This window comes from Belliella calami (assembly GCF_022549695.1).
Classification (GTDB): Bacteria; Bacteroidota; Bacteroidia; order Cytophagales; family Cyclobacteriaceae; genus Belliella; species Belliella calami.
Genome location: NZ_JAKZGS010000011.1, coordinates 57,672 through 145,913 on the forward strand (window position 1 = coordinate 57,672; position 88,242 = coordinate 145,913).

Below are 88,242 nucleotides of genomic sequence, written 5' to 3' on the forward strand. Positions count from 1 at the left end.
CATTACTGTCACTCTATAGTCATCCAACGGCAAAGCTGCCATTTCTACTTCTCTGGATGCATCTCTGTAAGTAATGCTCTCAGGAACTTCAAAAAATCTTCTTAGTGCATTTTGCTCTTCAAAACCAGCACTATCCAATATTTCAATAAACTGAATAGAAGAACCATCCATAATTGGGGGTTCTGGACCATCTAATTGAATCAATATATTATCAATCTCCAATCCTACCAGTGCAGCCAAAACATGTTCGACAGTGAATACTCTCGCTCCACTTTGTTCTAAAGTAGTACCTCTTGATACATCCACTACATTGTCCACATCTGCATCGATGGTAGGCATACCTTCGATATCGATTCTCTGGAATTTATAACCGTGATTTGGAGGTGCTGGTAAAAAAGTCATGTTTGAAATCACTCCGGTGTGGAGACCAACACCAGATACGGTGACTTGTTTTTTAATTGTATGTTGTTTTACCCTCATAGGTATTTGACTCTTTCTTGAATGTTTGCGTGCGTAAATTTATTGTTTTTTTTCCAGTTCTCTCAATCTGTCTTGGAGTATGGGTAGATTTTTGAAAATTGCATAGGATTTTAAGAATAATTTCAAGTCAAATCCCATGTATCCCAATATAGTTTGACCAGGTTCGACAATCGATTTACTTATGCCTGTATTTGCTCCAATGGTAGTTTTGTCTGCTATTTTCAAATGTCCTACGATTCCTGCTTTTCCTGCAATCACACAGTTTTTTCCGATTTCAGTAGAACCGGAAATTCCTGCCTGAGCAGCCACTACCGTATTCTCCCCAATTACCACATTGTGGGCGATTTGTACTTGGTTGTCTATTTTGGCTCCTTTTCGGATAATGGTAGAGCCCATGGTAGCACGATCTACTGTACTGTTAGCTCCAATACTAACATGATCTTCAATGATTACATTTCCTATCTGCGGAATAGCTTTATAAGTTCCGTCTTCCAGGGGAGCAAAGCCAAACCCGTCTGACCCTATGACCACACCGGAATGAAACTCACAAAATGAACCAATCACTACATCATTGGCAATCTTTACCCCCGGATGAAGAATGCAATTATCTCCAATTGAGACATTATCGCCTATGGTTACATTTGGATATATTTTTACAGAATTGCCTATTTTACTGTTTTTACCAATGTAAGAAAATGCCCCTCTATAAAAATTAGTCCCAATGCTACTGCTAGGATCTATAAAAGATGGTTCCTCTATTCCCGACTTGCTGTTTTTGGTGAATTGGGCATAAGCTTCCAAGATTTGGGTGAATCCAGCGTATGCGTCCTTTACCCTAATCAGCGTTGTCTTTAGATTTTTTCGTGCTTGAAAATTTTCCGAAACGATCACACCTGAAGCTTCAGTTTCATATATGAATTGTTCGTATTTTTCATTGGATAGAAAGCTGATTCCTCCAGGTTTTCCTTCTTGAATTTTGTCCAATCTATTAACTACTATAGATCCATCACCTTCCACCTTTCCGTTCAGAAGCGATGCAACCTGATCTAGTGTAAATTCCATCATGAATTATATTGTGTGGTTACAAAGTTAAGTTTTTAGCACGACAAGCATAATGTTTTTTGACTATTTTACTCATTGCTTTAATGTTTGGTAAGTCTGCCGCTTGGGCAACATCTATTATTTCTCCTTTTTTAGTCAAAATATGGATGCGTTCTTTTGCAAGGTATGCATTGTTGCTGATCGACCCATGGGAAAAAAAGTACTTCATATCTTCTTCAGAAACTTGGAGTTTGGTTCTTGTTTTTTCTTTCATAGAATTGAGTTCCTCTTCAGAAAACTCCACATTGCTGAGGTTTATTTTGTAGAGGTTTCTTGCGAGAAACATCTGTGAAATATTCCTCAAGATATAGTCTGAGTCTTTTTTCCAAAATTTGATAGATCCCCAAATGTCATAATCATCGAGCTCAAGGAATGTTCTTACCAATGTTTCCGATTTTTGAAAATCATCTATTGAAAAATTATTTTCAAGAAAAAACAAAAACTCGTCGGTTGCAAATAGGCTAGTTCCTGACTGCCTCAGATCTTTTGCTCTTGAGATTAAGTTGATCAACATCTTTTCAGCACTTACAGTAGTCTTGTGCAAATATACTTGCCAATACATCAGTCTTCTGGCACTCAAGAAATTTTCAATGCTATAAAGTCCTTTTTCTTCCACCACCAACTGATCGTCTTTGATGGCCATCATTTTGATGATTCTATCGGCGCCAATAGTACCCTCAGAGACTCCTGTGAAGAAGCAATCCCGCTGAAGGTAGTCAAGTCTATCTATATCAAGTTGACTGGAAACTAGCTGATGAAAAAATTTTCTTTCATAATGATTCTTAAAAATTCTTAACGCAAGATCTAATTGGCCGTTTAATTGTTTATTCATTATATCAATCACCAGCAGCGACAAAGATTCATGCGGTACATCCTTGAGAAGACTAAACTCTAAAGCATGGGAAAAGGGGCCATGTCCTATGTCATGAAGTAGAATAGCAATCAAAGCTGCTTCATATTCTTGATCGCTAATTTCATTACCTTTATTACGAAGATTATCTAAAGTGATACTCATCAAGTGCATTGCCCCAATAGCATGATGGAATCTGGTATGAAGTGCCCCGGGATAGACAAAATCTGTCAAACCTAGCTGCTTGATACGCCGTAACCTCTGGAAGTAAGGGTGATCAATGATTGTAAAAATCAATTCACTTGGAATTGTAATGAATCCATAAACTGGATCATTTAATATTTTGTGGCTTTTCAATGTCTTTGACATTTGATTGGTTTCAAAAGTAATTATAATTTTAACAGAAGTAAACCAAACATTATGCAAAATTCTAAAATCCTTTGGGCTGACGACGAAATAGATCTATTGAAACCACATATTCTTTTCCTAAAGCAAAAAGGCTATGAAATAACCACTGTCAATAGTGGGGTAGATGCGATCGAGCAAGTAGAACAAGAAAATTATGATGTGATCTTTCTGGATGAAATGATGCCTGGAATGACTGGGCTAGAGACATTGCAGCAGATAAAGATGATCAAACCCCAAATTCCAGTGGTAATGATCACCAAAAGTGAAGAAGAGCATATCATGGATGATGCTATTGGAGGGAAAATCGCAGATTATCTGATCAAGCCTATCAATCCAAATCAGATTTTGCTATCTGTGAAAAAAATACTACAGAATAAACAGCTGATTTCCGAAAAGACAAACCTCTCTTACAGACAGGATTTTATGAATATCAGCATGGCTTGTAGCGACGCTTCTACCCATCAAGAGTGGACAGAGATTTATAAAAAACTCACCTATTGGGAGCTCGAAATCGATAAGACAGAGAATAAAAGCATGCGAGAGATTTTAGATTCCCAAAAAGTAGAGGCTAATGCATCCTTCGCAAAGTTTATCAAAAACAACTATATAGATTGGCTAAATGATTCTAAGGCGGATAGACCGATTTTATCTCCAAATTTGATGAAAGAAAAAGTATTCCCGCATCTCAAAGAAGGAAAGCCTTTGTTTTTTATCGTAATTGACAATCTACGTCTGGATCAATGGGAAGTGTTGGAGCCTCTTGTGAACCAATATTTCAATACAAAAGAGGATGATACTTATTATAGTATTTTGCCTACTACCACAGCATTCTCCAGAAATGCGCTTTTCAGTGGGATGATGCCTTCTGATATGGCTAGATTCCATCCTGACCTTTGGGAGGGTGAGGATACAGACGAGGGGAAAAACAATAAAGAAGAAGAGTTTTTGGCCGAAAACCTGCATAAAAACAGGCTCAATATCCGCTACAGCTATCATAAAATTCTCCAAGCTTATCAAGGCAAAAACCTTGTAGATCAATTCCACAACTTGTTGAATAATGACCTCAACGTTTTGGTGTTTAACTTTGTCGATATGATGTCACATGCAAGAACCGACATGAAAATGATCAGAGAACTTGCTCCAGATGAATCAGCCTATAGATCACTGACCAAAAGTTGGTTTGAACATTCATCTCTATTTGAGATGTTTAAGAGAATCAGTGCTGCTGGAGCTGAACTGATCGTGACTACTGATCATGGTACCAAGAGAGTGAATAAACCTTACAAAATCATAGGTGACAAAAATGTCACTACTAATCTCAGGTATAAGCAAGGAAAGAATCTCAACTTCGAAAGTGGGAAGGTTTTTGAGATAAATAAACCTGAAGATGCTAAACTTCCAAGATTTAATGTGTCAACAAGTTATGTTTTTGCCGTAGAAGATTATTTCTTTGCATATCCAAACAATTACAATTATTATGTAAATTACTACAAAGACACTTTTCAGCATGGAGGAGTATCTTTGGAGGAAATCATAATACCTGTAGTACATCTATTACCAAAGAATTAAGCTATTGAAGAAAATCCATTTTGAACATTTAGGACAGATCGAACAAGTCGCCAAAGAAATAGCAGATTATTGTAGTGAAGAAAAAATCTGGGTGTTTAAAGGTGACATGGGTGCAGGAAAGACGACTTTGATAAAATCCATAGCCAAAAATTTTGGTGTGAAGGATATAGTATCAAGCCCTACCTTTTCAATAGTCAATGAGTATGTCAATGATTCCCAAGAAAAATTTTATCATTTTGACTTTTACAGAATCGAAGATCAAGAGGAAGTTTTGGAAATTGGGATTGATGAATATTTCTATGGAGGATCATATTGCTGGATAGAATGGGCTGAAAAAATCCCAGCGTTTATTCCAGATACCTTTATGTATATCATTGTAGATGTAGATAATGTTGGTGTGAGAGAAATTAGTGTTTCGAAAATCGTAAATGGCATGCAGCATGGTTAGCATTACCGAATCTGTAGAGCTTCTTCCAAAGGAGGCGTCTGAGCAAGTGAAAAAAGGAAAAGGGGGGTTCAATATCGGGATTCCCAAAGAGACAGATGATCAAGAAAAACGTGTACTTCTGACGCCTGAGGCCGTCCGTCTTTTGACCAACAATGGTTTGAAGGTGGTGGTAGAATCAGAAGCTGGAAAGCAGTCAAAATTTACCGATAAGGAATATTCTGACGCAGGAGCAAAAGTAGTCTATTCTCCCAAAGAGGCTTTAGAAACAGAAGTGGTTCTAAAAGTGGAGCCTCCTACGATAGAAGAAATAAATCATATGCTTCCGGGGGCATGTCTTATCTCTGCGCTTCAGATCGGAAGACAAAATGCAGAATACATCCACGCGCTCAATGCAAAAAGAATCACTGCAGTATCTTTTGAAAACCTCGAAGACAAAGTGGGAGGGATGCCAGTGGTAAGAGCAATGAGTGAGATTGCTGGAAGTACTGTGATGTTGATTGCATCAGAATATTTGAGTAGTGTCAGCCATGGTAAGGGCTTGATTTTGGGGGGAGTCACTGGAGTTCCTCCAACTCAAGTTGTGATCATAGGTGCTGGCACTGTTGCAGAATATGCAGCAAGAACTGCATTGGGTCTTGGGGCAAACATCAAAGTATTTGACAACCATATTTACAAGCTGAGAAGAGTAAAGCAACTACTAGGTCAGCAAGTGTTTACTTCTACGATTGATAATATTACCTTGGCTCAAGCACTGAAGGAGGCAGATGTCGTGATAGGGGCATTACGGGCAGAAAAAGGTAGGAATAAAATAGTGGTAACAGAGGAAATGATAGCAGCAATGATGCCTGGAAGTGTCGTAATCGATGTGAGTATTGATCAAGGAGGTTGTATTGAGACAGCAGAGATGACATCACATTCCAAACCTACTTACTTGAAGCATGATATTATTCATTATTGTGTACCAAACATCGCATCAAGGGTTTCGAGAACTGCTTCCGTAGCATTGAGCAATATTTTTACGCCGATTCTGCTGCAAATGTCAGATTTGAAAGGGGCTGAAGAGATGATATTCAATTACAAGTGGTTTATGAAGGGTGTTTATACTTATCGTGGAAGCTTAACAAATGCCCATTTGGCTAGAAAATTCTTGATGACCCACAAGGAACTTCAGCTGTTATTGGCAGCTAGGTATTAGGAAAGTAGATTTTGTCGAAGTAAAAATTCCAGTTGATCATTGGCTTTAATCAAGTCATCGGTCAACTTTTTATTTTCATTTCGAAGAGAATATACTTCAAAGGCGTTTTTGATGACTGTTCGAAGGTAGTCTTCTTCCCAAGGTTTGGTCAGATAATGATAAACCTGCCCTTTGTTGATAGCATCTATTACAGCCTGAATATCTGTATATCCAGTCAAAAGAATCCTAATCGGATCAGGATAAAGTGGAATAATTGACTCTAGGAATTCTACGCCAGTTTCTTCAGGCATTCGTTGGTCAGTGATGATAATATCTACTGTCTGAGTCAAGAGCAGGTCTCTAGCTTCTTGTGCGGATATAGCAATAAACACTTTGTAATCTCTTCTGAACGTCGCTTTGAATGCTTGAAGATTATTTTCCTCATCATCTACATACAGTATTTTTATTTTTTCTTTTTGCTGATCAGACATTTGTTTCTTTGTTTATGAGAATATAAGTAAAATAAAATTCGAGAAACTGTTTTTGGAAAGTGGTTTTTTTCTTGCTTTAGAAATCAGTTTTCTATTAATTTTTCTGCTTAAAATTCTGTTTATTGCCCTCGATATTATCAAATATCTAAATAAAATTCATTTCTGTGAATATTTTTTTCTTTTTTAATATGAATCTTGAATCAAAAATATAACTTTACCAGTATCTATCACCCCATATTTACGATAATGAGCTACATTAAAGATCTTGATTTCACCCATCAAATTGAAGCTTTAATCTTAAATCCCCAAAAAGTCAGTGAATTTCAACTTTTGCAAAAGATAAAGGAATTACCGTTTATTTCAATTATCGATGAAATTGACAGTCAAGTTTCTGAGTTGATAAAACTGAAAAACCCTTCTGTAAAATTTCAGTCCACTGAGTTGGCTGAGCAAGTTGAAACTTTTTTTGAGGAAATTGATAAAGAAAAGTTTGGTGTCTGGGTATATTATTCTTGGAAAAATGCTTTAGTGCATTTGCTTCCAGAAGAGGATTTTATAACAGTAAGGACAATCAGAAACAAATTCAAAATCACAGATGAAGAGCAAAGCGCTTTGGCAACAAAAAAAATTGGCATAATAGGACTTTCTGTAGGCCAAAGTGTAGCGATCAGCTTAGCTATGGAGCGGTCATTTGGTGAGCTAAGAATTGCTGATTTTGATACCCTAGAACTTGGTAATATGAATCGTCTAAGGACGAGTGTCCTCAATCTTGGGGTGTCCAAAACAACTTTGGTGAAGCGTGAAATAGCAGAGATTGATCCTTTTCTAAAAGTAAAGGTTTATGATGAAGGATTAACAGATGGAAACATTGAGTCTTTTTTTACAGAAGATGGAAATCTTGATTTGGTAGTAGAGGAATGTGACAATATCAAAGTGAAGATAGAAGTACGAATCAAAGCAAGGGAGTTGGGCATACCGGTCATCATGGATACAAGTGATAGAGGTTTGATCGATATAGAAAGGTTTGATTTGGAAACAGACCGTCCGATTTTTCATGGACTTCTTTCGGGTTTTGGTTCTGAAAATGATTTGTTAGAAAATTTGAATTCCTCAAAAACTGAAATTCTAATGTCGATTTTAGACTATGAAAAAATTTCAGTTAGAGGCAAAAACAGTTTGTCCGAATTGGGAAAATCAATTACAAGCTGGCCCCAGCTAGGTACTTCTGTTATCATGGGAGGAGCTATGTGTGCACATTTTGCAAGAAAAATACTAACAACTCAAGAAGTCAATTCTGGAAGAGCCTACATTGATTTGGATCTATACTTCAATAACAAAAATGAAAGTAAAAATTAGGGTTGTGAGAGCAATCTCCTCTCCTGAGGAAACGGAAAAATATGTAAGTGGACATTTCAAGGTTTTGGAATCATATGGGGTCACCAAAGTCACATCTGCTGATAGGTCATGGATGAATAATCCAAATGTTTACCTTCTTTTAGTAGAATCCGAAGATGGCGAAAGGATGCTAGGTGGCGGAAGGGTACAGTTGCGGAGTGCAGGTTTTCCTTTGCCACTCGAAGGAGCTATTTTTGAAAAAGATAGCAGGATAGTATCTTACATGGAAAGGTTCGAGGACTTGAAAGTTGCCGAGTATTGCGGTCTTTGGAATTCAAAAGAAGTTTCAGGATATGGGATTGGGAGTATTTATTTGATCAGAATAGGAGTGGCATTGACTTCCTTTTTGGATTTAAACTGTTTAATGGCTTTTTGCTCGCCATTTACAGTTGCCAATTCTCAGTCAGTAGGTCTGAGGATTATAGAGGAGCTCGGTGATAATGGTACTTTTTTGTATCCTAAAGAGGGACTTGTAGCTACCATAATGGAAGTGGAAAATGTCAGGACACTCGAGAGGGCAAATCCGGAGGAAAAGGATTTTATTTTTGATTTGAGAAAAAACCCAAAACAAACAAAGTTCCTTACCAGCAAAATGGGAGAAATGGAAGTTGAATTTGATTTGAATTTAGAAAAACTATGATCAAAAGTTGGACAAATAAACAGCCTCTCGTAATAGGATTGACTGTCATCATATTTATTTTTTTACCCGTCATGGCATTTCTGGCATCCATAGGTGATATGGATACATTTGAAATCAAGGAATACTACATTTTCAAAAACAGAGAGTTTTTGGGTGATGGAGAAAAAATCACCGTAAATTCTAATGCGCTAGGTCTGGGGTTTGTGGAAGAAGCCTATTTGGGATTCAGGATAGACGATGCTTTCGAACTAGGAGAAAATCTAGCCTTGGAATTAAAGAACCCAACTTTCAGAGAAGTGGTCTTATACCAAAAAACTGACAATGGATTGCTCGAAGAACTAGGTCGCGCAGGCACAAACTATGGACGGACAAATATTTTTTCTAATCCTAATCCACTTTTCAATATAAATAAGTCCGGAGTAAAGCAGGAGTTGTTTATTTCGATCAAAAGTAATGAGCCCATCAATGTTGAAATTTCCTTAGCCGAATACAGCCTTTTCCATTTTGTTTACAATCAAAGAACGCTTATTATAAGTTCTTACATGGGGGTGATGTTTGCTTTGTTTCTATATAATTTCATTCTTTTTTTTCTCATACGCGACAAAACATATTTCTTATACTCGATTTATATCTTGTTTATAGCATTGGCTCAGACTTCATTGTTGGGTTATTCTTACTACTACTTTTTGAACCAAAATTCTTATTTATATGAATTAAGTATAATCGGATTTTCTGCTATTTCTGGAATGGCGGGGATTTCTTTTATGAGGATGTTCCTTAAGACTCGTGAGTTTACTCCTTTTTTAGATAAGTTATTGATTTTGAATATTTTTGTATATGGCGCTTCTTTCCTATTGAGGATCTTTGGTTTCATCAGGCTAAGCTATACTTTCACGGATGTGTCAGGTTTGATGGTGATAGTACTTTTTGTTTTTTCGGCTAGTATTATAGCACGAAAAGGATACAGGCCTGCAGTCTATTTTATAATAGGATGGCTGTTTTTTTTTATAGGACTATTGGTTTTTATTTTGCAAACCAATGGATTGATTGAGTTCAATGCACCACCAAACTTCCCAATGTTGGTAGGGACAGCAATGGAGGCTATATTGCTTTCTCTTGCATTGGCAGAGAAAATAAACATTCTAAAAAAAGAAAAAGAAGGTGAACAAGCCGAAAAGTTGAGAGTTCTTAAAGAGAATGAAAGCCTGATCCTAAAGCAAAATGAAATGCTTGAGTCAAAAGTAAAAGTAAGGACTGAAGAACTAGAAGAGACCTTGAGGCATCTTCAAAATACCCAGACTCAATTGGTAAATCAAGAGAAAATGGCATCTTTGGGTCAATTGACAGCAGGGATTGCCCATGAAATCAATAATCCGATCAATTTTGTCAGTTCTAATATTTCCCCACTAAAAAGAGATATAAAAGACCTTATGGAAATAGTGGAAATGTACAGAGAGAAAGGAGGTTTACATTTCACAGAAGACACAAAGAAAGAAATCCAAGCGCTGGAAGAAGAGTTGGAGCTTGAATACATTCTTGACGAAATCGACCAATTACTAAAGGGAATGGATGATGGCGCCAAGCGAACGGTTGAAATTGTGAAAGGTTTAAGACTTTTTTCGCGCGTAGATGAACAAGATGTGAAAAAAGTCGATATTCATGACGGGATTAATAGTACATTAGTGTTATTGAACAGTTCCATGTCAGGCAAGATAAAAATAGTGAGGGATTTTGGTGAAATTCCAAAGGTAGAATGTCTTGCAGGAAAGATTAATCAAGTGTTTATGAATATTATTACCAATTCCATACATGCATTGACTGATTATTTGGCAGAAAACCCTTCCCCAGAAATCTTAATCAAAACAAGCCAAATTGATGAATTTGTCAAAATTGAAATTGGAGATAATGGACCAGGAATGCCCAAATCGGTAAAGGAAAGAATTTTTGAACCCTTTTTTACCACAAAAGCTGTAGGTAAAGGTACCGGACTAGGACTGTCAATTGTTTATACTATTATAGAAAACCATAATGGTACACTGGAAGTAGATACGGCAGTAGGTAAAGGGACTAATTTTATAATAACCTTACCGATTTATCAAAACACTCCACATCATGAATGAAAAAATACGAGTACTTTACATAGATGATGAAGATAATAACTTAAACTCCTTTAAGGCCAGTCTTCGAAAGGATTTTCATATCATTACAGCTATAGATGCAGAGGATGGGTTGAAAATAGCTGAGCTGGAAGAATTGCATGTGGTCATAGCAGACCAAAGGATGCCAGGACTGACAGGAGTAGAATTTTTTGAAAAATTGATGAAAATCAATCCTGATCCTGTCCGGATTTTGTTGACAGGATACTCAGATATTGCCAGTGTAATCGATGCGATCAATAAAGGTGAAGTCTATAGATTTATCGATAAGCCATGGAATCTTGAGCAGATCAAAAATGCTATAAAGAATGCGTCTGAAATATATTTTACCAAAAAAGAATTAAAAGACAAAAATGAAAGATTAAAAAAGGTGTATTCAGAAATGAACCAGTTTGTGTATAGTCTTTCGCATGAATTGAGAGGTCCATTGATGAGTATCTCCGGCGTCTCTAAGCTGGCAAAGACCGAAACAGATGATCAAAACATCTTGGAGTACTTTGATATGATAGATTCAGCGACACTTAGGCTGGATGATTTTATATACAAAATGCTGGATTTTTATCGCTCAACCAAAATAGACACTAAAGCTTCAGAGATTTTCTTTCAAGAAATAATAGACGAACAGCTACTAGAGTACAAAGAAAAATTGGGTCTGGATGATGTCAACATTGAAATCAAAATTGATCAGCAAGAAAAATTCTTTTCCGACGATTCTAAGCTTAGAGTAATTATCAACAACCTCTTTAGCAATGCTTATAAATTTCAAAAAAGTGATGGAGGCGGAAAGTCCATAAAATTGAAAATAACTGTCAAAGACAAATCCGCAATCATAGAGATAGAGGATAACGGCATAGGTATCGAAGAGAAATTCCAAACTGAAGTATTCAACCTCTTTCACAGAGCGACTCAAAGAAACGTAGGCTCAGGACTAGGCTTGTATATGGTCAAAGAGTCTGTGATTCAAATGGGAGGGAAGATAAATCTTGTTTCAAAATTGGATCATGGTACGATCTTTACGATCACTTTGCCTTCTTTGAAACCGTAGTTTTTGATAGAAAGGTCATCAATTTTGTATTTAACCCTAAAAAAAAAACAATAATATCAACAAAATAGAATGATATTACTTTGATAAAAATGAGAATACAAACTAAATTGCGCATCATTAAAAATTCGAACAATAAATAGTTTTTAGATATGATTAATCCATGGCACGATGTGCAAATTGGTAAAGATGCTCCGGAATATGTGATGGGGGTAATCGAAATTCCAAAAGGTAGTAAAGGAAAGTATGAATTGGACAAGAAAACAGGAATGCTTATACTTGATAGGGTTTTGTTTTCGGCAGTTCATTATCCTGCAAATTATGGATTTATACCACAGACCTTCTGCGAGGATCATGATCCTTTGGACATTTTAATTATTTCCCAAATTGATATTCCTTCGATGACATTGGTAAAAGCCAAAGTCATTGGTGTGATGAGAATGGTCGATGGTGGGGAAGCTGATGATAAAATCATCGCAGTAGCAGCAGATGATCAGTCGGTGAATTATATTGAAGATATCGATGAATTACCTCCGCATTTGATGAAGGAAGTACACAGATTCTTTGAGGACTACAAGAAGCTCGAAAGCAAAGAAGTGAAAGTGGAAGATTTCTTAGGTAGAGAAGACGCTTTTAGAATCATCAAAGAAAGTATTGAGCTTTACGATAAAAATTTTAGAACAAAAAGATAATTGATAAGCCTGAATCATTGAAATTCAGGCTTTCATCTTTTAACTTAAACTCAATGAAGGGAACTTTACTTTTTATATTTCTGATTTTTGCAGAATGTGTTTTTGCTCAGGAAACCAAAAGAGGAGATTTTACTTTTTCAGGATACCTAGAAGCGTATTATTCCTACGATTTCAATCAGCCTGAGGATCATTTAAGACCAGATTTTCTTTATAATTTCAAAAAACACAATGAATTTAGTGTCAACCTAGCACTGATTCAAGCTTCTTACCAAGAAGAAAAGCTTAGAACTAATTTAGGTTTGATGTTTGGAAATTACGCACAGTTTAACTTGGCAAATGAACCTCAGTGGGCACAAATGATCTACGAAGCTTCAGTTGGGTTCGAAGTCATGGAAGACCTTTGGGTAGACATAGGGATCATGCCATCTCACATCGGTTTTGAAAGTGCGATTGGTGCAGATTGCTGGCATTTGAGTAGAAGTCTTTTGGCTGAAAATTCCCCTTATTTCCTGACTGGGGCTAGATTTTCTTATAAAGTAAACCCAAAGCTGGACTTGACGCTCTGGCTGACCAACGGCTGGCAAAATGTGCAAAGAACTTCAGGTAATCAGTCTTTGGGGCTTGGTTTGGGCGTGAATTATCGACCAACTGAGAATTTGGAATTAAACTATTCAAATTATTTTGGGAATGATGAAAGACAACCACTGCGACAAGACAGGTTCTTTAATAATTTCTACACCCAGTATGCATTTGGCAAATGGGGAGCTACAGCAGGCGTGGATTATGGAATAGAAGCAACTATTGGTAATAGTGTCAACCATTGGGTAGGTGTCACTGCTTCTCTCAGAAGGGAATTCATTGAAAAAGTCACTCTGGCTGGTAGATTGGAATACTACTCAGACCAAGCTGGTGTGATTTTGAATGAAGGAATGAGAGTTTCTGGATTATCCGCAAATATAGACTATCAAATTCACCCAAGAGGCTTGGTTCGGTTGGAGGCCAGACAATTTATAGGGAAAGAAGCTGTTTTTCAATTGCCAGAAGCAAAGTTTAGCAAAGGAAATACAGCAGTTACGATGTCTTTTTCGGTAAAGTTTTAGTGATTTTTGACTTTTTTAGAAGATGCCTTTTTAGTCAGATAAACAACAAATTCTTCATAATTCACATGTTCATGATTGCTCATGGTAAATGAAGTTTTGTCATCAAAAACAATTGTGACCTGTCTGAATTCTTTTTTGTTTGCGATGACTTTTTCCTCTTCCCAAGCCAAAATTTGTTTCAAATCATAAGTTTTTGATTTTCCTCTAAGGGGTAGTTTAGTGGTTATTTTATCTTTTCCAACGGAAATAAATTTGTATCCAGCCATCATTTTTACCAACAACATCAAAATAACCACTGTTACCAAAGGAGCACAGATAAGGTAAAAAGTTAGTCCAAAACTTCGGGAATAAGTAAAATCGTTTAGAATGTAAATCAATCCGCTCAAAAGGATCAGCAATACAATCGTTAAGGAAAAATAAGTGGATTTCTTTGGTTTACAATGGATCATGTTTCTGATTTCAAAGCGAAGTATCTTTCTTTTGCGAAAGTTACCAATTCTTCGAAAAAGTCACCAAAATGTTCCTTTAAAAATTCATGATTTTCCTCAAGGAATAAATGAGCTGTTTCCATTTTTGAGTCAAAACGTGTCCTCTTTGACAGTCCAGTCATAGCTCTTCGAATGCCATTTAAATTTGAGTAAGAAAGTAACCAGTTATAATGTTTCATGTATTGAAATGCCTTCAGGAAATTTTCAGGAAGAATATCAATATGATCCTCTACGATCGCATAGGTATCTTTAGCAAATACTTCAAGTGGCAAATGGTGGTAATTATTCCAATATTTTCCGAGAAAATAATCAAAATACATGTCTGTAATTACGCTTCCATATCTTCCGTACTGAGGTTTTAATTTTTCTTGAGCATCTTTGACTACAGGGTGTTTATCTGTGAATTTGTCAATTTCCCTATGAAGTAAAATTCCAACAACAATATCTTTTTCATAAATTTCCTCGATTGGGCCTCTGACGAAGTCGCCAATAAAGTTTCCAATGAGTACCTTTGGGTCGCCAAAGGATAAATATGCGTGCGCTAGAAAATTCACTTATTTTGATTTTTGTTTATTTTAGTTTTAACTGTAACGCAATTCAATTGGTTCTAGCTATAAATTAATAATTGATGCACAATATACAGGAAGAATTAAATATATCTTTAAAACTTCTACGACAGGAGTGGGCAGAAGATTTGGAACAGTATAAGAAAAAGTTTTTATATACTTCAATTTCAGATAAAAAAAAGCAAGGTGTCTGTTGGTACCCCTTGCAGATCAAAAAAACTAAGGTAGGACTTGGTGACAGGATAATTTTGGAGCTAGAAAGGTATGACACCAATGATTCTCATGTATTTCAATCTGGTAAGTCGGTTTCTGTATTTTCGAATCAAGAAGGATTCCATGGCCAAGATGCAAGGGTAAATGGTGTGGTAAATTCAGTGCGCAAAGATGTAATGACCATTACACTTCAAAGTGATGATCTTCCAGATTGGTTGAATGATGGAAAGATTGGCGTTGACCTGCTTTTTGATGAGGCAAGTTATAGAGAAATGGAAGCTACCATGAAAGCAGTCATCAAAGCAGATAAGGGAAGACTAGGAGCAATCAAAAATATATTGTTGGGATCCCAAGTGTCATCTTTTTCTGAACGAAAATATTTACCTCAAGAGCAATTGAATCCCGCGCAAAATCAAGCATTAAAATTGATCGATTCTGCTGATGATGTGGCGATCATCCATGGACCTCCCGGTACTGGAAAAACTACTACCTTGATCGCAGCAATCAAATATGCCTTGCATTCCAATAAGCAAATTCTTGTTTGTGCACCAAGTAATGCAGCAGTGGATTTGTTGGTCGAAAAATTATCAGATGATGGTGTTTCTACTTTGAGAATAGGTCATCCGGCGAGAGTGGATGATAAGATTCTTGCTCAAACATTAGATGCGAAGATTTCATTGCATGATAGCTACAAGGATCTGAAAAAGCTGAGGAAATCTGCTGAGGAATATAGAAAGCTTGGAAGAAAGTACAAAAGAAATTTTGGACATGAGGAACGCTTGCAAAGAAAACGAATGCTTGACGAAGCCACCAGAATCAAACTAGATGCTGAAAATCTCGAGAACTACATTATTTATGATGTTTTTCAGTCCACTCAGGTTTTTGCAAGTACTTTGGTTGGTTCTTCAAATCAAGCACTTCGAGGAATGCATTTTCCTTTGGTTTTTATTGATGAGGCAGGTCAAGGATTGGAAGCTGCCACTTGGATTCCCATTCTCAAAGCAGATAAGATTGTGATGGCTGGAGATCATTGCCAATTACCACCTACGATAAAATCTTATGAAGCTGCAAAGGCAGGTTTGAGCGAAACTTTGTTTGAAAAAGTCATCAAAAGACAGCCAGAAGCATCAAAAATGCTGACTATCCAATACAGAATGCCTGAAAAAATCATGGGTTTTTCGAGCAGGATGTTTTACAAAAGCAATTTGGAAGCAGCTGAAAATACTCTTTTTCATTTTTTGTCTCCCGAGGAGCCTGTATTGGAGTTTGTAGATACAGCTGGTTCTGGCTACTTGGAGCATCAGGAAAAAGAATCGCTAAGTACATTGAATGCTGACGAAGCAAAATTCACCTTATACTATTTGGAAAATCTCATCAAAAGAGTTGGAGTGGCCAAAATAAAGATGGAGGGATGGAATATTGGTTTGATATCACCCTACAGAGCGCAAGTCAGGAAGTTTCAGGAATTGATTTTTGATAGCTATGAATATCCTAATCTTAGGTCATTTTCGGAGTTGTTGACAGTAGATTCGATCGATGGATTTCAGGGTCAGGAAAGGGATATTATTTTTATCAGCCTAGTCAGATCCAATGAAAAAGGAGAAATAGGCTTTCTGTCCGACACCAGAAGGATGAATGTAGCTCTGACTCGTGCCAAAAGAAAACTGGTGGTGATTGGAGACAGTTCTACACTTTCCAGCAATGATTTCTACAACTCCTTCTTGACCTATGTCGAAGAGCATGGAGAATACAAGAGTGTTTATGAGTTTATGGAATAGTAGATGTGATACAAGAGATTTGAGACATGAGAAAAAAGATTTGAGACATGAGAAAAGAGATTTGAGACATGAAAAAAAGAGAAAAAAGAATCAAGAAGCATGTAGTTTTCATGCCCTGAAAGGGCACTTGATCTAAGCATCGGGTTCATGACCCGATGTTAAAAAGTTAGGCAGTTGATTGTTTGCCCTGAAAGGGCAATTGAATGTCTATCGGAAATATAGATAAATCAATAGAAAAAGTGTCAACCATTTTCAGGACGAGACAAAGAAAATAACTGTTTTTACGAAATGGTATAAACTATGAAATGCCTTTTTCTTACCAAAAACTTTCGGTACATGAGTTGAATTTCTTCAATTGAAACAAAAAGTATCTTGGTCTTTATTTTTTTTCAGCATAGACATAGCTCAAGTAGCTAAGCACACTGCCAAAAGCATCTGTGGCTTCGGTATAGCCTTTTGGGATTTCTCTTCCTTTCAATTTGGCTAGAAGTAGTCCATATATGGCATTGATACAAATTTGGATTTCATGCCCGACTGGTTTATTTCCTGCTTCTATGATCATTTCGACTATAAAAGGTTTTGCTTTATTATAAATCCCGAAGTATTCCATGTCGCTTTTCAAAAGTGCCCAATGAATCTTTGCCAATTCATCTACAATCGCCTGAATCTCGGAAAGATGACCTGTGGCTGTGATTTTTTCAGATATCATCTGCTCGCAGATATTTGAAAACCAAATGGCCATATCTTCTTTTTCAGAGTCAGAAATTGGGTAATGGGAGATTACATATTGTCTAATATCGAGCATATTGAAATCATAGGCTCTGATCAAATCCTCCATCTGATACATATAAATGATGTATTCAGCTATATTCTGTTCTCTTTTTTTCTCAGCAATGCTTTTCATAAACCTAAATTCTTTCCTTTTTGCAAAGTAAAGGATAAAGAAGGGAAAACTCCAATATTACTAGTTTGTGCTTTAGTGCCCCACTTCTTTTTTCTAAATAAAATTATTCTAGTTCAATTTTAATTAGTTTAATTTCCAAAGGAGGAGTCACTGTCGTGTCACGGAGCGTGAGGGTTTCTTCATCATGTAGGTATTTTAAAGTAGAGACTGTCTCCATGGATTGCCCATTGACTAAATTGTAAAACTTAACGAGGCCATTTTCAAATCTGATAGATCCCCACTTATTGACTGAGAGATCCCTAGATTTTCAGAATTATAATCATAATGATTTGCACGGTTGATTTGATTATCAAGGTTTTCGCTATCATCTGGTTCCGTTGACCATAATACCAACTTATGACCATCCATAATTTCTTCTCCGGCTTCACCTTCTACTTTCTTTTCGACTTCCTGCCAGACACCAACCACTACTTCAATCGGGTCTATAATCAGTATGGGTTCTTCTATTTCATTATTTAGGCAGGAAGTAGTAATTAATGATACAATGAAGACGAATGTTTTTGTTTTAATTTTCATTTTTTTGGTTGTTTTTAGTACGGTGGTCCGGAAAAAGCAAGATGTATTTTTATTACAATTCGTCCAGCTTATCAAAATAATTTGGAGCTAGCTTGCTCCTTAGTAGCGGAATATGCTGTAAATCCACATAAAATTTCCTATTTTTGCCCCCTGAATGAATATGAAAAATATAAGGAATTTCTGTATAATCGCCCATATTGATCATGGGAAGAGTACATTGGCGGATAGATTATTGCAAGAGACCCATACTGTCGCGGATAGGGATATGCAAAACCAGTTGTTGGACAATATGGATCTCGAAAGAGAGCGTGGTATTACCATAAAGTCTCATGCAATTCAGATGAGATACATGCATGAAGGAGAAGAATATACGCTGAACCTCATTGATACTCCCGGACACGTGGATTTCTCCTACGAAGTGTCTCGTTCGATAGCTGCTTGTGAAGGTGCATTGTTGATAGTTGATGCCTCACAAGGTATTGAAGCTCAAACGATTTCTAATTTGTATCTAGCTTTAGGACATGATTTAGAGATCATTCCCGTTTTGAATAAAATTGACTTGCCAGGAGCTGATCCAGAATCAGTGGCAGACGAAGTGATCGACTTGATCGGTTGCGACCGTGAGGATATTATTTTAGCATCTGGTAAAACTGGAATTGGAATTGATGATATTCTTAAAGCTGTTGTGTCGCGTATTCCTGCACCAAAGGGAGAAATAGAAGCACCGCTTCAGGCGATGATTTTTGATTCTGTATACAATCCATTTAGAGGTGTTGAGGTGATTTTTAGGATTTTCAACGGAACTATCAGCAAAGGTGATAAAATCAAATTTGTCAATACAGGCAAAGAGTATGAAGCCGATGAAATTGGGATATTGGGACTCAATCAAATCCCACAGCAAACCATGTATGCTGGAAATGTAGGTTACCTCATTTCTGGGGTAAAAGTAGCCAAAGAAATTAAAGTTGGTGATACAATTACGCATATCAAGCGCCCTTGTGAAAAAGCCATACAGGGTTTTGAAAATGTTAAGCCAATGGTTTTCGCTGGGATTTACCCAGTAGATACTACCGAGTATGAAGAGCTAAGAGCTTCCATGGAGAAATTGCAACTCAATGACGCTTCTCTTGTTTGGGAACCTGAAACATCAGCAGCCTTGGGCTTTGGTTTCCGTTGTGGGTTCTTGGGAATGCTTCACATGGAAATCATTCAAGAGAGGCTTGAACGTGAATTTGATATGACTGTGATTACTACGGTTCCTTCAGTGCAATTTAGAGCATTGATGACCAATGATGTTTACGAAGTCATCAATGCCCCATCTGACATGCCTGATCCTACCAGATTTAAGCATATAGAAGAGCCTTTTGTCAAAGCCTCGATCATCACAGCTTCAGAGTACGTAGGGCCAGTTATTCAGCTTTGTATGGATAAACGTGGACAGATTAAAAATCAAGTTTATTTGACAGCAGAAAGAGTCGAATTGCAATTTGATATGCCTTTAGCAGAGATTGTATTTGATTTCTTTGATAAGTTGAAGACAATTTCTCGTGGTTACGCATCCTTGGATTATGAATTGAAGGGTTATCAACCTTCCCATATGGTTCGCCTAGATGTTATGCTTAATGGTGAGCCTGTAGATGCACTTTCTGCGATTGTACATAGAGATAAAGCTTATGAATGGGGCAAAAGACTTTGTGAAAAATTAAAAGAACTTGTGCCAAGACAAATGTTTGAAATTGCAATCCAAGCAGCGATTGGTACAAAAATCATCGCCAGGGAAACAGTGAAAGCTTTGCGTAAAAACGTATTGGCGAAGTGTTATGGGGGTGATATTTCCCGTAAGCGTAAACTCCTAGAGAAGCAGAAAAAAGGTAAAAAGAGAATGCGTCAAGTTGGAAACGTAGAAGTACCACAAGAAGCATTTATGGCTGTGTTGAAGCTAGATTAATTGTTAAAGACACAAGAAGTTAGACGAAAGACACAAGACATACGCAAGACCTTTGGGGTTTTAAAAAACCCCGAAGGTCTTAAAGCTTGTTTAAAACAGTTAAGGAAAGTCTTTACAAACCTTACAACCTTACAACCTTCCAACCTTATATCCTTCCAACCCAAAATCATTCAATCAAAAATCTAAAATTAAATCATGCTTCTAATCGACGGTAAAAAGACCTCAGAGGAAATTAAATCGGAAATTGCTCTAAGAGTATCAGAAATCAAACAAGAAGGTGGGAAAACTCCTCATTTGGCTGCGATTTTGGTTGGCAATGATGGTGCAAGTCAGACTTATGTAGGAGCAAAAGTAAAATCTTGCGAACAGGTAGGCTTTGAGTCAACACTAGTACGTTTGGAAGAAAATGTTTCTGAAGAGGAGCTTTTGAAAGTAGTGGCTGACATCAATGAAAACCCAGCAATCGATGGTTTGATTGTTCAGCTTCCATTGCCTAAGCATATATCAGTAGAAAAAGTAACGAATAAAATCAAGCCAGAAAAGGATGTTGATGGATTCACTCCAGCTAATGTAGGAAGAATGACTTTGGGATGGCCAGCTTATGTAGCGGCAACTCCTTATGGCATCGTGGAATTGCTAAAAAGATACAAAATCGACACATCAGGCAAGCATTGCGTAGTAATCGGAAGAAGCCATATTGTAGGTTCACCTATGAGTATTTTGATGGCGAGAAATGAATACCCTGGCAACTGTACTGTTACTTTGACACATAGCAGGACTCAAAATCTTCCTGAAATCACGAAAACAGCCGATATCTTGATCGTAGCGATCGGAAAACCTGAATTTGTAACTGCTGATATGGTGAAAGAAGGAGCTACCGTGATAGATGTAGGAATCCATAGAATAGCAGATGCAAGTAAGAAGTCAGGGTTCAAATTAATCGGTGATGTGAAGTTCGACGAGGTATCGGAAAAAGCCTCAGCAATCACTCCTGTTCCAGGTGGAGTAGGACCGATGACCATAGCTTCCCTGCTTTACAATACGCTATTGGCAGCAGAAGGAAAAGTATATTCAAAATAAAGTATTGACAGTGAGCATAAAGCTGGGGAACTGCCTAAAAATCTAAAAATTGATTTGCACGGATAATGTTTCCTTTCTACTTTTGCTCACCAATCACGCGCACGTGGTGAAATTGGTAGACACGCCATCTTGAGGGGGTGGTGCCCTACGGGTGTGGAAGTTCGAATCTTCTCGTGCGCACTTAGAAGCTCCAAGCAATTGGGGCTTTTTTTTATAAGTCTTATTTTATTTCAAAAAAAATACAGGTTATAGCGAATGAAATCAACGTCATGATGTAAAATTTTGATAATTCCTGTGGTTTTTAAATTATGTTGAAATTTGAATTGCTAGATCTTCAAATTCCCATGCTTGGGCATGGATGATTCCATTTTTTTGAGGCAAAGAGACGTCATCTAAAGAGACAATTATTTTTGGGTAATTATCATTTATAGCTTCCAGAGATGCATATTCTCTATTGAGTGTAGTCTCGTCATGCAATAGGTAGGCACATTGTATATAGAGGGTTTGGTCCCCTTTTTTGGCAACAAAATCTACTTCCTTGTTTGGAATCACACCTACATATACATCAAAATTTAATCGACGCAATGCTAAATAAACTAAATTTTCAAGTTGGTATCCGATTCCGTATCCAAATCCTTTATATAGATAGTTTTTGTATGCAAGGTCATTGCAATAGTATTTGGCATTGCCAGCAATAGTGTCTTTTCCTTTGATGTCAAACCGTTCTGCTTTATGGATCAAAAAGGTATCTTCTATATAACCAATGTAATTGGCAATGGTATCAAAAGTTGTTTTTCTCCCACTGCTTTTTAAATAGTTAGTGATGTTGTTAATTGACATCATATTTGAGGCATTATTTACCAAATAGACAAACACATCTTCCAATAATTTGGGGTCTTTGATAGCGTGTCGTTGGATTATGTCCCTTAGCAAAACAGTGTCTTTTACAGAGGATATATAATGTCTCTTGGTTTCTTCATTGGGTAGCTCAAAAAGTTCAGGTAAGCCACCGCTCTGCATGTAATTGATATAAGAAGATTTATTTGCTTCCTGCTGTGTGATTCCTGTATATTCTTTGAAGCTGAATGGGAAAATTTCAAAACTCACATACCTTCCTGAAAGTAAGGTAGCTAATTCACCAGAGAGCATTTTTGAATTTGATCCACTGATATAAATTTCATAGTTTGCTGTGAAATCTTGCGAATAGGAATTGACAAGCCGTTCCCAACCTTCGATGTTTTGAATTTCATCTAAGAATAAATACACTTTCCCATTTGGGTTTAAGTTCTTTAGATACAGCTGTATCAATATTTCCAAATCTTGGTAGGTCTTAACAAAATCAAAATCTATAAACTCTTTATTTAAATAAAAGATTTGGGTAGGAAGGATTCCATTTTTTATAAGGTTATTGGCTATTTGTCGTAGGATATAACTTTTGCCAGTCCGTCTTTGCCCTACAAGTACTTTAACTAGTTTGTTGTTGGAAAAACCAAGTATGTTGTCTAAATAAGCAATACGCAAAAATCCCTGTTGAGGAACATTTCCATTCCAAAAATTGAACTTCTCTAAAGCTTTAAAATTTTCTTCCATACTCGAATAATTTGTGTAAAAATACAAATTATTCTTCTACAACTGAATTTTTTCTCTAATTATCTCTGCGAATAGCCAATCTGTTGACCATTGATCTAAAAATCCAACTTTATCTGCTCTGGTAAATGTCGAAAAGACTTTCGGTGGATCGGAGTGAGTCCCATTTTGCGGATTCCGTCCCGATGGGCTTTGGTTGGGTAGCCAGCATTGCTTTCCCAAGCATAGCCAGGATAAGTTTCTGAAAAGTCGCACATCAATTGATCTCTGTAAACCTTCGCCAAGATAGATGCTGCTGCGATGCTCGCGTATTTGCCATCACCTTTGATGATACAGCTATAAGGGATTTCACTTTTTGTTTTGAATCGATTGCCATCTATCAGAAGGTGTGCTGGCTTGACCGTCAAAGAATCAATAGCCCTGTTCATGGCCAAAAATGAAGCGTTGAGGATATTGATTTGATCAATTTCCTCAACGCTTGCTTCTGCTACAGCCCAGGCTATGGCATTATTTTTTATTTCCAATACCAGAGACTCCCTGTTAGATTTACTGAGTTTCTTAGAATCATTGATCAATTCATGAGCATAGTCTTCCGGAAGGATGACAGCGGCAGCCACCACTGGTCCGCATAGGCATCCTCTACCCACTTCATCACATCCAGCTTCAAGCCTGTCAGATTCTAAATAGGGGAGAAGCATGACCGTCTCGTTCTTCAGTTTTATGGAATTTATATATCATCTCTGCTACCAATCCTGTCCAACCAGTTTGGTGGGAAGCTCCCAGTCCTCTGCCATTGTCTCCATGGAAGTATTCATAAAAGAGAATATGGTCTTTAAAATGAGGATCTTCTTGGATTTTCTTGTTGTCACCATTAAATGGCCTATGACCATTTTCATCTTTCATGAAGATTTTCATACAGCGGTGAGAAAGTTCTTTGGCTATCAAATCCATGGTCAAGTAATTCCCGGAACCTGTTGGGTATTCTATGGAAAATTCCCCACCATAGTAGAAATCATACCGCTTCAAGGATTCTATGATCAGGTAATTGATAGGAAACCAAATAGGGCCTCTCCAGTTTGAGTTTCCACCAAACATCAAGGAATCTGATTCTCCCGGTACATAAGAAATCGTAGCTATGTCACCATTGAGGCGCATGGAGTAAGGGTTTTTCTCATGGAACTTGGACAAAGATCTGATGCCAAATTCACTCAAGAATTCATCCGAATCAAGCATTTTCTGCAAAATACTTTTCATTCTATGACCTCTCAGTAATGCAAAGAGTCTTCTTTTGTCTTGGCCAGGGAGTGTCCAGCTAGTCACTAAGGAAGCTAGTTTTGGTTTTTCTTTCAAGAAAAATTCCATTCTTTTCTTGAATTCAGGAAGATTTTCAAACATTTCTTCCCGAATAGGTTCTACAGCAAAGAATGGGATAATACCAACTATCGACCTTACTTTCATGACTTTAGGGTCTTTTCCTGGGACATGGAAAATATCATAGAAGAAATTGTCCTCGTCATCCCACATACTGATATTTTCACCAGAGATATTGTTCATCGCCCCTGCTATATAAAGAAAATGCTCAAGGAATTTCGTAGCAGTAAATTGATAGGTTTTATTGAACTCACAAAGGTCCAATGAAATTCTCAGCAGGTTTAGGGAAAACATAGCCATCCAAGAAGTCGCATCAGCTTGCTCCAACTTACCTTTGTACAAGGCTGCGTGACTTCTGTCGATCAAGGAGATATTATCCAAGCCTAAGAATCCACCTTCAAATATGTTTTTGCCGTCATTATCTTTTCTATTGACCCACCAAGTAAAGTTTAGCATAAGTTTGTGAAGAGCTCTTTCGAGAAACTCTTGGTCACCAACTCCACCATTCATCTTTTTGTCAATTTGATAGACTCTTTCGACGGCATATGCGTGTACAGGAGGATTGACATCACTAAAATTCCATTCATATGCAGGTATCTGACCATTTGGATGCATGTACCATTCATTCAAAAGCAGGATTAGTTGGTCTTTGGCGAAATCAGGATCAACTCTCGCTAGAGGAATACAATGGAAAGCCAAATCCCAGGCAGCATACCATGGGTATTCCCATTTGTCAGGCATAGATATGATATCATAATTTTGCAAATGTCTCCAATGGTGGTTCCTTCCTTTTTTCCGTTCTACGGGTGGGACATATCTCCCAGAATCACCATCAAGCCATCTTTCTACATTGTAGTAATAAAACTGCTTGCCCCACATCATTCCTGCAAAAGCCTGACGTTGGATTCGCTTAAGGTCTTCATCTTCAATTGTTTTTTGAATATCTCCGTAGAATTCCTCAGCATCCTTTTTGCGCGCTTCCAAAATCTCCTCGCAAATCTCAAGTGCGCCTTCCGAGCTTTGATGCATCATCCTAAACTTGACATCGACGCTTTCGCCCGCAGGAATATTCAATTTGTAGATAGCAGCCGCTTTTGTTCCGTAATTCTCAGGATTTAAGTGGGAATCATCACCATCTACAACATAATCATTGATCCCATCTTTAAGGTACTTTTTCTCATTTGGGATATGGTAAAGGCGCTGTCTATTTGTTTCATTGTCACAAAACTTTAATTCGGGGCTGCCGTCAAAAGTGAAGAAATAATTTCCGTTTTTTGGTGTAAAAGCCTTGATTCTGTTGTCGTCAATCTTGCTTAGTTTTGGCATGAAAGGTTCGTGACCTGTAAACCAAGTCTTTCTAAACCAGATGGTAGGCATTACCCAAATTTCGGCATCTTCTTTTCCTCTATTAAAAATAGTCGCTTTGCCCATGATGTCCTCTGCATCCTGTTTTGCATACTCTATAAAAATGTCAAAATATGCGTCCTCATCGAATATCCCGGTGTCTATTAACTCAAACTCTCGATCACTTTTCCCCCTTTTTCGGTTTTCATAGACAAGGTGCTCGTATGGAAATTCGTTTTGAGGATATTTGTACAACATCTTCATATAGCTATGAGAAGGAGTACTATCAAGATAGTAATAGTGTTCTTTTACATCTTCACCATGGTTGCCTTGATTGCCAGTAAGGCCAAAAAGCCTTTCTTTGATCATGTGGTCTTTTCCATTCCAAAAGGCCCAACTGATACACGTTTTTTGCTTATGGTCACATATTCCAGCGATCCCCTCTTCACCCCATCTGTAAGCTTTGCTACGGGCATCTTCATGTGTTACATTTTCCCACGCAGAACCATCTTTACTATAATCTTCACGAACGGTTCCCCACTGTCTTTCTGTTAAGTAAGGACCCCATTTCTTCCAATGTTTCTTTCTTTCTCGATCCTCTTTGAGTCTTTGTATTTCTATATTCATGAACTTCGATTGCCATTTAACAAACCGAAATTTACTAATTTCTAGGGGATGATTATGATTTTTAAAGGATTGATATTAGAAAAAATTACAAAAAAATCCTCGAAATCGTTTTAAATCCAATATAAGGCCGAAACATAATTTTATGCAGTTTAATTGTTTCACTTTTATATTGGTTGAAAATCTGCTGTGGTGGTATCTTTTTGATTTTCAATTCCCTCAAACTTATACTCAGCTTTTTCTATTTCTTGTTTAAAAATAATTGAAACCATTTCAACCCAATTTTTCATTTGAGTTGGGATGTACTCATTTGAGTTTAGGTAGTTGTGAAAAAAACGGAAATCAAATTCGTGATTCCTGATACCTGCTCCAGAATTCACGGCGTCTAAAGCATTGCAAGCCTGCTCATATTGCCCTGCTACAGGAACCATCATGACCGGCTTTCCCAGATACATTGCTTCGCAAATAGACTCAAATCCTGCAGTGCTCAAAAGTCCTCTACATGATGCCATTTTTTCTAGAAAAAGCTTATCATCTACTTGATGAAAAACTAGGTTTGGCAATGCTTGGTATGTCTTTTCACAATCCTTTTTATCCCAAAATGCTTCGATCTTTATTTCTGGATTTTGTTTTGCGAAGCGAATCACTTCATCTCCATAACCAGAATTTACCATATATGTCAAAATAAAATCTCCTTGTTGAGGTCTTAAATCAAAAATCAACTCCCTGAGAATTGGAGGGAAAATTATAGTTTTTGAATCAGGCGTATCTGGATATTTTTGAAATGACAATGCAAAAATCCTATCAGCTCCCAGTGCAGTTATTTTGGTGTTGATTTGAAATAGGAACTTTTCTAAATATGAAGACTTCTCATAAGGGAAGGCTGGATGAAATATCAAATATTGATGTCCAATAACCCATGATATAGCTTTTGGGCGATATACCAACTTGTATATTCCTCCCAAAATATCATAAAAATTTATGATCACGTCTGGCTTGTGAAAAGTCACAGCTTCATCTATTTCTTTGAGGCTATTGAGGAAATTCGGAAGCTTTAAAAGATTGAAAAAGACACTTTTTCCCAAAAGAATTTTTTTATTCTCTTTGTCTGAGATGAAATTTGGACTTTCAATTTGATATATTGGGCCTTTTAAGTTTTGAAAAACAAAATCAGGGATTTTTCTACGTTTGCTTTTTCCTATACATGTAGCAACGTGTTCATGTCCTAAGTTTTTCAGGATCTGCGATAGGGCAATCGCTTGGGTCATGTGACCTCTTCCTTCTCCTTGGACTATGAATAGAAATTTCATTGCTTACCGGAAGTTTGGAGAATTGAAATCATCGCTTAGCTTGTTGAAAGCTACTGTCTTAAGTTCTCTTACGATTTCAGAATCGCCTTTTTCAGGGATGATTTGAATAGTGTCCGTATCATAATCCTTTTTGCTAAAGTCCATTTCATTGTAATAGATCAATTGCCAATTTCCATCTTGATCTTCAGCGAGTGCGCTCATAGTTTCTACCCAATCACCTGAATTGAGGTATTCGATTCCATCGATGATTCTATTTTCTGCTTTGTGGATATGTCCGCAGATGATGCCATCACAATTTTTGGCTCTTGCCATTTTTGCCAATTCTTCTTCATATTGGTCTATATAGGATACTGCAGACTTTACTTTTCCCTTGACATATTGACTCAATGAGAAGTAGCCCAAACCTCTTTTTCTCCTGTGATAATTCACCAATCGGTTCAACCATAACAAAAATGTGTACCCTACATCTCCCAAATAGGCGATCCAACGTAAGTTTGTCGTGATGCTGTCGAAAATATCTCCATGAGTGATAAAATATTTTTTGCCGTTTGATTCATAGATCATGTCAGAAAGAATGGAAAGGTTGCCGATTTGCAAGGGAAGTATTTGATCCAAAAAGTCATCATGATTTCCTCTCAGATAGAAAACTTTCGTGTTTTCTTGCTCTATCATCTTCAGCATTCTGTTAAAAAATCTGGTATGTTTTCTTTTCCATGAACCTGATTTTTTCAGCTGCCAACCATCAATAATATCTCCATTTAAAATGAGATTGTCACAGCTGTATTGCTTCAGAAACCTTGAGGCCTCTTTTGCTTTTGATCCCTTGGTTCCGAGGTGAACATCTGAGATAACGATTGTTTTGAAGTGAGTTTTCAAAGTCTATCAGTTTTGCTTGCAATATATACTGTGCATATGAACTGATTATGTATTTGATATTATGATAATGAGATGTTTATCACAACTATATGGGCTATTGTGAATTCTTAGTTAAGCGAATATTAAAACTATTATATTGGGTTTTTCTTAAAAAAAGAACTTTCTAATGACTAATTCTACCATTTGGTATTTATAGGCTTAGATCTTCCGTTGATTCTGATAATTTATCAGAAGATATCTCAATATTCGAAATCAACGTAGATTTGGCGGCCAATTTTGGAAGCAATACAATGTATTTAATAGTTGCCAAAGACAATCAACTTGTCAATAACTTCTGGTCTGTGTGTGACAGATCTAGATTTTTATAGCAGAAAAGAAATGTCTGAAAGCTGTTTTTAAGCATTGAAGATCAACTTAAAAGTAGTGCCTTGTCCTAGTTTTGATCGGACTTGGATATTTCCTTTATGTCTTCTCATTATTTGTTTAGAAAGACTTAGGCCGATACCGGATCCTTTGCTTTTTGTAGTGAAAAATGGTATGAATATCTTTGAAAGGGCTTCTTCTTCTATTCCTTTTCCAGAGTCAGATACCTCGATGATTATTTTTCCAGACTCGTCAATGAAGGCATCTAGTGATAAAACCTTGGTGATAGCATCTTGCATGGCATGAATGCCATTGTGGATCAAGTTGATTAAAACTTGCTCTATTAAGTTCTGATCTCCAAATAAGATTAGGTCGTTCGGATTGACATTGCATTTTATTTGAATTTGATTGGATTCAAATTGGTGTTGCATCAATGTTTCCAGTTGCATAAATAGATTTTTGATTTTGATCACTTGGAATTTTGGAGTAGGGATATGTGCCAAGCTTCTGAAATCACTCACGAAATTGATCAGTCCCTCACTTCTTTTTTCGATTGTGCCTATACCCATCAGGTAATCTTCCAAGTCATCTGGAGGAATGCTTGCATTTTCATCGATTTTTTGTTCAATGTCACCTTTGATGGTGGCTGCAAGTGAAGATATTGGAGCGATCGAATTCATGATTTCGTGGGTTAGGATTTTGACAAGGTTTTGCCAAGCTTCCATCTCTTTTTCCTCAAGCTCACTTTGTATGTTTTGTAGAGATACCAATTTGATTTTCACATCTCGCATAAGCAACTCTATGACATAGACAGAAAGTTGCATGATTCCATCAGGGTGGGCGATTTTGATCAATTCACTTCCACCTGTCCTCAAACTATGGATAGCTTGGTGGAGTTCTTTATTGACTCCCTCGATCTCTGAAATGCTATGAAGCTGCGTGATATTCAGCATTCTTTTGGCAGCAGTGTTGAGGATTTGTATTTTTCCATCCTCTTCAAAGGTAATTAAGCCAATGCTCAAATGCTGGAATACAGACCTGAAATACTGGTAATTGGCATCTTTCTCTGCTTGATCTTCTTTCAGTTTGGCAAGGATAGCATTGAATTCTATGTGCAAGTCATCAGTTTCTGTACCGTCAAATTTCACTGGGAAAAGACTTGTGTAGTCATCCTGTTTTATATTGTCCAGAAATAGTCTGACTTTCTTGAAGGAGCTTTCGGCATAACTCAGAAAAAAGATCGTCTGGGCCATTATCAAAATGATGAAAAGAGAGATAGCAAATACCCCTGCGCCATTGAGGATAAAGTAGCTAAGAAAAAATAATGATATGGCCAGCAGGATAATCCTGCCAACCAAGCCGATTTTATAATCCATATTTTTCTAATCTTCTGTATAGTGAAGCTCTAGTCAAGCCGAGTTCTTTTGCAGCTTTTGAGATATTTCCGCCGTTTTTGTCTATTGCTTTCTGGATGACATTTTTCTCCACTTCATCCAAATTGTAGGAAGCTGGAGTAGCTACTTTGTCATTGGTAGGTTTTGAAGATAAGAAAAAGAAATCTCTGCTATCCAGTTCGTCACTTTCAGCCATGATGATTGCTCTTTCAATTGCGTGTTGCAACTCCCTAATGTTTCCAGGCCAATTGTATTGCTGTAATAGTTGCATGGCTGAAGATTTGAATCCTCGAAATTCTTTGCGGTACTTTTGTGCATATACTTTGAGAAAATGATCTGCCAATAGTGGAATGTCATCTTGTCTTTCTCGCAAAGGAGGAAGAAATATTTCCACTGTATTGATTCTGTAAAGCAAATCCTGGCGGAAGGTATTTTCCATGACCATTTCGTGTACGTGCATATTAGTCGCACAGATCAATCGGATATCTACAGGGATAGCCTTGTTTGTACCGATTCTAGTTACTTCCCTTTTTTGCAAAACAGTAAGAAGCTTTGATTGTAAAGGCATGCTCAGGTTGCCTATCTCGTCCAGGAAAAGCGTGCCATTGTCGGCAATCTCAAAGCGACCTGCTCGATCGTCTTTTGCATCTGTAAAGGCACCTCTTTTGTGTCCAAAAAGTTCACTTTCAAACAAAGTCTCAGTAATCGATCCCATATCCACGCCGACAAAGATCTCATCTTTTCTCAATGACCTATCGTGAATAGCTCTTGCTATCAGTTCTTTTCCAGTTCCATTTTCCCCCAATATCAAGACATTGGCATCTGTTTGTGCGACTTTGTCGATTATAGAAAAAATATTTTTCATAGAAGCACTTGTCCCAATGATATCAGAATATGGCTTTTTGAGGTCTGATTGGAGTTGCTTTTGTTTCTTATTGAGCTTATCTACTTGATCATAGCTATCCTTGAGTCGGCTAGCTGAGGTAAGGGTTGCGAGTAGTTTTTCGTTTTGCCATGGTTTGAGGATAAAGTCTGTAGCGCCTTCTTTGAGTGCTTTTACAGCCATTTCTACATCCCCAAATGCCGTAATCAGGATCACAACAGCTTTCGGGTCTATTTCTTTGATTTGCGTGAGCCAATGAAACCCTTCTTTGCCGGAAGTGGTGTCCTCAGTGAAATTCATGTCTAAAAGTATCACATCATAGCTGTTGTTGTTGACCAAAAATGGGATGCGTCTTGGATCTTTTTCAATTGTCACTTCCTTCGCATACTTTTTCAAATGCATTTTTGCTGCAAATAACAAGTCTTCGTTGTCGTCAATGATGAGGATTTTTCCTAATTGCTGATTCTCCATGGTAATGATTTTTCAATATTAGTATTCAAAATGATGCCATTCGGAAAACAGACTGATTTTGAACATATTGAGCAAATTTACTATAAATAATGTCCAAATACGAACAATTTATGGTCATTAGTGGACAGAATTCAAATGATTATTACTTTGGTTTTAATCCCTATCAAAAATTCATAACTTTGAACTTTACAAAACAGAATAAATAAAATATGTCATTAGCAAGTAAAGGAAATTCGGTAAAAGTTCACTACACAGGGAAATTGAAAAGTGGAATTGTTTTCGATTCTTCAGAAAATAGAGAGCCACTTCAATTTGTATTAGGTGATGGAAATATGATTAAAGGCTTTGATGCGGCCGTTCACGGTATGCAAATTGGAGAAGCCAAGAGTGTCACTATCCCTTCTGAGGAGGCATATGGTGAAAAAAGAGATGATATGATGGTGGATATTCCGAGAGCGGAAGTTCCGGCAGATATTTCTCCAGAAGTAGGTATGGACTTGACATTGCAAGGGCCTCAAGGTCAGCCAATGCCGGTGAAAGTTGTAGCTGTTGATGAAGAAAAAATCACTTTGGATGCTAACCACCCATTGGCTGGTGAGGATTTGATTTTCGATATTACTTTGGTAGAAATCGATTGATTGTAATTTGATAAAAGATAAAAAAAGTCGCTGGAAGATAATTTCAGCGACTTTTTTTATTCATTGACTTGAGAATCTACACTCTTTTTGCTTCCTGGCGGAATTGCATAAATGCTTTTTGTTATGTTGTATTTAGAATTCCCTACTTCAACTACGAAAAGCTGGCTTTGGATGTGGCTTAGATCATAAGATTTTTTACCATTATCCTCAGGCATAATCCTATCTTCAAAAAGAAGATTTCCAAGTGTATCAAATACTTTGACTTTGGTGATTTCAACAGATTTTTTGTCCAAAATGATCGAGAATTTTTTGATTCCTTCAGCTTTCAAGTCAAATGAAACCCGCTCTTTGTTCAGATCTGCCGGGAAAGAAATTTCAGCTTCAACCTTAGTCCGTTTTTTAAAAATCTGTGCATTGGAAACAATTGACATATTCAACAACATGGATGTTGTGAATATAAGTGTCATGTTAAAAATGTACTTGCGGTCTATAGGTTTATTCATACTTTTGCAAAATTGCAAAAATCAAACCATTTAATCATTGTTTTTAGAAAGGATTTAACAATTTTTTGAATTATTTCTCAATCATAGATTTGAAAGAGGTGTGTTTGCTTTTGAAAAAATGTACAACGATTCTTTGTCGTAAAAAACTACAGTTTGCGTAGATATGAGTACTTGGTGTGAATCAAGGTATTCCGGGATTTTATATTCACTACTTTTACCGTTTTGATAGTTTGTGATACTCAATGTCTGCTGTTGTACTGTCAGCAGATTATCTTTCCAAAAACTTAATCTTTGTTCATCAACTATGCTCATTGTCTTGATGAAGTTTGCCTGATTATCCAAAATTGTGATACCTTCATCCTTGATTTTTAAAAACACAAGGTTTTGATACTCCTTGATTTCTTGAATCTGCAAAATTGAACTTGTGAGAATTAAGTTTAATGGCTGTTTTTGTAAGATCTGGTTCCTTCTGTGGTCATACTGATTTAGGCTAAAATCTGACTCATCATATATCCAAATTATATTGTTGTTTCCAAGTGTCGCTGCTCGGGCAAGGCTAATATCTTTTTGTTGGATTATGTTTTCGGATATAGGATTCAGAAATCTGTCAAGGATCCTGTATTCTTGTAAATCAACCGAAAAAGTAAAAATATTGACTGTCCAAGCGGCTTCAATTTGATCAATTTTCCCCTGTCTTGATGGGGAGAAATTGTTCAATAATTCACCATTTCCATCATATTGATAGATATTCCCTTCTTGATTTGTGACAAATATAAAACCTTGATTGTCAAATGATACTTGGCTAAGTCTATCGATTTTAATTTCTAATGGCTTTTTCCAATGCTCACTTTGCGCTACACTCCATTGAATGCAAAAAATTGAAAAGATAAAAATCAAATAAGACCTCCTCATTTGTCAAAAGTTTTTAGTGTCACTTTTTCTCCATCGAAGACACCAAAAGTGTTTTGGTTTACCCACTCTCCAAGGTTGATGTAAGTTGAAGATTTACCTACTTCCAATTCTAAAGGCAAATGCCTATGACCGAAAATGTAGTAATCGAAATGTTGTCTTTTATCCATTTCTTTACAATATTCCCAAAGCCATTCATCATTTCCCTTGAATTCATGTTCGTTCTTATTGTTGTTTGCAAGTCGGCTGTTGCTTGACCATTTGTGTGCGATTCTCATGCCTAAGTCAGGGTGAAGCCATTTGAACAGCCATTTACAAAAAGGGTTTGTGAATAGTTTTTTCAGGATCTTGTACGTTTCATCTCCAGGTCCTAATCCATCGCCATGTCCGATCAAGAATTTTTTGTTTTCTATCTCCATTTCGATTGGATGATGATAGACTGGAATTCCCAATTCTTTGGTAAAGTAATCTTTCATCCAAAGATCGTGGTTGCCTGTAAAAAAAACTATGGGTATATTTTTATCTCTTAGGTCTGCGATTTTCCCCATAAAGCGGATAAATCCCTTAGGTATAACCTTATCATATTCAAACCAAAAATCGAATATATCGCCAACAAGAAAAATTGCAGCAGCTTCATCTTCTATGGAATTGAGCCATCTGATGATTTTTTTTTCTCGGATTGTGCTTGAAGTTTCGTTTGGAGCTCCAAGATGAAAATCTGAGGCAAAAAACACTTTTTTCTGATGCAACTGTATGTTCATGCTATGTGGTTCAGGAGTAAGAATTGTCTTAATCGGCTTTCCTTTTTCTGTTTCCTTTATCCTTTTTGTCTGTCTCGGTTTCTGGTATTGTATAGGTGTCTTCTGCCAAGATCAATTTTGAGGTGTTGTCAAAAAGAATGTTTTTGTAATAAATAGGTAGAACGAAGTTTCCACTCTCGTCGATTACCCCGTATTTATCACCTTTACGAACAAGGATCATGTTTGCATTTTCTTTTCTCAATTCGTCAAACTGCGGCTCTACTACTTCTTGCCCCAGTGAATTTATCAATCCAAAAACTCCGTTTGATTCCGTAATGTAATAGTAGTCAGGAAGGAGAGAAACGCGATCATATCCTTTGTCAGTCAAAATGCTTCCACTTTTATCAATTAGATAACTGCTTCCGTTTTTCTGTGCTATCGCAAATCCTTGGTTATATCGGGTGACGCCATCATATTCGTTGGCCACAGTCATCTCGCCTTGTTTGTTGACGAAGCCCCATTTTCCCCCGTTTTTGACAGCGGCTAAGCCTTCATAAAAGGGTAGGGCTTCGTCGAATCCGTTTTGGATCACCCAAGACCCATTTTTATCAATAAAACCAAATTTACCTGATTTTATAGAGGGGTAAAGGTTTTCATTCCCTGGAAATATACCTTCGATATTGATAGATGGAGTGACTTCCCATCCATTGATTCCCAATAAACCTATCTTGTTTTCTCTGGAATATACATTGTATTTTTCTTTTCCTACTAGTTTTACTTTCTCCATTCCAGTCATATCCAGTAATATCCCATCTTTTTTCATCACCCTGCGGAGTTTGCCATGAATGTATTCTAGCATCATGGTGTTTTCCAAAGTGATTTTATGGTAACTGGTGTATTTGATGTCAGCTCGTTCTTCTCGTGCATGGATAAGCATATATTGGCTGCCGTCGTATGCGTAAAAATAGTCATCTTCCAAATATGTCATTTCGTCAATAATTGGTTCGAGAATATATTTCCCTTCTCTATTGATCAGTCCATAACCTGTGCTTTCATGGGATATTATAAAGTTTTCATTTATTTCTCTGAGATCGTCAAAAGTTTTATAGGGATTGGCAGATATAGGCAATGAATATCCGTTTTCAGATTTGGCAATGACTTGACCGTTTTTTGTAAGAATGGCATTTTCGAAAGAACCAATCATTTCTATTGATCTTTTCATTCTATCATAAACCCAGAAATCTTTTCCTTTCTTGGCAAGCAATCTGGTATAGAATACCTGGATATCATCATATTCAGGGGCAAAAATCTCCTCCCCATATTCATGAAATGCTCCCAAACCATTCGGTCCTTTGACAATTAGCCAAGGCTCCAAATATTGATGTACAGATTCTCCCTTCAAATCTAAGAATGGTCGATATTCTTTACTCAGCAAGCGTAATTGATTATTAGCTGTACTGATCCGTACAGTTTCTCCCAAGATTTTGATTTGGTCGTACGAAATCCTGGATTTTAACGTTAAATTTTGATCGTAAATTTCCCAAGTTTGGCTAAACCCAAGACTTGGGAAAAGTAAACTCAATATCAAAAAGAACTTTTTAGAATAATAATTTAATTTCATGTTTAAAGTAAATTGAAAAGTAAAATAAGGCTTTTAGAACTGTATTTCAAAAAAAAAATAGATGTCATTTATGACATCTATTTTTGTATGCGTAACTGCCTCCATAATTAATATCCTCATTAACTAGGGACATGCATTGAATTCATCTACTGTCGTAAGTCCAAAGTCGTCTATTATCTGCATGATTTTATAAGAAAAATCATCTATTGGTGTAAAACAGATAATCAAGATTTTTTTTCACTGATTCTTTCCAAATCAAAAAGGTCAGATAAGATTTCGATCATATTATCTGCTTGATCTCTTTGACATGCAGCTCTAAGTTGTACTACTGGTACTTTGAGTATTTTTTGCATCATACTTTTTGTGATCCTGTCAATTACATCTATTTCTTTTTGGTCTGCATTTTTTAGGAACCTTTCCATTTCTTCAAGTCGAATTTGCTCTAGAGCATTTTTCAACTTGTTGATAGTAGGAGAGACCATCATTTCTTTTTTCCAATTGTAAAACTCATCTATACTTTCTACAATGATTTGCTCTACTTTCGGTACTGCCGCCAGTCTATTCTCCAAAGTTTCTGAAGCTTTGCTTCTAATGTTATCTACATTATAAAGCAAGACACCGGGTACATCTTCTATAGATGTCTCAATGCTTCTCGGAACAGAAAGATCCACAAACAATTTGTAACTGGATATGTCGAATGACTTGACTAGATTTTTTGTAATGAATGGATCTGACTTCATGATAGAGGAGATGATGACATCTGACTCTTTCATTGCTTCGATGACATTTTCAAAAGGAATGACATCAAACCCCATTTCTGAACCCAATATTTGAGCTTTTTCAAAGGTCCTATTAGTGATCGTCACTTTCGCATTTGGTAGATGAACCATGTTTTTGGCTACATCTTCCCCGATTTCGCCTACACCTATCAACAGAATCCTTGGTTCAAAAATATTTGAAGTCAATTCTTCGATCAGTTCGACTGCAGCATAAGAAACAGAAGCCGCTCCATCTCTGAAAGCTGTTTCTTGCACGACTCTTTTGTTGGTGAAAAAAATCGTATGCATCAATCTGTGAAGAAAAGGACCTGCTAAATTAAGATCAGCAGATGCTTGGTATGCTCGCTTTACTTGGTTTGAGATTTGCATATCGCCTACGACCTGCGCTTCAAGTCCCATAGAAACTTTGAAAAGATGGTTGATAGCTTCTCTATCGTTATTGAATATTTTGAAATATTCTAAATAATTGATGATTGTGGTAATACCCTTTTCTAATCCAATCAGCTTGATGATCTCCGAACTGAGGTCTAAATCATGTGAATAGTAAATCTCAGTCCTATTGCAAGTGGATAGGATCAGGGTGTCGGTAACACTGAAAAAATCTTTTAATTTCACCAAAAGTGCATGGATAGAACCTTCGTCTAAAGCGATGATCTCCCTTATCTCTACTGGAGCACTTTTATGTGATAAACTTATTGCTCTAAACTTGTTTTGCATTTTTATTGACTTTCGGGTACAAATTTAATTTATAAAGCGTAGCAAAAGAAAATTTTGAATAATCAGATTGCAATTTAAAACCTGTCTAAATAAGGTGTTTCAAATCTTTTTTTCTTCCACAAATATCGGCATTCTTGGATTGTAATGCCAATCTTATTAACTTATGTACCATAGATACGATCTATAACACCAAATTGGATTTAAATTTTTGGATTAACTTTTACAGAATCAATTATGGTATCAAAAATTAAGTTTTTTCTAAAAAACACTTTTGGATTTACGAATAGGGAGTCTAGAGGTTTTGTGTTGCTTTTGCCTGTCTTGGCAGTCCTATATGCAGTTCCTGTCGTGCATAGTAGAATAATAGAGAAAAGGAAGGGTTTGGAGTATGAGACCTACCTTAAGAAGATGGATAGTTTGGAAATTGCTGGCTGGAGTCGATTGAATGTCAGTTATATCAATCAAGATTCCAGTAAGTCAAAGCCAAGTTACCAAAAAAGAAACCAACCTAAGCTCAACAAAATATTGTTTGATGAAGCAGATTCTATCGTTCTGCAGATTGTCCCTGGCATAGGGTCGGCTACAGCTGGTAGGATTGTCAAGTTTCGGGATGCAATAGGCGGGATGCATCACAAAGATCAGTTGTTAGATGTATATGGATTGACTCCTGAAGTCCTCGAAAGGGTATTTGAGTATTTTGAATTCCAACCTGGTATCAAGACCAAAATCAACATCAATACTGCTGATGTCGGAACCCTAGCTAAGCATCCATATATTAATTATGGAAGTGCCAAAGTAATTGTGGCATACAGAGAACAGCATGGGGATTATCAGCAATCAGAAGATTTGCTGAAGGTGAGGATATTCAGTCAGGAATGGATAGATAGAGTGAAACCTTATTTAGAATTTTGACTAGGTAGTTAATTACTTAGGCAAACTGTTTAATTAAAATATTTTTGATTTTTAATTTTTTATAAAAATGGAAAGAAAATGTATGAATCCGACTTGCATGCGACCAATTTTGGGTCGTTCGGACAAAAGGTATTGTTGTGATCAATGTAGAAGTGCACATTTCAACGACAAAAAAAAGGATAACGATCTTAACCTGTTCTCCTTAATTCCTAAAATACAGAAACAAAACAGAGAGATTTTGATGGTTATTCACAACAAATATGGTGATCATGCAAAGGTTTCAAAAAATTATCTTTTGATGATTGGTTACAATTTTGTGTATCAGACCCATTCGATGATGGATTATAATGGAGGATACTATCAATGCTGTTTTGAATTTTCGATAAAAGTAATTGATAAATATTGGGTAGAAGTCTCTCGAAATGTCAAATATTGAAAAATATGATAAGAAGCCATTTTACTCCTTGATTCTCGCTTTAGAGTTAGGAATCTACCTTAGAAATGGATTTTGATTTAGACTTTGAGTATTTATAATATTTAAAGTCTCTTCTTGCCTATTACGCATCATTGGGGGTGCTTATATTTTTTTTAACTTTTTTTCACAACCCATGCAACCTATTTTTACAATTCTGTATCTACCTATTTGAAAGCCACAAAAAAGCATGTTCACAAGAAAAACTTTTAATTCTGAATCTGACATCATCGAAGGTTGCCTCAAAGGAGAGCGGAAAGCGCAGCAGCATTTGTATGAGAGATATTCAAGCAAGTTTTTCGCTATTGCGATTCGATATACAAAAGATCGAGAGATAGCAGAGGATGTGATGATTGAGTCTTTTATGAAAATATTTGAAAAGCTGGATCAATATGAATCAAAAGGAAGTTTCGAAGGCTGGATGAAAAGAATCATAGTTACCCAATCACTTTTGACTTTGAGGAATAATAAAAACCTCAGCATGGAAGTCAATATGGAAGAAGGATCAGATTTCGTGAATCATCAATATGAATTGAATAGCCTTGAAGCGGATGATCTTATGGAATTGATAGAAGAACTTCCTACGGGTTACAGAACGGTATTTAACCTTTATGCAATAGAAGGATATAGTCATTCTGAAATAGCAGATCTACTAGGTATCACAGAGAGTACTTCCAAGTCACAATTAAATCGAGCTAGGAATTTATTGAAACAAAAAATAGCCGAACAACAACTTAAAGAAAGGAGAATCAATGGCTAATGAAGATAGAGATTTTGATGAGCTATTTAGGAATAAGCTCTCAAACCATGAAGTAAAACCATCACAACTTGCTTGGGAGAGATTAGAAAGTAAGCTCCCAAAAAACAAGAAAAGTGGATATTATCCTTTTCTGAAAATTGCTGCATCAATAATCCTGCTTTTGGGACTTGGGTATGTGGGGTGGTTTTTGTCAAATGAAATGGCACCTGAAGCGCCTCAGGTGGCGGAAGTCAACAAGGATCAAGTTGAAGAAGAAAATACGCTAGAAATGGAGAAAGAGGAAGTGGAAGTAAAGGCCACAGAATCAGTTCCGCAAGAAGAGAAAACAAAGGACATCCAAAAACCAAAGAAGATTAAAAAGGAAGTCAATCAGCAAAACCAAATTGGAAAACAGGAATCGCCAAAAGAATTGTTTGCAGAAAACACTAAAGCTCCTCAAAAGATAGTGGTAGAGTTACTACCGGAAATTGAAATTCCAGAATTGGATTTGGATCAATCAGTGGCGATAAACGAGTCTGTTGAAGAACTTGAAGAGCCAGAAGTATCTTACAAAATCACAATTGTGAGTAAAGGGATTGCAGATTCAGAACCAGAAAAATCTGGATTTATCGACGGAATTGAAAACAAAGTGGAAAAAATCGGTGGGATTTTGAGTAAGGTAGATCAGGGATTTGCAGAACTGCAGGATGCAAAAAACAATCTGTTTGCCTCAATTACCTCCAAAAAAGAAAGAAGTAAGTAATATTTTAGAATCACAGAAACATGAAAAAATATTTGTTATTATTTAGCTTGATGGCCATTGTAAGCCTTGCTTTCGGAGGAAATCATAATTCACTTCACGCTGAGAAGGATAGTATCATTGTAGAGTTTGGGAAGTCTGGAAAAGTTGTGTTGATAGTTGACAACAAGGAAGATTTTGAAAGATTAAAGTCAATGAATATCAATCAGATAGTCAAAGAGTTGGATTTGCAACTGAATGAAGAGACTGGAGAGCTTACGGTAGTAGAAATCAAAAACAAATCAGGAAATAAAGAGGTCGTAAGAGTAAGGGAAGACGGGCCTGAGACAGAAGTGTCGGTAGGGAGGTATAAAGTGATCGTCGATGAGTCTGGAGGAAATACTAAAATCAAGGTGGAAACAGGTCCAAAGAAGCGTAAAGATCCTCCATTCAGAACATATTTCAATTTGGATCTAGGTATCAATACTTACTTGGATGGAAGTGGGAATTTTCCTTCTTCAAGTGATCCATTCGCAACGAAAGGCTGGGGAAGTTGGAATGTTGGGTTGAATTGGATGGCGTCTCAAAGATTGGCAAAAGGTTTTTATTGGGACTTTGGTTTGGGAGTACAATGGTACAATTTCAAATTTGAAAACAGGGATTTCCAGGCTGTTAGAGGAAATGATGAAATTGATTTTCTTCAAAGAAATGACGTCAATGGAATCAAAAGTAAAATATCGGCATCATATCTTACAGCCCAAACTCTTTTGAAAATAGATTTTGGAAAGATGAATGATAATGGAAAAAGAGGTGTAAGACTCGCTGCAGGGCCATATGTAGGCTACAGGTTAGGTGGAGGAAGCAAGTTTGTATATAGAGAACTAGATGGTGGGGGACGAAGAAAAGCCAAACAAAACACAGGTGTCTATCTCAATAACTTCAGATATGGTGTAAGGGGAGAAGTAGGAGTAGGAAGGTTCAATTTCTTCTCAACCTATGACATGAATACTTTATTCCAAGATGGAAGAGGACCAGAACTGCATCCGATCACTTTTGGAGTGATATTTTAACAAGCAATTTTAAAATCATTTGAAAGAGAGATTTAAGCTAAAAAAAAATGAAAAAGATATTATTGATACTATGTTTTGGAATACTCTTTTTTGGGAATTCCTTTGCGCAAGAAGAAGAAAAAGAGGCTGTTGAGAAAAAGGAAATAGTGAAGTCGAAAGATTTTAAGCTATTTGGCAATGAATGGCATTATGAAAGATATAAGGATAAAACATTCACAATTGAAAACACGAATCCTGATTTTTACAATTCGAAACCTCCTAAAGTAAAAAGATATCAAAGGTCACTTAGTCTTGATTTGGGAATCAATACTTGGGTCAATGATGAGACCGCACCCACTGTGAAACCATGGGGAAGTTGGAATGTAGGGATCAATTATCAGCATCAATACAAGTTTGGTAAAAACTTTTCTTTGAACCCTTCTATAGGTGTGAGTTGGTACAATTTCAAATTCGAGGATAGAAATCTTATCGCAGTAAAAGAGATAGATGGTATTGAATTCCAAGATTTCAACGGAGGTGTAGGTACCAAATCAAAGATTTCCGCTTCTTATTTCAATATAAGTTTGATTCCAATTTTGCATAGCAGCAACGGTAAATTTAGATTTGGTGTAGGTCCTTATGCTGGTCTTAGGATAGGCGGTAGAGGGAAGTTTGTGTATGATGATCCAAATGGGAGATCTCGAAAACTGTTTGAAAAGTCTAATATGTACGCAAACAATTTCAGATATGGAGGAAGAGTCGTGTTAGGAGTATCAAATGTTGATTTGTTTGTAAATTATGATTTCAACGAGTTCTTTGAAAAAGACAAAGGGCCTAGAGTAAATGCATTGAGTTTTGGTTTAATTTTATAAAGAAGCAAATATGAAAACTATAAAAATCAGTATCTATTTGATCATAGGGGTTTTGATGATGTCAAATACCTCTGAGCTATACGCTCAAATGCAAGTCTTGGTGGACACCAAAAAGTCATTTGAAGCAATCAATAGGTTGGAAATTAGTAGTTCATCCTTGGAAGTGGAATATATCGGTGATCCAAATATGAGTGTAGTGTCTGTTGAGGCATATTTGGAGTCAACCCAAGACGGTCAGGATATAGTTTTCGTGACATTGGGAGAAGTGTTGAAGATTTCTTATCAACAAAACGGATTAAGAAATACCAGCTGGGGGTCTAATCAAACGAAAGGGCATATTAAAATAAAAGGTCCTGAAAATATTCAGCTTAGTATGAATGGCGGATCAGGGAAAATCAAGATAAATAGGGTGTCCTCAGAATTAACTTCTTTAAAGGTAGGTTCAGGTCATTTGGAAGTTGCTAATATTCGTGGGAATTTGGAAACAAGTGCAGGTTCTGGAAGGGTTGATATATCGGATGTCAATGGCTACATCAAACTATCAATGGGTTCTGGAACTGCCAATCTTTCTGATTTATTTGGGGATGCTGATGTGTCTTTTTCAAGCGGAAGCTTTAAGGCAAACAATGTAGAAGGATTATTATCTTTATCTGTAAGCTCTGGAAATGCAAAATTGTCAAATGTAGCGCAAATAGGAAATGTATCAATCTCTTCTGGATCTGTAAAAGCTGAGAAATCAGGATTAAGTGCTATGACTAATCTTAAAGCTTCTTCGGGAAGTATTAAAATCTATACAGATTCCAACCTGAATGATTACAATTATAACTTGAAAGCTACCTCAGGTTCATTGAGAGTAGGGGATCAACGAAAAGGGAAAACCTTGCAAATAAACAATGGATCTCCAAATATGGTCAATGGTTCTGTGAGTTCAGGTTCCATTTCTATTGAGAATTAATACTTCATAAGTTTTTTTAGAAAAGCACGGGAAACACATTGGTGTTTTTTGTGCTTTTTTCTTTTGATAAAACTCTTTTCCAAATCAAGAGATTAAAGATTGCTGAAAATCATTTCAAATACCAGTCTAAAGAATTGGCCTGAGTATTATTGAGGCTGGTAATAACGTCAGAAATTTAACTTCACTTCATCAAGACATACCTTTTAGCAAAGGAGTGTTTACATAAACTATAAATCAATAAATAAGTCGGAGAGTTAATTGCTTTTTGATCGAAGAGTGTATATTTATTTTTCAATTGTCTTCAAGGTTAAAAGAGTATCATCTAAACTTTGAGAAAAAGAATAATATCAAGATAAAACAACTCTTAAGATGCAAAAAACGGTCATATTGCTACTAGGTCCCTTGATTTTTATAGTATCAATATTGATGGATCCCATTGGAGGAATGACTGGATATTCACAAATCGTTTTTGGAGCTACCATTTGGATTGCTTTATGGTGGGTGACTGAGATTGTTCCAATACCTGTCACATCCTTACTTCCGATAGTCTTATTTCCAATGACAGGAATTATGGATGTGAAAAGCACAACGATCAATTATGGAAATGACATCGTGTTTTTATATCTGGGAGGTTTTTTGATCGCAATTGCTATTGAGAAATGGAATCTTCATAGAAGAATAGCACTATCGATATTATTGTCGGTAGGGAGTAGATTGAGCTTTATAATTTTGGGTTTTATGCTTGCTACCGCATTTCTTTCAATGTGGATTTCAAACACAGCTACAAGTGTTATGATGTTACCCATAGGTCTTGCAATCGCTGGACAAATTGAGAAAAACGACATGTCGGGGATTGCCATTGGGAATGGTTTTGGGAAGGTTCTAATGTTTGGTATTGCTTATGGAGCTTCTATTGGTGGGTTGGCAACTTTGATTGGTACACCTCCAAATCTGGTTTTGGTGGCAATAGTCTCTGAACTTTATGGGATTGAGATCAATTTTTTGGATTGGTTTATCTTAATGTTTCCTTTGAGCGTTTTGCTGTTGCTTATTTGTTGGTTTTACTTGACTCGTTTTTATGGTGTGACACACAAGCGAATGACGACTGGTAGTCAAACGATCAAGGAAGAATTGGCGAAGTTGGGAAAAATTAGCTATGAAGAAAAAATGGTCGCAATCATATTTCTTCTGACTGCAGTAGGGTGGATAACCAAATCAATTTTATTGGAAAAATATTTTAGTGGCATCAATGATACAGTGATAGCAGTGATCGGTGGGATGTTGATGTTTATTGTGCCTGGAAAGGATAAAAAACCACTGATGGAATGGAAGGATGCCATAAAAATCCCATGGGATATCATACTTCTATTTGGAGGAGGACTGGCTTTGGCAGAAGGGTTCAAAGAAAGCGGATTGACAATGTGGATAGGAAGTAACTTTACTGTTTTAGAAGGCGCGTCACTGATTCTGGTAATGCTTTTCCTTGTTGGGGCTATCAATTTTCTGACAGAGTTGACTTCTAACTTAGCCACTACGACTATTATATTACCTATTTTGGCTGCATTGGCATACAGTATGGAAATCCATCCCTATGGTATCATGGTTGGCGCGACCCTTTCCGCTTCTTGTGCATTCATGTTGCCGGTAGCCACACCTCCCAATGCCGTCGTGTTTAGCTCTGGATTGTTCACAATTAGGGAAATGGCAAAGACTGGGTTTGTTTTGAATTTAATCTCAATCATATTGATTTCCCTGTATGTTTATTATTTCATGCCCTTGGTGTGGGGTATAGACTTGTTCAATTTTCCGCAAGATTTTAACAAGTAGGTAATTTGGTAAGGCAGAGAAATGACTTCCACTAAATTTGAAAGTTTCAAAAGGTTTATCCTTTTTATGAGTTCTTCTATTCCTCCCTTGTCTTAATTCGGATAACTCTTTCCTGTTCCTCTCCTTTCAGTCGCAAGAGTCGTACAATTCTATCAGGGCTGGGTTTCCCAAGTGATAAAAAGACTATTGTAAGTGCGTAGGCAATGATGTATCCATTGTTTTCAAAAATGAACAATCCCAAAGAGCATAAAATGCTACTTAAAAACAATATCCAAAACCTTTTCGTCGTAGCTTGTTTGTACAAATGGATTTTGGTTTCCAAATCCTGTTTTTCATTCAGGATTTTTCCTATTGATTTGTGAAAGTTCCAATAATGAACAGCTAATAAGCCATAAATCAATCCCAACAAAATATAATCTAAAGAATCCGGCAAATCATACGAAGCCCGACTAATGGATTCACTTTGAGAATATAAATATACTATTGCGAAAAAAGGAATGGAACACGCGATCAAAATCAGTGTGTTCCTTTCAAGTTTTTCATAAATTGGCCTTATGGGGTCTTTTTCCAAAATCTTCTTATTCTATGATTATTTTGATATCGCTGCTGGCTGGTTTTGAAGAACAGCATAAAATGTAACCTTCTGCAATCTCTCCTTCACTAAGCCCTGCATCTTCGATCATGTCAACTTTTCCAGAGACCAAACGGCCTCGACAGGCAGTACAAAGTCCGCTTTGGCAACTGTATGGCATGTCAATATTGTTGTCTAGCCCTGCTTCCAAGATCGTTTTTTCAGGAGATACCTCATAGGTGTAATCTTGTCCTTCTACACTTACAGTAACTTCTCTTGTCAATGATGGAGCCATTTCACCACTAGCTTTGAGTGCCGTCTCTTTGGCATCAAGATCTGTATAGAAGCTTTCCTCAAAGATCAAGTCTGTAGGGATGTTGATTTCCTTGAAAGTGTTTAAAGTAGTGGTCATCAATCCTTCTGGGCCACAGACAAAATATTTTTTGCTCGTTGTAGATTTGTCATCGCTCCAATTTAAGACTTCCTTAACTTTGTTTGAATCCAACCTGCCTCTCATGCCTTTCCAATCAGGATTAGGTTGACTGAGGTTGTGTATGATCTCTAAGTTTTCAGCATATCGTTCTTTGAGTGCCTCGAATTCTTTTTTGAAGATAATTTGCTCTTCAGATCTTGAACAGAATAGAATAGTCACTTTAGATGCTGGCTCATTTACCAAGACAGATTTTGTGATCCCCATGATGGGAGTGATTCCACTTCCTCCAGCCAACATAAAGTATTGCGTCTTGTTTTTGGAGTGAAAAGAAGTAGTGAAATTCCCCAAAGGTTTCATAATCTCAATGGTTTTTCCAGGTCTTATGTGGTCATTGAGGTAATTCGATACTACACCTTTGTCTACACGCTTTACCGTAATGCCAGGATATGGGTCAACATAAGGAGAAGTACAGAGACTGTAAGATCTTCTTTCCTCTTTTCCGTTGATTTCTAATATGACTGTGATAAATTGACCAGGCTTGTAGTCTAAATATGGCTCTGGCTGTTCAAAGAATATACTCACTGTATCGGGAGTTTCTTTGACTACTTCCCTTACTTTCAGTGATAAATATTGTTCGCCTTTAGACGGCTCGTTTTTTTTCTTTTTGAATAAATTAAACATTCCCGCTTATCCTTTACACGTTTATCTAAATAGGAAAGCTTCATCATTTATGCACGGAATTTAAATTTGAAGCTCCCTAACTATTTTATTACATAATCGATTTTGAAAATGATTTGTTTCCCTAGTTTTTTAGATTTTTAGGGATAATTTCATTTCCAATTCCTATATGCAAATGTACTCAAAGAAAAATTAATCAGTTCTATAAAAGCAAACCAGTATTCTTTTTAGGACTAAATTTTGACATTAATTTGCATAAGTACCTTAAGATTCTCCATTTTAAAGGCTAAATTTGCATCCTCAAAACAAAAGCTAATCCCATGAATTTGACTAACCTGACAGCCGTAAGTTCGATTGACGGCAGGTATGGTAGCAAGACTGCACCATTAAGACAATACTTTTCAGAATTTGCCTTGATCAAATATCGAGTTCACGTAGAAGTAGAATATTTCATTGCTCTTTGTGAGCTGCCACTTCCTCAGCTAAAGGGTTTTGATAAAAGTCTGTTTGGATCTTTGAGAGAATTGGTGAAAAATTTCAGTGTAGCTGATGCGGAAAGCATCAAGGAAACCGAGAAAGTGACTAATCATGATGTGAAAGCAGTTGAGTATTTTTTGAAGGAAAAATTTGATGGCTTGGGATTAGAAACTTTTAAAGAGTTTATTCATTTTGGTTTGACATCTCAGGACATCAACAATACTTCCACACCATTGATGCTCAAAGATGGCCTTGAAGAAGTGATTTTACCTGTTTTGGAGGAAGTCTTGGCGAATCTAAAAAGTAGGGTGGAAGAATGGAAAGATATATCAATGCTAGCCAAGACACATGGTCAGCCTGCTTCCCCGACGAAGTTGGGTAAGGAGTTTCAGGTGTTTGTGACAAGGGTTGAAAAACAGCTTGAGCTTCTAAAGCAAGTTCCTTATTCTGCAAAATTCGGTGGTGCTACTGGAAATATGAATGCTCATCACGTCGCATATCCAGAGATTGATTGGATGCTTTTTGCCAACGGTTTTGTGGCAAATTATCTTGGTTTGGATAGAAGTTATCCAACTACACAGATCGAGCATTATGATAACCTAGCAGCACTTTTTGACGGTTTGAAGCGTATTAATACCATCCTTTTGGATTTGTCCAAAGATGTGTGGCAGTATGTAGCTATGAATTATTTCAAGCAAAAAATAAAAGCAGGAGAGATTGGTTCATCAGCCATGCCTCACAAAGTGAATCCAATAGATTTTGAAAATGCCGAAGGGAATCTAGGAGTAGCAAATGCATTGTTGGAACATCTTTCTGCCAAATTGCCAATCAGCAGATTGCAGCGAGATTTGACTGACAGTACGGTGTTGCGTGTTATTGGTGTGCCTTTGGGACATATGCTGATAGCTTTTGAGTCCTTGAACAAAGGTCTGAACAAGCTAGAATTGAATGCCGCGGCCATTGAGGTAGATCTTGAAGATAACTGGGCTGTTGTAGCGGAAGCTTTGCAGACAGTGTTGAGAAGAGAAGGATATCCTAAGCCTTATGAAGCCTTGAAAGACCTTACAAGAACAAATACTAAAATAACAGCAGAATCAATTTCTGATTTTATAGAAACCTTACAGGTAGATGATCAAATCAAGGCTGAATTGAAAAAAATCACCCCTTTCAATTATACAGGGATTGCTTAATTTTCACTTTTGAAATGAATCTTGCTTTTGCCAAAATCTAAAAAATTGGACAAAGGCAAGATTCTTATAGCATTGTTATTAGTTTCTTTAAAATTTTTGCCAAATAAGGTTCTAAGAAGCCGAATTATTCTATTTTTACCATAGTAGAGCTTGATTTTTCAGGTTTCAGAGATTTTAACCAGCCCAATCTTTCCTATGAACAAATCAAAAAATATATTTTCCCATCTTGGTTCAGATCTTCCTGCTGGATTGGTAGTGTTTTTGGTGGCTTTGCCATTGTGTTTGGGTATAGCTTTGTCATCTGGAGCACCTTTGTTTTCTGGGATCATTGCTGGAGTGATAGGTGGCATTGTAGTTGGATATTTATCGGGTTCAAGTACTTCCGTTTCCGGACCAGCAGCAGGACTTACGGTCATAGTATTGAATGCCATCACTGATTTGGGTGCCTTTGATGTATTCTTACTTGCTGTAGTACTTGCAGGAGTGTTTCAGATTATTTTGGGAATAGTAAAAGCCGGTGTGATTGGTTATTATTTTCCCACATCTGTAATCAAGGGAATGCTTGCAGGGATTGGGATAATATTGATAATCAAGCAGATTCCATATGCGTTTGGGGTAAATGAAACACAAAACCTCGCTAAATATATCCCATTTGTAAATGACTGGGAAGCAGTTTTGGATTTGAGGAATTTAGCTAATGAATTTGATTTTGGGGCGTTGATAATTACAGTTGTTTCATTGGTAATCTTGATTCTATGGGATAAGCCATTTGTCAAGAGAAACAAAATATTAAAATTGATACCTGGGCCATTGTTGGTTGTAATACTAGGTGTTGGAATCAATAAATTCTTCAAATTTGTTGTCCCAACTTTGTATTTGGACATAGAAGATAAGGTTGTCTTGCCCCAGGTGCAAAGTTGGGAAGGGTTTACTACACTTTTTACTTTTCCTGACTTTTCTGCAATAGGGAATTCCGAAGTTTGGCTAGTAGCGTTTACAATAGCAATTATAGCCAGTTTGGAGACACTATTGAGCTTAGAAGCGGCAGATAAAATTGATCCATACAAGCGGGTTTCTCCTCCAAATCGAGAGCTTTTTGCACAAGGTACCGGCAATATCTTAAATGGACTTATCGGAGGACTACCTGTTACGGCTGTTATTGTAAGGAGCTCTGCCAATATCACTTCCGGAGCAAAAACAAAAATGTCAGCGATATTCCACGGAGTACTTTTGGTTCTTAGCGTTCTTTTGATCCCAACTTTGCTCAACCTGATACCATTGGCTTGCCTAGCAGCTATTTTACTCTTGGTTGGTTACAAACTAGCTAAAATATCTTTGTTCAAGACTCAGGCAAAGTTGGGCTGGGATCAGTTCCTTCCTTTTATAGTTACCATTTTAGGAATAGTGATTTTTGATCTGTTGATCGGGATAGGTTTGGGGATGGGAGTGGCCATTATCTATATTCTACTGAGAAACTTTCAGAATTCCCATGTGCTGACAGTAAAAGGCCACAAGGATTCGCCTGATTCAATCAGAATAATTCTATCTGAAGAAGTAAGTTTTTTGAACAAAGGAGCTTTGATCAAAACACTTGAAGAAATTCCAAATGGAAAACATGTGGTAATTGATGGTGCCAATTCCAAAATTATAGATTATGATGTGTTGGAGGTGATAGAAAACTTCAAGATCAATGCAAAAGAAAGAGATATTGAAGTAGATACCATCAAAATCAAATCAGTAAAAATAGGTGGTTTACATTAGTCTTTTTTGAGGAAAATCTCCGCCATCATGCACCTAGCACTTCCTCCGCCAAGTTTTTCTATTGTCGGGATGTTTGGAGTGATTATTTGTGTGTATTTGTTGATATTTTCTTTTTGGGCTTTGCTCAATGAATCAAAAGCCGCCTGGGACATGACAGTGAATTTTTCACCTTTTTTATTTTGTACCTCTAGCATGTTTCCTGCAAAGTTGAATTTTTGCTTTGCAGTGATTGGAATGATTTTCTTCCCTGAATTCTCCAATCTGGACTGTAGATTCAATCTTTCCGTAGTATTTGGAATACTTTCCAGGCAGACAATTGCTATCTCAGACCCTATATGCATCATTACATTGGTGTGGTAGATAGGCGATGCCACTCCATTGATAATTTGTGTTGCGTCAAAATCTACAATGTCAAATTCAAGTAACCTACCCAAATATTCCAAGGGTACTTGATGGGTTCTCAAAGACCTACAGGCATAAGCTATTTGGTTCACTCTATCCAAAATCAGACTCCCTGTTCCTTCTAAAAACTGTTCGTCCTGTTCAAAAAAACTAAGGTCAATAATTTCACTTACCTGATAACCCGATTGGATCAGACTTTCAATAATGTCTTTTCTCCTCTCCAATCTTCTATTTGGCGAAAACATCGGATACAATATCACTTTTCCATCTTCATGCGTACTAAACCAATTATTTGGGAAAATCGAATCTGTTTTTTTAGGTTCAATTGAATCTTCAATCACAATAATCTCGACACCTTTACTTTTCAACAATGCTACAAAACCATCAAATTCTTGTTGGGCGATTTTATTGATTTCGAGGCTGTCTCTTTCGTCTTGCTTCTGGTAAAAGTTATTGGCAGCAGTTTCAGGATTGAAGCCAAAGTTTGCAGGACGAACCATCAAGATGGTGGAGGAGGTTTGGGAAGGCATTTTTTTATTATTAAGCCTAAATTTACCTGTTTTTTTCGTATCTATAAAGCGTCGGCTGAATATTGAATCGCTTTTCGCTCAATGTAAAATAACTGTTTCCATTTGGAGAAAAGCCAATAGCTTCGCCTTGAGGTTCCGGCTTATAAGGGAGCTTCATAGGAGCAGTTTTCATCGTTTCGGAGATTGATACGCCTTCTTTTCTTTCCCAATAGAATACATTAAAATAATTTTTGACAAGGATTTGTGAGCCATCAGAAGAAATGTCTCCAGCTACAGCCATTGTAAATGGAAGTTTCATCACTTCTTCCAATTCAACTTCACCTTTATTAAAAGCATCAATTGGAGCTTTGTAAAGTGTATTAGAGCTGTCCCTTTTGGATATGATGTAGATGGTCTTTTCGATAGGGTCAACCATCAGAGTCTCTGAATCCCTCGGGCCATCAGGATAGGTTAGAGTAAGTATCTCGGGCTTTACAGATTGTTCTTTAGATAAAGCATTTGGTTCAGGGAATCTGAAAATTTTGATATTTGGATACTTCCCTTGGTTGTCTCCGATTTCACCTATATAAACATATGATTTGTTTTTGTCAGGCCCTGGACCGATAGCAATATCCTCCCAGTCTCTGTTTTTGACATCATCCAAGGTTATTTTCCCCAAATCATTTCCCAAAGTATCTATCATATATACATAAGGGTCTCCACCGCTGTCATTATGGGTGTAGATCAGGTTGGCATGTTTTCTTGAAAAAACCAATCCGCTTGCTTCATCTATTTCTTTATTTTTCAATATCCCCATTTTCTGTGGACTGGAATAGATAGAGTCTTGATAGGTAGGAATAAGAGGGAGTTTCTTTGTTTGAGGAGCAATCTGCCCAAGCCACATTGGGATTGTAAAAATTACCAAGAAGGCTTTGAAAATGTAATTCATCATTGTATTCATGATTTTTAAAACGTCAAATTTTAAGCCTGATTTACAGGGGCAAAGTTAATCCTTGTTAAAAATGATTATGCCACCAAATCAAAAGTTTTGGTGGCATAATTGTAAATACGATTATCCTCTTCTTAGCCAGTTAGAAATAAATAAACCATTATGTTGCAGATAATTGTCAACGAATTGGGAAAATCCACTTTTGGAGAAATTTATTTTAGCTAATTGTAAAGAAACATTTGTGCTTATTCGGACAATGTGAAATTGGCAAATTAGTCCTCGTTTGGAACACCTTCGATATTGGAAATTTGAGCCATGTATGGTCTGATTGGACTCCAGTCAGCTACTGACAATCCTCTCAAATCCAACGTTGCGCCACCGTTTTCAGAAGCACCTGGTGTAGTGTCAAGCAATGCGCCAGCTTCCATCATTTCACCCAATACAGTCACATCAGTCACACCGGTGTTTCTCATGTTGATTCTGTAAAGAGTCGTGAAGTTTTTGATAGTAGTCAAGCCAGTATTTCCCATAGGTACTTCTCTTAGGATAATTTCTTTCATTCCAGTATTTTTAGACAAAGCACTGATATCCGAAATTCCTCTTGTAGTATTTGCATTGAAATATGTCAATGTAGTGTATTCAGAGATAGGAGAAAGGTCTGTAACGGCAGTGTTGTTCATTCTCAAATATTCGACCTTTTTTAAGTCTTTGATAGGATCAAGGTTCGTAACTTTGGTTGTTCCGAAGTGCAGGTAAGTTAGGTTTTCTGCGAATTCAAGACCAGTCAAGTCGGCTATTTCACTGATAGTTCCAGCGAAATCATCTCCGCCATCAATCGTAAGCTGTTCTAATCTTAGCATATCTTCAGATGTGATTGGTGCAGAAGCTTCCAATTCCAAAGCTAGTCTTACTTGCGTAGCTAAGTTTGTGTCTGGAATATTTACAATTTGAGGTGTATCAGGTTCTGGATCATCTGAACAGCTAAAGCTGAATACGGCCACTAAGCAAAGGGTCAAAATTGACCAAGATTTGATAAAATTCTTCATTTTGTTTGTGATTAGTTGATTTTTAAATATTTGTAAAGATTAGGTCTTGTAGTGCTATTTAGTTCTTCACTTACTGTAAAGTAGTTTCCATCGAGGTCAAAGCAAATTGCTTCTCCCTGAGGTTCGCCAACATATGGTGCTTTGATTGGCCTCCTGCTGAGCATTTGTACCATGCTTTCATCATCTGCTTTTTCCCAATAGAAAATTTCTTGTCTGTTTTTGATCAGTACTTTGTCTCCTGCTAGATTACTTGTGGCAGCAGATGTTTCTCTAAAGCCAAACTCGCCAGCTTTGAATGCAGCATCCTTAACTTCCGTTTTTTGTGGATATGGAAGTACATAAAGGAAAGAGACCACATCTCTTTTGGTAGCTAAGAAAATGTCAAGAGTAACTGGATCAACCAATAGACCTTCGGTATCATGACTTCCATCAGGGAATTCGAAATCTATCTTGTCTATTTCCAGATCTGAAAGCGTTATTGTCTGCCCTGAGTGTGACTCTTGATATTCAGGTTCTTTGAATCGGTATATTGTGTAAGAACCTCTTCTTTCTTGATTGTCACCAGTATCACCCACATATAGATACGTTTCACCTTTTTCAGGACCATTTGAAATCTCTATGTCTTCCCAATCTATATTTACTGTTCCTTCGATTCTATATCTGGTAATTATTTCACCGGTTTCAGCATCGATTAGGAATAGCATGTTTGTATTTCCTGAGTCTTGATGTGACCAAAGTTTCCCTGGGTTTTTGTAACTATATGCCAGTCCTGATGCTTCTCTTAGCGCAACAGTCCCTTTTACTTCAGCAGATGGATTCCATTTTTCTGAAAAGGGCATTGAAAATGTATTGTAAACCGCTTTAAATGGTTCATGAGTTGACCAATTGTAACCAGTTTCAATAGGGTTGGAATCATCGACACATGATTGGCTAGATATAGCAAAAATCATCACGATGACTAGAAAATAATACTTCATAAGGTTCTAATAAAAATGGAGCGGAAAAATTCCGCTCCATTGAGAGTTTGATTAGTTTCTTGCTCCGAATGCTCCGAAGTGAGCTTTTGGAGCAGGAGGAGCGAAGTTTAATGCTCCGTCCAAAGAAGTGTAAGCAGCATGAACAGGTTCGAAATCTGTTTTTCCACCAGTCAAGGCTGGAGAACCTGCTTTTAGATGGAAATCTGCATTTGCTGGAATAGGGTCAATGTTTCTAGCCAAAGGATCAGTGCTTACATTTGAATTACCACCAAAAGTGAATGAACTTGGATCATAATTTTCAAACATTGGATCATTTTCTTTTGGAGCACCTGCGATGTCAGTAGTAGGAACTGGAGTTCTAGGATCATTTCCAATCAAGCCTACTGATGTTGTAGCACTGGTAGGGTAGAATTCATCTGTGATCGTTTGTACTGCACCATAGTTCCAGTTGTAACCATAATTGATTGATTCCACTCTTGGCTGAGATTCACCCGAGACGAGTCTTAGTCCAAATCTGTTGTTGACCAAAAGGTTGTTGTGAACATCACCATAAGCGTCAGATTCATAGTTTAATCCCGCACCTCTACCTGGCTCAGACCTTCTGTAGCCTGAGTTGAGGATAGTGTTATTGTAGAAATTAGTGTGACATTTACCTCTTTCTCCTGGTCCTGTATCAGCTGATTTAAGACCATTGGTAGCTAGGTTATAGAAAAGGTTGAACCCAAAATCACCAGAAGTTCCAGCTTTGATATTCACCGCATCACCACCAGTTCCACCTGTTACTTCAAAGGTGTTGTATGTCATCAAAGTTTTTCCACCGTTGATTCTGATTGCGTCATCTGGGCAGAATGCTATTCTTGAATTATTCAAAACAAATATACCATCCTGTCTCATTTCATTTTGTCTGATATAGTAAATGGCATAACTAGCATCTCCAGCGCTCAATTCACCTCCACCACCTGTAGATGGTTGGGTCATTACATTTTCTTCTCTAGCAGCACCACCGGCATGAAGGATGTCTGTGTAAAGGATTACCAAGTCACCAGCTACGTTTGTGCCGATTACACCACCCCAAAGCTGGCCAGTTCCATTGTTTTTTGGAGAATTGATAAGTGCTTCTGATGCAGTCAGGGTAACTCTTGCACCTTCTTCACCTTGAATATACAATGATCCCAAAACCTCAATAAACCATGCTTCACCATTTGTTCCTTCTTGAAATTCAAGTGTAACTCCAGCAGGAATTGTCACTGATTGGTTTGCAGGTACGGTCAAGTCTCCAACAACCTTGTAAGTCTCGCCTCTTTCAAATTCGATCTCATTCATATTTCCAGAAATACCTTCAAGTACTTCTTCTGGATTTTCATCGATAGGATCTATTTCTCCATTATCATCACAGCTCATGATAGCCATTGACAATAATGCTAATAATAGAAGTGATTTAATCGTTCTCATATTCATTATAGTTTAGTTGTAATTCTTATTTAAAGTGTATAGCGAACGCCCAACCTGAATGATTGTCCAAAAAGGTCTCTTCTAACATTTGCGATGTTGAAAGGATCAGTTTGATATGGGTATGGGTCAGTTGGGATTGTAAGTGGTTTTTTGATATATAGTTGATAGGGTGTGTTAAGGATATTGTTGACTTTCGCAAAAAGCACCATGCCATTTTTGAAACCTTTGTCTATTGAAAAATCCAATTGAGTCATCGGTTTCATATACTGATCAGCACCCAAGAATGGAGAGACTACTGCTATCCTTTCACCAGCATAATTCCCCACCAATTGGATATCCAACATGGCATTTTGGTTTTTGTATAGTAAACTCAGATTTGCGATGTGGTCAGACTGACCCTGTAGTGGACGTGTTTGATTCACTACAGAATTGGTTCTGTCCTCATTTATCAAAACTTTACTAGTCATGATTTCAGAATTTGTAAATGTGTAATTCATTCTGATACCAAACTGACTGAAATACTTGGTGTAATCGACTTCTACCCCAAAGTTGGTTGCGTCAGCAAAGTTTTGAGGAAGAATAGTCCTCGCGTTCGTAACTGATCCATCACTCTCAGGTTGAGGAAAGCCGTATTCTATAGGATCAATTATTTTTTTGTAAAAAACACCTATCAATATTTGGTCAGCACCAGATGGGAAAAATTCATATCTCAAATCAGCACTATGTCCGATGGAAGGTCTTAAGTTTTCATTACCTCTTTCAGTAAAAAACGAATCACCTCCTCCAGCACTTCTGATTGTTGGTACTATTTCATAAAAACCTGGTCGGCTTATCCCTTTGAAATAAGTTGCTCTTAGATTTGTCTTGTTGTTGATGCTATGTTTGATGCTAGCAGACGGGAAGATGTTTAAATAGTCTTGTTCCTTTTTCAGTTCAGTATTGTTGCTATTAGCTGAGATTGAATTTATTTCATATCCCTGAAAAGTTTGCTCTGCTCTCACTCCAGCTTGGAAGTTGGTTTTGTTTACCGTAACACTGGCATTGACATATCCCGCATAAATATTTTCATATGCATCATACACAAGGTTACTTCTATCCCCACTTCCTAAAGGGTTTGCCATTGCAGTGAATCGGACTTCTCCGAAATCATCCCAATCAACCCCTCTGAATTGCCCGAATATCTGTGCATAATTGTAAAAGTTAAAATAGTTGTCTCTAACTTTATTTCTTCCTAATGCTCCAAATAGGATTTCGGTTTTTTCATTGATAATATTGGGATTGTATTTGAAATCTACATAAAGTGAAATGTCATCGTCCCGATTTCTTTCCCAAGCTCTAGAGTTTCTCGTTCCTTGAAAATAAAGAGATTCGTTAATGATCCTATTTTCTTCAGTGATAAGCGTACCTGCTCTTGAAAACACTCCATCATCAGGTCTGTCGTTTAGGGCGGAAGAGTAGATTGCCATCCAATTGGCTTGAAGATTTGGCAAAAGCTGATGTTCTCCTCTTAGATCCGCTGTGGTTATCGATTGGAAAATATTGCTAAATCTTGTTATTGGATAAACAGAAATGTTTGTAGTAGCCACAAAAGACTCTCTTCTCACTTGATCTCTTACTCTGAATTCGTTCAGAAGATAGTGTCCTAGGTATAAGCTAAACTTGTTTTTTGGATTTAGATTGTAATCCAATTTCCCATGTACAGCTGCTCTTGTTTGTTGGGAGCTTGTTTCTCTTTCAATCAACCTTCGCATATCCAGCGGATTCCCTAAGTTGAAGTTTGGTTCTGGATCATAAAAATAATTGGAAACAGGACGGTAAGAGTTTTGAAAACTTCCACCAAGCATCACTCCAAGTTTGTTGTCTAAATATCTATTTCCAAAAGTGAGATTAGCAAAAACATCTGGCATTGCTTTGCTTAAATCTCTGTTGATCATGTTTTCTACAGGGAAATCATCAGGTGTAGCTCTATAATTTGGACCGAATTGTTCTTTCGGTGAAAGCTTGTTCAAATTGGAGCGATCATAAGTTTGGAATGGCCTATCAAAATTCAGAGCATTGTAGCCAATTTGAAAGTCTCCTTCTATCATCAATTGTTCTGGAGCGCTTTTCATCACCATATTGACAGTTCCACCTATTGCATCGGCTTCCATGTTTGCTGTGAGTGATTTATAAACCTCCAATCTCTCCAAAAGTACAGCTGGAAAAATATCTAAAGGAACGAATCGATTTTCATTGTCGGGAGAAGGGATTTTGATGCCGTTGACTAAGGTGTTGTTGTACCTTTTGTCCATTCCCCTTACGATAGCATATTGTGGATCACCACTTGCATTTCTTTCTATAGATAGTCCCGAAACACGTTGGATCACATTTGCTACAGTGATGTCTGGAGATAACTGAATTTGTCTAGCAGAGATTACATTTAGGACACTTGCAGAGTTTCTTTCAAGTTGTCGGGCTTGGATATCTGTTCCTCGTGCACCTGAGGTAACTACAAATTCTGATAGGACTGCTTCATCAAATTCAAGATCAAAATCCTGAGTAGCTGTAGCACTTGGACTATTTACTTCTACAATTGCATTGATGGTAGCATAACCTACATAGGAAACAGTCAGATTATAAGTGCCTTGCGGGATGTTATTGAAAGAATACACACCATCAAGACCGGTAATAGTAGTATTCCCATATGCCGCGTCGGCACTTTTAATAACTACATTCGCTCCAATAAGGAGTTCTTTACTAGAAGTATCTCTGATTTTTCCGTTAATCTTAGCAGCAAACAAATCAGAAGAACCTATTAGCAAAAATGACAATAACAATAACTTGATCTTCATACCGCAAAGTTGCGACCGCTAGTTTGCTATATCATTTCCGAAATATTTTCAAATTGTTATTATAGCATTGTTTAATGTTTCCTTAAAGTTAATATAGTGTTTTGTTAAAGTTTAATTAATATTAACAAGGTGTTAAATATTTGTAATTGAGGTTTTTATATGTTGTTTTTCACACTTAGATAACAATATTAGGATGAAAATAATTGATCAAAAAATTTCGGCGTCTTCTTCAATTCAGGAATTGATTTTGAAAAAACAGTAATTTTCACCTGTTAGGAGAAAAATTTATCAGGACAGCGAAGTCAAGTCGATAATACATCTACTTTTAATTCAATTTTATAATTATTGGCATTTTCCAGTAATGAATTAAAGCAATCCATCATGGAGCTGAGAATCATACTTTATTTTAACCTTTTCCAGATTTTTGAAGACAAAAAAAAGCGGCTAGAACATCTAGCCGCTTTATGTATTTCTTGATCAACTTGATCTTACTCTGCGTTTTCTTTTTTATTTACTGTGATACTTAGTTCCTCTCCTTCACCAGAGTAATCAGCAGTGATAACATCTCCTTCGGAAAGTTCACCTTTGAGGATTTCCTCAGCAAGAGCATCTTCAAGATACTTTTGGATTGCTCTGTTCAGAGGCCTAGCTCCATACTGTTGATCATATCCTTTTTCTGCTAAGAAATCTTTCGCTTTGTCAGTCAGCTCAATTTTATATCCCAAATCCGTAATTCTTCCGAATAGCTTATTTAAGCTGATTTCTATGATTTGATGAATATGTGACTTTTCTAGTGAGTTGAATACAACCACATCATCCAATCTATTCAAGAATTCTGGACTAAAAGCCTTTTTCAAAGCACTTTGGATAGTAGATTTCATCACTTCATCCATATTGTCAGTTTTGGCTTTGTTGGCAAAACCAATTCCTGCACCGAAATCTTTCAGGTCTCTTACTCCGATATTGGAAGTCATGATGATAATAGTATTTCTGAAATCTACCCTTCTTCCCAATCCATCTGTCAGAATGCCATCATCCAATACTTGAAGTAAGATATTGAATACATCTGGATGAGCTTTCTCGATTTCATCCAAAAGAACTACAGAATACGGTTTTCTTCTAACTTTCTCAGTAAGCTGTCCACCTTCTTCGTAACCTACATATCCTGGAGGTGCTCCAACCAATCTTGATACAGAGAATTTCTCCATATATTCTGACATATCAATTCGTACTAGAGAATCATCTTTGTCAAATAGGTATGTAGCTAGCATTTTGGCCAATTCCGTTTTTCCAACACCCGTTGGTCCTAGAAATATAAATGAACCAATTGGCTTTTTCGGATCTTTCAGACCAACTCTAGTTCTTTGAATTGCCTTCGTGAGCTTTTTGATTGCCTCGTCTTGCCCAATTACTTTTCCTTTAAGCTCTTCTGACATATTCAGCAATTTTGCTCCTTCTTTTTGAGCAATTCTTTTGGCAGGGATTCCTGTCATCATTGCAATCACTTCAGCTACATTGTCTTCTTCGACTTTGTACCTTTTTGATTTGCTATCCTCTTCCCACTTTACCTTGGCAGTTTCCAATTGTTCCAAGAGTTTTTTCTCTTTGTCACGCAATTGGGCAGCTTCTTCATATTTCTGGCTTTTGACAACCCGGTTTTTTTCAACTTTGATTTGCTCCACTTCCTCTTCCAGCTTCAAAATATCTTCCGGAACATGGATGTTGTTGATATGAACACGTGCACCTGCTTCATCCAAGATATCTATTGCCTTATCTGGTAAAAATCTATCAGAGATATATCTGTCAGAAAGTTTTACACAAGCTTCGATAGCTTCGTTAGTATAGATGACATTGTGGTGGTCTTCGTATTTGTCTTTGATATTGTTAAGGATTTGGACAGTTTCTTCTGGAGTGGTAGCATCTACCATTACCATTTGAAATCTTCTTGCCAAGGCTCCATCTTTCTCAATATACTGTCTGTATTCATCAAGTGTGGTGGCACCTATACATTGAATTTCGCCTCTTGCCAAGGCTGGTTTGAACATGTTGGAAGCATCAAGTGATCCACTTGCTCCACCAGCTCCTACGATAGTATGAAGTTCATCTATAAAAAGAATCACATTTGGAGATTTTTCAAGCTCGTTCATCACGGCCTTCATTCTTTCCTCAAATTGACCTCTGTATTTGGTACCAGCTACCAAAGATGCCAAATCAAGTGTCACAACTCTTTTATTAAATAAGACTCTTGATACTTTTTTCTGAATGATTCTCAATGCTAAACCTTCTGCAATTGCAGTTTTACCTACACCTGGTTCACCGATCAAGATTGGATTGTTTTTCTTCCTTCTCGACAAAATCTGCGCGACACGCTCAATTTCCTTTTCTCTACCTATGATTGGGTCAAGTTTGTCGTCCTCTGCCATTTTGGTTAGGTCTCTACCGAAATTATCCAAAACTGGAGTTCTAGATTTTTCGGCACCAGGTTTTGTAGATCCACTTGATGATCCACTACCTGAAGAAGAACCGAACAGCTTACTGCCATCTTCATCCGGATCATCAGCTTCCGCTTTAGATCTCGGACCTGAATCAGTCTGAAATTCCAACATCTCCTTTACGGAATCATAGTTGGTATCGAATTTCTGTAAAATTTGAGTGGCAATATTGTCTTCATCGCGCAGAATAGATAGCAACAGGTGTTCTGTTCCAATCAAAGCACTTTTGAAAATTTTAGCTTCTAAATAAGTGATTTTTAATACTTTCTCCGACTGCCTAGTCAATGGAATGTTGGCAAGGTTTTTTACATTGTGGTTTGCAGTGCCTTTGACTGCACGCTCCACAGAATTCCTCAGTTCGTCCAGAGGAACGCCTAACTTTTTCAATATGGAAACAGCCACGCCTTCACCCTCACGAATCATACCCAACAAGAGGTGTTCCGTACCTATGTAATCATGACCTAAGCGCAAAGCCTCTTCGCGACTTAGTGAGATCACCTCTTTGACTCTGTTTGAAAATTTTGCTTCCATTTATATCCTTTCTAAATGATTTGAAATCTTTACTAATGTTAAAGAATTTGTTTTAAAAACACAATTCTTTTAACGTTTGTTCAATGATTTTTTTGAGACTTTACCAAAATATTACTCGATTCCGGACCAACACAAAATAATAAATCAATGATACTTAAATTTGGAACAAAGTCTAAGCCAAACAATTGGCTGTAGGGAGCTGGTTGATAGATGTTGCGATCTTCAAACGGGCTTTTTGCACTTATTAAACCTCTTATGTCAATTGATTCGCTGTTTGTATCAGATTTATCAAGCTTCATTACTTTTATGTCCAACTGAAGTAGTTTCAGACAAACTGTCAGTAGTTCCATGTTGAAATCGGTTAATAAGTCAATCTTTTTTTGAAACACTTCCTCAATGTATGGAAAATAATATTCAAAAAAGGGTGCTTTTCCATAAGCGCTTTGGATTCCTCTCAAATGTACATTTACCCACTTTTGATTATAATCGATTTTGACAAGCTCTGTTCTGATTTTTTTATTGCCACCCAAAACAGGGATACTCAGTGTTTCTACCTTATTTGCGAGTCTTATTTGGCAGCGATTTCTATATGTTTGCTTTTGATAATTTTCTTGAATGTCCAATAAAACCATTTTCTCATTATGAATAGCTACAAAATGTTCAATGGGAGGTAGATAAAATAACTCTGTGATTATGGGCATTGTATTTTTGATGATTGGGGTGTTAATTAGCTTTTGAAATTTTATTTAAGAAGAATTTTTAAAGTATGTCTTCCAAATTCCCCAAACCTTCTCTTACTATCTCAATCTGATCATTTGTACAATCCAAAATTGTAGATCCAATATTGTTGCCATATCCTCCATCAATGACAATATCTACAAGGTTTTGGTATTTTTCATATATCAACTCAGGATCTGTACTATATTCAATTACGTCATCTTCATCCCTGATGGATGTAGTAAGAATTGGTTGCCCCAACTCTTTGACGAGCAACCTTGGGATTGGATGGTTTGGAACCCGGATACCGATAGTCTTTTTGTTACTGTTGAGTATTTTTGGTACAGAAGTGTTTGCTTCTAGGATAAATGTATAAGGTCCAGGAAGCGCTTTTTTCATTATTTTGAATACAGGAGTACTCAAAGCTCTCGTATATTCAGAGATATTGCTCAGGTCATAGCAGATAAAGGAAAAGTTATGCTTCTTTGCCTTTATTCCTTTGATTTGGCAAATCCTTTCTACCGCACGCTGATTGTGGATATCACATCCCATTCCATACACAGTATCTGTAGGATATATAATAACGCCACCTGACCTAAGGACATCTATGATTCTTTGGATCTTTTTTGGATCTGGATTTTCCGGATAAAGCTTTATGAATTCAGCAGCCATTTTGTTCGAATGTATTAGGTTTATAGTTTGATTTAATCTCAATTGGAGAATTTTCAACTTTTGTTATTGCAATACTTATTTACCAGTTCGTCCACAATCGGAAGATCTGCTGCTACCCAATTGAGATTGGATAGTTCGCAAAATGTTAGCCATTGGACTTTTTGATGTTCCCTAAGTTTCAATTCTCCTCCTATATAGCTACAAATAAACGGAATAAGTTCGATTTCTTTTGTTTCACTGTATTTGTGACGGGTGGTTCCAAGCTTTTCCTTCACTTCAATTTGAAGATTTAACTCTTCAAGAATCTCTCTATTTATGCATGCCTCATCTGATTCTCCATTTTCCACTTTTCCTCCTGGGAACTCCCATAATAGCGGATGAGCCATGTTTTTACCTCTTTGTGCACAGAGGATTTTTTCGTCTGAAATGATAATTGCACAAGTTACCCTAATGATTGCATGCATCAATTTTTGATTTTGATAAGCCCGATGAACAAAATTCCCTATTTTTGCGCTCAATCAAAGAGTTTTCTATTAATATTATGCTTGAGGATAAAAAAACGAAATACTATCTAATAGGTGTTATCACATTTTCGGTGTTGATGACTTCACTTTCATTCTACTTTTATCAGGCATTCTTCAGTCCAAATACGATTTTGGAAGGTGAAGAACCTTTCATGCTTGAAATCCCCAGCAATGCAACATTCAAGAATGTTTCCGATAGTCTTTATAAGGACGAAACAATTCATGATGTGATTACTTTTAGTTTTGTTGCAAAAATATTAGGATACCAAGATAATGTAAAGCCTGGATTATATAAAATCAATCCTAGGATGAGTAATTTGAATGTAGTAAAACTACTCAGATCAGCTAATCAAACACCTGTCAGGTTGACTTTCAACAATGTGCGTACGAAAGTAGATTTGGCTGAGAAAATCACCAGTAAGCTTGAATTGACAGATGAACAGTTTCTTAACTTATTGACAGATTCTGTAAATATCAGAAAGTTTGGATTTGAAGAAGAGACGATTATGGCCATGTTTATCCCAAATACTTATGAAGTTTGGTGGAATACAAGTGCCGAAAATCTCTTTGACAGGATGCATACTGAATACAGCAAATTCTGGACTGAGGAAAGAAAACAGAAAGCGAATGCACTTGGATTGACTCAAAATGAAGTTTCTACTTTGGCATCAATCGTACAAGCTGAAACACAAAAAGCTGACGAAAGACCAAAGGTGGCTGGAGTTTACTTGAATAGGTTGAGAATCAATATGCCATTGCAAGCTGATCCTACATTGGTGTTTGCTGTTGGAGATTTCAGTATCAAAAGGGTACTGAATGTGCACAAAGAAATAGACAGTCCATACAATACGTATAAGTATTTGGGTTTGCCTCCAGGGCCGATCAATTTGCCGGAAATTTCCGCTTTGGATGCAGTGCTGAACTTTGAAAACCATGATTATCTGTATTTTTGTGCCAAAGATGATTTTTCTGGCTATCATGCGTTTGCTACCAACTTGGCGGAGCATTTGATCAATGCCAGAAAATACCAAAATGCACTAAATCAAGCTAAAATTTATTGAGATGTTCAAAGCAGAAACACAAATAAGGGTACGATATGCTGAAACAGATCAGATGGGATACGTATATTATGGCAATTATGCCATGTACTTCGAAGTGGCGCGAGTAGAGGCGTTGAGATCTGTAGGTTTTTCTTATAAGAAAATGGAGGAAGAAGGAGTAATGATGCCAGTTTTGGAGCAATTTACCAAATACCTTAAACCGGGAAAGTATGATGAGCTTCTGACACTCAAAACTACAATCAAAGAAATGCCAGGTGTTAGAATTTCATTTGATTATGAGGTGTTTAATGAGAGTGAAGAAATGATCACTCAGGGAAAAACTATTCTGACATTTCTGAAAAAAAATACTCACAGACCGAGTAGACCACCGCAATATTTACTAGATTTATTGAAACCATATTTTGAATAGACTTTTTAAGTGGAAAAAATAATCAGACTTCTTTCGATCAAGTTCACCCGTAAGGCTAAAAAACTGAGACATATCCATTTTGGAAATCCTGATCAAAACCTCTATGATGTGGGTAAGATTTTTATGGAGCAGATTAGAAAGGACGAAATTATTGAAAGAGCAGGATCCGTTGCATTTAGTTTTACTGTAGCGATGTTTCCATTGTTGCTATTTTTACTAAATGTAATTCCCTACATAGGTTATTTTTTTGAAAATGTGACTACGCAGAATATTTTAAGATTTACAGAGGAGATTATGCCGGCTACTATTTATGCTGAAGCAGAATCTACTATTATGGATATAGTGAGTAAGCCAAGGCAGAGTTTGCTTTCTTTGGGTTTCTTTTTAGCACTTTTTTTGGCTACCAATGGAGTGATGTCTCTTATGAGTGCGTTTAATGCTGTGTATAGGACAAAAGAAAACAGGACATTCTTTCAGACAAGAATGATAGCTGTTGGTATTATAATGGTACTTGTATTGACTGTTTGTGGAGCTGTGGTAATTATGATTTTGGGCAGTAGTGTACTTTACAGCATATCAGAATGGGAAATTGTATCGAGTAATCTTTATTACTACTTACTTGCCTTTTTCAGGTTCTTTGTATTGCTTGCTGTTTTTATGATTGCTACGGCATACATATTTAGATTTGCACCTGCTGTTCATGATAAATGGAAATTTTTCTCAACAGGATCTACCACTGCTGGGCTGTTGATTACAGCAGGATTTTATTTGTTTTCTTACTACCTGAATAATTTTGCTACTTATAATAAGCTCTATGGCTCCATTGGGACAATGCTGGCTGTGATGTTATGGTTGTTTATCACTTCTTTGATCATATTGGTTTGCTTTGAGATCAATGTGTCTTTAGACAAAGCTGCCAAGAAAAAAATGGTGACAAGGGCGCTAGAGAATACTTTGTGAGAAAGATACTAGATACTAGAACCGAGAGACGAGATAAGAGAAGGATAAGCCTGAAAGGCTTTAACATTTGAATAGCCCTCGGTGAAACCGGGGGGATGAAAACACAATTGTAGCGTAACACGACCCTGAAAGGGTCGAACATTGAGGTGTTGATAATTGAGGATTAAGAAGCGAGAGGCGAGAGGATGATAAATCTACCTTCTGAATTTTAAGAACTCAATTACCTCCGTATACTCCAGGACGGTAGTTTTTATCCAATATCCATTATCTTTCCTCAACAGTCATCCATATTTAACCGAGCAATCTCACTACCTCTGTTTGCAGCTAAGGCAAGGTATCTGCAGGCACTGGGATCTTTGAGTAGTTTTTTGCAAAGACCTAATTGTGTCAGAGAGTTGACGTGGTCTGGATCCTTTTCTAGATAGGCTTCAAAATCCTCAATCGCCCACTTTACATAGCCAAATGACATTCGAGCCAATCCTCTATTGTATAATGCCGTAAGGTTGTCAGGATCATACATCAGACACATGTTAAATGAACCTGCTGCTCCATCGGGGATGCCCATTTTTGACCGGGCTATCCCTTGGTAAAAATATGTTTTGGAATCTCTTGGTTTTAGTTTTGCAGCAATTGAAAAAAACTCATCTGCGCTTTTGTAATTTTCATTCATCAAAAAAGATCTTGCCAAAAGATAAACTATTTCAAAGTCATTTTCATCATGTTTAGCTGCAATCAATAGATTTTTTTGGGCATTTTCATAATCTTCTATTTTCCAATACAATTTTCCAATGCCGCCGTAAGCCTGTGCATAGTTCGGATCTATGCTAAGGATTCTTTTATAATCAGCCATTGCTTTTTGAAATTCTTCAAGTTCTTCATAAGCTCTTGCTCGAAGGTGTAGTGACTTGATATCTGTGACATTCATAAAAAGTGTAGAAGAGAATTCAGAAATAGCTTTTTCATATTCTCCATTTCTAAAATGGATTTCTCCTTCGGAAAAACTACCGAAACAAGAAGTTAGAGCAAAAAAGGCAAGAGCTAAATACTTGGTAATGTTTTTCATAGTAATGGAATTTTATCAAAACTAATAAAATAGCTGATGAATAAAAAAATAATTCTGAATAATTATATGTCTATCCAATCCAGAATCCAAAGTGGTGTCGTATATGCAGTATACTAAAAACATTGAGCCATGTTCAAAAAAATAATAATTGGATGTCTTGCCATTTTTGCAGCATTAGTTGTGACTTTGGCAGTTCATATCTATTTGGTGACGCAACCCAAAAATGATGGAAAACCAAATTTGACGATGAGTAGGATTGATTTTGTGAATCAGTTGGATTCGTTGGAAGCGATCAGCGTAAAAAATCACACCAGTAAATTGGATGGTGTAAGAGACGTCAGGATGAATGTGAAGTCCGGTCATATGGTTTGTTTATATGACAGAAATAAACAAGCTCCAAGTGATATTATAGAGTCAATTAGCAAAGATTTTTATTTGGAGGCAAGTCTTTACCAGCCCTCAGATGAAATGTTAGCTCAAAGTTGTCCAGCGATAAACAAAAGTTCACTTACCTACAAATTGGGGGCTTTTTTTCAAAGAACATTTGAAAATTAAACTAAAACCAAATTTTAATGATTATGAAAAAAGTAAATTACTGGTTAGCCAGTGCTTTGATTGGATCCATGGTTGCATTTTCGTCTTGTAAAGATGACAATGATCAACTCAGGATGATGGACGATTCGTTTTATGCAGTTCAATTGGGAGGTGAAACTCGTGTTTCAGATCCCGATAACCCTGGACAAACGATCGAGCAAGGTTTTTTGAACCTTAGGACAGTTGTGACAAACACTGTATTGACAATAGCAACAAATGAAGGCGGTAAGTACGATGCCTTGCAGCCTTACTTTAGTGTATTGTTGACTGAAGTTGGAAATGGACAAACCTCAGGATTTACGACTCTTGTAAGGGATTTTACAGAATTCTTGGCAGAGGCTACCGGTTCACAAAATTTCACCTATAGTGGTTTGGATATGGAAGCAGCACATGATCCAGTTCGAAACCCAAGGATGAACGGTAGAATCAACAATGCTGATTACGACTTATTCGTACAAGCTGTCGTAGAAGGAGCAGCACAAGCTAACATCACATCAAATGAGGTTTTAGGTCCAGTTGGTCAATTATTGGAATCTGTGAGGGAGCCAATCGTTCAGAGAGCTGATAATGAAGGTTTAGATCTTTATACTAGATTAGGTGGCAATGCCATGATCGATGTGTCTGGAGATAACGAACCAGAGAGATTAGTAGAAGCTGGATATGCTCCATTGGAGGCAGTGGTTACCAGTACGGTAATGATCATTGCTGGAAACGAAGGAGGAAAATATAATGCGTTGCAACCTTATTTCTCTGTTTTGCTAGCCGAGGTAGGTGCAAATAATACTTCAGGATTTACAGCTTTGGTAACAGATTTCTCTGAATTTTTGGCTGAAGCTATCGGATCTGTAAACATCGAATATTCAGGATTGAATATGGTAGATGCACACAATCCTGCTACAAATTCAAGAATGACTGGATTGGTTTCTGCAGCGGATTATGATCTATTTATCGAAGCAGTGGTAGAAGGAGCAGTAGAAAACAATGTCCCTGAGAGCGTAATTGGAGAATTTGGTGCTTTGTTGACAAGCCCAGGTTTGAAAGATGCGATTGTGCAGAGGTAAATTGATTTTAGATATCGATTTAATTTGAAAAAGACCAGCTTTGAGATAAGGCTGGTCTTTTTTTAAATAGAAAAAAAATGGCAAATTAATATGGTCATGATAAAGCTCAAAAATTTTGTTTTCAAAGCTCAAAAATCCAAATAATTGAGCATATCTGTTAGTGTTTTTGAGCTTAACCTTCCAACTTTACAACTTTTTAACCTTTTAACCTATTTAACTAATAATAAAAGTTTATAATATTAGAGTTTAGAAGTTTAGAAAAAGCGCGTTGCAAGCCTAACTTTCAAACCTTCCAACTTTCTAACCTTTTAACCTACAATGAAAGTTTAGATGTTTAAGGTTTTGAAGTTTACTGTAAATCACTTTTTTTATTTGGACTGGGTTTTTATTTCTAAAACAGCCAAAAAGATTAAATATTTTAATATTCTTAATTTGACAAAATTAAATTCTTAATTGGGGGGGGTAGTTTTTTAGTTGAAATTTTATTTTGTATTCCTGTCTTTGATTAATCCAATTCTATCAAAATCATCAGTCCATTGGGAAAAGAATTTTTGGAATTGTTAATTTCTGAACCTATACTTGCTTCATAATGCTTTTTACTTTTAAGTGGTCTATTAATTATTTAAACGCTGTGATATGCAAATATTTAGGTTAGGGTTATTATCAGATTTTAGAATAATTCGAAGTTGTATTGATTTGACTAGAGAGAGTTTTCATAGCTAGGAGCGAATTCTAGTTATACAAGTTTAGTTTTTTTGAAGTATTTACAACAACTCTTTTATTTATGAAAAACAATATTTTTCCGGCAGCGATTATACAGCAAACGGTAGAAGTTTACGATTCCCACATCAGTGTGCAGTCCAAAGCAATTTATTTATTATTTCTTGGGATTTTATTGGCTGGAATCATTGCGCTACCACTGATCTATGTGGATGTGGCAGTACAGTCTAGGGGGACTTTTCAGTCAGCTTTGCAGCGCAATTCTCTGATGAGCTCGGTAAGTGGAAGATTGGAAACATGGAATCTGAAAGAAAACCAAAAAGTCAAAAAAGGAGATGTTTTGGCGCTGGTCAGAGGAGAGGTTTTGAATCTGGAGATGCAGGGGTTGGAGATATTTAAAACGAAGTAACGATGTCAAATATTTTTTTTCAATAACAACTCAAAAGCTTCGAAAATGTCACAGAAATTAATTGAGAGAATTTCCAGATTGGATCAACTTATTAGACTTAAGTCTACAGGAACACCAAAAGAGTTAGCCAACAGACTAGAAATTTCTGAAAGCACTTTATATGAAACAATTTCTATGATGAAGCAATTAGGAGCACCAATAAACTATGACAAACTAAGAAAAAGCTATTATTATCAAGCAGAAGGAAAAATAGAAATAAAATTTATAAAAAAATAATATACTCCGGTTTTTTTGGAGTGTGCCAATTTATTATTGTATAAAATAAAATTTTATGATCGATAGTAAGGAGTATGCCGTGAAAAAGCAAAATAAAAAAAGTGATGACATTTTTTATGCTTCATTAGTTGATTTTTTTAATCCATTGTTTTTAATAAAGCAAGATCAAATAGAAATGCTTAAGAAAGCATCTAAATCTTATTTCAAAGGAATGATTCTTTTAGATAATGTAATCGATGGAGATCTTAATAAGTACTTCCTTTATGATGCAATTCAATTGTTTGAGAATGCAATAAAAGAATTGAGTGTGCATTTTCATAGCTCTCATATTTTTTGGAGTGATTTTGAAAAATTAAAAGCCTTTTATTTTACTACTATTAAAAATGAAAAAAAAATTAGTAATGGGCAAGAGCATATAAGTGAACTTGAATTTGAGAGTATAGCCAAGGGTAAATCTTCAATATGCTATGTGATAATTCATGCACTTAGATATCTTTCAAGCACTGAGGAACGAAATGAAAAAGTTGCTTTTGAACTCTTAAAATGTCTAGAAGAAATTCATATCGCTTTTCAATATCAAGATGATATAGACGATTTTTATAAAGATTTGGTTTTTGGGCAACGCACTTATGCTCATGTATTGGTTGAGAAAGGGCTTGGAGTTGTTAATAAAATTCAGGTGAATGATAAATTTAAGTTACTCCATAAATATTTATACGTTTCTGGGATTGCTGAAAAGTTAATAGAAAATGCAATAAATCATTTTTTAAATGCAAGAGAAATTTCGAGCCGCTTTGAACTCGATGAACTTAACAAGTTTCTTGAAATTGAAGTGAAAAAATGTAAAGCTCAAATCTCAGAGATTAATCTGCTAATTTCAAAGGCAAAAACAAAAAGTACCCATAAAATTGAAAAATTGGAAAGGGTGGAGTCTAATCTTGATTTTCTAGTTAAAGATTCTATTGTAAAAGGTGTTGAATTTTTAAAAAGTAGTATAGATGGAAACGGTCAATTGTCAGACTTTATCACAGGGGCTGGAATAGGAAAAGATTGGGTTTCTTACTATAGCGCATTTATGTTATCTGGGTTTGAGGATTCTAAAGATATCAAAATTGATTTTAAGTTATCAAACGTTTTTTTGTTTTGTAACGAGGCTTCAATAGGGTATAACAAATCCGTTATTCAAGATGCAGATTCATTAGCATTTTTTTTGGCAGCACAATTTTTAAATTTCCATGGGGATCTCTCAATTAGAAAGTTAAATGAATTGAAAAATTTTCAGCATAAAAATGGTGGTTGGAGTACTTATAATAAAGAAAATGAATTAAGAGAAATCTTGAACCTTTCAAACCACCAAAGTGTGGAAGGCTGGCTTTCTCCACATAATTGCGTCTCGGCAAGTATTTGCTATATTTTATCTCTAATTCCTGAAATGTATGATGATTTCCTCAATACTGCGAAATACTTGAAAAGTAAAATACTGCCCAATGGAGAAATACAGTCCTATTGGTGGTCTAGCTCAATCTATGCAACTGCATGGACAGTTATCGCATTTAGTCAAGATCAAAATTTAAAAAATAAATGTGTATCATCAGTCAATTGGTTAATTAGAAATCAATCTGAAACTGGGGGCTGGCTAGATCCTTTTTCTAGGAAAGAGAGTTTTTTTTATACTGCATTAGCTTTGAGAGCACTATGCGAGTACAATTTCGAAGATAATAGAACATATATTTTGAAAGGATTCAGATTCATTTTGAATAATCAACTGATTGATGGAAGCTGGGTGTCAGAAAGAATATTAGCTATTCCTGCTACTGACGTGAAAAATCAAGAAGATGTAATTTCTTGGAGAAAAAGCTCTTTTGGTGTTAATGTTTTAGTAGATGATTATAAGAAAGTATTTACTACAGTTTCAGTAGTTGGTGCACTTTTAAAATTTAAGTCTATAAAGATATGATTTTTTTAAAAGAACATATCATTACCCCGTTTGATAAAAATAGGTGGGTGGTAAATACAAATGATGGAATTCATCTCTTGATAAATAATGAAACAAGAAAACTCCTGAATATTGTTGTGAATTGCACCGATTTAGGTAGTGCAACATCTCAGTTCAACGATGAATATTCTCAAAATCTTAGCCTAAATGATTTTGAATGTTTGATAGTAAACAAGTTTAGTGGTTCAGGTATTCTTGTCAATTTTGAGAGTAATTTAAAAAAAAGCTACATGTCAATAAAAATACCTTTGCTAAGTTCAAAATTAGCAGGATATGTTTCTCAACCTTTTAAGCATTTATTCAATCCATTAATTTTTTGGTTTAGCCTAATGTTATATAGTACTCTCTTGATTTTTTTATCAATAAAGTATTTTTCATTTGATTTTGATTCAATACGGTTATTGGATTTAGTGTCCTTTTCAGTCCTTTTTTATACTTCTATGCTCATTCATGAATTAGGGCATATTGCAGCTTGCAAGTATTTTAAGGTGAAACATGGTGAGATTGGTTTTGGTTTTTATTTGATATTTCCTGTTGTATATGCCCAGATTACGAATGTATGGTCACTGAAAAAACATCATAGAATTATCACAAATCTAGGTGGAGTTTATTTAGAACTTTTTTATGCTTCAATGATTAGTTTGTTTTTCTTATTTACTTATAATTATGTCTATCTATATGTGTCATTATTAATTTTTATAAAAACGATATCGGAATTAAATCCCTTTATAAGATATGATGGATATTGGATTTTATCTGATTTGACAGATACGCCCAATCTTTTACTTAAATCCAACGAAGCTGTAAAAGCCTTTTTTTCTAAAGACAAAAGATCTGGTTTGTTTATGAAAGAAGGATTTATTTGGATATTGATCTATGGTATTATGAATGTCTTAATTGTGGGGTTTTATATGTGCATAATTTTGGTGAATTATTGGGAAGATATCCTAGATTTTCCAGCAAAAATCATAACAGCATTTCATGAATTATTTTTGGGTTCGACTGAATCAATTATAACCCTTATTTCATTACGGTATTTATTGATCGCAGGATTTTATATCCTATTGTTAAAATTAGGAATATCACTATTGGCTAGAATTCCGAGAAAAAAATCTTTAGAAAAAAACTTGGCTTAATTGGAGTGTGTCAGGTTTGTTTATAATTAACACTCCATTAGATAATTAACAAATAACACAATGAAACAAATTAATGAAGTGGTGGAGAACAATCTCCAGATTGCTCAACTTTTCGAAGTTGAAGAACTTGAAGAAAGAGTAGAGTTCGGGAAATGGTCAGGTAAAGCAGAAGGTGGTTATACCTGTAGCGGAGGGGATTGTGATGGGAAGATGAAAGTAGAGGCAACTTACACGATCAAGTTTTAAAATCAAATTGGATTGGCGAATGGTCAAAAACTATTCGCCAATTTTCCAAAGAATTGAGATTACTAAAAAAAATGAATTAATTTGTTATTATGAAAAAAATTGCTCTTTGCCTGCTAATTATGTTTCTTTTTACTTTAGCATATGGCCAAAAGATAGATGGGTTTTTAATAGATGAACACTCCAAAGAACCTGTATCTTATGCTCACATTTATTCCAGTCAAAGTAAAAAAGGAACGTTAAGCAACGAAAAAGGTCAATTTGAATTATCTGGACTATCTGAAAATGATACTTTATTTATTTCACATACTGGCTATGAGTCTTATAATAAATTTTTAACCAAAGACTGTTTTCAATCAGGATTAACAATCAATTTAAAACCTAAAGAAATTGTACTTGATGAAATAACAGTTTTTAGTACAGATGTGGAAGAGATCGTCCAACGTGTAATGGATTATCTTAGATACAATCGCATAAACTATAAAAAAGGGTTTTATAGGCAAAGCGCTTACATGAATGATAATGCGACAGAGTGGATTGAAGCATTTTATGACGTTGCTATTTCTGCAAATGGGATTCAAGAAATTAAAATTGACCAAGCGCGTTTTGCCAGAATAAAATTCAATCCTGAAATTATTTTCTTTTCGCATGTAAATTTTTCTTACATGACTGTTGGTAATGTACTGTATTCTCCAATTTCAGATGATACTTTTAATAGAATGATGAAACCTTTTGGGGAAAATTTTACCCACAAGTATCAATTTAATATTGAGCAAGTGTATTCAGAAGCCAATCAAGAGTTTATTGTTGTGAAATTTGAACCCAAACCAGAGTTTGCTGAAACAAATGCTATTTTTACTTATGGTGAATTCACTTTCAATACGACAACAAATCAGCTTATAAAATATATGGCATACATAGATCATTCATTAGGAGCGGCTGATATTCGTGGATATACTGGTACAAAAATTATTGAAGTTAAGAATCCCTCTCACTCTTTTGAATTTGTGTTTTCAGAAAAGTCAGGAGAAATAGATTATATCAGTGTTAATTATAAATATGATTTGATTCAAAATGGAAAGATTATACCATCAAAGGTGTCCTCTATATTTTTTACATACGAAGTACTTGAAAAAAAGCCTAAAAATCTCAGGCAGCCAAATATTGAGTTAGAAAGTGTAAAAAACTTTGAGCGTGCTAAATACAAGCCAAAATTTTGGAAAGATAATCCGGTAGTAAAGCTTACAGCTGAGGAAGAAGCCATAATAGCTTCATTCGAAAGAGAGAATGCATTTGGCACATACTTTAAATAGGAGGAATCATGAACATTAAAAAAACAGTTTGTTTAATTGCGATCTTATGGTTTTGTATCTCTCAAAACTACGGGCAAAGAATCAAAAATCTTGATAGTCTTATGACAACATGTTTTGTAGAAAAAGACAATTTTTCTTCCAGCTTAAAAATTAATGATAATATAAATTTAACTAATTTAATTTTAAAAAAATATAACCCAGTATTTAAATATAACTTAAATTATTTAAAAGAGTATGAGTACAAGAGCTATAATATGAGAGAGTATTATATATTTCATAGACTTAATACCACACCAGGTTTTTTAAGGGATAGTTATCGCCTACCGCCTTACGTTGACCATCAGAAAGTGGAAGTAATTAAGAAAAAGAGGTGATTTATTAAATACCTCTTGTAGAATCAGCCGAATTGGAGTCCCAACTTGTAGAATCGATTACCTCAGCGGGTACGATCAAAAGGTTTGGGGCTGAAGAACACGCCAATATCAAAACAGAGGTGAGGTTTGTGTCCTTGCTAAGGACAGTTTACCAATCTGGGTTGAACAATATCTTTTCGGGAACCTCTTCGGAAGTAATCTCAAGGCTTTTTACTATCATCCTTCTTTGGGTAGGTGCAGGTTATGTCCTGAAAAATGAAATAACACCCGGCGAACTGATGTCTTTTTATGCCCTGACAGGATACCTGACTGGTCCCGTTTCCAGTTTGATCGGTATGAACAAAACCATTCAGAATGCATTGATAGCGGCTGATAGGCTTTTTGAAATCATGGATCTAGAGGTAGAGAGTTCTGCCGATACATTTCCCATCAAAAAGGAAAATGTGGGAGACATCACTTTCAAAAACGTGAATTTCAGATATGGCTCCCGGGCCAATGTTTTTGATGACCTTAATATTACTTTTCCGAAAGGTAAAATCTCGGGAGTAGTAGGGGAGAGTGGTTCGGGCAAGAGTACCCTGGTATCCCTGCTCCAGAATCTTTACCCCCTCCAATCAGGCAATATCCATATAGGGGAGCATGATATCAAATTTATCGACAATGTAAGTTTGCGACAAATTGTCTCCGTGGTACCTCAGCGCATAGACCTTTTTGCAGGGAATGTATTGGAAAATGTGGCTTTGGGGGATTACCAGCCTGATATGCAGAAGATCGTCGGTATTTGCAACAAGTTGGGCATGATGGATTTTATAGAAAATTTACCCAATGGTTTCGGGACATATTTGGGAGAAAATGGAGCATCACTCTCAGGAGGGCAAAAGCAGCGGATAGCCATCGCAAGGGCACTTTATAGAGACCCTGAAATCCTTATCTTAGATGAAGCCACAGCTTCCCTAGATCCAGGTTCGGAGCAGTTTGTACAGCAGACCATTCGAATGCTCGCCACCGAAGGCAAGACCATCATCTTTATAACCCACAGACTGGCAGCAGTACAGGATTTTGACAGATTATATGTATTGGACAAAGGAAAACTGATCGAAGAAGGTACCCATACAGAGTTGCTTGCCAAAGAAGGCAAATACTTCGAAATGATCCGTAAGCAATTGGTGGTGCTGTAATGTTAAACGTTAAGCGTTCATCGTTAAACGTTAAACGCTTAACGTTTAACCTTCTAACCTTCCAACTTTACAACTTTCTAACCTTTTAACTATTTAACCAAAAAAACATGGAATTTATCAGACAAATTGAGAGATTGCAGCTGTTGAACAAGCTGGTAAGGGAGCAGCGGACAGGAAGTCCGGAGGAATTTGCGGAGAGATTGGGGGTGAGTAGAGCAAAGCTGTATTTGATGCTGGATGAACTGAGGGATGAGGGGGTTGAGATTAGGTTTTCAAAGCGGTCAAATTCGTTTGTTTATGAGAATTGCAACGGGGTGTCAGTGGTGTTTTCTCTGAAGGTTCTTGGGTCAGATGAAGTCCGGAATATCTCTGCAGGAAAAATTTCAAATTATTTTCCAGCGTCTAAAATTTTAGACGGAACTATCTTTTCTTTGGTTTATGATCAATCAGCAAATCAACATGCTAGCTAATTCGATTTGCTTGGGAGAGATTGGGAGGACCCGATGCCCGGAAAAGGTTGGGAAAAAAATGAAAATTTATTTAGATTATGAACAATTTAAAAGAATTGAGTTTTGAGGAGATGCAGGAGGTAGATGGGGGAGGTTGGATGATCATTGCAGGGATTTTTGCAGTTGCAATTTTGACAGACATGGCTATGAATCCTGGTGAAACAATCGAAGTATTTAAAAGAGGTTATGAAAAAGGAGCAGAAGATGGAAAAAATTAATATAGAAAATTTCAAGAATTTGAGTGAGTCAGAACTTCTTCAAATTGAAGGCGGTGGTCTTACAGAAATAACAGCAAAAATAGTTGAATGTGCGGGATACTGTGTAGGATGGTTAAGTTCAAGAAAAGGTGCAACACCAGCACATCTTTCAGCATTGGATGGCCCTAATGGTAGGTGTACGTATTGATTTATAGCAATAATTGATGTAAATCCATTTTAGAAAAAGGGGTTTGCATCAATTTTTATTACTATTTGGTAGTAATTGAAATTTGTAAAATGATGAAAAATATACTTTGCTCACCTAAAATATTACATTTTAAAAAGATTTTTATTCTTTATTTAATTGGTTATTTTCTTGCTAGCCACTACCGTTCATATCAAAATAGCCATAGTTTCTTTGATTTTGGGTTGGCAGATTCTGGTGTTGGATTGGTATCTATTATTATTGTTTATTTGATTTTTACACCTCCAAGTAAATCAAGAATGCAAGCAAGAAAAATCTTATTTTTGGTATTATTCGCTTATCTAAGCCAAGAGATTTATTGCTACTTTTTCCCTGGTTTTGTTGGGACTTTTGATTTCAAGGATATGATCTATTATGTTTTAGGGTTTGTATTTGTGTATTGGTTTGATGTAAAGAGGAGGCGTGTAATCTGAAGTCAAATTGAATTATGGAATGAAGTGGGCGATTATTTTCCATGGAGTCTATAATGCTATCTTGATCATACCAGCAGTGTATTTTTATGAAGTTTGAACGTGTAATATCGACCATCCCTACGGGACTTTTGCCGAGTCGCAAGTTTCTTGGGTCGGTGGGTTGAAATCCACCGTTATGAAGTCGGTCGTGCCGCTGGCACTGAAAAGCTGGTATATCGACTGGAAGTGGGATTTGCTATCAGCTCCATAGGAGTGACCGATATACTAATCATGGATTTCAATCAATGACAAGGAGTTAGCCATGCTATCCAAAAGTCCTGTAGGGACGGCCGATATGGTTTTTGACTAGTGTAATTTGTCTTTCTTTAGACTCTTCAGGGTCGGAAAGATTAAGGCGTTTTATTCGTTTATTATTGGTTTTTAGCCATTGTTTTATTATGTAACCTTTTCATAGTTGGTTGACAATAGAGACTTGTTTGATTATCAGAAGCTATTAATTTAAAAAAAATAAATATCAATAATAAACTACTGCCCTGTAAGGGCAAGAGCTTCTAACAATGGGTGCAGCCCATTGCACAAGATGCTGCTATTATCAGTAATGCCCTGAAAGGGCATCTGAATAATCAAGTTTTAGAGATTTCTATGCTAGCTAATTTGATTTGCCAGAGCGAGATTGGGAAAACCCTATGCCCGGAAAAGGTTGGGAAAAAAATGAAAATTTATTTAGATTATGAACAATTTAAAAGAATTGAGTTTTGAGGAGATGGTGGAGGTTAAGGGAGGATTGGCACCACTTGTTATTTGGGGGGTTGCCATTGGTTGGAACTATATCGGTGGATGTTTAGCCCTTGGAGCAACAATTGGGGCAACAGTTACAGCAACTCAGCATGCTAAAGAGTAGTAGATTTTAAACAGAAATATTATGGAAGAATTATTGATTGATAAGCCTGTGAAACTAAACTTGGTTGAACTGAGTAACACAGATATGGTTGATATTAATGGTGGTGAGCCTTTGACATTCGGAGCAATTTGTATAGCAGCAGGTGTCGGACTTGGCTGCGTAATCATAGGAGCCGCTGTAGGGTATGGTATTTATCGAGGGATTAGGTATTTAACTGAATAAATACTTTTTTAGAGTAAAGGAGATTTATTTTCTTTGCTTAATTTAAATTTATGCTGTAAAACAATTAATTATGAAAAAAATGTTAGAAAAAGTTATGGCTTATTGCTTTCTATTTGGAATTTTTCTTGGAGCTGTAGTTGCATTTATTCAACATGTAAAATCCTAATCCCATAAGTAGTTGAAGTATAATAGCGTTTTTACAAAAAAAATAAGTATTTGGAATATATAACAAAGATAGATCTTATGTATTCTACAGCATCGTCATAGGAGTGACCGATGTATTAGTCATGGATTTCAATCCATGACAGGGGGATTTCCGTGTTTTTCAAAAGTCCCGTAAGGACGGCCGATATGGTTTTTGACTAGTGTAATTTGTCTTTCTTTAGACTCTTCAGGGTCGGAAAGATTAAGGTGTTTTATTCGTTTATTATTGGTTTTTAGCCATTGTTTTATTATGTAACCTTTTCATAGTTGGTTGACAAAAGAGACTTGTTTGATTATCAGAAGCTACTAATTTTAAAAAATAAATATCGATAATAAACTACTGCCCTGTAAGGGCAAGAGCTCCTAACAATGGGTGCAGCCCATTGCACAAGATGCTGCTATTATCAGTAATGCCCTGAAAGGGCATCTGAATAATCAAGTTTTAGAGATTTCTATGCTAGCTAATTTGATTTGCCAGAGCGAGATTGGGAAAACCCTATGCCCGGAAAAGGTTGGGAAAAAAATGAAAATTTATTTAGATTAAGGAAAATTTAAAAGAATTGAAGAGTAGATAAAGTATAAATCAACGCAGTTATGAAAAAGAAAACATTTCAATTTTTAATAATTGTAGCCTCTTTCCTTTTGTCACTGATGATATTCAATGATTGGGATGATTTCAAAAGGGGCTTGAAAGGAGAACGCTCACTCCAAAAAAGTGAAAATACTAATTGACTTATAATTAGTAGTAATTGATATCTTTTATCTATGAGTTTTAATCCAATATCTAATTTAGCAATTGTATATTTTGAGGTTTAACTATTATTTCCTCCATCCCTACGGGACTTTCCCTTCATCACAAGTTTGTTGGGTCAGTGGGTTGAAACCCACCGTTAAGATGTCTGTCGTGCCGTTGGCACTGGAAAGCTGGTATATCGACTGGAAGTGGGATTTGCTATCAGCTCCTTAGGAGCGACCGACGCATTATTCATGGATTTCAATTCATGACAAGGAGATTACCATCCAACCGTGAAGTCCGCTAGGGATAAGTTAGATGGTTTGATGATCAATCAGTAAAGATATCTTTCATCCCTACGGGACTTTTGCCGAGTCGCAGGTTTCTTGGGTCGGTGGGTTGAAACCCACCGTTAAGATGTCGGTCGTGCCGTTGGCACTGGAAAGCTGGTATATCGGATGAAAGTAGGATTTGCTATCAGCTCCATAGAAGCAACCGATGTATTAGTCATGGATTTCAATCCGTGACAAGAAGATTTTCGTGTTTTCCAAAAGTCTCGTAGGGACGGGCGAAATGGTTTGATGATCAATCAGCAAATCAAAAAACTGCTGAAACGATTTGTATGAAAAAGTTTTTGAGGTATTTTAGCCCAAATTGTTTTAGTTAGATTTTTGCGTACAAAACAGAGGTATTTAAATATGACAAAATTTTTAATTCCACTATTTGGGTTACTGCTTTTCTTTTTTTCTTCAGAAGGGCAGACTTTATACAAAGGGAAAATAATTAATAAAGTGACTGAGATTTCCATTCCATTTGCCCATCTGCGCATAGATAATACAAATATAGGTACTGTCGCCAATTCGAATGGTGAATTTTCTATTGTCGTACCTAATCGCTATCTCAAGAATGATTTGGTGGTTTCATGCATGGGGTATAAAAACGAAATTTTCCCCATTTCTAAATTGTCTGATAAAAAGAATATCATTCGATTGGAGGAAGAAACTAACACACTTGCTACTGTGGAAGTACTTGCTGTGGACATTGCCAGATTGATAGTGGAAAGAGCTATAGATAGAATACCCCAAAACTACCCTGCAAATAGTGAGCGATTAATAGGGTTTACAAGAGAGATAGTAAGTCCTGATAGCAATTTCCAAATGCCATATTATATAGGAGAGGCGGAGGTAGAGGCACTGAAAGAAGGGTATGAAAAGAGAGTTAAAAATGGAGATGTGAAGCTTATTAAGGGAAGAAATTATATTGGAGAAAATTATGAAAACATCAATGTTCGATTTTATGGAGGTGCTCATGACCAACATAATTTTGATTGGGTAGCGAAAAGAAGTGGCCCTCTGAATAAGAAAAACCTTGATAAATATGTTTTTGATATTGCCGATACCCTTAGGCAAGATGGGAGGGATATTATTGTAGTATCTTTCAAACCTGAAAATAATGTCAATTCACGAATTGGTAAGTTACACATTGCAGATGAAACTTACGCTATAGCGAGGATTGAGAACTATCATACTATTGGTAAATCACAGAGCTTTGAAAACTCAATAAAAAGTAAGTTGTCGGGATACAATAGATTATACATGGAATATCAAATAGATTATACAAACTATGATTCCTTGTGGCGCTTTTCTCATGGGTTTTATAAGACAGCTTTTAATAAAGAGAACGATTTTATTTACCTGAAAAGCCAATATGTCACCACTGATTTTTATCAATCAGAAGAAGCCATACCTTATGCAGACCGAGTACAATACAGGGATGTTTTCCTGAATAAAGTTCAAGGGTATGATCCTGAGTTTTGGGAAGGCCATAATGTAATGCCTTTTGAACACAACATTCCTTATCAAAGCAAAGATGAATGGGAGAAATCCACAATTGATAAAAGATCAAGAACAGATAAGATCATTTCAATATTAGAGCGGTTTAGAACATCTTTTGCTCTTGTTTACGGTAATTCCATTTCTCCTAGAGTTTGGCTTGATATGAATCAATTAGGTACATCGTGGACGGGGGAAAAGGAAAGTATGACATCCACTTTTTTTGGCTATTCAAGCTTTATCAAATATGAATTGGGGAAATCATGGATTGTAGGATTTGAGGAAATTAGCTCATTTGCAACAAGGAGATTTCGCAGTCAGATGGCAACTATTGAGTGGGAGAGAAAGCTATTTCCAAGATCGAGGCCAGTTTATCTAAGTCTTGGGGCTAAGACAGGCTATTCCATGAATGGAACCAAACTTGGAGATTTCAGAAGTGATCAAAGGTTTGAACTAAATGGTAGAAGATTGGACAGTGGTGGGTATGATGTGATTTTTGAGTCAAGAGGTTTTGGAGTAGTTCCTTTTATGTCATTGTCTTTGGAAAAAAGCCGTAGGCTGAAGTTTTACGGAGAAGCAAGTTTACCATTCATTTTGTACAATAATTATGGTGTGCATATCAAAGAGCAAAGAGGATTGTTTAAAAAATCAGTTTGGCTGAAAGAGAAGGACTACGAATCTTCGATCCAGGTAAGTGAACATTCAAATAATGAGAGGCTATCGAGAAACGGAATCCTTTCTGCTGGAATAGTTTTATCATTTTGATTTTTGAAATTCTGTAACTATCATTTTATATACATTATATTTATAAGACCAAAGGATATTATATCGTCCATCCCTACGGGACTTTTGCCGAGTCGCAAGTTTCGTGGATCAGTGGGTTGAAACCCACCGTTAAGATGTCGGTCGTGCCGCTGGCACTGGAAAGCTGGTATATCGGATGAAAGTGGGATTTGCTATTAGCTCCTTAGGAGCGACCAAGATATTAGTCATGGATTTCAATCCATAGCAAGGAGTTAGCCATCATACCATGAAGTCTGCTAGGGATGAATGATATGGTTTGGGGTCAATCAGCAAAGATATCGTCCATCCCTACGGGATTTTTGCAGAGTCGCAAGTTTCTTGGGTCGGTGGGTTGAAACCCACCGTTAAGATGTCTGTCGTGCCGCTGGCACTGGAAAGCTGGTATATCGGATGAAAGTGAGGTTTGCTATCAGCTCCACAGGAGTGATCGATGTATTAGTCATGGATTTCAATCCATGACAAGGATTTAGGCATCCAACCATGAAGTGCAGTAGGGAAGTGTGATATAGTTTGATGATCAATCAGCAAAGATATCGTCTATCCCTACGGGACTTTTACCGAGTCGCAAGTTTCGTGGGTCGGTGGGTTGAAACCCACCGTTAAGATGTCTATCGTGCCGCTGGCACTGGAAAGCTGGTATATCGACTGGAAGTGGGATTTGCTATCAGCTCCGTAGGAGCGACTGATGTATTAGTCATGGATTTCAATCCATGATAAGGGGATTGCCATGCTATCTAAAAGTCCCGTAGGGAAGTGTGATATGGTTTGATGATCAATCAGTAAAGATATCGTCCATCCCTACGGGACTTTCGCCGAGTCGCAAGTTTCGTGGATCAGTGGGTTGAAACCCACTGTTATGACGTCGGTCGTGCCGCTGGCACTGGAAAGCTGGTATATCGGATGAAAGTGGGATTTGCTATTAGCTCCATAGGAGCGACCAAGATATTAGTCATGGATTTCAATCCATAGCAAGGAGTTAGCCATCATACCATGAAGTCTGCTAGGGATGAATGATATGGTTTGAGGTCAATCAGCAAAGATATCGTCCATCCCTACGGGATTTTTGCTGAGTCGCAAGTTTCGTGGGTCGGTAGGTTGAAACCCACCGTTATGATGTCTGTCGTGCCGCTGGCACTGTAAAGCTGGTATATCGGATGAAAGTGAGGTTTGCTATCAGCTCCGTAGGAGCGACTGATGTATTAGTCATGGATTTCAATCCATGACAGGGGGTAGATATGCTATCCAAAAGTCCCGTAGGGACGGCCGAAATGGTTTGATGATCAATCAGCAAATCACCATGCTAGCTAACCTGATTTGCTTGGGAGAGATTGGGAGTTCCTAATGCCCGAAAAAGGTTGGGGAAAAATGAAAATTTATTTAGATTATGGAAAATTTAAAAGAATTGAGTTTAGCCGATCTTCGAGAGTATGGAGGAGGAAATACTGTTTTAAAACTAACTCAAAATGGTGTTTTAGTTGAAAATTTAATTGAATTTGGAACAGGAATTGGAGAAACATTCGGAGATGCTTTTACTAGAGCACGGTCGTGGCTTATTTACACTAAATAAAAAAAACTATGAAAGAGTTAACAAATTTTGAGTTAATCCAAATAAATGGAGGTGAAGAAATCTCAATGTATAGAAAGGCAGGTCGAGCTTTTGGGGAGTTTCTTGGAGTTACAGCGGCAGCTGCTATCTTTGTTGCAGATGGTCTCAAGGATGTTCTTCAAACGATTTTATAACTTTAAAGGGTTGTCTTTAGCAGACAACCTCTTTTATACTTTTTGAAAAATAAATTCTATGATCTTAATTAGTGAATCTTTTTATTTCTAATTATCTGATAGAAAACCGATTAACTTAATATGATCAAATTTATTCGAGATTTTTATTCTTTTATCAAAACAGGGTCTATCGAGGCAGAAAATAAGCTTACAGTAAGAAAATTTTTAGTTCGTGCTTTTATTCTCAAACTCTCATTTTACGTGCTTTTACTTGTTTTCTCGTATTTACTTTTCAATTTTAACTATGGTAATTCAGATTTTTTGTTTAAGGACAAAACACTATGGATTGTTTTTTTAAATATGATCATTTTGGCTCCAATATTAGAGGAATTAACTTGTAGGTTGCATACAGGTCTTAAACTTTATCAAATTATTATAAGCTTAGTAGGAGCAGTTATATTATTTCATAATTCATGGCTAATATTATCGTTTTTTGTTTGCTATTTTTTTCTCCTGTTTTTGATATTGAAAATTGGGGTCAGAGTTAATAGAAGTTATATCATTTATTCATCTGCGCTCATCTTTGGGATTTTACATATTGATTTTTACGATTTTAATTGGCTAGAAAATTTCGGATACACCTTTTTTGTGGTTATTACCAGAATATTTAGTGGATTGTTATTTACATATGTTTTTTATCAAAAAGGTATTTTATTTTCTATACTCTTTCATATAATTTGGAACATGATGCCATTCATATCTTATCTTTTAAGATATTTTGAAACATAATCAAATGTGGGTTTTGATTATTGGGATTTTTTAATTTGATTGTTAATTATTGAAAAAGTAAAGAAGTAATTGGAAAATCTTTAGCTAAACAATAATTTATAGGATATGAAAGGTTTTAATGATTTAATCGAACAAGAGTTAGAAAACGTCCAAGGTGGATGGCTTATTTTTGTAGCAGGAGCTTGTGTTGTGGGTATTGGTTATGTAAAAGAAAAATTAGATAGTGGTCAATGGTAAAGAAGAATAACCCTCTTTTACATTTGATAATAATTTTAAATGTTTTTACTGGAAGTATACTATTTTATGTTTTCTTCAATATTGGAGAAAAATTAGGTAAGCATTTAGCAAATCTATTTTAATAAGGAATTCTACTGGAATCATTGTGGACTCATTTTGAGAGGTAATTGATTTCAGTAGAATTTTGAATTGTCTTAAAACGTAATGAAAATTTTCCTGATTTTAATTTTCAATTTCCCTTAAGATAATTTCCTCTCTTAAATATAGGCTATTTGCTTGGTTTTCAGTGTGTGTCTTACCAAAGTGCTTATCATTTGTCTTATTTTGGATTGGTAAACTTTGGATTTTGATAACTTATTTTTTTTATCGCCTCTTTACCTAAGTTATACTCAGGTAGAGAAAACAATGTTCTTCAATTTATTCGTTTATCTCATTCAATAGATTTATTGTTACTTTTCCCCTAGTTTTATTGGTACATTAATTTCAAGGATTTAATATATTGCTCTTATGCATTTGTGCTCGTGTATAGGTTTGATGTGAGGAGAAGAAGGGTAATTTGACATCAGTTTGAATAATTATGGCAAAGAGTGGGAGATATACTTCCATGTGGTCTACTATATGTGATTGTGATAATGTTTGCTATTTATTTTTTGAGGTATGATATTATATCATTCATCCCTACAGGACTTTCCCTTCATCGCAAGTTTCGTAGGTCGGTGGGTTGAAACCCACCGTTATGATGTCGGTCGTGCCCGCCCGGATGCCCGGTCGGACGGGCCGCTGGCACTGGAAAGCATGTATATCGACTGGAAGTGGGACTTGCTATCAGCTCCATAGGAGCGACCGATGTATTAGTCATTGATTTCAATCCATGACAGGGAGTTAGCCATCATACCTTGAAGTCCGCTAGGGAGGGGCTAAATGGTATGATGATCAATCAGTAAATCAAATAACTGCTGAAACGATTTGTATGAAAAATATTGGTGGAGAATGAAAAATGAGTTACTTTATGAAAGTTTAGAAGAAATTTGGTATATACTCTATATTAACAAAAGTTTTAACAAAAATGAATTCAAGGAAATGAAGAATAAATATCTAATCCAGTTTCTGATGGTCTTGAGCATATTTTCGGGGAGTTTATTGTTTTATGTTTTCTTTAGCTTTGGTGAAAAATTTGGAAAATATTTAGCAAATATATTTTAACATGAAGTATCAAGAATGCATTTTTTTGGTTTCGATGGTTTTTAGCCATTGTTTTAATATGTAACCATTTCATAGTTGGTTGACAATAGAGACTAGTTTGATTATCAGAGGCTATTAATTTTAAAAAATAAATATCAATAATAAACTACTGCCCTGTAAGGGCAAGAGCTTCTAACAATGGGTGCAGCCCATTGTACAAGATGCTGCTATTATCAGTAATGCCCTGAAAGGGCATCTGAATAATCATGTTTTAGAGATTTCTATGCTAGCTAATCTGATTTGCCAGAGCGAGATTGGGGAAACCCGATGCCCGGAAAAGTTTGGTAACTAAAGAAAATTTATTTATTTTGACCAAAATTTAAAGGACATGGGAAAAAAAATAAAAGTTAAAACTTTCTTTACTACAGTTGCTATTTTGTTTATTTATGAAGTAGGTTCTCATTTTCTTTTAGGGTTATTCAGTCCATTTGTTCTGAATTAAAGTTGAATAATACAGATTCAATATGCTAGAAAGGGATATTATTCTAAGGTGGCTTAGGTCGTTTTCTGAAGGTTTGCTAAGGGTAGTAGGCAAGGTACACATATTGGAGGAGGAGAGAAAAAAAGAATTTGCCAAGTTGTATCAGACCTTTTTCGATATGAATAGAGAATCATTCTTGAAAACAGAAAAGGATGGTTTTTTTGAAGATTTGTTTAACTCAGATGAGGATCTTCAAATTAGAAAAGAAAAGTTAGTAGCATTATGTGAATTGATTGAGACTGATTTGAAGTTTGAAAAAAATGAAGAAATTAAAACGAATCTTAGTAAAAGGATTGGGATGTTGAAGGATGTCTTGAATGAGCAATATGGATTTGAGTATTTGGATTTTAATAGATCATGAATTTTTGAGGTCTCGATTATGAAATATTTAGAATACGTATTTTGGTTTTCTATGGCTGTGATAGCAATTTGCTTGTTTGCTTATGGATTTGGGTATTTTATTGGAATGATAGACTGTGTAGAACTTTGCAATAGATAATAAAACAAGTTTAAATAGAAAAATATGAAACAAACCTTTACCAAAATAATAACTTTTCTCAAATCCCCACATCATAGAGATTCTTTTGGAAACATAAAAGGAAGAGAATTTTTGTATCTGCTTTTGATAGCTTTTGCCATTGTGATTCCTTATGCACTTATTTTGGATTTGGCTGGTGTGGATGAGTTTGACCACAAGTTTGATATTCTTATAAAAAAATATAAATGGCTTTTAGTTATTCTTGGTGTTTTAATTGCTCCTTTGCTTGAAGAACCAATTTATAGGTTGCATCTAGATTTTAAAAAATCATCAATTTGGTGGAGTTTGGGACTCTCTGTTTTTGTGATCAGCGAAGCTTGGATTACAGTTGTTTTGTTGTGGATTTGGTTACTTTTCTTGTTGTTTAAGGTGAGCAAAGGTGATCAACCAAACTTAAAATATAGTATTTTTATTTCATCAACACTTTTTGCACTTGTTCATTTAATGAATTTCACGGACTTTGATTATGCACAATATTTCTATTGGGTGCCATTTATGGTAGGTGCTCAGTTTTTGATTGGTCTTGTGCTGAGTTACATCAGACTAAACTATGGCATGAAGTGGGCGATTATTTTCCATGGAGTCTATAATGCTATCTTGATCATACCAGCAGTATATTTTTATGAAGTTTGAACGTGTAATATCGTCCGTCCCTACGGGACTTTCCCTTCATCGCAAGTTTCGTGGGTCGGTGGGTTGAAACCCACCGTTAAGATGTCTGTCGTGCCGCTGGCACTGGAAAGCTGGTATGTTGACTGAAAGTGGGATTTGCTATTAGCTCCATAGGAGTGACCGATGTATTAGTCATGGATTTCAATCCATGACAAGGGGATTTCCATGCTGCCATGAAGTCCGCTAGGGAAAAGTGAGATGGTTTGATAATCAATCAGTAAAGATATCGTCCATCCCTACGGGACTTTTACCGAGTCGCAAGTTTCGTGGATCAGTGGGTTGAAACCCACTGTTATGACGTCGGTCGTGCCGCTGGCACTGGAAAGTAGGTGTGTCGACTGGAAGTGGGATTTGCTATCAGCTCCATAGGAGCGACCAAGATATTAGTCATGGATTTCAATCCATGACAAGGGGATTTCCATGCTGCCATGAAGTCCGCTAGGGAAAAGTGAGATGGTTTAATGATCAATCAGTAAAGATATCTTTCATCCCTACGGGACTTTTGCCGAGTCGTATGTTTTGTGGGTCGGTGGGTTGAAACCCACCGTTAAGATGTCGGTCGTGCCGCTGGCACTGGAAAGCTGGTATGTTGACTGAAAGTGGGATTTGCTATTAGCTCCATAGGAGTGACCGATGTATTAGTCATGGATTTCAATCCATGACAGGGAGTTAGCCATGCTATCCA

At 36.4% G+C, this 88,242-nt stretch carries 83 protein-coding genes, 1 tRNA gene and 1 pseudogene (1 of these 85 cut by a window edge); 52 read left to right on the forward strand and 33 right to left on the reverse strand.

Going from position 1 to position 88,242, the window contains the following annotated elements:
- The 3 genes in view from MM236_RS13225 to MM236_RS13235 are tightly spaced (at most 39 nt apart) and all read right to left on the reverse strand, a layout consistent with a single transcriptional unit that may run on beyond the window.
- Positions 1-480, reverse strand: partial view of a bifunctional UDP-3-O-[3-hydroxymyristoyl] N-acetylglucosamine deacetylase/3-hydroxyacyl-ACP dehydratase gene (locus MM236_RS13225; protein ID WP_241275463.1) — the 5' portion only. The gene continues 915 nt to the left of window position 1, outside the view; 480 of the gene's 1,395 nt are visible here — the first part of the coding sequence; the start codon lies at positions 478-480; its stop codon lies off the left edge, out of view.
- A 39-nt stretch (positions 481-519) separates the two neighbouring features.
- Positions 520-1,542 (reverse strand): UDP-3-O-(3-hydroxymyristoyl)glucosamine N-acyltransferase, encoded by a 1,023-nt coding sequence (gene lpxD, locus MM236_RS13230; protein ID WP_241275543.1) that lies wholly within the window; start codon positions 1,540-1,542, stop codon positions 520-522.
- A gap of 19 nt (positions 1,543-1,561) precedes the next feature.
- A complete protein-coding gene (locus tag MM236_RS13235) occupies positions 1,562-2,800 on the reverse strand; it encodes an HD domain-containing protein (protein WP_241275464.1) in 1,239 nt (412 codons plus the stop codon).
- A gap of 51 nt (positions 2,801-2,851) precedes the next feature.
- On the opposite strand from MM236_RS13235, the gene porX reads away from it, so the two are divergent.
- The 3 genes from porX to MM236_RS13250 are packed head-to-tail and all read left to right on the forward strand — an operon-like array spanning position 2,852 to position 6,051.
- The gene (gene porX / locus MM236_RS13240; RefSeq protein WP_241275465.1) at positions 2,852-4,408 is read left to right on the forward strand and encodes a T9SS response regulator signal transducer PorX; all 1,557 of its coding nucleotides are present in this window, start codon (positions 2,852-2,854) and stop codon (positions 4,406-4,408) included.
- 4 nt (positions 4,409-4,412) lie between these two features.
- Entirely contained in the window at positions 4,413-4,856 is a 444-nt protein-coding gene (gene tsaE / locus MM236_RS13245) for a tRNA (adenosine(37)-N6)-threonylcarbamoyltransferase complex ATPase subunit type 1 TsaE (protein ID WP_241275466.1), read from the forward strand.
- On the forward strand, positions 4,849-6,051 hold the full coding sequence (locus MM236_RS13250) for an alanine dehydrogenase (RefSeq protein ID WP_241275467.1): 1,203 nt from the start codon (positions 4,849-4,851) through the stop codon (positions 6,049-6,051). Before tsaE ends, MM236_RS13250 begins: the two co-directional genes overlap by 8 nt.
- Here MM236_RS13250 and MM236_RS13255 read toward each other — a convergent pair.
- Positions 6,048-6,521, reverse strand: a complete 474-nt coding sequence (locus MM236_RS13255; protein ID WP_241275468.1) for a response regulator — start codon at positions 6,519-6,521, stop codon at positions 6,048-6,050. The genes MM236_RS13250 and MM236_RS13255 overlap by 4 nt on opposite strands.
- 246 nt (positions 6,522-6,767) lie before the next feature.
- On the opposite strand from MM236_RS13255, the gene MM236_RS13260 reads away from it, so the two are divergent.
- The 6 genes from MM236_RS13260 to MM236_RS13285 all read left to right on the forward strand — a co-directional run bounded on the left by MM236_RS13260 (position 6,768) and on the right by MM236_RS13285 (position 13,546).
- Complete coding sequence (locus MM236_RS13260) at positions 6,768-7,877, forward strand: ThiF family adenylyltransferase (protein WP_241275469.1); 1,110 nt, start codon at positions 6,768-6,770, stop codon at positions 7,875-7,877.
- Positions 7,861-8,556: a hypothetical protein gene (locus tag MM236_RS13265; RefSeq protein ID WP_241275470.1), complete on the forward strand. Its 696-nt coding sequence runs from the start codon at positions 7,861-7,863 to the stop codon at positions 8,554-8,556. The genes MM236_RS13260 and MM236_RS13265 overlap by 17 nt, the downstream gene beginning before the upstream one ends.
- Positions 8,553-10,676, forward strand: a complete 2,124-nt coding sequence (locus MM236_RS13270; protein WP_241275471.1) for a 7TM diverse intracellular signaling domain-containing protein — start codon at positions 8,553-8,555, stop codon at positions 10,674-10,676. The genes MM236_RS13265 and MM236_RS13270 overlap by 4 nt, the downstream gene beginning before the upstream one ends.
- Positions 10,669-11,757: a hybrid sensor histidine kinase/response regulator gene (locus MM236_RS13275; protein WP_241275472.1), complete on the forward strand. Its 1,089-nt coding sequence runs from the start codon at positions 10,669-10,671 to the stop codon at positions 11,755-11,757. The genes MM236_RS13270 and MM236_RS13275 overlap by 8 nt, the downstream gene beginning before the upstream one ends.
- 149 nt (positions 11,758-11,906) lie before the next feature.
- Complete coding sequence (locus MM236_RS13280; protein WP_241275473.1) at positions 11,907-12,446, forward strand: inorganic diphosphatase; 540 nt, start codon at positions 11,907-11,909, stop codon at positions 12,444-12,446.
- A 53-nt stretch (positions 12,447-12,499) separates the two neighbouring features.
- Positions 12,500-13,546: a porin gene (locus MM236_RS13285; protein WP_241275474.1), complete on the forward strand. Its 1,047-nt coding sequence runs from the start codon at positions 12,500-12,502 to the stop codon at positions 13,544-13,546.
- Here the strand turns inward: MM236_RS13285 and MM236_RS13290 are convergent.
- Together MM236_RS13290 and MM236_RS13295 are read right to left on the reverse strand one after the other, a co-directional pair.
- Entirely contained in the window at positions 13,543-13,995 is a 453-nt protein-coding gene (locus MM236_RS13290) for a hypothetical protein (protein ID WP_241275475.1), read from the reverse strand. The two genes, MM236_RS13285 and MM236_RS13290, sit on opposite strands and share 4 nt — an antisense overlap.
- Positions 13,992-14,588, reverse strand: a complete 597-nt coding sequence (locus MM236_RS13295) for an acyl carrier protein phosphodiesterase (RefSeq protein ID WP_241275476.1) — start codon at positions 14,586-14,588, stop codon at positions 13,992-13,994. The genes MM236_RS13290 and MM236_RS13295 overlap by 4 nt, the downstream gene beginning before the upstream one ends.
- Positions 14,589-14,662: 74 nt before the next feature.
- Here MM236_RS13295 and MM236_RS13300 point away from each other — a divergent pair, with 74 nt between their 5' ends.
- A complete protein-coding gene (locus MM236_RS13300) occupies positions 14,663-16,591 on the forward strand; it encodes an AAA domain-containing protein (RefSeq protein WP_241275477.1) in 1,929 nt (642 codons plus the stop codon).
- 379 nt (positions 16,592-16,970) lie between these two features.
- Here MM236_RS13300 and MM236_RS13305 read toward each other — a convergent pair whose 3' ends face one another.
- Entirely contained in the window at positions 16,971-17,495 is a 525-nt protein-coding gene (locus MM236_RS13305) for a DUF4924 family protein (RefSeq protein WP_241275478.1), read from the reverse strand.
- A 231-nt stretch (positions 17,496-17,726) separates the two neighbouring features.
- Entirely contained in the window at positions 17,727-18,071 is a 345-nt protein-coding gene (locus tag MM236_RS13310; RefSeq protein ID WP_241275479.1) for a hypothetical protein, read from the reverse strand.
- 154 nt (positions 18,072-18,225) lie between these two features.
- On the opposite strand from MM236_RS13310, the gene lepA reads away from it, so the two are divergent.
- From lepA to MM236_RS13325, 3 genes are all read left to right on the forward strand, one after another.
- Positions 18,226-20,019 (forward strand): translation elongation factor 4, encoded by a 1,794-nt coding sequence (gene lepA, locus MM236_RS13315; protein WP_241275480.1) that lies wholly within the window; start codon positions 18,226-18,228, stop codon positions 20,017-20,019.
- Between the two features lie 192 nt (positions 20,020-20,211).
- Positions 20,212-21,099: a bifunctional 5,10-methylenetetrahydrofolate dehydrogenase/5,10-methenyltetrahydrofolate cyclohydrolase gene (locus MM236_RS13320; protein WP_241275544.1), complete on the forward strand. Its 888-nt coding sequence runs from the start codon at positions 20,212-20,214 to the stop codon at positions 21,097-21,099.
- 97 nt (positions 21,100-21,196) lie between these two features.
- Positions 21,197-21,279 (forward strand) — tRNA-Leu (locus tag MM236_RS13325).
- 126 nt (positions 21,280-21,405) lie between these two features.
- On the opposite strand, the gene MM236_RS13330 is transcribed toward MM236_RS13325, so the two are convergent.
- From MM236_RS13330 to MM236_RS13360, 7 genes are all read right to left on the reverse strand, one after another.
- Entirely contained in the window at positions 21,406-22,689 is a 1,284-nt protein-coding gene (locus MM236_RS13330; RefSeq protein WP_241275481.1) for an ATP-binding protein, read from the reverse strand.
- Between the two features lie 95 nt (positions 22,690-22,784).
- Complete coding sequence (gene rnhB / locus MM236_RS13335) at positions 22,785-23,384, reverse strand: ribonuclease HII (protein ID WP_241275482.1); 600 nt, start codon at positions 23,382-23,384, stop codon at positions 22,785-22,787.
- Positions 23,359-26,028, reverse strand: a complete 2,670-nt coding sequence (locus MM236_RS13340) for an MGH1-like glycoside hydrolase domain-containing protein (RefSeq protein ID WP_241275483.1) — start codon at positions 26,026-26,028, stop codon at positions 23,359-23,361. Before MM236_RS13340 ends, rnhB begins: the two co-directional genes overlap by 26 nt.
- Before the next feature lie 164 nt (positions 26,029-26,192).
- Positions 26,193-27,335 (reverse strand): glycosyltransferase family protein, encoded by a 1,143-nt coding sequence (locus MM236_RS13345; protein ID WP_241275484.1) that lies wholly within the window; start codon positions 27,333-27,335, stop codon positions 26,193-26,195.
- 3 nt (positions 27,336-27,338) lie between these two features.
- Positions 27,339-28,211 (reverse strand): UDP-2,3-diacylglucosamine diphosphatase, encoded by an 873-nt coding sequence (locus tag MM236_RS13350; protein WP_241275485.1) that lies wholly within the window; start codon positions 28,209-28,211, stop codon positions 27,339-27,341.
- 395 nt (positions 28,212-28,606) lie between these two features.
- Entirely contained in the window at positions 28,607-29,950 is a 1,344-nt protein-coding gene (locus tag MM236_RS13355; protein ID WP_241275486.1) for a sensor histidine kinase, read from the reverse strand.
- On the reverse strand, positions 29,940-31,322 hold the full coding sequence (locus tag MM236_RS13360; RefSeq protein WP_241275487.1) for a sigma-54-dependent transcriptional regulator: 1,383 nt from the start codon (positions 31,320-31,322) through the stop codon (positions 29,940-29,942). Before MM236_RS13360 ends, MM236_RS13355 begins: the two co-directional genes overlap by 11 nt.
- A 209-nt stretch (positions 31,323-31,531) precedes the next feature.
- Here MM236_RS13360 and MM236_RS13365 point away from each other — a divergent pair, with 209 nt between their 5' ends.
- Complete coding sequence (locus MM236_RS13365; RefSeq protein WP_241275488.1) at positions 31,532-31,960, forward strand: FKBP-type peptidyl-prolyl cis-trans isomerase; 429 nt, start codon at positions 31,532-31,534, stop codon at positions 31,958-31,960.
- A 56-nt stretch (positions 31,961-32,016) separates the two neighbouring features.
- Here MM236_RS13365 and MM236_RS13370 read toward each other — a convergent pair whose 3' ends face one another.
- The 5 genes from MM236_RS13370 to hemA form a co-directional block, all read right to left on the reverse strand.
- Positions 32,017-32,427, reverse strand: a complete 411-nt coding sequence (locus MM236_RS13370) for a T9SS type A sorting domain-containing protein (protein ID WP_241275489.1) — start codon at positions 32,425-32,427, stop codon at positions 32,017-32,019.
- A gap of 117 nt (positions 32,428-32,544) precedes the next feature.
- Positions 32,545-33,375: a hypothetical protein gene (locus MM236_RS13375; RefSeq protein WP_241275490.1), complete on the reverse strand. Its 831-nt coding sequence runs from the start codon at positions 33,373-33,375 to the stop codon at positions 32,545-32,547.
- Complete coding sequence (locus MM236_RS13380; protein WP_241275491.1) at positions 33,372-34,133, reverse strand: UDP-2,3-diacylglucosamine diphosphatase; 762 nt, start codon at positions 34,131-34,133, stop codon at positions 33,372-33,374. The genes MM236_RS13375 and MM236_RS13380 overlap by 4 nt, the downstream gene beginning before the upstream one ends.
- A 28-nt stretch (positions 34,134-34,161) precedes the next feature.
- The gene (locus MM236_RS13385) at positions 34,162-35,733 is read right to left on the reverse strand and encodes a WG repeat-containing protein (RefSeq protein ID WP_241275492.1); all 1,572 of its coding nucleotides are present in this window, start codon (positions 35,731-35,733) and stop codon (positions 34,162-34,164) included.
- Positions 35,734-35,957: 224 nt separating this feature from the next.
- Positions 35,958-37,229 carry a glutamyl-tRNA reductase gene (gene hemA, locus MM236_RS13390; RefSeq protein WP_241275493.1) on the reverse strand — a complete coding sequence of 424 codons (1,272 nt, stop codon included), beginning with the start codon at positions 37,227-37,229 and terminating at the stop codon, positions 35,958-35,960.
- Positions 37,230-37,463: 234 nt separating this feature from the next.
- On the opposite strand from hemA, the gene MM236_RS13395 reads away from it, so the two are divergent.
- From MM236_RS13395 to MM236_RS13430, 8 genes are all read left to right on the forward strand, one after another.
- Entirely contained in the window at positions 37,464-38,141 is a 678-nt protein-coding gene (locus MM236_RS13395) for a ComEA family DNA-binding protein (protein WP_241275494.1), read from the forward strand.
- Positions 38,142-38,379: 238 nt separating this feature from the next.
- Positions 38,380-38,577 (forward strand): hypothetical protein, encoded by a 198-nt coding sequence (locus MM236_RS13400; RefSeq protein WP_241275495.1) that lies wholly within the window; start codon positions 38,380-38,382, stop codon positions 38,575-38,577.
- Positions 38,578-38,803: 226 nt separating this feature from the next.
- Positions 38,804-39,373 (forward strand): RNA polymerase sigma factor, encoded by a 570-nt coding sequence (locus MM236_RS13405; protein ID WP_241275496.1) that lies wholly within the window; start codon positions 38,804-38,806, stop codon positions 39,371-39,373.
- Positions 39,366-40,115 (forward strand): hypothetical protein, encoded by a 750-nt coding sequence (locus MM236_RS13410; protein ID WP_241275497.1) that lies wholly within the window; start codon positions 39,366-39,368, stop codon positions 40,113-40,115. The genes MM236_RS13405 and MM236_RS13410 overlap by 8 nt, the downstream gene beginning before the upstream one ends.
- Positions 40,116-40,135: 20 nt before the next feature.
- Entirely contained in the window at positions 40,136-41,161 is a 1,026-nt protein-coding gene (locus tag MM236_RS13415; protein WP_241275498.1) for a hypothetical protein, read from the forward strand.
- 47 nt (positions 41,162-41,208) lie between these two features.
- The gene (locus MM236_RS13420) at positions 41,209-42,012 is read left to right on the forward strand and encodes a hypothetical protein (protein ID WP_241275499.1); all 804 of its coding nucleotides are present in this window, start codon (positions 41,209-41,211) and stop codon (positions 42,010-42,012) included.
- A 10-nt stretch (positions 42,013-42,022) separates the two neighbouring features.
- Complete coding sequence (locus tag MM236_RS13425; RefSeq protein WP_241275500.1) at positions 42,023-42,967, forward strand: DUF4097 family beta strand repeat-containing protein; 945 nt, start codon at positions 42,023-42,025, stop codon at positions 42,965-42,967.
- A 369-nt stretch (positions 42,968-43,336) separates the two neighbouring features.
- The gene (locus tag MM236_RS13430) at positions 43,337-44,794 is read left to right on the forward strand and encodes an SLC13 family permease (protein WP_241275501.1); all 1,458 of its coding nucleotides are present in this window, start codon (positions 43,337-43,339) and stop codon (positions 44,792-44,794) included.
- Between the two features lie 76 nt (positions 44,795-44,870).
- On the opposite strand, the gene MM236_RS13435 is transcribed toward MM236_RS13430, so the two are convergent.
- Both MM236_RS13435 and MM236_RS13440 read right to left on the reverse strand, forming a co-directional pair.
- The gene (locus MM236_RS13435; RefSeq protein WP_241275502.1) at positions 44,871-45,365 is read right to left on the reverse strand and encodes a hypothetical protein; all 495 of its coding nucleotides are present in this window, start codon (positions 45,363-45,365) and stop codon (positions 44,871-44,873) included.
- A gap of 7 nt (positions 45,366-45,372) precedes the next feature.
- Complete coding sequence (locus MM236_RS13440; protein ID WP_241275503.1) at positions 45,373-46,479, reverse strand: ferredoxin--NADP reductase; 1,107 nt, start codon at positions 46,477-46,479, stop codon at positions 45,373-45,375.
- Between the two features lie 317 nt (positions 46,480-46,796).
- On the opposite strand from MM236_RS13440, the gene purB reads away from it, so the two are divergent.
- Positions 46,797-48,143 (forward strand): adenylosuccinate lyase, encoded by a 1,347-nt coding sequence (purB, locus tag MM236_RS13445; protein WP_241275504.1) that lies wholly within the window; start codon positions 46,797-46,799, stop codon positions 48,141-48,143.
- Positions 48,144-48,338: 195 nt separating this feature from the next.
- Positions 48,339-49,904, forward strand: a complete 1,566-nt coding sequence (locus MM236_RS13450; RefSeq protein WP_241275505.1) for a SulP family inorganic anion transporter — start codon at positions 48,339-48,341, stop codon at positions 49,902-49,904.
- Here MM236_RS13450 and ctlX read toward each other — a convergent pair.
- The 10 genes from ctlX to MM236_RS13500 form a co-directional block, all read right to left on the reverse strand.
- Positions 49,901-50,836 carry a citrulline utilization hydrolase CtlX gene (gene ctlX / locus MM236_RS13455; RefSeq protein ID WP_241275506.1) on the reverse strand — a complete coding sequence of 312 codons (936 nt, stop codon included), beginning with the start codon at positions 50,834-50,836 and terminating at the stop codon, positions 49,901-49,903. The two genes, MM236_RS13450 and ctlX, sit on opposite strands and share 4 nt — an antisense overlap.
- A 22-nt stretch (positions 50,837-50,858) precedes the next feature.
- Positions 50,859-51,767, reverse strand: a complete 909-nt coding sequence (locus MM236_RS13460) for a hypothetical protein (RefSeq protein ID WP_241275507.1) — start codon at positions 51,765-51,767, stop codon at positions 50,859-50,861.
- 269 nt (positions 51,768-52,036) lie between these two features.
- Entirely contained in the window at positions 52,037-52,810 is a 774-nt protein-coding gene (locus MM236_RS13465) for a leucine-rich repeat domain-containing protein (RefSeq protein WP_241275508.1), read from the reverse strand.
- Positions 52,811-52,821: 11 nt separating this feature from the next.
- Positions 52,822-53,787, reverse strand: a complete 966-nt coding sequence (locus tag MM236_RS13470) for a hypothetical protein (RefSeq protein ID WP_241275509.1) — start codon at positions 53,785-53,787, stop codon at positions 52,822-52,824.
- A 51-nt stretch (positions 53,788-53,838) separates the two neighbouring features.
- On the reverse strand, positions 53,839-55,239 hold the full coding sequence (locus MM236_RS13475) for a hypothetical protein (protein ID WP_241275510.1): 1,401 nt from the start codon (positions 55,237-55,239) through the stop codon (positions 53,839-53,841).
- A gap of 29 nt (positions 55,240-55,268) precedes the next feature.
- Positions 55,269-58,070 (reverse strand): TonB-dependent receptor, encoded by a 2,802-nt coding sequence (locus MM236_RS13480; RefSeq protein WP_241275511.1) that lies wholly within the window; start codon positions 58,068-58,070, stop codon positions 55,269-55,271.
- Positions 58,071-58,558: 488 nt separating this feature from the next.
- On the reverse strand, positions 58,559-61,093 hold the full coding sequence (locus MM236_RS13485; RefSeq protein ID WP_241275512.1) for an ATP-dependent Clp protease ATP-binding subunit: 2,535 nt from the start codon (positions 61,091-61,093) through the stop codon (positions 58,559-58,561).
- A gap of 80 nt (positions 61,094-61,173) precedes the next feature.
- The gene (locus MM236_RS13490; protein WP_241275513.1) at positions 61,174-61,794 is read right to left on the reverse strand and encodes a WbqC family protein; all 621 of its coding nucleotides are present in this window, start codon (positions 61,792-61,794) and stop codon (positions 61,174-61,176) included.
- A gap of 58 nt (positions 61,795-61,852) precedes the next feature.
- On the reverse strand, positions 61,853-62,482 hold the full coding sequence (locus tag MM236_RS13495; RefSeq protein WP_241275514.1) for an L-threonylcarbamoyladenylate synthase: 630 nt from the start codon (positions 62,480-62,482) through the stop codon (positions 61,853-61,855).
- 53 nt (positions 62,483-62,535) lie between these two features.
- Positions 62,536-63,000 (reverse strand): (deoxy)nucleoside triphosphate pyrophosphohydrolase, encoded by a 465-nt coding sequence (locus tag MM236_RS13500; RefSeq protein ID WP_241275515.1) that lies wholly within the window; start codon positions 62,998-63,000, stop codon positions 62,536-62,538.
- Positions 63,001-63,023: 23 nt separating this feature from the next.
- Between MM236_RS13500 and mltG the strand changes: the two genes are divergently transcribed.
- From mltG to MM236_RS13515, 3 genes are read left to right on the forward strand one after another with little or no spacing between them, the layout of a single operon-like run.
- Positions 63,024-64,067, forward strand: a complete 1,044-nt coding sequence (gene mltG, locus MM236_RS13505) for an endolytic transglycosylase MltG (RefSeq protein WP_241275516.1) — start codon at positions 63,024-63,026, stop codon at positions 64,065-64,067.
- Between the two features lies 1 nt (position 64,068).
- Positions 64,069-64,476, forward strand: coding sequence for an acyl-CoA thioesterase (locus tag MM236_RS13510; RefSeq protein ID WP_241275517.1), 408 nt, complete (start codon positions 64,069-64,071; stop codon positions 64,474-64,476).
- Between the two features lie 9 nt (positions 64,477-64,485).
- Positions 64,486-65,436, forward strand: a complete 951-nt coding sequence (locus MM236_RS13515) for a YihY/virulence factor BrkB family protein (protein WP_241275518.1) — start codon at positions 64,486-64,488, stop codon at positions 65,434-65,436.
- A gap of 274 nt (positions 65,437-65,710) precedes the next feature.
- Here MM236_RS13515 and MM236_RS13520 read toward each other — a convergent pair whose 3' ends face one another.
- Positions 65,711-66,499 (reverse strand): tetratricopeptide repeat protein, encoded by a 789-nt coding sequence (locus tag MM236_RS13520; RefSeq protein ID WP_241275519.1) that lies wholly within the window; start codon positions 66,497-66,499, stop codon positions 65,711-65,713.
- A gap of 129 nt (positions 66,500-66,628) precedes the next feature.
- Here MM236_RS13520 and MM236_RS13525 point away from each other — a divergent pair, with 129 nt between their 5' ends.
- The 25 genes and pseudogenes from MM236_RS13525 to MM236_RS13640 all read left to right on the forward strand — a co-directional run bounded on the left by MM236_RS13525 (position 66,629) and on the right by MM236_RS13640 (position 87,518).
- The gene (locus MM236_RS13525) at positions 66,629-67,054 is read left to right on the forward strand and encodes a heavy-metal-associated domain-containing protein (protein WP_241275520.1); all 426 of its coding nucleotides are present in this window, start codon (positions 66,629-66,631) and stop codon (positions 67,052-67,054) included.
- Between the two features lie 23 nt (positions 67,055-67,077).
- Complete coding sequence (locus tag MM236_RS13530) at positions 67,078-68,154, forward strand: globin family protein (protein ID WP_241275521.1); 1,077 nt, start codon at positions 67,078-67,080, stop codon at positions 68,152-68,154.
- A gap of 784 nt (positions 68,155-68,938) precedes the next feature.
- Complete coding sequence (locus MM236_RS13535) at positions 68,939-69,283, forward strand: biotin/lipoyl attachment domain-containing protein (RefSeq protein ID WP_241275522.1); 345 nt, start codon at positions 68,939-68,941, stop codon at positions 69,281-69,283.
- A 45-nt stretch (positions 69,284-69,328) separates the two neighbouring features.
- The gene (locus tag MM236_RS13540) at positions 69,329-69,559 is read left to right on the forward strand and encodes an HTH domain-containing protein (RefSeq protein WP_241275523.1); all 231 of its coding nucleotides are present in this window, start codon (positions 69,329-69,331) and stop codon (positions 69,557-69,559) included.
- Between the two features lie 55 nt (positions 69,560-69,614).
- Positions 69,615-71,516 (forward strand): prenyltransferase/squalene oxidase repeat-containing protein, encoded by a 1,902-nt coding sequence (locus MM236_RS13545; RefSeq protein ID WP_241275524.1) that lies wholly within the window; start codon positions 69,615-69,617, stop codon positions 71,514-71,516.
- Positions 71,513-72,691 (forward strand): hypothetical protein, encoded by a 1,179-nt coding sequence (locus MM236_RS13550; protein WP_241275525.1) that lies wholly within the window; start codon positions 71,513-71,515, stop codon positions 72,689-72,691. The genes MM236_RS13545 and MM236_RS13550 overlap by 4 nt, the downstream gene beginning before the upstream one ends.
- Before the next feature lie 60 nt (positions 72,692-72,751).
- Positions 72,752-72,937, forward strand: coding sequence for a hypothetical protein (locus tag MM236_RS13555; protein ID WP_241275526.1), 186 nt, complete (start codon positions 72,752-72,754; stop codon positions 72,935-72,937).
- A gap of 89 nt (positions 72,938-73,026) precedes the next feature.
- Entirely contained in the window at positions 73,027-74,247 is a 1,221-nt protein-coding gene (locus tag MM236_RS13560; RefSeq protein WP_241275527.1) for a carboxypeptidase-like regulatory domain-containing protein, read from the forward strand.
- An 8-nt stretch (positions 74,248-74,255) separates the two neighbouring features.
- Complete coding sequence (locus MM236_RS13565) at positions 74,256-74,621, forward strand: hypothetical protein (RefSeq protein ID WP_241275528.1); 366 nt, start codon at positions 74,256-74,258, stop codon at positions 74,619-74,621.
- 20 nt (positions 74,622-74,641) lie between these two features.
- Positions 74,642-75,799 (forward strand): annotated as a pseudogene (locus tag MM236_RS13570) (peptidase domain-containing ABC transporter); the annotation flags it as partial.
- A gap of 107 nt (positions 75,800-75,906) precedes the next feature.
- A complete protein-coding gene (locus MM236_RS13575; protein ID WP_241275529.1) occupies positions 75,907-76,269 on the forward strand; it encodes an HTH domain-containing protein in 363 nt (120 codons plus the stop codon).
- A gap of 77 nt (positions 76,270-76,346) precedes the next feature.
- Complete coding sequence (locus tag MM236_RS13580; RefSeq protein ID WP_241275530.1) at positions 76,347-76,526, forward strand: class IIb bacteriocin, lactobin A/cerein 7B family; 180 nt, start codon at positions 76,347-76,349, stop codon at positions 76,524-76,526.
- Positions 76,495-76,713 (forward strand): ComC/BlpC family leader-containing pheromone/bacteriocin, encoded by a 219-nt coding sequence (locus tag MM236_RS13585; RefSeq protein WP_241275531.1) that lies wholly within the window; start codon positions 76,495-76,497, stop codon positions 76,711-76,713. The genes MM236_RS13580 and MM236_RS13585 overlap by 32 nt, the downstream gene beginning before the upstream one ends.
- 89 nt (positions 76,714-76,802) lie before the next feature.
- On the forward strand, positions 76,803-77,183 hold the full coding sequence (locus tag MM236_RS13590) for a hypothetical protein (RefSeq protein WP_241275532.1): 381 nt from the start codon (positions 76,803-76,805) through the stop codon (positions 77,181-77,183).
- A 147-nt stretch (positions 77,184-77,330) separates the two neighbouring features.
- Entirely contained in the window at positions 77,331-77,471 is a 141-nt protein-coding gene (locus tag MM236_RS13595) for a hypothetical protein (RefSeq protein WP_241275533.1), read from the forward strand.
- A 442-nt stretch (positions 77,472-77,913) separates the two neighbouring features.
- Positions 77,914-78,084, forward strand: coding sequence for a class IIb bacteriocin, lactobin A/cerein 7B family (locus MM236_RS13600; protein WP_241275534.1), 171 nt, complete (start codon positions 77,914-77,916; stop codon positions 78,082-78,084).
- 21 nt (positions 78,085-78,105) lie between these two features.
- The gene (locus MM236_RS13605; protein WP_241275535.1) at positions 78,106-78,306 is read left to right on the forward strand and encodes a hypothetical protein; all 201 of its coding nucleotides are present in this window, start codon (positions 78,106-78,108) and stop codon (positions 78,304-78,306) included.
- A 798-nt stretch (positions 78,307-79,104) separates the two neighbouring features.
- Positions 79,105-79,242, forward strand: coding sequence for a hypothetical protein (locus MM236_RS13610; RefSeq protein WP_241275536.1), 138 nt, complete (start codon positions 79,105-79,107; stop codon positions 79,240-79,242).
- Positions 79,243-79,941: 699 nt separating this feature from the next.
- Positions 79,942-81,840, forward strand: coding sequence for a carboxypeptidase-like regulatory domain-containing protein (locus MM236_RS13615; protein ID WP_241275537.1), 1,899 nt, complete (start codon positions 79,942-79,944; stop codon positions 81,838-81,840).
- Positions 81,841-83,098: 1,258 nt separating this feature from the next.
- On the forward strand, positions 83,099-83,221 hold the full coding sequence (locus MM236_RS19705) for a hypothetical protein (RefSeq protein ID WP_255742671.1): 123 nt from the start codon (positions 83,099-83,101) through the stop codon (positions 83,219-83,221).
- A gap of 42 nt (positions 83,222-83,263) precedes the next feature.
- Positions 83,264-83,446: a hypothetical protein gene (locus MM236_RS13620; protein ID WP_241275538.1), complete on the forward strand. Its 183-nt coding sequence runs from the start codon at positions 83,264-83,266 to the stop codon at positions 83,444-83,446.
- A gap of 8 nt (positions 83,447-83,454) precedes the next feature.
- Positions 83,455-83,619 carry a bacteriocin gene (locus tag MM236_RS13625; RefSeq protein WP_241275539.1) on the forward strand — a complete coding sequence of 55 codons (165 nt, stop codon included), beginning with the start codon at positions 83,455-83,457 and terminating at the stop codon, positions 83,617-83,619.
- A gap of 873 nt (positions 83,620-84,492) precedes the next feature.
- Positions 84,493-84,624: a class IIb bacteriocin, lactobin A/cerein 7B family gene (locus MM236_RS13630; RefSeq protein ID WP_241275540.1), complete on the forward strand. Its 132-nt coding sequence runs from the start codon at positions 84,493-84,495 to the stop codon at positions 84,622-84,624.
- A gap of 1,706 nt (positions 84,625-86,330) precedes the next feature.
- Positions 86,331-86,708: a hypothetical protein gene (locus tag MM236_RS13635; RefSeq protein WP_241275541.1), complete on the forward strand. Its 378-nt coding sequence runs from the start codon at positions 86,331-86,333 to the stop codon at positions 86,706-86,708.
- A 162-nt stretch (positions 86,709-86,870) separates the two neighbouring features.
- Positions 86,871-87,518: a CPBP family intramembrane glutamic endopeptidase gene (locus MM236_RS13640; RefSeq protein WP_241275542.1), complete on the forward strand. Its 648-nt coding sequence runs from the start codon at positions 86,871-86,873 to the stop codon at positions 87,516-87,518.
- The last annotated feature ends 724 nt before the right edge of the window (positions 87,519-88,242 follow it).

Bases quoted from the DNA above. Each gene is read 5' to 3' on its own strand.
- lpxD (WP_241275543.1), bottom strand. From the start codon at position 1,542: ATGGAATTTACACTAGATCAGGTTGCATCGCTTCTGAACGGAAAGGTG.
- MM236_RS13235 (WP_241275464.1), bottom strand. From the start codon at position 2,800: ATGTCAAAGACATTGAAAAGCCACAAAATATTAAATGATCCAGTTTAT.
- porX (WP_241275465.1), top strand. From the start codon at position 2,852: ATGCAAAATTCTAAAATCCTTTGGGCTGACGACGAAATAGATCTATTG.
- MM236_RS13250 (WP_241275467.1), top strand. From the start codon at position 4,849: ATGGTTAGCATTACCGAATCTGTAGAGCTTCTTCCAAAGGAGGCGTCT.
- MM236_RS13255 (WP_241275468.1), bottom strand. From the start codon at position 6,521: ATGTCTGATCAGCAAAAAGAAAAAATAAAAATACTGTATGTAGATGAT.
- MM236_RS13260 (WP_241275469.1), top strand. From the start codon at position 6,768: ATGAGCTACATTAAAGATCTTGATTTCACCCATCAAATTGAAGCTTTA.
- MM236_RS13265 (WP_241275470.1), top strand. From the start codon at position 7,861: ATGAAAGTAAAAATTAGGGTTGTGAGAGCAATCTCCTCTCCTGAGGAA.
- MM236_RS13270 (WP_241275471.1), top strand. From the start codon at position 8,553: ATGATCAAAAGTTGGACAAATAAACAGCCTCTCGTAATAGGATTGACT.
- MM236_RS13275 (WP_241275472.1), top strand. From the start codon at position 10,669: ATGAATGAAAAAATACGAGTACTTTACATAGATGATGAAGATAATAAC.
- MM236_RS13280 (WP_241275473.1), top strand. From the start codon at position 11,907: ATGATTAATCCATGGCACGATGTGCAAATTGGTAAAGATGCTCCGGAA.
- MM236_RS13285 (WP_241275474.1), top strand. From the start codon at position 12,500: ATGAAGGGAACTTTACTTTTTATATTTCTGATTTTTGCAGAATGTGTT.
- MM236_RS13290 (WP_241275475.1), bottom strand. From the start codon at position 13,995: ATGATCCATTGTAAACCAAAGAAATCCACTTATTTTTCCTTAACGATT.
- MM236_RS13300 (WP_241275477.1), top strand. From the start codon at position 14,663: ATGCACAATATACAGGAAGAATTAAATATATCTTTAAAACTTCTACGA.
- MM236_RS13305 (WP_241275478.1), bottom strand. From the start codon at position 17,495: ATGAAAAGCATTGCTGAGAAAAAAAGAGAACAGAATATAGCTGAATAC.
- MM236_RS13310 (WP_241275479.1), bottom strand. From the start codon at position 18,071: ATGAAAATTAAAACAAAAACATTCGTCTTCATTGTATCATTAATTACT.
- lepA (WP_241275480.1), top strand. From the start codon at position 18,226: ATGAATATGAAAAATATAAGGAATTTCTGTATAATCGCCCATATTGAT.
- MM236_RS13330 (WP_241275481.1), bottom strand. From the start codon at position 22,689: ATGGAAGAAAATTTTAAAGCTTTAGAGAAGTTCAATTTTTGGAATGGA.
- rnhB (WP_241275482.1), bottom strand. From the start codon at position 23,384: ATGCTTCTCCCCTATTTAGAATCTGACAGGCTTGAAGCTGGATGTGAT.
- MM236_RS13340 (WP_241275483.1), bottom strand. From the start codon at position 26,028: ATGAATATAGAAATACAAAGACTCAAAGAGGATCGAGAAAGAAAGAAA.
- MM236_RS13345 (WP_241275484.1), bottom strand. From the start codon at position 27,335: ATGAAATTTCTATTCATAGTCCAAGGAGAAGGAAGAGGTCACATGACC.
- MM236_RS13355 (WP_241275486.1), bottom strand. From the start codon at position 29,950: ATGGATTATAAAATCGGCTTGGTTGGCAGGATTATCCTGCTGGCCATA.
- MM236_RS13360 (WP_241275487.1), bottom strand. From the start codon at position 31,322: ATGGAGAATCAGCAATTAGGAAAAATCCTCATCATTGACGACAACGAA.
- MM236_RS13365 (WP_241275488.1), top strand. From the start codon at position 31,532: ATGTCATTAGCAAGTAAAGGAAATTCGGTAAAAGTTCACTACACAGGG.
- MM236_RS13370 (WP_241275489.1), bottom strand. From the start codon at position 32,427: ATGACACTTATATTCACAACATCCATGTTGTTGAATATGTCAATTGTT.
- MM236_RS13375 (WP_241275490.1), bottom strand. From the start codon at position 33,375: ATGAGGAGGTCTTATTTGATTTTTATCTTTTCAATTTTTTGCATTCAA.
- MM236_RS13380 (WP_241275491.1), bottom strand. From the start codon at position 34,133: ATGAACATACAGTTGCATCAGAAAAAAGTGTTTTTTGCCTCAGATTTT.
- MM236_RS13385 (WP_241275492.1), bottom strand. From the start codon at position 35,733: ATGAAATTAAATTATTATTCTAAAAAGTTCTTTTTGATATTGAGTTTA.
- hemA (WP_241275493.1), bottom strand. From the start codon at position 37,229: ATGCAAAACAAGTTTAGAGCAATAAGTTTATCACATAAAAGTGCTCCA.
- MM236_RS13395 (WP_241275494.1), top strand. From the start codon at position 37,464: ATGGTATCAAAAATTAAGTTTTTTCTAAAAAACACTTTTGGATTTACG.
- MM236_RS13405 (WP_241275496.1), top strand. From the start codon at position 38,804: ATGTTCACAAGAAAAACTTTTAATTCTGAATCTGACATCATCGAAGGT.
- MM236_RS13410 (WP_241275497.1), top strand. From the start codon at position 39,366: ATGGCTAATGAAGATAGAGATTTTGATGAGCTATTTAGGAATAAGCTC.
- MM236_RS13415 (WP_241275498.1), top strand. From the start codon at position 40,136: ATGAAAAAATATTTGTTATTATTTAGCTTGATGGCCATTGTAAGCCTT.
- MM236_RS13420 (WP_241275499.1), top strand. From the start codon at position 41,209: ATGAAAAAGATATTATTGATACTATGTTTTGGAATACTCTTTTTTGGG.
- MM236_RS13425 (WP_241275500.1), top strand. From the start codon at position 42,023: ATGAAAACTATAAAAATCAGTATCTATTTGATCATAGGGGTTTTGATG.
- MM236_RS13430 (WP_241275501.1), top strand. From the start codon at position 43,337: ATGCAAAAAACGGTCATATTGCTACTAGGTCCCTTGATTTTTATAGTA.
- MM236_RS13440 (WP_241275503.1), bottom strand. From the start codon at position 46,479: ATGTTTAATTTATTCAAAAAGAAAAAAAACGAGCCGTCTAAAGGCGAA.
- purB (WP_241275504.1), top strand. From the start codon at position 46,797: ATGAATTTGACTAACCTGACAGCCGTAAGTTCGATTGACGGCAGGTAT.
- MM236_RS13450 (WP_241275505.1), top strand. From the start codon at position 48,339: ATGAACAAATCAAAAAATATATTTTCCCATCTTGGTTCAGATCTTCCT.
- ctlX (WP_241275506.1), bottom strand. From the start codon at position 50,836: ATGCCTTCCCAAACCTCCTCCACCATCTTGATGGTTCGTCCTGCAAAC.
- MM236_RS13460 (WP_241275507.1), bottom strand. From the start codon at position 51,767: ATGATGAATTACATTTTCAAAGCCTTCTTGGTAATTTTTACAATCCCA.
- MM236_RS13465 (WP_241275508.1), bottom strand. From the start codon at position 52,810: ATGAAGAATTTTATCAAATCTTGGTCAATTTTGACCCTTTGCTTAGTG.
- MM236_RS13470 (WP_241275509.1), bottom strand. From the start codon at position 53,787: ATGAAGTATTATTTTCTAGTCATCGTGATGATTTTTGCTATATCTAGC.
- MM236_RS13475 (WP_241275510.1), bottom strand. From the start codon at position 55,239: ATGAGAACGATTAAATCACTTCTATTATTAGCATTATTGTCAATGGCT.
- MM236_RS13480 (WP_241275511.1), bottom strand. From the start codon at position 58,070: ATGAAGATCAAGTTATTGTTATTGTCATTTTTGCTAATAGGTTCTTCT.
- MM236_RS13485 (WP_241275512.1), bottom strand. From the start codon at position 61,093: ATGGAAGCAAAATTTTCAAACAGAGTCAAAGAGGTGATCTCACTAAGT.
- MM236_RS13490 (WP_241275513.1), bottom strand. From the start codon at position 61,794: ATGCCCATAATCACAGAGTTATTTTATCTACCTCCCATTGAACATTTT.
- MM236_RS13495 (WP_241275514.1), bottom strand. From the start codon at position 62,482: ATGGCTGCTGAATTCATAAAGCTTTATCCGGAAAATCCAGATCCAAAA.
- mltG (WP_241275516.1), top strand. From the start codon at position 63,024: ATGCTTGAGGATAAAAAAACGAAATACTATCTAATAGGTGTTATCACA.
- MM236_RS13510 (WP_241275517.1), top strand. From the start codon at position 64,069: ATGTTCAAAGCAGAAACACAAATAAGGGTACGATATGCTGAAACAGAT.
- MM236_RS13520 (WP_241275519.1), bottom strand. From the start codon at position 66,499: ATGAAAAACATTACCAAGTATTTAGCTCTTGCCTTTTTTGCTCTAACT.
- MM236_RS13525 (WP_241275520.1), top strand. From the start codon at position 66,629: ATGTTCAAAAAAATAATAATTGGATGTCTTGCCATTTTTGCAGCATTA.
- MM236_RS13530 (WP_241275521.1), top strand. From the start codon at position 67,078: ATGAAAAAAGTAAATTACTGGTTAGCCAGTGCTTTGATTGGATCCATG.
- MM236_RS13535 (WP_241275522.1), top strand. From the start codon at position 68,939: ATGAAAAACAATATTTTTCCGGCAGCGATTATACAGCAAACGGTAGAA.
- MM236_RS13540 (WP_241275523.1), top strand. From the start codon at position 69,329: ATGTCACAGAAATTAATTGAGAGAATTTCCAGATTGGATCAACTTATT.
- MM236_RS13545 (WP_241275524.1), top strand. From the start codon at position 69,615: ATGATCGATAGTAAGGAGTATGCCGTGAAAAAGCAAAATAAAAAAAGT.
- MM236_RS13550 (WP_241275525.1), top strand. From the start codon at position 71,513: ATGATTTTTTTAAAAGAACATATCATTACCCCGTTTGATAAAAATAGG.
- MM236_RS13555 (WP_241275526.1), top strand. From the start codon at position 72,752: ATGAAACAAATTAATGAAGTGGTGGAGAACAATCTCCAGATTGCTCAA.
- MM236_RS13560 (WP_241275527.1), top strand. From the start codon at position 73,027: ATGAAAAAAATTGCTCTTTGCCTGCTAATTATGTTTCTTTTTACTTTA.
- MM236_RS13565 (WP_241275528.1), top strand. From the start codon at position 74,256: ATGAACATTAAAAAAACAGTTTGTTTAATTGCGATCTTATGGTTTTGT.
- MM236_RS13575 (WP_241275529.1), top strand. From the start codon at position 75,907: ATGGAATTTATCAGACAAATTGAGAGATTGCAGCTGTTGAACAAGCTG.
- MM236_RS13580 (WP_241275530.1), top strand. From the start codon at position 76,347: ATGAACAATTTAAAAGAATTGAGTTTTGAGGAGATGCAGGAGGTAGAT.
- MM236_RS13585 (WP_241275531.1), top strand. From the start codon at position 76,495: ATGAAAAAGGAGCAGAAGATGGAAAAAATTAATATAGAAAATTTCAAG.
- MM236_RS13590 (WP_241275532.1), top strand. From the start codon at position 76,803: ATGATGAAAAATATACTTTGCTCACCTAAAATATTACATTTTAAAAAG.
- MM236_RS13600 (WP_241275534.1), top strand. From the start codon at position 77,914: ATGAACAATTTAAAAGAATTGAGTTTTGAGGAGATGGTGGAGGTTAAG.
- MM236_RS13605 (WP_241275535.1), top strand. From the start codon at position 78,106: ATGGAAGAATTATTGATTGATAAGCCTGTGAAACTAAACTTGGTTGAA.
- MM236_RS13610 (WP_241275536.1), top strand. From the start codon at position 79,105: ATGAAAAAGAAAACATTTCAATTTTTAATAATTGTAGCCTCTTTCCTT.
- MM236_RS13615 (WP_241275537.1), top strand. From the start codon at position 79,942: ATGACAAAATTTTTAATTCCACTATTTGGGTTACTGCTTTTCTTTTTT.
- MM236_RS19705 (WP_255742671.1), top strand. From the start codon at position 83,099: ATGACAGGGGGTAGATATGCTATCCAAAAGTCCCGTAGGGACGGCCGA.
- MM236_RS13620 (WP_241275538.1), top strand. From the start codon at position 83,264: ATGGAAAATTTAAAAGAATTGAGTTTAGCCGATCTTCGAGAGTATGGA.
- MM236_RS13625 (WP_241275539.1), top strand. From the start codon at position 83,455: ATGAAAGAGTTAACAAATTTTGAGTTAATCCAAATAAATGGAGGTGAA.
- MM236_RS13630 (WP_241275540.1), top strand. From the start codon at position 84,493: ATGAAAGGTTTTAATGATTTAATCGAACAAGAGTTAGAAAACGTCCAA.
- MM236_RS13635 (WP_241275541.1), top strand. From the start codon at position 86,331: ATGCTAGAAAGGGATATTATTCTAAGGTGGCTTAGGTCGTTTTCTGAA.
- MM236_RS13640 (WP_241275542.1), top strand. From the start codon at position 86,871: ATGAAACAAACCTTTACCAAAATAATAACTTTTCTCAAATCCCCACAT.